Annotated in this window: 99 protein-coding genes and 3 tRNA genes (1 of these 102 running past the window's edge); 50 read left to right on the plus strand and 52 right to left on the minus strand. The window is 57.8% G+C overall.

From position 1 onward, the window contains the following. Positions 1–83: 83 nt before the first annotated feature. From BLU78_RS10185 to BLU78_RS10230, 11 genes are all read right to left on the minus strand, one after another. Positions 84–992, minus strand: a complete 909-nt coding sequence (locus BLU78_RS10185) for a sugar phosphate isomerase/epimerase family protein (RefSeq protein ID WP_074712082.1) — start codon at positions 990–992, stop codon at positions 84–86. A 21-nt stretch (positions 993–1,013) separates the two neighbouring features. Beyond that, the gene (locus BLU78_RS10190; RefSeq protein ID WP_231290935.1) at positions 1,014–2,777 is read right to left on the minus strand and encodes a DUF4091 domain-containing protein; all 1,764 of its coding nucleotides are present in this window, start codon (positions 2,775–2,777) and stop codon (positions 1,014–1,016) included. A 94-nt stretch (positions 2,778–2,871) separates the two neighbouring features. After that, the gene (locus BLU78_RS10195; protein WP_010265059.1) at positions 2,872–3,720 is read right to left on the minus strand and encodes a sugar phosphate isomerase/epimerase family protein; all 849 of its coding nucleotides are present in this window, start codon (positions 3,718–3,720) and stop codon (positions 2,872–2,874) included. Between the two features lie 9 nt (positions 3,721–3,729). Continuing rightward, on the minus strand, positions 3,730–5,025 hold the full coding sequence (locus BLU78_RS10200; RefSeq protein ID WP_010265062.1) for an FISUMP domain-containing protein: 1,296 nt from the start codon (positions 5,023–5,025) through the stop codon (positions 3,730–3,732). Between the two features lie 19 nt (positions 5,026–5,044). Continuing rightward, positions 5,045–6,037, minus strand: coding sequence for a DUF6528 family protein (locus BLU78_RS10205; protein WP_010265066.1), 993 nt, complete (start codon positions 6,035–6,037; stop codon positions 5,045–5,047). Positions 6,038–6,061: 24 nt separating this feature from the next. Then, on the minus strand, positions 6,062–7,603 hold the full coding sequence (locus BLU78_RS10210) for a RagB/SusD family nutrient uptake outer membrane protein (RefSeq protein WP_026020806.1): 1,542 nt from the start codon (positions 7,601–7,603) through the stop codon (positions 6,062–6,064). A 21-nt stretch (positions 7,604–7,624) separates the two neighbouring features. Continuing rightward, entirely contained in the window at positions 7,625–10,834 is a 3,210-nt protein-coding gene (locus BLU78_RS10215; RefSeq protein ID WP_020692183.1) for a SusC/RagA family TonB-linked outer membrane protein, read from the minus strand. Between the two features lie 177 nt (positions 10,835–11,011). Then, on the minus strand, positions 11,012–11,959 hold the full coding sequence (locus tag BLU78_RS10220; protein WP_010265077.1) for a FecR family protein: 948 nt from the start codon (positions 11,957–11,959) through the stop codon (positions 11,012–11,014). A 91-nt stretch (positions 11,960–12,050) separates the two neighbouring features. Continuing rightward, positions 12,051–12,347: a sigma-70 family RNA polymerase sigma factor gene (locus BLU78_RS13870; protein ID WP_081504109.1), complete on the minus strand. Its 297-nt coding sequence runs from the start codon at positions 12,345–12,347 to the stop codon at positions 12,051–12,053. Then, the gene (locus tag BLU78_RS14360) at positions 12,313–12,681 is read right to left on the minus strand and encodes an RNA polymerase sigma factor (RefSeq protein ID WP_081504110.1); all 369 of its coding nucleotides are present in this window, start codon (positions 12,679–12,681) and stop codon (positions 12,313–12,315) included. Before BLU78_RS14360 ends, BLU78_RS13870 begins: the two co-directional genes overlap by 35 nt. A gap of 139 nt (positions 12,682–12,820) precedes the next feature. Next, on the minus strand, positions 12,821–14,866 hold the full coding sequence (locus tag BLU78_RS10230; RefSeq protein ID WP_044106658.1) for a glucosidase family protein: 2,046 nt from the start codon (positions 14,864–14,866) through the stop codon (positions 12,821–12,823). 754 nt (positions 14,867–15,620) lie between these two features. Between BLU78_RS10230 and BLU78_RS14025 the strand changes: the two genes are divergently transcribed. Beyond that, complete coding sequence (locus tag BLU78_RS14025) at positions 15,621–17,111, plus strand: hypothetical protein (RefSeq protein WP_143029388.1); 1,491 nt, start codon at positions 15,621–15,623, stop codon at positions 17,109–17,111. 5 nt (positions 17,112–17,116) lie between these two features. On the opposite strand, the gene BLU78_RS13880 is transcribed toward BLU78_RS14025, so the two are convergent. From BLU78_RS13880 to BLU78_RS14230, 9 genes are all read right to left on the minus strand, one after another. Then, positions 17,117–17,488: a hypothetical protein gene (locus BLU78_RS13880; RefSeq protein WP_010265089.1), complete on the minus strand. Its 372-nt coding sequence runs from the start codon at positions 17,486–17,488 to the stop codon at positions 17,117–17,119. Positions 17,489–17,720: 232 nt separating this feature from the next. After that, positions 17,721–18,104, minus strand: coding sequence for a hypothetical protein (locus BLU78_RS10240; protein ID WP_010265094.1), 384 nt, complete (start codon positions 18,102–18,104; stop codon positions 17,721–17,723). A 52-nt stretch (positions 18,105–18,156) separates the two neighbouring features. Continuing rightward, positions 18,157–20,313: a PL29 family lyase N-terminal domain-containing protein gene (locus tag BLU78_RS10245; protein WP_143029389.1), complete on the minus strand. Its 2,157-nt coding sequence runs from the start codon at positions 20,311–20,313 to the stop codon at positions 18,157–18,159. A gap of 616 nt (positions 20,314–20,929) precedes the next feature. Then, positions 20,930–21,205 (minus strand): hypothetical protein, encoded by a 276-nt coding sequence (locus BLU78_RS10250; protein WP_010265102.1) that lies wholly within the window; start codon positions 21,203–21,205, stop codon positions 20,930–20,932. Then, positions 21,202–21,588 carry a DUF6908 domain-containing protein gene (locus tag BLU78_RS10255; protein WP_026020810.1) on the minus strand — a complete coding sequence of 129 codons (387 nt, stop codon included), beginning with the start codon at positions 21,586–21,588 and terminating at the stop codon, positions 21,202–21,204. Before BLU78_RS10255 ends, BLU78_RS10250 begins: the two co-directional genes overlap by 4 nt. A 125-nt stretch (positions 21,589–21,713) precedes the next feature. Next, positions 21,714–22,067, minus strand: a complete 354-nt coding sequence (locus BLU78_RS10260; protein ID WP_010265110.1) for a hypothetical protein — start codon at positions 22,065–22,067, stop codon at positions 21,714–21,716. Between the two features lies 1 nt (position 22,068). Next, complete coding sequence (locus BLU78_RS10265; RefSeq protein ID WP_010265114.1) at positions 22,069–22,632, minus strand: hypothetical protein; 564 nt, start codon at positions 22,630–22,632, stop codon at positions 22,069–22,071. 134 nt (positions 22,633–22,766) lie between these two features. Then, positions 22,767–23,810: a hypothetical protein gene (locus BLU78_RS10270; RefSeq protein ID WP_231290946.1), complete on the minus strand. Its 1,044-nt coding sequence runs from the start codon at positions 23,808–23,810 to the stop codon at positions 22,767–22,769. A gap of 297 nt (positions 23,811–24,107) precedes the next feature. Next, positions 24,108–24,371, minus strand: coding sequence for a hypothetical protein (locus tag BLU78_RS14230; RefSeq protein ID WP_020692177.1), 264 nt, complete (start codon positions 24,369–24,371; stop codon positions 24,108–24,110). Positions 24,372–25,034: 663 nt separating this feature from the next. Here BLU78_RS14230 and BLU78_RS10285 point away from each other — a divergent pair. The 3 genes from BLU78_RS10285 to BLU78_RS10295 all read left to right on the plus strand — a co-directional run bounded on the left by BLU78_RS10285 (position 25,035) and on the right by BLU78_RS10295 (position 27,207). Then, on the plus strand, positions 25,035–25,802 hold the full coding sequence (locus BLU78_RS10285; protein WP_010265123.1) for a hypothetical protein: 768 nt from the start codon (positions 25,035–25,037) through the stop codon (positions 25,800–25,802). A 358-nt stretch (positions 25,803–26,160) separates the two neighbouring features. Next, positions 26,161–26,673, plus strand: a complete 513-nt coding sequence (locus BLU78_RS10290; RefSeq protein WP_010265125.1) for a hypothetical protein — start codon at positions 26,161–26,163, stop codon at positions 26,671–26,673. 33 nt (positions 26,674–26,706) lie between these two features. Next, positions 26,707–27,207, plus strand: a complete 501-nt coding sequence (locus BLU78_RS10295) for a hypothetical protein (RefSeq protein WP_010265127.1) — start codon at positions 26,707–26,709, stop codon at positions 27,205–27,207. A gap of 67 nt (positions 27,208–27,274) precedes the next feature. Here the strand turns inward: BLU78_RS10295 and BLU78_RS10300 are convergent, their stop codons facing one another. Together BLU78_RS10300 and BLU78_RS10305 are read right to left on the minus strand one after the other, a co-directional pair. Continuing rightward, positions 27,275–28,498, minus strand: a complete 1,224-nt coding sequence (locus BLU78_RS10300) for a site-specific integrase (RefSeq protein ID WP_010265128.1) — start codon at positions 28,496–28,498, stop codon at positions 27,275–27,277. Between the two features lie 139 nt (positions 28,499–28,637). Continuing rightward, positions 28,638–28,712, minus strand: a tRNA-Pro gene (locus BLU78_RS10305). Positions 28,713–28,970: 258 nt separating this feature from the next. Here BLU78_RS10305 and BLU78_RS10310 point away from each other — a divergent pair. The 4 genes from BLU78_RS10310 to rpsT all read left to right on the plus strand — a co-directional run bounded on the left by BLU78_RS10310 (position 28,971) and on the right by rpsT (position 31,348). Further along, positions 28,971–29,972 carry an iron ABC transporter permease gene (locus BLU78_RS10310; RefSeq protein ID WP_010265131.1) on the plus strand — a complete coding sequence of 334 codons (1,002 nt, stop codon included), beginning with the start codon at positions 28,971–28,973 and terminating at the stop codon, positions 29,970–29,972. Between the two features lies 1 nt (position 29,973). Next, positions 29,974–30,732 carry an ABC transporter ATP-binding protein gene (locus tag BLU78_RS10315; protein WP_010265133.1) on the plus strand — a complete coding sequence of 253 codons (759 nt, stop codon included), beginning with the start codon at positions 29,974–29,976 and terminating at the stop codon, positions 30,730–30,732. A gap of 148 nt (positions 30,733–30,880) precedes the next feature. Beyond that, positions 30,881–30,952: transfer RNA gene (locus BLU78_RS10320), tRNA-Glu, on the plus strand. A 144-nt stretch (positions 30,953–31,096) separates the two neighbouring features. Then, on the plus strand, positions 31,097–31,348 hold the full coding sequence (gene rpsT / locus BLU78_RS10325) for a 30S ribosomal protein S20 (RefSeq protein WP_010265138.1): 252 nt from the start codon (positions 31,097–31,099) through the stop codon (positions 31,346–31,348). Positions 31,349–31,428: 80 nt separating this feature from the next. On the opposite strand, the gene trpA is transcribed toward rpsT, so the two are convergent. From trpA to BLU78_RS10365, 8 genes are all read right to left on the minus strand, one after another. Further along, positions 31,429–32,202, minus strand: a complete 774-nt coding sequence (trpA, locus tag BLU78_RS10330; RefSeq protein ID WP_010265141.1) for a tryptophan synthase subunit alpha — start codon at positions 32,200–32,202, stop codon at positions 31,429–31,431. A 2-nt stretch (positions 32,203–32,204) separates the two neighbouring features. Beyond that, the gene (locus BLU78_RS10335; RefSeq protein ID WP_010265145.1) at positions 32,205–32,822 is read right to left on the minus strand and encodes a phosphoribosylanthranilate isomerase; all 618 of its coding nucleotides are present in this window, start codon (positions 32,820–32,822) and stop codon (positions 32,205–32,207) included. After that, positions 32,819–33,634, minus strand: coding sequence for an indole-3-glycerol phosphate synthase TrpC (gene trpC, locus BLU78_RS10340; RefSeq protein WP_010265149.1), 816 nt, complete (start codon positions 33,632–33,634; stop codon positions 32,819–32,821). Before trpC ends, BLU78_RS10335 begins: the two co-directional genes overlap by 4 nt. Before the next feature lie 5 nt (positions 33,635–33,639). Beyond that, positions 33,640–34,635, minus strand: a complete 996-nt coding sequence (trpD, locus tag BLU78_RS10345; protein WP_010265153.1) for an anthranilate phosphoribosyltransferase — start codon at positions 34,633–34,635, stop codon at positions 33,640–33,642. Positions 34,636–34,648: 13 nt separating this feature from the next. Next, positions 34,649–35,221: an anthranilate synthase component II gene (locus BLU78_RS10350; protein ID WP_010265157.1), complete on the minus strand. Its 573-nt coding sequence runs from the start codon at positions 35,219–35,221 to the stop codon at positions 34,649–34,651. 17 nt (positions 35,222–35,238) lie between these two features. After that, positions 35,239–36,639, minus strand: a complete 1,401-nt coding sequence (locus tag BLU78_RS10355) for an anthranilate synthase component I family protein (RefSeq protein WP_010265161.1) — start codon at positions 36,637–36,639, stop codon at positions 35,239–35,241. Positions 36,640–36,661: 22 nt separating this feature from the next. Next, a complete protein-coding gene (gene trpB, locus BLU78_RS10360) occupies positions 36,662–37,864 on the minus strand; it encodes a tryptophan synthase subunit beta (protein WP_010265165.1) in 1,203 nt (400 codons plus the stop codon). 347 nt (positions 37,865–38,211) lie between these two features. Beyond that, the gene (locus tag BLU78_RS10365) at positions 38,212–38,787 is read right to left on the minus strand and encodes an adenylate kinase (protein WP_010265170.1); all 576 of its coding nucleotides are present in this window, start codon (positions 38,785–38,787) and stop codon (positions 38,212–38,214) included. A gap of 97 nt (positions 38,788–38,884) precedes the next feature. Here BLU78_RS10365 and thiL point away from each other — a divergent pair, with 97 nt between their 5' ends. After that, the gene (thiL, locus tag BLU78_RS10370; RefSeq protein ID WP_010265175.1) at positions 38,885–39,922 is read left to right on the plus strand and encodes a thiamine-phosphate kinase; all 1,038 of its coding nucleotides are present in this window, start codon (positions 38,885–38,887) and stop codon (positions 39,920–39,922) included. Between the two features lie 122 nt (positions 39,923–40,044). Here the strand turns inward: thiL and BLU78_RS10375 are convergent, their stop codons facing one another. After that, complete coding sequence (locus BLU78_RS10375; RefSeq protein ID WP_143029391.1) at positions 40,045–40,614, minus strand: hypothetical protein; 570 nt, start codon at positions 40,612–40,614, stop codon at positions 40,045–40,047. A 24-nt stretch (positions 40,615–40,638) separates the two neighbouring features. Further along, entirely contained in the window at positions 40,639–41,430 is a 792-nt protein-coding gene (locus tag BLU78_RS10380) for a hypothetical protein (RefSeq protein ID WP_010265183.1), read from the minus strand. 380 nt (positions 41,431–41,810) lie between these two features. Here BLU78_RS10380 and rpsF point away from each other — a divergent pair, with 380 nt between their 5' ends. Genes rpsF through rplI form a run of 3 tightly spaced genes read left to right on the plus strand, consistent with a single transcriptional unit; the run spans position 41,811 to position 42,896 of the window. Then, positions 41,811–42,155 (plus strand): 30S ribosomal protein S6, encoded by a 345-nt coding sequence (gene rpsF, locus BLU78_RS10385; protein WP_010265188.1) that lies wholly within the window; start codon positions 41,811–41,813, stop codon positions 42,153–42,155. Between the two features lie 3 nt (positions 42,156–42,158). After that, entirely contained in the window at positions 42,159–42,437 is a 279-nt protein-coding gene (gene rpsR / locus BLU78_RS10390) for a 30S ribosomal protein S18 (RefSeq protein WP_010265192.1), read from the plus strand. A gap of 18 nt (positions 42,438–42,455) precedes the next feature. Further along, positions 42,456–42,896: a 50S ribosomal protein L9 gene (rplI, locus tag BLU78_RS10395; RefSeq protein WP_010265194.1), complete on the plus strand. Its 441-nt coding sequence runs from the start codon at positions 42,456–42,458 to the stop codon at positions 42,894–42,896. A 105-nt stretch (positions 42,897–43,001) separates the two neighbouring features. On the opposite strand, the gene BLU78_RS10400 is transcribed toward rplI, so the two are convergent. The 4 genes from BLU78_RS10400 to BLU78_RS10415 all read right to left on the minus strand — a co-directional run bounded on the left by BLU78_RS10400 (position 43,002) and on the right by BLU78_RS10415 (position 48,301). Next, complete coding sequence (locus BLU78_RS10400; RefSeq protein ID WP_010265196.1) at positions 43,002–43,919, minus strand: DMT family transporter; 918 nt, start codon at positions 43,917–43,919, stop codon at positions 43,002–43,004. A 96-nt stretch (positions 43,920–44,015) separates the two neighbouring features. After that, complete coding sequence (locus tag BLU78_RS10405) at positions 44,016–44,744, minus strand: DKNYY domain-containing protein (RefSeq protein ID WP_010265198.1); 729 nt, start codon at positions 44,742–44,744, stop codon at positions 44,016–44,018. Between the two features lie 141 nt (positions 44,745–44,885). After that, complete coding sequence (gene rpsA, locus BLU78_RS10410; protein WP_010265200.1) at positions 44,886–46,721, minus strand: 30S ribosomal protein S1; 1,836 nt, start codon at positions 46,719–46,721, stop codon at positions 44,886–44,888. 137 nt (positions 46,722–46,858) lie between these two features. Beyond that, positions 46,859–48,301 carry a bifunctional metallophosphatase/5'-nucleotidase gene (locus BLU78_RS10415; RefSeq protein ID WP_010265201.1) on the minus strand — a complete coding sequence of 481 codons (1,443 nt, stop codon included), beginning with the start codon at positions 48,299–48,301 and terminating at the stop codon, positions 46,859–46,861. Positions 48,302–48,370: 69 nt separating this feature from the next. Here BLU78_RS10415 and BLU78_RS10420 point away from each other — a divergent pair, with 69 nt between their 5' ends. The 12 genes from BLU78_RS10420 to BLU78_RS10475 all read left to right on the plus strand — a co-directional run bounded on the left by BLU78_RS10420 (position 48,371) and on the right by BLU78_RS10475 (position 63,431). Continuing rightward, a complete protein-coding gene (locus tag BLU78_RS10420) occupies positions 48,371–50,041 on the plus strand; it encodes a nucleoside kinase (protein ID WP_010265203.1) in 1,671 nt (556 codons plus the stop codon). A gap of 351 nt (positions 50,042–50,392) precedes the next feature. After that, complete coding sequence (locus BLU78_RS10425) at positions 50,393–51,949, plus strand: YccF domain-containing protein (RefSeq protein ID WP_231290948.1); 1,557 nt, start codon at positions 50,393–50,395, stop codon at positions 51,947–51,949. Positions 51,950–52,130: 181 nt separating this feature from the next. Continuing rightward, complete coding sequence (gcvP, locus tag BLU78_RS10430; protein WP_010265211.1) at positions 52,131–54,956, plus strand: aminomethyl-transferring glycine dehydrogenase; 2,826 nt, start codon at positions 52,131–52,133, stop codon at positions 54,954–54,956. Continuing rightward, positions 54,953–55,237 carry a hypothetical protein gene (locus tag BLU78_RS10435; protein WP_010265214.1) on the plus strand — a complete coding sequence of 95 codons (285 nt, stop codon included), beginning with the start codon at positions 54,953–54,955 and terminating at the stop codon, positions 55,235–55,237. Before gcvP ends, BLU78_RS10435 begins: the two co-directional genes overlap by 4 nt. 5 nt (positions 55,238–55,242) lie before the next feature. Continuing rightward, positions 55,243–55,785 (plus strand): FKBP-type peptidyl-prolyl cis-trans isomerase, encoded by a 543-nt coding sequence (locus BLU78_RS10440; RefSeq protein WP_010265216.1) that lies wholly within the window; start codon positions 55,243–55,245, stop codon positions 55,783–55,785. A 182-nt stretch (positions 55,786–55,967) separates the two neighbouring features. After that, entirely contained in the window at positions 55,968–57,146 is a 1,179-nt protein-coding gene (locus BLU78_RS10445; RefSeq protein WP_010265218.1) for a WG repeat-containing protein, read from the plus strand. Positions 57,147–57,186: 40 nt separating this feature from the next. Continuing rightward, entirely contained in the window at positions 57,187–58,917 is a 1,731-nt protein-coding gene (locus BLU78_RS10450) for a DUF4954 family protein (RefSeq protein WP_010265220.1), read from the plus strand. A gap of 8 nt (positions 58,918–58,925) precedes the next feature. After that, positions 58,926–59,783, plus strand: coding sequence for a hypothetical protein (locus BLU78_RS10455; RefSeq protein WP_010265223.1), 858 nt, complete (start codon positions 58,926–58,928; stop codon positions 59,781–59,783). A gap of 2 nt (positions 59,784–59,785) precedes the next feature. Then, on the plus strand, positions 59,786–60,793 hold the full coding sequence (locus BLU78_RS10460) for a WG repeat-containing protein (protein ID WP_010265224.1): 1,008 nt from the start codon (positions 59,786–59,788) through the stop codon (positions 60,791–60,793). A 42-nt stretch (positions 60,794–60,835) separates the two neighbouring features. Then, a complete protein-coding gene (trxB, locus tag BLU78_RS10465; protein WP_010265228.1) occupies positions 60,836–61,759 on the plus strand; it encodes a thioredoxin-disulfide reductase in 924 nt (307 codons plus the stop codon). Continuing rightward, positions 61,756–62,679 (plus strand): ribonuclease Z, encoded by a 924-nt coding sequence (locus BLU78_RS10470; RefSeq protein ID WP_026020815.1) that lies wholly within the window; start codon positions 61,756–61,758, stop codon positions 62,677–62,679. Before trxB ends, BLU78_RS10470 begins: the two co-directional genes overlap by 4 nt. Continuing rightward, entirely contained in the window at positions 62,676–63,431 is a 756-nt protein-coding gene (locus BLU78_RS10475) for an RNA methyltransferase (protein WP_010265235.1), read from the plus strand. Before BLU78_RS10470 ends, BLU78_RS10475 begins: the two co-directional genes overlap by 4 nt. A gap of 105 nt (positions 63,432–63,536) precedes the next feature. Here the strand turns inward: BLU78_RS10475 and BLU78_RS10480 are convergent, their stop codons facing one another. Beyond that, the gene (locus tag BLU78_RS10480; protein ID WP_010265238.1) at positions 63,537–63,875 is read right to left on the minus strand and encodes a hypothetical protein; all 339 of its coding nucleotides are present in this window, start codon (positions 63,873–63,875) and stop codon (positions 63,537–63,539) included. Between the two features lie 368 nt (positions 63,876–64,243). Between BLU78_RS10480 and pdxA the strand changes: the two genes are divergently transcribed. The 5 genes from pdxA (at position 64,244) to BLU78_RS10505 (ending at position 69,844) form a co-directional block, all read left to right on the plus strand. Further along, positions 64,244–65,338, plus strand: a complete 1,095-nt coding sequence (pdxA, locus tag BLU78_RS10485; RefSeq protein ID WP_010265241.1) for a 4-hydroxythreonine-4-phosphate dehydrogenase PdxA — start codon at positions 64,244–64,246, stop codon at positions 65,336–65,338. Between the two features lie 86 nt (positions 65,339–65,424). Further along, positions 65,425–67,377 (plus strand): threonine--tRNA ligase, encoded by a 1,953-nt coding sequence (gene thrS / locus BLU78_RS10490; protein ID WP_010265243.1) that lies wholly within the window; start codon positions 65,425–65,427, stop codon positions 67,375–67,377. Between the two features lie 160 nt (positions 67,378–67,537). Continuing rightward, the gene (infC, locus tag BLU78_RS10495) at positions 67,538–68,035 is read left to right on the plus strand and encodes a translation initiation factor IF-3 (RefSeq protein WP_026020816.1); all 498 of its coding nucleotides are present in this window, start codon (positions 67,538–67,540) and stop codon (positions 68,033–68,035) included. A gap of 176 nt (positions 68,036–68,211) precedes the next feature. Beyond that, complete coding sequence (locus BLU78_RS10500) at positions 68,212–69,177, plus strand: acyltransferase (RefSeq protein ID WP_020692159.1); 966 nt, start codon at positions 68,212–68,214, stop codon at positions 69,175–69,177. 13 nt (positions 69,178–69,190) lie between these two features. Then, positions 69,191–69,844, plus strand: coding sequence for an acylneuraminate cytidylyltransferase family protein (locus BLU78_RS10505; protein ID WP_010265251.1), 654 nt, complete (start codon positions 69,191–69,193; stop codon positions 69,842–69,844). A 3-nt stretch (positions 69,845–69,847) separates the two neighbouring features. Here the strand turns inward: BLU78_RS10505 and BLU78_RS10510 are convergent, their stop codons facing one another. Then, positions 69,848–70,729, minus strand: a complete 882-nt coding sequence (locus BLU78_RS10510; RefSeq protein WP_010265252.1) for a hypothetical protein — start codon at positions 70,727–70,729, stop codon at positions 69,848–69,850. 66 nt (positions 70,730–70,795) lie between these two features. On the opposite strand from BLU78_RS10510, the gene BLU78_RS10515 reads away from it, so the two are divergent. Together BLU78_RS10515 and BLU78_RS10520 are read left to right on the plus strand one after the other, a co-directional pair. Next, entirely contained in the window at positions 70,796–71,725 is a 930-nt protein-coding gene (locus BLU78_RS10515) for a glycosyltransferase family 2 protein (RefSeq protein ID WP_010265254.1), read from the plus strand. Positions 71,726–71,738: 13 nt separating this feature from the next. Then, positions 71,739–72,590, plus strand: a complete 852-nt coding sequence (locus BLU78_RS10520) for a CE1 family esterase (protein WP_010265256.1) — start codon at positions 71,739–71,741, stop codon at positions 72,588–72,590. A gap of 30 nt (positions 72,591–72,620) precedes the next feature. Here the strand turns inward: BLU78_RS10520 and clpB are convergent, their stop codons facing one another. Continuing rightward, on the minus strand, positions 72,621–75,218 hold the full coding sequence (clpB, locus tag BLU78_RS10525) for an ATP-dependent chaperone ClpB (RefSeq protein ID WP_010265259.1): 2,598 nt from the start codon (positions 75,216–75,218) through the stop codon (positions 72,621–72,623). Positions 75,219–75,418: 200 nt separating this feature from the next. On the opposite strand from clpB, the gene BLU78_RS10530 reads away from it, so the two are divergent. From BLU78_RS10530 to BLU78_RS10575, 10 genes are all read left to right on the plus strand, one after another. Further along, the gene (locus BLU78_RS10530; protein WP_074712086.1) at positions 75,419–77,296 is read left to right on the plus strand and encodes a DNA polymerase III subunit gamma/tau; all 1,878 of its coding nucleotides are present in this window, start codon (positions 75,419–75,421) and stop codon (positions 77,294–77,296) included. Positions 77,297–77,386: 90 nt separating this feature from the next. Then, positions 77,387–78,691, plus strand: a complete 1,305-nt coding sequence (gene tyrS / locus BLU78_RS10535; RefSeq protein ID WP_010265267.1) for a tyrosine--tRNA ligase — start codon at positions 77,387–77,389, stop codon at positions 78,689–78,691. Position 78,692: 1 nt separating this feature from the next. Continuing rightward, positions 78,693–79,046: a dihydroneopterin aldolase gene (gene folB / locus BLU78_RS10540; RefSeq protein ID WP_010265270.1), complete on the plus strand. Its 354-nt coding sequence runs from the start codon at positions 78,693–78,695 to the stop codon at positions 79,044–79,046. Positions 79,047–79,103: 57 nt separating this feature from the next. Further along, a complete protein-coding gene (locus BLU78_RS10545) occupies positions 79,104–80,453 on the plus strand; it encodes a sodium-dependent transporter (protein WP_010265272.1) in 1,350 nt (449 codons plus the stop codon). A gap of 376 nt (positions 80,454–80,829) precedes the next feature. After that, positions 80,830–82,248 carry a calcineurin-like phosphoesterase C-terminal domain-containing protein gene (locus tag BLU78_RS10550; protein WP_010265275.1) on the plus strand — a complete coding sequence of 473 codons (1,419 nt, stop codon included), beginning with the start codon at positions 80,830–80,832 and terminating at the stop codon, positions 82,246–82,248. A gap of 34 nt (positions 82,249–82,282) precedes the next feature. Beyond that, entirely contained in the window at positions 82,283–84,505 is a 2,223-nt protein-coding gene (locus BLU78_RS10555; protein WP_010265278.1) for a calcineurin-like phosphoesterase C-terminal domain-containing protein, read from the plus strand. An 18-nt stretch (positions 84,506–84,523) separates the two neighbouring features. Next, the gene (locus tag BLU78_RS10560) at positions 84,524–87,124 is read left to right on the plus strand and encodes a BACON domain-containing protein (RefSeq protein ID WP_010265282.1); all 2,601 of its coding nucleotides are present in this window, start codon (positions 84,524–84,526) and stop codon (positions 87,122–87,124) included. A gap of 70 nt (positions 87,125–87,194) precedes the next feature. Beyond that, complete coding sequence (locus BLU78_RS10565; RefSeq protein WP_010265286.1) at positions 87,195–90,536, plus strand: SusC/RagA family TonB-linked outer membrane protein; 3,342 nt, start codon at positions 87,195–87,197, stop codon at positions 90,534–90,536. A gap of 11 nt (positions 90,537–90,547) precedes the next feature. After that, on the plus strand, positions 90,548–92,182 hold the full coding sequence (locus tag BLU78_RS10570) for a SusD/RagB family nutrient-binding outer membrane lipoprotein (protein ID WP_010265290.1): 1,635 nt from the start codon (positions 90,548–90,550) through the stop codon (positions 92,180–92,182). 20 nt (positions 92,183–92,202) lie between these two features. Next, entirely contained in the window at positions 92,203–93,936 is a 1,734-nt protein-coding gene (locus tag BLU78_RS10575) for a BACON domain-containing protein (protein WP_010265294.1), read from the plus strand. Between the two features lie 94 nt (positions 93,937–94,030). Here BLU78_RS10575 and ribH read toward each other — a convergent pair whose 3' ends face one another. Both ribH and BLU78_RS10585 read right to left on the minus strand, forming a co-directional pair. Continuing rightward, positions 94,031–94,561, minus strand: coding sequence for a 6,7-dimethyl-8-ribityllumazine synthase (ribH, locus tag BLU78_RS10580; protein ID WP_010265297.1), 531 nt, complete (start codon positions 94,559–94,561; stop codon positions 94,031–94,033). Between the two features lie 13 nt (positions 94,562–94,574). After that, positions 94,575–95,258, minus strand: coding sequence for a tetratricopeptide repeat protein (locus tag BLU78_RS10585; protein ID WP_010265299.1), 684 nt, complete (start codon positions 95,256–95,258; stop codon positions 94,575–94,577). A 104-nt stretch (positions 95,259–95,362) separates the two neighbouring features. Here BLU78_RS10585 and recF point away from each other — a divergent pair, with 104 nt between their 5' ends. Both recF and BLU78_RS10595 read left to right on the plus strand, forming a co-directional pair. Continuing rightward, a complete protein-coding gene (gene recF, locus BLU78_RS10590; RefSeq protein ID WP_020692153.1) occupies positions 95,363–96,487 on the plus strand; it encodes a DNA replication/repair protein RecF in 1,125 nt (374 codons plus the stop codon). A 14-nt stretch (positions 96,488–96,501) separates the two neighbouring features. Beyond that, on the plus strand, positions 96,502–96,774 hold the full coding sequence (locus BLU78_RS10595; protein WP_010265304.1) for a DciA family protein: 273 nt from the start codon (positions 96,502–96,504) through the stop codon (positions 96,772–96,774). Between the two features lie 50 nt (positions 96,775–96,824). On the opposite strand, the gene BLU78_RS10600 is transcribed toward BLU78_RS10595, so the two are convergent. From BLU78_RS10600 to BLU78_RS10610, 3 genes are all read right to left on the minus strand, one after another. Beyond that, positions 96,825–98,027 carry an OmpA family protein gene (locus BLU78_RS10600; RefSeq protein ID WP_010265307.1) on the minus strand — a complete coding sequence of 401 codons (1,203 nt, stop codon included), beginning with the start codon at positions 98,025–98,027 and terminating at the stop codon, positions 96,825–96,827. 178 nt (positions 98,028–98,205) lie between these two features. Beyond that, complete coding sequence (locus BLU78_RS10605) at positions 98,206–100,758, minus strand: adenosylcobalamin-dependent ribonucleoside-diphosphate reductase (RefSeq protein WP_010265309.1); 2,553 nt, start codon at positions 100,756–100,758, stop codon at positions 98,206–98,208. A 188-nt stretch (positions 100,759–100,946) separates the two neighbouring features. Then, positions 100,947–101,321, minus strand: coding sequence for a RidA family protein (locus BLU78_RS10610; RefSeq protein WP_010265313.1), 375 nt, complete (start codon positions 101,319–101,321; stop codon positions 100,947–100,949). 75 nt (positions 101,322–101,396) lie between these two features. Here BLU78_RS10610 and BLU78_RS10615 point away from each other — a divergent pair, with 75 nt between their 5' ends. Beyond that, positions 101,397–101,825, plus strand: coding sequence for an META domain-containing protein (locus BLU78_RS10615; RefSeq protein WP_010265315.1), 429 nt, complete (start codon positions 101,397–101,399; stop codon positions 101,823–101,825). Positions 101,826–101,897: 72 nt separating this feature from the next. Here the strand turns inward: BLU78_RS10615 and BLU78_RS10620 are convergent, their stop codons facing one another. The 5 genes from BLU78_RS10620 to BLU78_RS10640 all read right to left on the minus strand — a co-directional run bounded on the left by BLU78_RS10620 (position 101,898) and on the right by BLU78_RS10640 (position 108,095). Continuing rightward, positions 101,898–102,896 carry a malate dehydrogenase gene (locus BLU78_RS10620; protein ID WP_010265319.1) on the minus strand — a complete coding sequence of 333 codons (999 nt, stop codon included), beginning with the start codon at positions 102,894–102,896 and terminating at the stop codon, positions 101,898–101,900. Positions 102,897–102,968: 72 nt separating this feature from the next. Next, positions 102,969–103,571, minus strand: a complete 603-nt coding sequence (recR, locus tag BLU78_RS10625) for a recombination mediator RecR (RefSeq protein ID WP_010265322.1) — start codon at positions 103,569–103,571, stop codon at positions 102,969–102,971. Then, positions 103,572–104,384: a tetratricopeptide repeat protein gene (locus tag BLU78_RS10630; protein WP_010265325.1), complete on the minus strand. Its 813-nt coding sequence runs from the start codon at positions 104,382–104,384 to the stop codon at positions 103,572–103,574. Positions 104,385–104,388: 4 nt separating this feature from the next. Further along, positions 104,389–106,251, minus strand: a complete 1,863-nt coding sequence (locus tag BLU78_RS10635) for a BatD family protein (protein ID WP_026020818.1) — start codon at positions 106,249–106,251, stop codon at positions 104,389–104,391. Positions 106,252–106,481: 230 nt separating this feature from the next. After that, positions 106,482–108,095 carry a fumarate hydratase gene (locus tag BLU78_RS10640; protein ID WP_010265329.1) on the minus strand — a complete coding sequence of 538 codons (1,614 nt, stop codon included), beginning with the start codon at positions 108,093–108,095 and terminating at the stop codon, positions 106,482–106,484. 182 nt (positions 108,096–108,277) lie between these two features. Between BLU78_RS10640 and BLU78_RS10645 the strand changes: the two genes are divergently transcribed. Beyond that, positions 108,278–109,270, plus strand: a complete 993-nt coding sequence (locus BLU78_RS10645; protein ID WP_010265330.1) for a class II fructose-bisphosphate aldolase — start codon at positions 108,278–108,280, stop codon at positions 109,268–109,270. Positions 109,271–109,336: 66 nt separating this feature from the next. On the opposite strand, the gene BLU78_RS10650 is transcribed toward BLU78_RS10645, so the two are convergent. The 3 genes from BLU78_RS10650 to BLU78_RS10660 are packed head-to-tail and all read right to left on the minus strand — an operon-like array spanning position 109,337 to position 111,717. Beyond that, positions 109,337–109,789 carry a hypothetical protein gene (locus BLU78_RS10650; RefSeq protein WP_010265331.1) on the minus strand — a complete coding sequence of 151 codons (453 nt, stop codon included), beginning with the start codon at positions 109,787–109,789 and terminating at the stop codon, positions 109,337–109,339. Then, on the minus strand, positions 109,786–110,763 hold the full coding sequence (locus BLU78_RS10655; RefSeq protein ID WP_010265333.1) for an alpha/beta hydrolase: 978 nt from the start codon (positions 110,761–110,763) through the stop codon (positions 109,786–109,788). The genes BLU78_RS10650 and BLU78_RS10655 overlap by 4 nt, the downstream gene beginning before the upstream one ends. Positions 110,764–110,766: 3 nt before the next feature. Then, entirely contained in the window at positions 110,767–111,717 is a 951-nt protein-coding gene (locus BLU78_RS10660; protein WP_010265336.1) for an NAD-dependent epimerase/dehydratase family protein, read from the minus strand. Positions 111,718–111,830: 113 nt separating this feature from the next. Between BLU78_RS10660 and BLU78_RS10665 the strand changes: the two genes are divergently transcribed. The 5 genes from BLU78_RS10665 to BLU78_RS10685 form a co-directional block, all read left to right on the plus strand. After that, positions 111,831–111,902 (plus strand) — tRNA-Thr (locus tag BLU78_RS10665). A gap of 141 nt (positions 111,903–112,043) precedes the next feature. Next, entirely contained in the window at positions 112,044–112,796 is a 753-nt protein-coding gene (locus BLU78_RS10670; RefSeq protein WP_010265339.1) for a lipopolysaccharide kinase InaA family protein, read from the plus strand. Between the two features lie 242 nt (positions 112,797–113,038). Next, positions 113,039–113,884 carry a prephenate dehydratase gene (locus BLU78_RS10675; RefSeq protein WP_010265342.1) on the plus strand — a complete coding sequence of 282 codons (846 nt, stop codon included), beginning with the start codon at positions 113,039–113,041 and terminating at the stop codon, positions 113,882–113,884. A gap of 31 nt (positions 113,885–113,915) precedes the next feature. Then, positions 113,916–114,983 carry a bifunctional 3-deoxy-7-phosphoheptulonate synthase/chorismate mutase type II gene (locus BLU78_RS10680; protein ID WP_010265344.1) on the plus strand — a complete coding sequence of 356 codons (1,068 nt, stop codon included), beginning with the start codon at positions 113,916–113,918 and terminating at the stop codon, positions 114,981–114,983. 122 nt (positions 114,984–115,105) lie between these two features. Beyond that, on the plus strand, positions 115,106–115,343 hold the beginning of the coding sequence (locus BLU78_RS10685) for a response regulator transcription factor (RefSeq protein ID WP_010265346.1). Its footprint extends 443 nt past the window's final position; the window shows 238 of its 681 coding nt (coding positions 1–238); it begins with the start codon at positions 115,106–115,108; its stop codon lies off the right edge, out of view.

A 115,343-nucleotide genomic window follows, 5' to 3' on the forward strand; every position in this document is an offset into this window, starting at 1 on the left:
CGTGGCGGATTTCGAGGGGGCCGCCGTGGCGGCGAAGAGGGCGAGAAACAGTAGTCTTTTCATTTTTTGCGTTTTAAGGTGCGTTATTCGATACCTTGATAAAGTGCATACTGGGCGAAAAGACTGTCAGTCGTCGAGCGCATATATTCAACGCTCCCGCGCGGATCGTTGCGCGGCGTAACCTCGTACATGAAAGGCCCGTCATAACCCGCCCGTGTAAGGATATCGATCACTTTCGGCCACTCGACAATACCGCGTCCCGGCATCCAGTGGCGTTCATCTATCCCATCGTAATCCGAGACGTGGATATTCACGATATAAGGAGCGAAACGGGCTGCAAAAGCATGGCTCTTTTCCCCAAGCAAATGGTTGGTGTCATAGCATATTTTAAAATCCGGAACATTGGCCACAAGCCAGTCAAAATCGGCGCTGCTATTGCCCAAACAACCGCGCGGAAGGTCTTCGACAGCCACCACGGCTCCATAACGCTCCTTCACGAGCGGAATAAAGCGCAGTAACATCTGCCGAAGATTCTCAAGGCGCTGAGGCCGCTCCTCGTCAGAAATCTGCGCTTCACTGCTGGGATGCATCACCACTACACGGAACTTGCCGATACGTGTCGCACGATCGAGGATCTCGACCCAGTTTTTGAGCGTCGCCTCGCGCCATTCGGGCCGATTGTCCGAAAGATCATTCGGCGCCTTGCGTGTGAAAGGCAGGTGAACCGACCACAGTTTCAGACCGGAGCCTTTCATTGCCGTATTGAAACGTTCGATCCAAGCATCGTACTGCTCCTCCGTACCACCGGTCAGATTACCCGTCCAGGCTTCGATCCAGCGAATACCATGTTCGTCGTATGCCTCCTTATATGCTTCGGGAGTCATCGAACGGATAGCCCCGTAGACCGCACCGATCTCATTGAATCGTTTTTGCCCTGAAGCCGGCACCGGCAAAAGCGACAGAAAAAGGAAAAACTGAAATATTCTTTTCATAGGAACAAATTATTTTGCAAGCTATAATTCGTTGAGCTCCCGTTTGGCCCGGGAGAGCCTGTCGGACCAGCCTGCTTCCGGGGTTATGGTGGCAAATCCGGAGAGCAGCGTTTCGAGCTGTTCGAGCCGTAACGCGGCCTCCGGCGTTCCGGCGGCTGCGAACTCCTTTTTCAGAATCGAGATCTTTTCGGCATCCTGGATTCCTTCGACCAGCCGTTCGAAGCGGACGGAGGAACGTGCGCCGGGATAAATGATATATGTATCGCCGGCGGGGAAGGTTCTGAAACGCGAGTCGGTCAGCGGTTCCCCGGCCCACGAATTGTAAGCCCAGCGCAGAAATCCGTCGTAACCGCAGGCGGCCGTATACCATCCGGCATAGACCGCTTCGGCGGGGTCGGAGAAGGTGAACATGTTGGGAAAGCGGTCCGAACAGCAGACGTAGTAGGTCGTTACGAAGCCTTGGGCGCGTCGCTCGGCGATATGCTGCGGCGGAACCCGGTCGCGGACTTTGACGCACAGGCTGTTTATGAAGGGATAGCTCAGGTAGCTGTTCTTGTTATCGGCCATGGCGATTCCCAGTTCGGGAGCGGTCTTCCGCAGGAGATCGAGCGCATCGGCCATCTCCTCCGGCGAACGTTCGTCCATGGCGATATTCGTCCGTCCGAGCCACCCCTTTTCGCGGAGGTGTCCGGTGAAGTCGGCGAGGAACGGCACCCACAGCTCTTCGAAAGCCGGAGTGCCCGGATCGGCCGTCACGTCGACGAAACGGCCCGTGACACCGTCCCGGTAGTGGAGCTCGTTGTTCCACGGCAGCATCGAGTAGCAGTTGATGGTATGGTCGATGCCCAGCCCCGTCATCAGTTCGACCCACCGGTCGAAGACCGTGTAGTCATAGCTCCACGCCCCGTCTGCATTCTTTGTCCAGACGATCATGTCGGCGTAAGAGTCGAAGCACTGGTTATTCCACGGGTCCTTGTTCAGCGTCGTCGTGACGACCTTTTGTCCTGCGTCGGCCAGAAGCCGCATGTACGGGACAAGGGCCTCGAAATGGGCGTCGCTCCACATGTCGAGCCCCTCGACGCGGGCGACGGCCGCAGGGTGCTGCCAGAGGTCGAGATAGTAGTTCCACTCGGCAGGGGGCGGGAGTTCCCGGCCGATGACCGTGAGCCCGATGTCGAATGTTCGGAGCAGCCGGCCTTTTGCATACAGTTTGACTGTCGAAACGTACTCACCGGCGGGGGTGTCGGCCGGGACGGAGACCGTTATCCACACCGGACGGACGTTCCGGGCCTTCAGGTCGAAAACATCGATGTCGTCGAGCATATCCGGGACCAGGTGCGGCGGGTAGATTGCCGGATCGTGATAGCCGCATTTGTTGCCGAACTCGTCGCTCAGGACATAGCGAACGAATCGGGCCTGGGCGGCATCTCCGGGAAGCGTATATGTGTCCGACCTGAACGGTTCCACCTCGACCTCTACGCCTTCTGCACCGGACGCGGTCCAGAGCAGCAGTTGGGTGGCGACCCGTTCGCCGCGCCATCCCTCCAGCCGGATGGATGTTATGGGTGCTACATCCGGGGCGACCGAACGTCTGAAAACGGCGTCCGTACTCACGAACGAGGCGTGAAGCCCCCGGGGAACGCCCGACCAGTCGGAGAGCGTGTCGGCCGTGGGGTCGGGCAGTTCGTCGAACGATGAGATTTTCCGGGCGGTCCCGCTGTCGCATGAGACGAGCAGCAGGGAGATCCCTGCGGACAATAACAATGAAGAAAGGTATGGTTTCATGACTTAAAAACGAATTATCTGGTTTACACAAATTCGACAAAGGAGCGCTGCCCCGACCGGAGCAGCACTCCTTTTCACAGCATCCGGAGAGAAATTATTTCATCTTCGCAGCATCGGAAGCCATCTTTTTGTAGATGGCGGCCATTTCACCGAACGATCCTTCGCCGCGTTTGAGTTCATACATGAAAACACCCTTATATCCGGCTTTCATCAATGCCCCATACAACGCGGGCCAATCAATCCTACCCTTGCCCGGAAGCCAATGGCGCTCGTCAATCATGTCGTAATCCGAGATATGGACGGTCGCAATCCGATCGCCGCACGCCTCGACAAAGTGCAACAAATCCTCCGAGAGCAGGTGGTTGGTATCGAAACAAATCTTCACCTCAGGATAGGGGGCGATGATACGCAACAACTCGTCGGAATTACGCCCGAGACAGGTACGCGGCAGGTCCTCAATACACAACTCAGCACCGATCCGCGTCGCTTCCTTGCGTAAAACGCCGATCGAAGCGATGCTGTTCCGGATGCGCCGTTCGCGCTCCCCATCCGCAATCGGCTCGGAACTGGGATGCAGCACCAGTTTCCGCGGCCCTACCTCCCCGCAGATCGCGATCATTTCGGTCAGAAATTCGACATTGGCCATGCGGGCGCTGTCGTTCAGCACCGAAATATCGAGCGTGCGGGAGAACGGAAGGTGGCACGACCAGACTTTCAGACCGGCCTCGTCGGCCTTACGTTTGGCGTGAAGTGCCTTCTCCCGAATCTCAGCCACGGTTCCGCGGCCGCTGATACCGATTTCGACATATTCGATTCCCGCCTTCACGGCCCCGGCCATCTCGTCGGGACTCATGCTGCTGGTCGAACTGCCGACACCGAGACACTGGGCCGTTAGGTTCGCGGCGCACATCAGCGCCGCCGCCGTAAATAAAACAGTCTTCATCGCTTCCGGTTATTTGGTGTAGTTTTTCACACAGCGGACCGCCACCGCATGGGTCTTGGTAGCATCCGTGTTCGCCTTTGTCACGAGATTCATGCTCGTCCCGCTGATCACGAGCGTCCGGGCCACGGTTTCACTGGTCTGTCCGATAAACCAGAGATGTCCCCATTTACCCAAAGATCCGGAATCGAAAGCTCCGGTATTTTTCTGATAACCCACCGGCCACCAGCCGAATCCGACGCTTTCGGCACCATCGACGAATTGCAGCAGCGCCTCGCCGGCATCAGACAACGTCAGGTTCGCCTGATTCCAGATACCGCCGTCGACGATACGGCCGTTGCCGCCGCGCAGCCACGCCCCAACATTGCCCATGTTCTTGACCGTACAGCCCGACTTGTAGAAGCTCGCCTTGGTCGCGGCGTTTTCCGGTTTCTTGTCATGGCCTCCCGAGAAAGTATAGCCGCCCAACGTGAAATCGTCGGGAATGGCAAACTCACTCTTGATAGCCATCAACATGTCCCACCAGTCGTTGGCGTTGGCCACATGCCACCCTTCGGGGCAGCAGCCGCGGATCTGAACGCCGAATTCGCCCTCTTCCGTACCGTCGAGTCTGAATGGATTGCCCGCGTCGTCCGTTCCTTCATAACCCGGGACATAGGGACACTGCTCAGGCGTACAGCCCGATATGCCTGTCATCGCCTCATACCAAGTGTAATAACGTCCTTTGGCGTCATTCAAACGCTGCAAATGCGACGCCTCCAATCCCGCAACCGAAAAGGCCGTCAGATCGGGCGCAACGCCCAGATTGCCGTCCTCCCCCGCTTCGTGGCAATCCTCGGTCATCCACCAACGCTTGCCGTACTTCTTGATCGTATAACCCGGCAGTTCGATGGGTACCGACACGGTAATAGCCGCGAAATACTCGCGGACGCTGCTCGTGCCCAATTCATTCTTGGCCACGACCGACACCGACTGCGCGGGAATCACCACGTCATCGTTGACCACCTTAACGGTGATGACGTTAGTTCCCTGACCATCGACAATCGATATTTTCGACTTTTCCTGATCGGCAATCGTCCACTCGTAGGTTTCAGCCCACTGAACTTTCGACACGGAGAACGTAAACTCTTCGCCGCCATTGCAGGTCAGCGTGGCGGGCACCTTCGTGATCGGCCCGGGTTTCTTGGGGACGGTCATTTCCTGGATTTCCTGTTCAGCATCGCGTTTCACAGCCTCGGTGCAGGCCGCCAGCGCCGACGCTGCGGCCATGCACACTGCAGCCATCATGTATTTTCGGATATTTTTCATGGTTTTAGCGTTTTAGGTTTTACAAAGTGTGGACTTCGGGATATCCGAACGGATTTTCCACATACCAGCGGGTCTTGTAAATCTGATAGCCCGCACGGTTAAACAACCGGTTGCCTTTCAGGTCGCACACCTCGGCCGACCACCAGTTGCCGCTTCCCGACGTGGGCCGCATGACGATCGTGGGATACCCCTCGGGACCGGTCGATATGCTCTTGATGTCCTTCTGCTGGAAAATTTCCACGCCGAGGAACTTCTCTGTCGCACAATCGAACTTATAGACATGCTCGACAGACGAAACATACATCGCATCCTCACCGTAGACCGGCGCCAGGTCATGCGCCATCGTATTTCCCGCCGCCATGTCGTAAGACTTGACTTGCGAAAGTTCCGGAGCCGCGCGGTTCCCGTTATAGGAGAGTTTCAACAACTGGGCGCCGGTCCCCGTCCACAGGCAGTCACGCTTCCTGTCCCAAACCACGTTATGGGCTGAATAGACCGGCATGGTGAAAGCGGGTTTCGAAACATAACTGGAAACAGCATCATAAACATAGACGCTCAACAGGTTGCCCGTACTCGACGCAACCACGATATTCTTATCAGGCAGCACCTCGGCCGAGTGGGGATTTCCACCCGGTTTGGCATAAAAAAGCATCTTCTTGTCCGCAATTCGAATCAGCCCCACACCGCCGCCCGAAGCCGTAACGAGGACACACGTACGGTTGTAAACCGGCTTGGCCTCGTCAGGAGTATTGAACCAGGCCTGTTCGCCGGTCGAAAGCCCGCTGTCGGCGGCCGTCCACTCCCAGGCGATTTTTCCCGTCGGCTGATCGATCATCACGATCCGGTTCTTCGCCTGCTCGGTCAGAATCATCACTTTCGTCGCCTTATCCAGATCAATCGTCTCTTCCTTGTCATCACCCGGCCGCCAGGGAACATAAGGTTCCTCTTCTTCGTCTTTGCTACAACCCTGAAGGAAGCATACGGCAGCCAAAATCCACAAATATTTTTTCATATTCACGAAATGTAATTTACCGGATTAATAATTGGGATTCTGTTCGAGTTTCTTGTTCAGCAGGATTTGGTCCGCCGGAACAGGCCACCAGTAATCGCGGTCGGGATCGAATGCACGCACAGCGATATCCGTACCCGCATAATCCTGTATCACGGCATTCATCACCAGTTCTGCGGTCATCCAACGGCGAATATCGTTGTAATAAAGCCCTTCGCCGGCAAACTCGATGCGACGTTCGTGGCGGATGATCTCACGCATCTCGGCCTGACTCTTCGAACCGTAAGCATAGGTCGGCATCCCGACACGTGTGCGTACGCGGTTCACGGCATCGTAAACGGCATCCGACGGCGTCGCATCGACCTCGTTCTGCGCCTCGGCGAACATCAGCAGCACATCGGCATAACGGATGAACATGTAATTGGTTTCGCCGTTCGAATCATCCGAATCGCGTTTCTGGGCGTCGTAGATCGTGAGTTTCTTATGGGCGAAGCCGGTGAACTGGCACACCTCCGTGGCCGAACAATTCGCCTTGCCGAGGAACGTACTTCCGGGATAGAAATTCGTCGCCGCAAAACGGGGATCGAGATTGTCGTACTTGCCCATCGTCCCCGGTCCGCCGGTCGTCGTCTCGTAGGCGTTCACCAGGTCGAGCAACGGCGCGTTGTTGCGATACTGGATGCTGTAAACGTTGAACGAATTGACCGCCGTGTTCTTGGTCTTCGAGAATTCAATGTTGAAGACACACTCGCAACTGTGTTCGTTGGCCGGGAGGAACAGCTTCCGGTAGTCGCCGAACAGGTCGTAACCCGCCTGCGCCTCCCTGTCGATCACGGCTTTGGCCGCATCGGCGGCAGCCCGCCATTTCGCGGCGTCATTCGAGGGATTGATCAACTTGCTGGCTTCGAAGAGCAGCAGACGGGCTTTGAGGGCCATCGCCGCACCGCGCGTGGCACGTCCCCGGTCGGCCGCCTTCGTCCATTTCCAGTCGAGCAGTTCGCGGTCGATAATGTCGTTCAGATCGTCGAGGATAGCCCCAACCACCTCCTCGCGCGAAGCACGGGGCAGCGAACCGTGCGCATAGACGGGTTCTTCGAGAATCAGCGGCACACCGTTGTAATAGGTTACCAGCATGTAATAGTAGAGTGCGCGCAGGAACTTGGCCTCGCCTTCCATCTGCACCCGCCGGTCATCGGCCACGACTGCATTGGGCAGGCGGTTGAGATGCGTGTTGCAGCGTCCGATACCCTCGTAACATTTCTTCCAGCGGCTAGCAATGATACCCGAGCTGTTGGCCGTATGTGTCCCCTGCGCAATGACGTTATATCCGCCCGCATTGTTATAATTATAGGCGTTGGGCGTGCATGTCTCCTCGAGCAGCGGCGCCGAATCTCCGAACAGCGCGCTGTTGGTCAGTATGTTGTAACAGCCGGTCATGGCCGCTTCGGTTCCCTCTTCGGTTTCCCAGAACGTTTCGACCGTATATTTGTCGGTAGGAATGGTATCGAGGTTGCAGGAACCCATCACCGTCGCACCGCAAATCATCAATCCGAATACTATTTTTTTCATAATTTTCCGTATTTGAAGCGATTAGAAAGTAATATTGAACCCGAAGTTGATCGTCCGCAACGAGGGGTACTGCATCAGGTTGGTCGACGACAGGTCGATTTCGGGATCGAACATCTTCAACGGTGAAATCGTAAAGAGGTTCTCACCGTTGACGAAAATCTGACACTGGCTCATACCGAGTTTCGAAATCCACTTTTTAGGCAGCGTATACGAGAGTTGCAGTTGCTTGCAGCGCAGGTACGAGGCGTCGTAAAGCCACTGCGTGTTCTTGTAGTTGTGCATCTCGGGAGCTCCCGTCGCGGTGTGGAGAATCGGCAGGCGGGCGTCGTGGTTCTCGGGAGTCCACGCGTCGGTGGCCCACTCTTTCAACACACCCGCGCCGTTCCAGAACGGGGCAGCGAGGTTGCCCGAAAGGTAGGTGCTCACGTCGGCGACCCCCTGGAACTGCGCCGAAAGTTCAAGGCCCTTCCAACCCAGGGAGAAGTTGAAGGCATAGGTAATGCTCGGAGTCAGGTTACCGCTGACGGCGCGGTCGTTGTCGTCGATCTTATCGTCGTTGTTAAGATTCTTATAGCGGATGTAACCCGGCTTCACGCCGCTGCCGACGGTCACCGAATTGGCGATCTCCTCGTAACTGTTGTAGAACCCGTCGGCCTGATAGAGATACCACGCGTCGATGGGCTCGCCCTCGCGGATGATGTTGAAGGTCTTGATATACTCCTGCCCGTCGAGGTCCACGACGATATTCTTATTGTAGCAGAAGTTACCGCCGACGCTGTAACGGAAATTCTTAACCGTACTCCGCCATTGGAGGTTCAGCTCGATACCGTCATTGGCCACCACGCCGATATTCTGCTTCGGGCCGTTCAGGTTGCCGATCTGCGCAGGGATCTTCACGTCGCGCAGAATACCTTCGGTGCGCTTCTTATAAAGGTCCGCGCTGAACAGCAGCCGGTGGTCGAAAGCCTCGAAATCCAGTCCGAGGTTGTAGGTGCGCGTCGTCTCCCACGAAATGTTCTCGTCGACGAAATCCTTGATCGCCGCGCCGCCCGAAAGCACGTCGCCGAAACTATAATTGTAGTCCTTGCTCGCCAGCACAGCCATCAGGTATTCATAATTGCCGATGGCCTGGTTGCCCATCTCGCCAACCGACCCACGGAGCTTGAGCACATTGATCTGGCGAACGTCCTTCAGGAAATTCTCCTTGTCGATGCGCCAGCCGACCGACACGGCGGGGAAGAAAGCCCAGCGGTTGCCCTTGGCGAATTTCGACGAACCGTCATAACGCGCCGTGAGGTCAATCAGGTATTTCTCTTTATAATCATAGGTGATGCGCCCGAAATAGGAGAAGAGCAGGTCAAGCGACGATCCGCCCGAGATCTCGTCCATCGTGGCGCCCACCGACAGGGCCGTGAGTTGATTATTGAAATAGTCGCGCTTCTTGGCCTGGAAATTCTTACTATCGTAGCGTTTGTACTCCGTACCTACCATCACGTTAAAATTATGGTTCCCGCCAAAACTCTTACCCCATGACAACGTGTTGTAAAAGGTAAAGTTAATCGAGTTGTTGTCCCAATCCTTAGCCGACACATAAGCACTGAAATCCTTCCGTTCGAGGGTCTTGGGATTGTAGGTATACATCGCATGTTTGAAATCCTTCGAATAGTGGTCGATCTTCACGTATCCCATGTTGGCGTTGTACTTGATACCCCACGGCAGGTCGTAGCCGATGTTGATTTTTCCCAGCATGCGGTGGAACTGACGCCGGGTATTGCCCTCGTGAAGCTCCATGAGCGGATTCTCGGGATTATTGCGCCCGGGAGTCGAAAGCCAGGTCGAAAGCCACTTGCCGTCGGGCAACTGCGTGCTGAAAATCGGCAGGGCGCGGTTAATGACGTTGACCGTCGTCGAAATACCGTAGATCGGATCGGTATTGTAGCGCAGGTTGCCCAACAGGCTGACACCCACCTTCAGGCGTTTGGTCACCTGTGCGTTTATCTTCATGTCCCACGAAAAACGTTCGGCGTTGTCGTTGGCGACCATGATACCCCGCTGATTCATGTAACCGCCGCCCAGCGAGTAGGAAATCTTGTCCGTACCCCCCGAAACACGGGCATTGTATTGCTGAAGGAAACCGTTCTCATAGCAGAGGTCGTACCAGTCGGAGGCGGGATAGATATAGCGGTCGTGCTTCATGCCCTCCTCGTATTCGAGAATATCGTCCTCGTTATAGGTCACCGTCAGCTTGCCTTCGTTCAACTCAGCCTGGTTCCGCATGCGCATATACTGAATCGGATCGGTAACCACGTCGGGAACGTAGGTCGCCGACTGAATACCGAAGTTGGCGCTGAGTTTCACCACCGGCTCGCCTTTGCGGGCCTGCTTGGTGGTAATCAGGATAACGCCGTTGGCAGCCTTGGAACCATAGATCGAGGCCGAAGCGTCCTTCAACACCGAAATCGTCTCGATATCACCGGGGTTGAGTTCGTTAAGCGAGTACTCCATGCCGTCGACCAACACCATGGGGCTGGAACTGCTCATCGTACCGACACCGCGAATACGGATTGTCGCGCCGTCGCTGCCGGGTTTCGCCGAAGCCTGATTGATATAGACGCCGGGCATCGAATACAACGCCTGCGAGGCGTGCGTCAACGGCTGGTTCTCGATTTCCGACATCTGGCGCACGGCGACCGAACCGGTCAGGTTGACCTTCTTCTGAACGCCGTAACCGATCACCACCACATCGTCCAACATCTGCGCATTCTCTTTCAGTGCTACGGTCAGGTGCGTACGATTGCCGACCGACACCTGCTGCGCGTCGTAACCGATGAACGACACGTTGAGCACCGCCCCCGCAGTTACATTCAGGGCAAATTCGCCTTTCGAATTGGTTACCATACCGTTGCTCGTACCCTCGACAATCACGCTCGCCCCCACAATCGGGGCACCGGACTCTGTTTCGACACGGCCTGTCAGTTGATACTCCTTGTTCGGACCGGCAGGAGCAGGTTTGTAAAGCACAATGTGACGGCCTTCGAGTTTGGCGCGAATCCCCTGCTCAGCCAACACGCCGTCAAGCAGTTTCAGCACGTTCTGGCTCTGTGCTTCGACCGAAACACGCCTGCTCAGGTCGATTTCACTTTCACGATACCAGAACGAGTAGCCGCTCTCTTTCTTTACCGCCTCGATCACTTCATGCACGGTGACGTTCTTCAGCGTCAACGAAATCACAGGGTTCTGAGCATAAAGCGCCTGCGCTGCAACCATAAACCAACACAGCACCAGCAATCCGCTCAGCCGACACAATGCCCGCCGGCCCAAAAGGTCCAGGAAAGACCTCCTGCTGGAAAAATTTTTACTCATAAGAATTAAAATTTAGGTTATAGTGAAAAAAAGTTGGGTTGATATTTATCGGTTTCTGTATAATTCGAAGCGGTTCTTATGGCTCCGGCAAAGAATGCGGCTGTCGGCCGAAATAATCCGCATGATCTCGTGTATATTCTCGCCATCGACAAATTCACCCGTAAAACAGGTTTTCCGCAATTGTTCGTCGGCAATCAGAATATCGACATTGAATTGTCGTTCAAGGCTCCGGGCGATCGCCTCGAGCGGCTCGGCCTGAAAATAAAGTTTGTCCTCGCACCACGAAAGCACATGTTCGACATTCACCCGGCGCAACGACAGCAGCCCGAAAGATTTCTCAAAAAACGCCTGCTCCCCGGGGCGCAGCCGCACGCACCGCGACCCAGGGCCGCCATCTACCAGCAGACTTCCCGTTGCAAGCGTAATCTGAAAATCCTCGTCCTCCGAGTAGGCATGCACGTTGAAAGTCGTGCCGAGAACCGTCGAGGCAACCTGCCCCGTCACCACTACGAAAGGCTTACGGGCATCGTGCTCGACCTCGAAATAGGCCTCGCCATCCACTTCCACACGGCGTTCGTCCCCGAACAAGGCCGGATAGACAATGCGTGTGCCTCCGTTGAGCCGCACGCGGGAACCGTCGGGCAACACCACGTCAGATTTTACCCCCAAAGGCGTCGAAACGCTTACGGGCTGCGCGGCAGCAACCAGACGGTTCTCGGTGTGGAATCCACCCAGCAGCCAGCTGCCGCAGACAGCGCATGCCGCCACGACCGCAGCCGCAGCGTAACGCGCAATCCGCAGGCGCAATCCCCGGCGGCGGATACGCATCCGCACGTCGGCCCACACCTGTTCACGCATCCCGTCAGCCATGGCATCGACCTCCGCCCCTACACGTATACCATCCAGCAATTCGGACAGCCTCCGGCGGTCGCGCTCCGTTCCCTCAATCAGTTCCAATATTTCCGATTCCTTTCGTGCGTTCTGAAATTGCATAGTTTTCTGCCGTTTACAAGTATAGAGTACCAAAGCCGCGGTTCCGTTTAAGGGAACCGCGGCTTTTTTTCATTTTTCATTCCGACAAAGCTCAAAGACGGCCTGAAAAAAGCAACAACAGCAAAGAAATCAGTTTCAGGTCAGGATAATATTTGCGAACGCCTGCTACGATACGGTCGACGGCAAGTTTGAGTTGCACACGCACCGTACTTTCAGAAAGAGACAAAATTTCGGCAATCTCACGCGACGAGAGACACTCTTGCCGATTAAGCAGGAACACCGTACGACAACGTTCAGGAAGGTTATTGACCAGACGGCCTATCAATTCCTCCAACTCCGACTCTATCAGATGGCTATCGGAAGCCTCCCCATCGAGGGGGGGGGGAATTCCGGTCGAGTACCGAGACGGGAATCTCTTCGAGCGAAAGACAGCGGCGACGTGTCCGGCATTCCCTCAGATAACGGTTCGATTCGTTTCGGGCAACGATGTAGAGATAAGCATCGATATTGCTTATCCGCCTAAGCGAAACGCGGGACTTCCAGATCGCAACGAAAACATTGCTCACGACCTCGCCGCAAGCCTCCTTGTTCCGCAGGAAATAGTAAGTGAACCGAAAAATGCTCTGGTAATATAAATCATAGAAAACCCGGAAAGCATAATCGTCGTTCTCGCTTACGGAAATAAGCAAATCGTTAAGTTTCTTTTTCTCCATGCTTGGCATGTTCAAGCTTTTCGAACGCAAAAATAATCATTATATCCAAAACGAGATGTAGTTTTCAGATCGCCTCCGATACGCTCCTAATAAATGACATTCTTTGCGCCGACAGAAAAGCCTCCTGTAATCTATTAATTATCAAGCATTATTTTAGCAATACGCGAAGTATAGCGCCAGGCTTCAGAATATGAATTTGCGGGTTCTTATCCTGCCGGCGAAGCGTGACGCGGAGCCTGTCGGACGCGACACGCTCGATTTCGAGGTCGAAATCGCTCCCGAAAGCCCGTATATGGCGCAAGGCCGCACGATCCCAAGCGGCCGGCAACGAAGGAGTCATCTCAAAAGATCTGAATCCCGTCGGACGAATGCCGAACAATCCTTCGGTAAAAATACGGCAGTAGAGGCCGCTCTCGGCAGAAAGCTGCCGCATCGAACCGGAGCCTTCGGGCCATGCCTCGATAAAATAGGGGACATGATTGCCCGTAAGGCGCCGAGCTGTAAACCGATGCAAAAAATCGCCCGCCTTATCGGCGCAGCCTGCCCGGAAAATACCCCGCAGGGCATAGAGCGTCGAGCGATCCCAGAAAACCGAGTCGCCCTGTTCCGTCAGCAGGCCGTCCTCCGTATGGAGTTCGGGGCCAAGCAGCGCGGCAACCGTCCCCTCACGACGTTCAGAAAGACCGACGACGAGGGGCATGCAGATCCAGGCGCGCAGTTTATCGTTGATTTCCGAATAGCGGTAGGCATGATAACCGGCCACGTCACGGCCGAAAAACCGTTCGATGGCCGCGGCCAGCTCCCGGGCCTGACGCAAATAGGCGTTCGTCTGCGACGGTTTCACACCGATTTCCCGGCCCAGTGCAGCAGCCGACAACAGCGCGTCGTAATAGAGCGCAGAGGTGGCCAGATTGGTCCGTCCGACAGGGAAACGCCCTTCCAGTTCGTCGGAATCCGACGCCACGACTCCGTCGGCGGTCCGGTTGCGACGGCAATACTCCAGACACCATTCGACTAACGGCCACAACTCTTCAGCTTCGGTGCGGTCGGCACGAGCAAGGGCATAACGGGCTGCCCCGTTCGCACACATTGCAGCATCGCCGCGGTCTCCCGCCCCATTCCAGATATCCGTACCCTCGGCGATGATCGAACTGGGCAGAGGCCGATAGTCGGCATTCATGAAACGAGCGAAATGGCGGAATGTGTTGATGGCCGATTCATTGGCCGTCGCATAGCCCAGAAAAGGGAAGAACGGAATCACGTATTCGCACTGGTCGTTGGTCCATACCGCCGCATAGAAAACCTCGCCGCCGGGAGCGTGCATATATCCGCCCCGCGTTCGGATGATGCTTTCGGCAGCCCGGAGTTTGGAAAAATGAAACGCCGTATTCAGCACCGAATCGGGCGTTTCGAGCACAAGGCTGTGTCCGATGTCCTCCCGTATGAACGCACGGCGCGCAGCCAGCTCCGCGGCGACGTCCGGACGTCGGGGATTTTCACCCTTGCGGTATGCCTGAAACACCGCATCGAAAACCACCGAATCGCCGGGTGCGACCTCGAAACGTCCGCTGCCCGAAATATCGGCCCGCAGGACGTAACTGCCCTCCATGCCTTTCGCAGGATCGGTTTCGAACGTCTGCATATATTCCGGGATATAGATCGTACGCGTGCGGTTCGGGCTGCCGTTGCGCAGTACATAACGCTCGCATGTCAACGGCAGGGTCCGGGAAGGAAAAATAGTCCGGGTCATCGTCACGGCAGGTTCGGAAGCATAGTCCGACACCAATCCCAGTTTCGACCGCCCTGTTCGCCACGTGCTGCGCACCTCCATCACTCCATCGAACCGCACCTGTTCCACCGTTTCCGACTGCAGGGCGAAGCCGTCCACGCTCAGCAATGACGGTATGTCGGTCGCCATACGGAACACGAGGCTGGCATGCGTATCGTTCGGAACGGTACGCAGCAAGGGAAAGACCAGGGAACGCTCTTCGCGGAATGCTCCCCGCTCGTCGACACCCCACCGCAAAACGAGGGAAGTCGCCTCGCCGGTCATCTCCACACAGTCCTCATGCGGAAGATCGGCTCCGGGCCGCCAAACGATATGACGCTGATCTGTTCCGATCTGCCAGCGCTGTCCGGATGCCGGCACGACGGCCAGAACAAGCAGACAACATGCTAAAAATCTATTATTCATCTTTTTTACTTTTTCAAATCGTCGATCCGTATATCGAACCGGCCGTAATCGGCCGTCCGCCAGGCATTCCGCACCGTGATGCGCGACAGAATAGACCGCAGCGAGAAATTGAACTATACACAAATATAAAACTTTATTGTAATAATTCGCACAATTATATACTTCGAGAAAAAATTGGTGACCTCAACTTCGACCACCCAGATATATCGAAAGAAGAGATGCTTCGACCCTCGACAAAGTAATCAGGGACAAAAATATAAAAGACTCAGACATAACAAAAACATGCTGCCACCAAGGAAGCAATTCTGCATCCAAGAACTTAACCCCTAGAGATAAAATGGAACTTAAAAAAGATTTTGTGTTCCATTTGTGTTCCAGTAAACGAAATCAGCCACCTGCAGATTTTTGCAAGTGGCTGATTCTCTGTTGTCGGGGTGACTGGATTCGAACCAGCGACCACACGCCCCCCAGACGTTCCTCAAAATAAATAAATTGCTATTATACAGTAATTTACAAACACGAATGCTCTGCGGTTTACACGTTGGTTTACACAGTTACAGAAACCATGATTGATTAATAAATAGGTGAATTAGCTGTATATCTTATAGATACATAGATAAAAGCCATCATTAGATACTAAAAAATCGGCGAAAAATTTTCCCCTCTCGCCGTTCGTCTGTTTTCAGCAATTTTCAGTAGCTTTGATTTCTATATTAAAAATTGTATTTTTGATATGCGTAATAACCCAAGCATTATGAACGATATTATTCCGATAGATTCCGAAGTCACGACTTTTTCTGAATATCTTAATAATAATTGTCGAGGTATTCTGTCTGCACGATTTGGAGACGGAAAGAGTTTCTTTCTGAATGAAGTTAAGAAGCAATTATCCGATAAGTATTTGTTCCTAACAATATATCCTATCAATTATCAGGTCGCTGAAAACAAAGATATTTTTGAGTATATTAAGCGAGATATATTGTTGCAAATCTTGATGACATCCGAGATTGATTTCTCGGATGAAAAATATGGCTTTTCATTGAGATTATGGGGATTCTTCAATCAAAATGGGAAAGACCTTGTGTCGGATATTGTTTCTTTAGTTGCATCCTCTTTAGCTAATATTCCCCAAGATGCTATAAAAGTATTTCGGGACAACATTGCCAAGTTCAAAAACTTTTCAAAGGAAGTCGGTCATTCCCAGTCCGATAGTATCGAATCATATTTGGATGAATTTGCAAGCCAAAAAGGAGGGATATATGAATTTGACCCTATATCACGGATTATTTATCAACTAATAACAGATATTAAAGAAAATAGTGGCAAGCAAGTTATCCTTGTTATTGAAGATATGGATAGGATTGATCCTGCCCATATATTCCGCATCCTCAATGTATTTTCTGCGCATTGGGATATGCAAGATTATTCAGAACAAAAACTTGCACATGGCAACCCTTTGAATAAATACAATTTCGATAAAATATTGCTGGTCTGTCATTTTCAAAACATCAAGAATATCTTTCATCATTTATATGGAGAGAGAACAGATTTTACGGGTTATATTCATAAATTCTCGTCTTCCACGCCCTATGAATATTCATTGAATGATGTGATTGAAGAATGGATTTTACAGAAAATACCTTTTAGTAAAGATACTTTTTCTGCTATTTGTGAACGATTGGTAGACCTTATTATGCAGAAATATGAGAATTGTGAAAATATAATTACCAACATTCGGCACATTACCCATTTCTTAAACCAATCCAATTACAATATCAGAAAAGAGAATATTCCACCGTATAGCTGGCAAAATGGACATAATGGGTTTAATTATTTTATCTCCACCTATAATCAAGTTACCCATTTGTTATGTATATTAGAAAACTTTGAAATATCCATTGACGAGTTTTTAGATTCCCAAGCAGATCCATTTTACCGACAACTATGTCAATTTATTGGTCAGTGTTGGTTGATTTATCCACAGCTAAATATAGATTCAAATTCTTCAAAATGCAAGTTTAGATTCTCTAATTGCATAAATAATTCAATATCGTGTGAATGGTCTGGTTATCAAGCGACTTTGCCATGCAAATCAACAAAAGTCGATACGAATCCTATTCTTCAGCGATTTGAAATAAAATGGATGCAAATGGATAGTATTTCACACTCATCTTACCTTAAAGAATTATTTCCCCAACAAAGTTATAAAACTATATTATCATTCTTTGGAGACTATATCTATTGACTTATTTATATAAACTGCTCTAAATACTTTTCATTGAACCCCGTGAGTGGAAATTTGAAATCTTTTTGTGTGCCGTCTGTTGTCGTATATGTAAAGCTAACGGCGTCGCTCTTGTTGTGAACGGCAAAAAGGTTTACGCTATCTGCGGAATTTGAAAACTCAATAACGTTAGGCATGATTAGCGTTATATCTCCTTTTATATCGTCCAACGGGCAAGACATTGAAACCATCTTCTTCCCTCGTCTTTGGAATGTCATTTTTACGGGTTGCTGTTGGTCGATGTCCAACGCAAAGAAATAGTAAAAGGTAAACGGAACGGTTTCATCTTCTTTTCTCCCGACAAATAGGCAGACCCCGTAATCATCATCATAAGACACGGATTTGGCAATGTAGGATATTTGATTGTCATCCCGTTTTTCCTTGCCGATTTTTCATTCTGTTTTTGGTGTTTTATACATTTTAGCTAAAATTTGTAGTGTTATTAAATCTTTGATTATGATGTAAATATACGAAAAATTTATGAATTATGCAAGTAAAATAAAAAGGACAAACTTGTGCAAAGGGTCTATAAGTTAACCCTTTTGCACAAGTCTGTCCTATTAGAGAGAATCAACCGTTATTCTTCCACAAACAGCCTTTCTTGAATCTTTCTGCCAATATCACACAAATACTGCCCGATATATATAAGATAATTCGTGCCATTTGGCCAAATTCCTCTTGCTCGTCTGACAATTCGAAATCTGCCCGTATCTGTTCATAAGATTTCCATTGCCTGTTTGTCATATTCATATCGACAAGCATATTGCTGGTTGTTGTGTTTTGCGGACTTTTCGTAAAATCCGCATATTCACACTCCCAGAGTATGTCTATTTTATGATGCAGTTCAGCTAACAAGGATTCTGTCTTGTTATCAAAAAGTGTTTGAGAAAAACACTCCCAACCGAATGCTACCAATAATAAAGATAGCCCTATAATTTGAAATTTCTTTGCCATATTTTTAATCTTTCTCCTGCCATGCGGGAACACGGCAGGAGAAGGTTTGCATTTATTCATCCAAACTCGTTATGCTTGTAAAGTTCTTCCAACCGTTTGCGGCTTTGTATGCGTTAATACACCCTGACGGTACTTTAAGTACAGAATTAGAGTTTATATGATAGAATGTATTGTTATCGCATGTAGGAGGTATTGAGGTCCCAATTCTAAATATTTGAAGTTCAGAATTATTAGAAAATGCTCCTTCTCCGATTTCTTCTACTTGGGTACATTCGGACATATCTAAGGTCGTAAGATTCTTTAAGCTGCAGAAAGCTCCATAATAAGTAACAGGAGAAGCACTAGCATCACGACCCCCACCAATGATTTTTAACTGTGAATCTTTCTCGAATGTTATAGTTGTCAGAGAGGAGCAACCCTTAAATGCAGCCGCTTCAATTGTTTCTACACTTGCAGGAATTTCAATAAAAGTCAATGAAGTGCAATTAGTAAATGCACCTTTCGTTATATTTGAAGGAATTATTTCTCCAATAGTTTTGAGTTGAGAGCCTTTTTCAAAGGTAACCGATGCCAGTTTGCGACAATTGGAGAATGCACCAGCTTGAATAGTTTTTACACTTGCAGGAATATCTATGGAAATCAATGAAATACAACCATAGAACGCTTGCAACTTAATAGATTCTACATTTGCAGGAATATGAATTTTTTTCAGAGAAGCGCAACCTCGAAAAGCAGCTGCATTAATTGAAATAATATTATCGGGTAATTTTATTGATAACAACTCGTTACAATTCAAAAATGCGTCGTTAGGAATTGAGGTTAAGCCAGTAAAATATTGTAATTCATTAAATGCATATATCCCTTTTTCGCTGAACTCTGTACCAATTGTTGTTACAGCAGCGGCTTCCTCGTATGACAGGGCTCCATCTTCATTTTTATCCCAATTAGTAATACAGATAGCCTTTACTAATGCATCTTCAAATTGAATGATATTCGGGTCTGCCGATTGTCCCGTTTTGGAAATCGTGATTACCGTCCCGTCTGCCAGTTCAAAATAAACATTGTTCTCGTCCTGCGTGATTTTGATGCTATCTGCATCCTTGCCATCCTCTCCTGTGGCTTTGCCTAACTGCGACCAATTCGTTCCGTTATCATAGGAAATCCACCAATAGCCCTCTCGAATTTCGAGTTTCGGCGTAACACCGTCTGAACCATCCGCGCCATTATTACCGTCTGTCCCTTGTGCTTTTATCTTCTGTCCGTCCACAACGATAAACTCTCCGTCCAGCGTCCAATAATAGATGCCGTCCGTGTCTTTTTTCACACCGATAACGGGTGTATTTCCATCTGCACCGTCTTTACCGTTGTAAATTACAATCGGGTTGCTCTTGGCAAACTTAATCGTGTAGCCTACCACCTTGCCGTTCTCGGTCAGCGGGTCTACACTTGTGATATAATCATTGTTTTGGAGTGCTGTTACAATCGTCTGTAAGGCTGAAAGGTTTGTATTCGTTTCGTTGCAAAGACGCTGTAAGGCTTCAAATGCAGACCATGTAGGCAGTTTGATTTGCGTACCGTTTGATAAGGTGAAAATTACATAGTCCGTGCTGGTTTCATAATCCACGCCCGAAAACATGGAATCGCCACCAATGCCGTCTTCACCTGTGGCCTTACCTAACTGCGTCCAATTTGCTCCGTTATCATAGGAAACAAACCAATAATCGTTTTCGATTTTGAATTGCGGGGTCGTACCGTTGGTTCCGTTTGTGCCGTCTTTACCCTCGGCTTGGATTTTTCCACCATCGACCACAATAAATTCACCGTTCAACGTCCAATAATAGACACCATCAGTATCTTTTTTTACGCCGATGGTGGGTGTTGTCCCGTCTTCACCGTCTTCACCGTTTTGTCCGTCCTTGCCGTGATAAATGGTAATAGGATTACCTTTGCTGAAAGTAATTGTATAACCGATTTCTTTACCGTCTTGCATAAAAGGTGTAGTCCCCGTAACATAGACGTTGTTCTGTAATGCTGTTACGATGGTCTGCAACGATGCAATATTGGTGTTCATCTGTTTGCAGAGTTCCTCTAATTTTGCGACACGGTTTTCCAATCCGTGAACGCTGTTCCAAAGGTCATCATCATCGTATTTACACGATGTGAGCGCAACCACCGCAAATAATGCGGCAAAAGCCAATAGTTTTTTCATAATGAGATTATTTAAGTAAAACAAGTGACGCACGTTTTACCGTACAACTCCTATGCGGTGGATAAATACAAAAAAGAAAGTGTGGAGTTGTTCGTTATCTGTACCGAGGTTCTGACAAAACCCAAAGACGAATAAGAAACAATACCCCACACCGAATAGAATATATCAGATGATATATGCCTATACACGGTGATGAGCGTTGTCGTTATCCTCGTCTTTGTAGAAACTGTCAGATTTCGGTACAAGGATTAGCGAAACACTTTCACTAAACTAATATGTTACCGCCCATTAGGACGATGCCACAAAGTTAAAAAATGTTTCTCAATACGCAACACTCGTGGGGTATTGTAGTTACAAAGTTCTCTAAAACAAAGCATCTTTCCAATAGCACGGCTTATGGATTCAAAACTTTGTTCTTTATAAATTGGAGTAGAAGATTTTATTGTTACGCCTGCATAAACTCTATAATTGTGGGTTGCAGATAGTTCAGATACTCAATTATCGACCTTACGCCAGCATAAAAACAGAAATTAGAGGTTACAAAATCATTTCGGAATTGCAAAGCCCCTAATCTCTGTAATTTGCAGTTTTATTATGTCGATATGCAGGCCGTGTTTCATTCTCCTGCAATCTTCTGTATCACACTATCCATGCAGATTGCCTGACCGCTGGCTAACCTGCCCCACCAACAGCAACCGTATTCCTCAATGATTACTTGGTTCTCTCGTTTCAGTCGTTCGGCCAGCCAGCTGTCAATCAACCACCATTCCATGACATCACCCAAGAACGGATAGATATATTCTTCGGGAAGCAAGTGCTTGTTCAGCATTTCATCCACGACTGCGGTTTGATTCGTCAGTACGCAGTTCTCCACCAATCGTTGTGCTGTCATAGGATTCCTTGTTGAGCAGCTATATTGCGTAACCATTGATTAGCGAATGTAGTGTGTTCTGTCTGCAAGCGAGAATTTAGAAAGATACCATCCTCCGACCATTTCACGCTGTTCTGCACGATGCCGCAGTAGTCATTGCGATAATAGTACGGGATGAATTGCTGTGTTTCTTTGTGCAGGGCAAACAACATTTCAGGGTCGCGCATGGCATCGCCGTTCTGTTGTCCGTAATGAGCCAGCGAGAAAAAGTCGTACTTGTCGATACGGCCGATCAGTTCAAGGTAGACGGGCATATAAGTACCGTCCGAGTTGTCGATTTTGGTTGTTTGCAGAGCCAACAATGCGCGGAAAATCCCCGCCGCCTTTCTGTCAAGTGTTTTCATACATAAAACGGTTTTACATTTGACAATGGGGAGGGGGCTTTGATTCATGTATCTGCTCGTGGGCTGTATTAAAATAAAAAACTCCAACAGTTGCATTGTTGGAGTTTTAGATGTAAGAGAAATACTTAGAATGGCAAATCTAATCGATCTAATTCTTCTAATACTTTTTCTAATGTTTCTGTTTCTTTAGTGCATGAATCAACAGCCTCGTTATATAGGCTTTCAAGGAAAGGATACTCATTATCACCTGCCATTACGGAAACAATGGGAATCACCATGTTTTTGTCGTTATACATGCTTACAGCAATAAATTCAGAAGCACTATTGTTATAGTATTCAATGCCTTTAGATATTGCAAAAGTTGCGGCATTCAATTCCAACATATATTCGTTTTCTGAACTTGTTTTACGCCATTCCAATTTCCGTTCTTTCGTCAACTTATATAACCGTTGTATTAATTCAGAATATTTCTTTTCCATCTTATTTAGATTTTAATTGATTTTCAATTCTACTTAACATTGAGGCAATTTCTTCCATGTCTTGGCAAAAAATAATCTTATCGAGTTTAGCTTTATTGCTCATTTGTTTGTCGATACTATTCAGATCAATTTCTACTCTTTTCTTTAATCGCCCAAATTCTTCAATATCCAATTCGATCTTTCCAATGAACTCAACTCGCATCATAAAATCTTTTACATCGCATAGCCTTAATTTTGCGAGTTCATATTTTTCACTATTTATATATTCCTCAATAATCCGAATAGTGGTTACGATTTTAGCTATATCAGATATGGATAAAATTTGCTCTACTTTTTCTCTCGTTTGGGCAACCGCAGATTGAGTGCTTTTTGTTATATTTTGTAGAGCCATAATCTGCCATAAAGCGACAGCCAATCCATAGATAGATACATAAAACCCAAGTAGAGTAGCAAGATTGAAAATTGTTTGCTGTTCTTGAGATGTATATCTATAATATAGCCCTATAATTGCGCCTAATAATACAAAGAATATTATAGCCAATAATAGTTTTGTTAAGTTCTTCATCTAAAATTCATTTGAGTTACCAACAAAGATAATAAATAATTCTCGATTTATTTTGCAATCATCCTATCTCTAACAATGGTAACGCAGGCTGTTGTCTTTCCGTTGATTTTGGGCGCTGTTTCCTTTATCTCGTATCACTTTGCGAGGTCTGCGGCCTTTGCCGTCTGTTGAATCCCCAAATCGTCGTATATTCGTTGCAGTTCCGATTTGGCCTTGCTCTTGGAAATGAACATTTGTTTAGGAAACACCGTATCTATCATCTTTACGATTTTATATTCGCTCGGCAGCCGTACCTGCTTCGTCAATTCTCGGCGGATGTTTCCGACATGGTATTTCAACGCCTGCACTTTGGCCGTTCCCAACTCGTCGTATGCCTGCCTCACCAACGGATATTTAAGGGCTATTCGGGCACACAGTTCCTCGTGATTATCCAGCGAGAAAAACGGTCGTGTCGTTTTCAGACGATGGTATTCATCGAACAGTTCTTTGAATGTAACCCGTGCGTTGTCCTTGTTCTCCATCTTCTCTATAATCTCGCTGAACGTGTGGCGGGTTATCGTGTAGCCATTCCTCTTTAATTCATCTGTAAGGTTTATATAGGTTCTGTAAATATGGCGGCAAATCTTGAAATTGACTATATCCATATTGGCGAAATTCTTATCCACGATAAGGCGGTTATCTTCTATCCTTACATATTGTTCGTTGATGTATTTGATTTTCGATAAGGTCTTTTCCCGTGCCGTATCGCTCAATGAATTTATTTCGTCGGCATATTGCACGGCTTCCTGCAAGGTTTTCTTGGTGGCCGCAACAAATTCATCGAGGGTAACATCTCGGCTGTACTTGGTCGTGGAATAGACGTGTATAATCTCGCCCTTGTATTTGGAATCCCGCAAGCGTCCGCAAATCTGTGTAAACAAAGTCGAAATATCCAACAGCGTGTGGGATTTGTTACCGTCGCTGACAATGAATGTAACCCCGTTCTCGTCGTAAATATCGCACCCCTCAAAGCAGGTCGAGGTGTAAAAGTTGATTTTCTTCACGGGGTCTGACGGCTGACCGATGGGATAATCCTTGCCTAACTTACGTTGGTTGCTCTCGCCATTATCACCACTTGTAGAGCAAACATGCCTTACTTGTTCGGGAGTAAGTTTTGCAAGGTCGGTTACCTTTTTCATAAACTCCACGCTGTTAACGAAGATGTGCAGGTTATGGGGTAAGCCTTTATCCAACACCTTGCGGCACTCCTTGACGATATAGTGGGTAGGTTTGGAGGTCTGACGGGAACGGATGTTGACCTCTTGCAGATGCGGTCAGTTGATTTCGCAAACAGGCAGGTGTTTTAGTTCCTCTAAAACATATTCCTGCTCAATAGGGGTAGCTGTCATATAAGTTGCCCTATCGAATTTAGCGGCTTCTGCAAGTAAATTCTTAATGGCATTATGACGGAACGAATAAGCATTGAACAAAACGTGTCATTCATCCACCAGCAGGAAAGTATCTTTATAAGGGTCTATGCCGATACTTTGCAATGCCTTAATGGTTCGTGGCACGGAATCGTATGTAACAGCAATCTTTAATAGAGAATGGCTCTTTGCATAGTCGATGATGTCCTGCTCTTGGATGCCCTCGTAAACACCCAGCACGGAAATATCATCCTTGCGGTAAATGGTCTTGTTCTTTACCAATGCCACGTAAGGCATGGCTATAATGGTGGGAATGGAGTTGCGGATAGCCAACTCGGTAGCACCGCAACCTGTCTGCTTCTTGTTGAATAGGCAGTTAGTGGGAATCTCAGTTAGAAAGTCTGATAAGTAAGTTGCCCCAGCGGGAGCGTTAATTGTTCAATTTTGATTGGCAATGTTATTTGTAGTCATACTTATAAATGTTTATTTGTTAATATATCTCTTTTCTGAAATCTTCTATCTCTTTCAATCTTCCATATTTTTTAATCCTGTAATTGTATTTATAAAGGAAAAATCCATTTCGTACTCAAAAAATGTGGTAATCTTTTATATCTCTAATCTTAATGGAATCTCTATCATCAAATGGCATCTTCCAAATAAGCGGAATATAGCGAACAAGTTTCTATCTCTCTAATTTTGCTTATCTGCTTTATCATCCATTCCATATTTTTTAATTCTGAAATACATTCTTTATAGGAAATATCCGTTTCACACTCAAAAAATGTGGAAATAGGAAGCAAAGACAAGGACAGCCAATAATGCCGTCCTTACCCGTCCTATAAACTTATTTTCTATGGAAGCAGTAGAATTTCCCCTTTCTCGGATTTGCTATTACAAATATAATAAAATTCTTTAATAAATACAAGTTTAAGGGCTGGTTGTTCAAAGGAATTTCAGGCGAATTTTCCTATCTTTGTTTAACCGAATGTTACTGCTATGGAGCCGCTTTACGATTATGTTTCCGAGATTGCCAACCGAATGTATCCTACATGGGAGTTCGATGATAGTTGTGGAGAGTATTTTCAAACCGATTCTTTCCGCGGATGGGATTTCGTGCATCAGTTGGAGGACGGGCGGTTGAAATGTCCCTTTACGAAAGAGCAGTATTTGGAAAACACTCCGATTATCCGTTCCCTGCGGGCCATAGGTATCGACACCGAGAAATTTTGGATGGCGATGCTCTTTGTCTACGATGTGGTACGGGAACAAACCGAAAATGTGCAGCAGGTTCCGACCTCGGTATTCGAGGAGTTTCGGACTTTCGCCAAGTACCTGCAAGAAAATCCCGATGCCAAAATCCGTGCATGGCGAGGGCGCGAGCACGGCGCGACCCTTGAATCCGACCTTGCAAAGCGGATGTTGGGCAAGTTGCTCGCTGACAACGTGGCAGAACTCTATGCCAAGTTGTCAAACACCCGTTCTTTCGGATTGGACGGATTTTCGGTGAATCTCAAAAGTTGTTACAAGATAACGCTTGCCGTCAAATGTTTTTTGCCGCTTTTGGAAAAGTTCAAAGAGGAAGATAACCGCAGTACGAATCCCAATAAGGTTTCCTATAACAGAATGCTGTTGATTTCGCGCATCGTCTATTTCTTCGGCTATACGGACAATCCGAAATTCCTTGATAATGACGAGAGTATATCGGGAATCTGGACATCTTACAAGGATAAGGAGTGGACGACGGTAGGCGCGAATTTCAGATAAATCCAATTACATATCGGATGATAAGGGACGGCATAAGCCGTCCTTTTTTTATTCTGCCGATAAGGGGTAGTAAAAATCATGCACTTTTCTGCTATCCGCCAACTATTTCTGCCATAATGAGTTATGTATGATTTTCGTAGTATTCAGCATTGAAAACGCAAACGCAGGTTCTTTGACATATACTCCGCTTCTCGGTAGGGAGAGAGAATCCGAACCGAAAGGCCGCAGGTCGAATCGCACGGCAGGACGATGACGGGAGTTTGCCCAAGCCATCACCCGACTGCCGCCAGAGCTGGCAAGAGCTCACCAGTCAGACCTAACGCCGAGAAAATGAGATATATAACTTAATCTTAATTATATGATAGAAACATCAAAATTAACTTTTGGAACTCTGCAAGGTACAGGGTTTAAGAGCGTCAACGGGAACGAAATCCCGCAATTCATTGACAAACTGGTAGATTCGGAGCACCCTAATGATGAATGTATAAACTGGGAATCCAAAATTTGGGCGACACTCAATCTTGCCAGAAGCTACCTTAAATATAGAGGGCTGACAACAGAATCGACGAGTGCCGAGGATAAGAAAGAAGCACTCGGTCAGGCAATCAATGATATTTGGGAGAATGCAACAATGTTCGATACCTGCTTCCAACTCTTTTCGGAGGTGTTGCGGACGCATACTCCCGATTTTGACAGCTATTGTGCCGTAATAGGAGTTAATCCCGAAGCAGTTGCACAGCACATCTTATATGAAGGTATCGGAAAAGTAAATGAGGTGCTTCGTTATGGTCTGGAACAAACGTATGGCCCTCTTGTCATTCTAAAACTTGCATTCATTCGATTTAATTTAGAGGAGAATGTTCAGTGGTAGTAAGTGTTTACAAAACAAATAATTTTGTAAAATATGGGAAAAGGAACAAAGAAAAATCGTAATGCCAAGCAAGGCATTGACACTATGGGCGTTTCAACATCTGAAATCGCAAAAGAAATTAGCAAGCCTCAAACTGCAATGCCTATTTACGAATCAAATGATGATGAAATAGACTGGCAAACAATGCTTTGGGAAGTTACAAAAGATGCCAGAAAACTGTACGACGGTATCTCAACACTCTGTTTGTCCTATACCGAAAAACAAGATGCCATCGCAGAGGTTGCAGAAATAACATATGATGATCCAGCCATGATGATAGAGCATATCAAAATGATGGCAAAGCGTCTTTGTCAGGTTCCAGGATTTCGGGCTTATTGCAGTAAATTAGGCGTTGGACCAGACTGCGTCGCTCAACATATTATTTTTGACGGGTATGCGAAAGTCAAGGCAGTAATAGAGCGTGGATTGGAGCCTGTATATGGAGAAACAATCGTCTTGTTCTCAATGCCGATAGTTGGTTATGAGTTAGAATAATTCAATAATCTGTTTTTATATCTTTTAGAGGGGACTATCCAGCAATGGATAGCCCCCTCAATCTTTTTCATAATAGATTCTGCATCGCCGCGTCTATCTGCGAGTTCTCGAACGAATCGAGGTAGATTTGGGTGGTTTTCAAACTATGGTGGCCTAATGCCTCCGATATGATACCGATATTCACACCCGATTTCTTCAATACGGTGGCGAATGAATGCCTTGCGACATAGGTTGTAACGGTCGCTTTAATCTTCAACCGTTTAGCAATGTTCCGCAAAGCGACATTTACCCTGCTACACATTTTATGCACTCGGTTCTTCTTTTGCAGAGGCGTGATATGCACCCGTTCATCCAATATCGGAAACAGATAACCTGCCTGCTCACAATGGCTGTCATACTTGCCAATAATCGCCTTTGCCTTTTCCGACAGCGGAACATTGATTGCTCCGTGCGTTTTCTGACGGTGATAGATCAGCCGCCCATCCGCAATGTTGGCAGGGGTCAGATTGGCAATATCCACGAACGATATGCCACCGCACAAGTACGAAAACACAAAAATATCGTGTGCAAACTGCTCTATCTCCTTTCCCTGTGAACAATCAGCGTCGATAATCTTCATCATGTCTGCCTTACTCAACGCTCGTTTCGGTGTACGGGTGTTGAATTTGCTAATCTTGTACTCGTTGAATGGATTTTTCTCCCTGCTGACAATCTTTGCCTTAATTGCTCGGTTGAACATCGCCCGTAAAGTCCGCATCTGGAAACTCAATGTCGTTTCCTTATTGCCTTTCGACCGCATCCATCCCTCGAAAGCACTCAAAAACGCTTCGTCTATCTGACCGAACGTATAGGACAGCGGTTTGTCAGCGTTAAAAGATTTCAGCACGTTGTAGGAGTTCAGATAGGCATAGGCATTGCCTACCGCCCCCTCTCGTTTGAGTTGTTCCACCGTCCGCAAATAAAAACTCTCGACCGTCTCGGACTGGATTTGCTCACGGGACTGCTCTTTTACGAGCGTTTCAGCCGTATAGTCTTCATCGCGGGCGGCTTTCTCCAATAACCTGGTTTGATACTCGGATTTGACTTTCAGAATGATTTGCTGAATGTACTTGCGGTCGGGACACTTGGGTTTAGGCTCGTTGCGGTCGAAATCCCAGTTAGACGGATGCACGGAAACACCCAAACTTTTCATCGTCCGTTTACGGTCTTTCGTAATGCGCAACATGAGCGGATGCTCCCCGTTGGCGAGGGTCTTGCTTTTGAAACAAATAACTGAAATAGTGGCGTCCATAGCCTTTTGGCGGTTTACACCACGGTTTACACAGACCGCGTAAACCAACGTAAAAACGGGGTCAAAAGCCACGAATAAAGTCAACCGCCAACGAACGAAAAGGCCCAGCAATCATCAGATTACCAAGCCTTTCCATCAGTCGGGGTGACTGGATTCGAACCAGCGACCACACGCCCCCCAGACGTGTACTCTAACCGGACTGAGCTACGCCCCGATTCCGTCTGCAAAAGGCCAAAACCCTTCGCTTTGGGACTGCAAATATAGTCTTTTTTTCAAAAACAACCATATTTCTGCAAGATTTTTTTCTACTTTTGCGGAAATGAAACCATTCCTGCGTCTCATACAACTCCTCGCCGCGGCCTTCACGGCCGGATGCAAAGGCCCTGCAAAGCACTCCCTGAGCGACTTTAGGGACGAAATTCATACTCCGGCCCATGCTTCGGCCATCGACTTATTATATATAGGATAACCGATGAAACGCACCGCCCTCCTCTTCACCCTGCTCACGCTGCTCACCGCCGCACTCTTCATCGCCGACCTCGCCGTCGGTTCGGTTGCGGTGCCTTTGGGTGACGTCTGGACTGCCCTCACGGGAGGCGCGTGCGACCCTGCGGTGAGCGACATCATCCTCAAAATCCGCCTGCTGAAAGCCGTTACGGCACTCTTCGCCGGCGCGGCGCTCGCCGCCAGCGGACTCCAGATGCAGACCCTTTTCCGCAATCCGCTGGCAGGTCCCTATGTGCTGGGCGTCAGTTCGGGCGCAGGCCTCGGCGTGGCGCTGTTCCTGCTGGGCGCCCCCCTGCTGGGCGTCGCGGGACACTCGTTCGTCCAGTCGCTCGGCATCGCCGGTGCGGCGTGGCTGGGCGCGGCCGCCGTGCTGGGCATCGTCATGGCCGTCAGCCGCCGTATCAAAGACATCATGGTCATCCTGATCCTCGGCATGATGCTCGGTTCGGGCATCGGCTCGGTGGTCGAAATCCTGCAATACCTGTCGAGCGAAGCGGCCCTCAAATCGTTTGTCATCTGGACCATGGGATCGCTCGGCGACGTCACGGGCAGCCAACTGGCGCTGCTGCTCCCCGTCGTCGCGGCGGGACTCGTCCTGTCCGTGGCCGTCATCAAACCGCTCAACCTGCTCCTGCTGGGCGAGAACTACGCCCGCACGATGGGGCTCAACGTCCAGCGCACACGCACGCTGATCTTCCTCTCCACGGTCCTGCTCGCCGGCACCGTCACCGCCTTCTGCGGCCCCGTGGGATTCATCGGACTGGCCGTACCGCACCTGGCCCGCATGCTCTTCGCCTCGGCCGACCACCGGGTCCTCATGCCGGCCTCGATGCTCGCCGGCGCTGCGCTGTTGCTCGTCTGCGACCTCATCGCCAAGCTCCTGGCCCTGCCCATCAACACCATCACGGCCCTGATGGGCATTCCGGTCGTCATCTACGTCGTAGTCCGTAACCGCAACATCTTCTGACATGAGCATCCGCCTCGACCATATCGCCCTCTCCTACGGCAGCCGTACGCTGCTGGACAACGTCTCGGCCACGTTCGAACAGGGACAACTGACCGCCCTGATCGGCCGCAACGGCACGGGCAAGAGCACCCTGCTGCGGGCCATGGCCGGACTGGGCGCAGCCTCCGCCGGGAATATCGAGCTTTGCGGCCGTCCGCTGGCAACACTCACGCCCCACGAGCGGGCCACCACCGTCGGGTTCGTCACCACCGACCGGGTCCGCATCGCCAACCTCGCCTGCGAGGATGTCGTGGCGTTGGGCCGCGCTCCTTACACCAACTGGATCGGACGCATGCAGGAGGCCGACCGCGCCATCGTCGAACGCTCGCTGGAGCTGGTGGGCATGTCGGGTTTCGCCCGCAAGACGATGGACCGCATGTCCGACGGCGAATGCCAGCGGGTGATGATCGCCCGCGTGCTGGCGCAGGACACCCCCGTCATCCTGCTGGACGAACCGACCGCCTTCCTCGACCTGCCGAACCGCTACACGCTGGCGACGCTGCTCCGGCGGCTGGCCCGCGAGGAGCGGAAGTGCATCCTCTTCTCGACCCACGACCTCGACATCGCCCTTTCGCTCTGCGACTCGGTGGCGCTGATCGACACGCCGTCGCTCCACCACCTCCCGGCCGACGCGATGGCCCGCAGCGGCCTGATCGAGCGGCTTTTTTCGGGCGAGAACGCCTGTTTCGACCCCGAAACACGGACGATTCGCCTGCGCTGACCCCCAGCGCAAAGCCATCCGGCAGGGCATCTGCGGGCTCCGGGGTAAAAAATCCGCAATTTTTCAGCATATTTTTTGTTCAAATCACTTTTTTGCTTACCTTTGCACCGCTAAAGTAACCCCATAAAGGGCGGTGCGATAGCGGTAAGGCCCATTCGTCTATCGGTTAGGACGCAAGATTTTCATTCTTGAAAGAGGAGTTCGACTCTCCTATGGGCTACGAAAAAACGGCATTCGGGGTGTAAAAACCGGGATGACGGACGGTAAATTACTTTTCAGGAGCGGGCTTCGGGCCTATCCGAACGCGGCCACGGCTCGCGGACAAGCAGAACTTAAAAAAGTAAAAAATAAAAACTAACGGATTATGGCAAACCATAAGTCATCGAAAAAGCGTATTCGCCAGACCGCCACGAAGCGTGCCCACAACCGGCTGTTCCACAAGACGGCCCGCAACGCTGTGAAGGCTCTGCGCGCAACCACCGAGAAGAGCGCCGCCGAGGCCCTGCTTCCGAAGGTAACCGCCATGCTGGACAAGCTGGCCAAGCACAACATCGTGCACAAGAACAAGGCCGGAAACCTGAAAAGCGCCATGCAGTTGCACGTGAACGCGCTTTAATCAGCCGCCGCACAACAATAAACGAGGCCGGACTCTGAGAGTCCGGCCTTCGTTTTGTTACGGAGAGAGGAGGGGGGGGGCTATCGTTCCAACTCCTCCAACAATTGTTTGATGGCAGCCTCCGGGGTCGGGGTCTCACCCTGCAAGGTGACGAACCGGCTGCCGATGATAGCGCCCGAGGCATTATCCGCTGCGGCGCGGAAAGTCGCCCGGTTGCTGATCCCGAATCCCACCATGCGCGGATTGCGCAGTCCGAGAGCGTCTATGCGGCGGAAATAGGCCTGCTTCCGCTCGTCGAAGGCGCTCTGCGCCCCGGTCGTCGAAGCCGACGAAACCATGTAGATGAATCCGTCGGTGTGGGCGTCGATCTGGCGGATGCGCTCCTCGGAGGTTTCGGGCGTGATGAGCATGACGACTTTCACGCCGTAACGGTCGGCGACGGGTTTGAAGTCGGCGAGATAGTCGTCGAACGGCAGGTCGGGGATGACGCATCCGTCGATGCCGCAGTCACGGCAGGAGCGGCAGAAATTCTCGAACCCGTACTGCATGATCGGATTGAGATACCCCATCAGCAACAGCGGAATCCGCACGCCGGGACGAATGCCGTCCAGCTGGGCGAAGAGCTTCCGGAGCGACATCCCGCCCCGCAGGGCTTGCTGAGCCGCATTTTGGATGACCGGACCGTCGGCCATCGGGTCGCTGAACGGGATGCCGATCTCGATCATCTGCACGCCGTTGTTCTCGAGCGCGCGGATCACCTCGGCCGTGTTGTCCGGATCGGGATACCCGGCACAGAAATAAATGGAAAGCAGGTCGCGCTTTCCGGAGGCGAATAACTGGTTGATTCTGTTCATGGTTACTGGATTTTTGCGATAAATTCTTCGAGTTTTCCGGCGTCTTTCACCGCCGGGGCCGTTTCGAACCCGCTGTTGAGGTCCACGCCCGCGAAACGGGGATGGGCGAATCCCCGGACCGCATCGGCACATCCGGCGTCGATCCCGCCGCTCAGCAGGAACGGAACGCGGCCCGTATAGGCGTCGAGCACCCGCCAGTCGAACCGCCATCCCGAACCACCGTAACCGTCGCAGCGGGTGTCGAACAGCAGGTAGTCGGCGCAGTCTTCGTAGGCCCGGGCTGCTGCGAGGTCGGCTGCCGCCGCGACGCGGATCGCTTTGATGATCCGGCACCCCTGCCGCCGAAGCTCCCCACACGCTTCGGGCGACTCGTCGCCGTGGAGCTGGAGCCACCCGAGGCCGAAGCGTTCGGCCGTGCGGAGCATCTCGGCGGGCGAGGCGTCCACAAAGACCCCTGCCGCGGGTTTGCGACAGCTGCGTACAGCCTCGGCATGAAGCTCGTCATCGGGCACACAGCGCGGGGAACGGGGATAGAAGATGAAGCCGCAGAGGTCCACCGCCAGCCGGTCGACGGCGCGGATGTTTTCGGGATCGCGCAGCCCGCATACCTTGACGATCATGGCCGCGCCTCTTTAAGCCGGACGATGAACTCCGCCAGCGCACGCCCCGGATCACCGGTCTTCATAAAGGCTTCGCCCATCAGGAATCCCCGAAAACCCGCATCGCGCAGGCGCACGACGGTCTCCGGATCGGAGATGCCGCTTTCGGAGACCAGCAGCGGCCCCTCCCCGCCGCCGACCTCACGCCGGAGCCGATCGGCCATCCGGAACGAATTTTCGACGTCGGTACGGAACGTCCCGAGATCGCGGTTGTTGACCCCGAGCATGTCGACATATCCGTTCAGATGGGAAAGCTCTGCGGGCGTATGCACTTCGAGCAGCACCTCGAGTTCCAGTTCACGGGCCGTGCGGGCAAGGCGGCGGCACTCGCCGGGCGACAGCACCGCGGCAATCAGCAGCACGGCCGCAGCCCCCGCCGTGCGGGCCTGATAGAGCTGATACTCGTCGACGATGAAGTCCTTGCGCAGCAGGGGCAGGCGGACCAGCCGCCGAGCCTGCTTCAAATCCTCCAGCGACCCGCCGAAGAACCCGCCGTCGGTCAGCACCGAGCAGGCCGAAGCTCCCCCGGCTTCATAGGCGGGAACGACCGCGCCGATCGCCGCATCGCGGCACAGCCACCCTTTCGACGGGGAACGGCGTTTGAACTCGGCGATGACGCCCGTTTCCGACTCCGCCAGCGCGCGGCGCATCGAGCACGGCGCTTCGGCGAGCCACGGCGAACCGAGCCGGAGCAGCGCATCGACCGGAAGCGCCTGTTTCTGCCAGGCGACCTCCCGGCGCGTATTGGCTGTGATGGTTTCCAGAATATCCATATCCCTTAACTGTTGATTTCCACAAATTTCCGGAACGCCGCGGCGGCTTTTCCGCCGAGAAGCGATTCACGCGCCTCGTCGAGACACTCCGCGACCTCCTTTTCGGGACAGATCACCCGGATGGCGAAGGCGGCGTTGGCCACGACGCAGTCGCGCCGGGCGGCCGTCGCGGTGTTGTTCAGCACAGAGTCGAAGATGCGCGCGGCCTCCTCGGGGGTGTCGCCTCCCGAAAGCTCCTCGGGGCGGCAGCGGCCGAGCCCGATCTGCTCAGGGGTGAAGACCTGCTCCTTCTCGGGCGTGGCGACCTTGAATTCCGAGGTGAGCGATATCTCGTCGTAACCGTCCATGCTGTAAACCACGCCGAAGCGCGTGCCGCCCGACTGATAGGCATAGTTGTAGAGGCGGAAAAGCGAGAGGTTGTAGACTCCGAGCAACTGGTATTTCGGCAGCGCGGGGTTGACCAGCGGCCCCAGCAGATTGAAGAACGTGCGCACGGCGAGGTTCCGGCGAATCGGGGCCACGGCCTTCATCGCGGGGTTGAACAGCGGGGCGTGCAGGTAGGCGATGCGGCAGGCGTCGAGCGAGGCCCGCAGGCGGTCGGGATCGTCGGTGAACCGCACGCCGTGACGCTCGATGACGTTGCTCGCGCCGCTGACCGAAGTGGCGCCGTAATTGCCGTGTTTGACGACATTGTAACCCGCCCCCGCCACCACGAACGAGGCCGCGGTGCTGATATTGAACGTGTTCTTGCCGTCGCCGCCCGTGCCGACGATGTCGATGGGCTCATACGCCGAGAGGTCCGCCGGACGGCGCATCTCGAGCAGCGCGTCGCGGAACCCGGCCAGCTCCTCGACCGAGATGCTGCGCATGAGGAAGACGGTAATCAACGCCGAGACCTGCTCGGAGTTGTATTTTCCGGCGGCGATGCCCGCCAGGACCTTTTGTGCCTCCGAACGGTCCATGTACTGGTGTTCGAAAAGGCGGTATAGCAAATCTTTCATAATTCGTGCGCGTTTATCGGTTGCATTTCGTGATCCAGTTTTCGAGAATCGTCTTACCCTGCGGCGTGAGGACCGATTCGGGGTGGAACTGGATGCCCCGCAGGTTGTAGGTCTTGTGCCGCAGCCCCATGATGAGGCCGCTGCGGTCGGTCGCCGTGACCTCCAGACAATCGGGAAGCCCCTCCGCAGAAACCACCCACGAATGATAGCGCCCGGCGCGGAATCCCGTGCCCAGTCCGTCGAAGAGCGGGTCGCCGGCCACGACGCGGATGTCCGAGCAGACGCCGTGATGGACTTCGGCGAGATTTTCCAGTCTGGCGCCGAACGCCTCGCCGATGGCCTGTTCGCCGAGGCAGATGCCCAGGATGGGTTTTGCGGCGGCGTAACGCCGGATCAGCGGCAGCAGCAGCCCCGCCTCGGAGGGGATGCCCGGACCGGGCGAGAGGACGATGCGGTCGTAAGCGTCGACTTCATCCAGCGTGATGCGGTCGTTGCGGCGCACGTCGACTTCGAGCCCCAGCTCCAGCAGCATGTGCCGGAGGTTGTAGGTGAACGAGTCGTAATTATCGAAAAGCAGACATTTCATGGCTTCGTCATTTGCGGTTAATTAATCAGTTTCCCGGCCTCGCGGATGGCCTTGTCCAGCGCGCCGAGCTTGTTCGACACCTCCTGCAACTCGCGCTCGGGGTCGCTCTTCGCGACGATGCCCGCCCCGGCCTGATAGTAAAGGGTGTTGTTGCGGCTGACAAAGGTGCGGATGGCGATAGCCTGGTTGAGATCGCCGTTGAGACCGATGAAGCCGATGCACCCGCCGTAGACGCCGCGGTTGTCGGGCTCGATCTCCGAAATGAGCTGCATGGCGCGCACCTTGGGGGCGCCGCTCAGCGTTCCGGCCGGGAAGGTGTCGATGAAGGTGCGGACCGAATCGCTGTCGGCGTCGATCTCCCCGCTGACGCGCGAGACGAGGTGGATGACGTGGCTGTAATACTGCACGTCGCGGTAAAAGTCCACTTTCACATCGTGGGCGTTGCGGCTCAGGTCGTTGCGCGCCAGATCGACCAGCATGACATGCTCGGCGTTCTCCTTGGGGTCGGCCAGAAGCCGCTCGGTCCGCTCGCGGTCCAGCGCCGCATTCCCGGACCGGAACGCCGTGCCCGCAATGGGGTCGATCGTGGCGCGGCCGTTCCCGACCTTGCAATGCGTCTCGGGCGAGGAGCCGAAGATGCGGAAGCCCCCGAAATCGAAATAGAAGAGATAGGGCGAGGGGTTGATGCTCCGCAGCGAACGGTAGACCTTGAAATCGTCGCCCTGGAACGGCTGTTCGAAGCGGCGGCTCAGCACGATCTGGAACACGTCGCCGCGCAGGCAGTGCCGCACGCCCTCGCGGACCATCTCCCGGTAGGTCTCGTCGGTGAGGTTCGAACGGCGCTCGCCGACCGTGCGGAAGTTGTACGAAGCGAAATTGCGGTCCTCGATCAGCGTCTCGACCTCGCGGATGTGGTCCCGCTCGCCGTCGGCGCACAGCTCGACGATCGAAAGTTCATTTTTGAAATGGTCGAACACCAGCAGGAACTTGTAGAGGATGTAGCAGATATCGGGGGCGTCGGAATCCTGATGGTGGTACTCTTTGACGGGAATGTTCTCGAAATAGCGCACCGCGTCGAAAGCCGTGTAGCCGAACACGCCGCAGAGCTCGCTCCCGTCGCCGTCGACGCGGAACCCGGCGAGGAACTCTTTCAGCGCATCCGCCGGGGCGTACGCTTCGCCGAGGCGTTTGGCGCAGCTCCGGCCGTCGGGGTATTCCAGGAGCGCCTCGCCGTTGTTCACCCCGATACGGGCGATGGGACGGAAAGCGATGAACGAAAGGCTGTTCTCGTCGCCGTGGTAGTCGGAGCTTTCGAGCAGCGCCGACTGCGGATAGACGTCGCGGAGTTTGAGGTAGAGGCTGACCGGGGTATGGAGGTCTCCGAGCAATTTTTTGGTTGCCGTTCTGAATCGGTACATGATATGGGCTGTTTTTCGGATTTTACAAATTGCCGGCGATTTCCGGACGATCCATGCACGCAAGGTAGGTGTCCATGTCCTTGTCACCACGGCCCGAGACGGTCAGCACCACCACGTCCGAGGGACGGAACTCCATCCGGGGCAGCGCACCGAGAACGTGGGCGCTTTCGAGAGCGGGGATGATTCCTTCGAGGCGCGTGAGTTCGAAAGCCCCGCGCAGCGCTTCGTCGTCGTTGACGGCGAGGACCTTCGCACGTCCCGTCTGCGCGAGATTGGCGTGCAGCGGGCCGATGCCGGGGTAATCGAGACCCGCCGAGATCGAATAAGGCTCCTCGATCTGTCCGTCCTCGGTCTGCATGACCAGCGTGCGGGCGCCGTGGATGATGCCTTCGCGTCCCAACTGGATCGTCGCCGCACTGCGTCCCGAAAGAAGCCCCTCGCCCCCGGCCTCGGCCAGCACGATCTTCACGCGCTCGTCGTCCAGGTAGTGATAGACGGTTCCCGCAGCGTTGCTGCCGCCGCCGACGCAGGCCATCAGATAGTCGGGATAGTCGCGGCCCTCCTTTTCCTGCAATTGCACGCGGATCTCCTCGCTGATGACCGACTGCAGGCGCGCCACCATGTCGGGATAAGGGTGCGGCCCCACCGTCGAACCGATGATGTAGAACGTGTCGGCCGGATGGCAGCACCAGTCGCGGATGGCCTCGTTGGTGGCGTCCTTCAGGGTCATGTTGCCCGAGGTCACGGGCACGACCGTCGCGCCCAGCATCTCCATCTTCCGGACGTTGGCCTGCTGGCGCTCGACATCGGTCTGCCCCATGTAGACCACGCACGGCATGTTCATCAGCGCGCAGACCGTCGCCGTGGCCACACCGTGCTGCCCGGCCCCCGTCTCGGCGATGATGCGCGTCTTGCCCATCCGCCGGGCGATCAGGATTTGCCCGATGGTGTTGTTGATCTTGTGGGCACCGGTATGGTTGAGGTCCTCGCGTTTGAGGTAGATGCGGCAACCGTAGCGCTCGCTCAGCCGGCGTGCGAAATAGAGCGGCGAAGGCCGGCCCGCATAGTCGCGCAGCAGGGTGCGGTACTCCTCGCGGAACGATTCGCTTTCGAGCACCCGCAGGTAGCTGCGCTGCAAATCCTCGACGCATTTGTGCAGGATTTCGGGGATGTATGCGCCCCCGAAGCGCCCGTAATAACCTTTCTCATCAACCTGGTAGTTCATATTCTCAATGTTTTTGGATTTTTGCACACGAAAAAAGGGCCTGTTGTGAGTACAACAGGCCCTTTTCTGAATTATCGTTGATCTATCGTTCAACAACTGCATACGGCGAGTCACTCACAACGGAAAATTGTAAGCGCCACCACCATGCGTTATTGATCGAAAAACTTTTCATAATCTTGTTCCTTGGCTGCAAATATAGGGACTTTGCCGGAAAAACCAAATAAAATCGCCGTTTTTTCTGCTTTTCGTCCGTAAATCCGGCGATACCCTATATATAAAGCGATTCGGGAACGACTGCATCGGCGCGGTCGTTCCCGAACAAGGTCTTCCCCGGAGTGACGCGCCGGTTATTTCAGCCCCGCAATCACGTCGGCGATGCGGCCGAACACCTCCTCCATCGTTCCGGTACCGTTCACCGAAGCATACTTGCCCTGTGCGGCGTAGTAGTCCGCCACGACGGCCGTCTGCATGCGGTAAACGTCCAGCCGACCGCGAATCACCTCCTCCGAAGTGTCGTCGGCGCGGCCCGAATCCTTGCCGCGCAGCAGAATGCGGCGCACCAGTTCCTCCTCCGGGACGTGAATGTCCACCATGATGTCCACCTGCAAGCCGTGTTTGGCCAGGATTTTGTCGAACTCCTCGGCCTGGACCGTCGTGCGGGGGAACCCGTCGAAGATACACCCGCGGGCGTTCATGTGCTCGGTGACATAATGCTCGATCATGCCGATGACGATCTCGTCGGGAGCCAGTTTACCTTCGCGGATGTACTCCTCCATGCTGCGGCCGAGCTCCGTGCCGCGGCGGATCTCATCGCGGATTACCTCGCCGGTCGAAACATGATCGATCCCGTAGCGCTCTTTCAGGCGTTGGGCCTGCGTGCCCTTGCCGCATCCCGGAGCGCCGAATAAGACGATATTTATCATAACCAACCCTTTTTGTGATGTTTGAACCGGGCAAAATTACATTATTTTTTGGGGAAATAACAGGATTTCCCTAATTTTGTAAAAAATTTCAGTAATTATGGACCAGAAAAAGCGCACCGAGATCGCTTCGCTCGGACAATTCGGCCTCATCGACCTGCTGACCAGGGATTTCTCCGCCAAAAACGCCTCGACGGTGAAAGGGGTCGGAGACGATGCCGCCGTGATCGCCCCGGCACGCGGCGAAGCGGTGCTCTGCACGACCGACTCATTCTATGAGGGCGTCGATTTCGACCTCACCTACTTCCCGCTCAAACACCTGGGTTACAAGGTCGTGACAGCCGGCATCAGCGACATTCTGGCCATGAACGCCCTCCCGGCGCAGATCACCGTCTCGCTCGGCGTCTCGGCGAAACTGCCCGTCGAAGCGTTGCAGGACCTCTACGAAGGGATCGCTTTCGCCTGCAACGAACAGGGTGTCGATCTCGTGGGCGGCGACACGCGGGCCTCGATGACCGGACTGGTCGTCACCGTCACCACGCTGGGCCATGCCAAAAAGGACAAAGTGGTCTACCGCACCGGCGCCGGGCAGAACGACCTGATCTGCATCACCGGCAACCTCGGAGCCGCCTACATGGGCCTGCAACTGCTGGAACGGGAGAAGCGGGTGCTTGCCGACGTGGAAAACCCCGAACCGCAGTTCAAAGGATATGAGTACCTGCTCGGCAAATATCTCAAACCGCGCCCCCGCACCGACATCGTCGAGGCGCTGGCGGCGGAGAAAATCGTCCCGACGGCGATGATCGACCTCTCGGACGGATTGGCGAGCGACCTGATGCAGATTTGCAAATCGTCCGCCTGCGGGGCGCGCATCTACCTCGAACGCATCCCGATCGCGCGTCAGACCACGGCCCTCGCCGAGGAGATGCACGCCGACCCGGTGGTGGCGGCGCTGAATGGCGGCGAGGACTACGAACTGCTCTTCACGGTTCCCCTGTCGATGCAGGAGCAGATCATGAAGTCGGGGCTGGTGGACGTCATCGGCCACATCACGCCCGCGTCCACGGGCTGTTACCTCGTGACGCCCGACGGACAGGACATAAAGCTGAAAGCGCAGGGGTTCCCCGACCCCGCCTGAGAAGCGGATTTCATGCGTCCGACCGCTATCCCATAGCGGACGGCCCGTTGCGACACACCGACCGACATACGAAAACACCGCCCCAAAGGAGCGGTGTTTTTCGATGCATCCTGTCAGGGTTGTTATTCCTTCTCCCAATCGCTACTGCCCCATCCGGTACGTTTGTAGGTTTTCCCGTCACTGCCATGAAAATCATCTCCGGCAAACGTTCCGCTCACCTTGCGGCCTGTAGACAGTTCAATCGAAGGATCATCATCTGACGACGATCCGCCGGAACGGCTGCCGGAGCGTCCTCCGGAACTCGTCAGCGCATAGCTGATGAACATCAGCGCCAACCAAAGAATGACCAGACAGATCACCACGACCGAAGCGACCGCCCCGAACACGAAAGCCAGAATCAGCACCGGCAATAACAGCAACGACCGCCCCAAAGCCACCTTCCAATCCTCGGCGGCAATAATCGACTCAGCCACATTATATCCCCATATCCAAACGATGAGGGCCGCCATGGCTACATTGTTCATCGCCATATCCCATCTGAACCATTCGTAAAACAAACGCCCGCCGCCCGCAACGGCTCCGGCCAGCATGACGGCAAGAATCGACAACGTAGCGAAATAAGGATTGGCATTTATCTTGTCGCCCCAGATGTTTCGTTCGATCGCTCCGAAAAAGGTCATTTTATTTTTCATCATCTCAATTTTTAAGGTTGGACATCATAACGTGCGCAGCCACGGCGCAGCAAAGCGGTACACGGCCCACAGGGCAGCCAACGTCACCCCCGAAGCGACGACGATTCCTGCCATGTATTTATTCAGCGGCGAATAAACTCCCTGCGGAGCATCCGTACCGGCACCCGAAAAAGCCGTACAGCGGGCAAGCCGAACATACGCGACGATCAGAAGCACAATACATACGACCAAGAATACCTTTCCGGGAAATGACACGAAAGGATGTTCCTCCGGCTCTACCGTGCCGACAACATTGAATAGACTCCGGACTGCCCCAATCATTGCCTCTAAGAGGAGCAGCCCGATCCACGAAGCCGTATCTGGTTCTATTGCGTTACCGCGGAGAATCACCGAAAAGGCGAAAAACGACACGACCGCACAAGCAAGGGAAACCCATCGGCAATATGCATTCATCTGTTCGATTTGCATATACATCACTTCTCCGGACGCAGCGGACAACGACAACGCACACCCGGCGAAACACAGCACGGTACATCCATATCCGACCGATAACAGCACCGTTGCCGTTTTCGTAGCCCTATTCGCAGCTCCCGGAATCAGCAAGGCGAATCCAGCCATCGGTAACAGCAGCTCGATAGCCGGCATCACAAATCTGGTAACAGGAGAAGTAAGCATTGCATCCTGCAACATCAGATACAGCACCCCCGTCACCGACAGAATATCCCAAATTAGGTACAGGGCGAACAGCACGGCCGCGACAGTTTGCCGGGTCCCTGCTTTGCGCGGAACGGAGTCCCCGAATAAAGATTGGTCCATAAAATTTAAGTTTAGGTTGACCGCCCGCACCCCGGCGGCAAAATAAAAAAGAAAGCGTGGTGCTGAAAACTTATTTCAGATAAGCAGGTCGTAGGATTACCTTGGATTTAAAATAAGCATCAACTCCCACGCCTATATCCGCAGAATACGGATACGACGCGGCAAGATGCATGCTCACCCCCAATCCTAAGAGAATTTCCTACGTTCGCTTATCGGGAATAAACTTACACTTTCCGTGTTTGTCAGTATGTTCCACAAAGATAGGGAAAGGAACCGAAATTCCAAAAACAAGGAAATTTTTAATCTTTAATTTTTCATTTTTAATTTTAATACGTATCTTTGCGGTCCCGAAAAGGGATTAATTAACCAATTAAACGATTATGAACAATTACGAAACCGTTTTCATTGTCACGCCGGTTCTGTCCGATGCACAGGTGCAGGAGGTCGCTGACAAATTCCAGGGTGTCATCACCGAAAACGGCGGTCAGATCGTGAACAAGGAGTCGTGGGGCCTTCGCAAGCTCGCCTATCCTATTCAGAAAAAGACCACCGGTTTCTACTTCCTGGTAGAGTTCACGGGCGAGGGCTCGATCATCAACACGCTCGAAACGCAGTACCGCCGCGACGAGCGCGTGATCCGTTTCTTAACTTTCAAGCAGGACAAATACGCCGTAGAATATTCGGAGAAGCGTCGTGCGAAACTTTCTAACAAGCAGGAGGAGTAAACCATGGCACAGGACAACAAGGCACAGTCGGAAATCCGCTACCTGAACCCGGTATCGGTAGACGTCAAAAAGAAGAAATACTGCCGCTTCAAGAAGCTCGGCATCAAATACGTGGACTATAAGGACGGAGAGTTCCTCAAAAAGTTCCTCAACGAGCAGGGCAAGATCCTTCCCCGCCGTCTGACGGGTACTTCGCAGAAGTTCCAGAAGAAGGTCGCACAGGCCGTGAAGCGTGCGCGCCACCTCGCCATCCTGCCCTTCGTAACCGATTGCATGAAATAATTAAAAGGAGGACAAGACATGGAAGTTATTCTGATCAAAGATATGGAGAACCTGGGCTACGCCAACGACATCGTGACCGTTAAGCCCGGTTATGCGAACAACTACCTGATTCCCCAGGGCTACGCCAAAGCCGCAACGGCTTCCGCGAAGAAAGTTCTCGCCGAGAACCTCCGCCAGCGCGCTCACAAGGACGCCAAAATCCTTGCCGACGCACAAGCTCTGGCCGAGACCATCTCGAACCTGCCGCTGTCGATGGCCGTGAAGGCCGAGGAGGGCAAGCTCTTCGGTACGGTTACCGCAACGGACCTGGCCGAGGCACTCGCCGCCAAGGGCATCACCGTAGACCGCAAGCAAATCAGCGTCGACGCCATCAAAACCGTCGGCGAGTTCGAAGCCACGGTCCGTCTGCACAAGGAGGTCAAGGCTACGATCAAATTCACGGTCAACGCTGCCGAGTAACGCATACGAATCGCATACGAAAAGAGCTTTCCGGTCTCGGAAAGCTCTTTTTTTTGATTGCGCAGCGGGAATTATGCCCCGAGGTGCAAACTGCTGCCGCAGCCTTTAAGACGGGCTTTTTAAGCCCGCGGGATACTTCGGCTTCACAGCATAGGAGCGGAGCACCAGCCCCACGCCCGCAAAAATCACCAGCGCGAAGATCACCGTGTCCGCATGGAGCTTGTCGAGCCCCATCCCGATCGAAACGGCGATCGCCAGCACGGGCTGGAGATAGGTATAGATGCTCGACACGGTTGCCGGCACGGTTTTGAGGGCATAGTTGAGCATCAGGTTAGGCAGATAGGTCGGGACGACCAGCACGAACAGCGCCGGAAAGAGGGCATGGCTGGCGATCGCCGCGAAATCGGTATGGACAATAGGTCCGATGCCGATAGGCAGCGCCATGACCGCCGCGGCGCAGTAGGTCCAGCGCAGCACGGTCGTGATGCGGTATTTGGCAATCAGACGTTTGAACCACACCATATAGAACGAAGTGACGCAGGCGCAGAGGAAGATCATCACGTTGCCCCACAGATGCGAGTGCGCATGGGCCGACGAGGCCCCCGCCAACACCACCGCCACAGCCCCCGACATTCCGAGCACCAGCCCCGCGACTTTGAGCTTCGTGAAGCGGTCCATCCCCAGCGCCACCGAGAGCATCAACACCAGCAGCGGTACGATGGTGTCGATGATCGAACCGTCGATCGGCGAGGTCATCGACAGGCCGTACATGATGAAAACCTTGCGCAGCACGCCGATCAGCAGTCCGGCACCGATCAGCTTGCGGCCGTCGGCCCGGCTGACCTTTTCGGCCTTCTGCCACAGCAGCGGCACGAGCGACAGCAGAGCCGTGGCGACGAGCGATGCCGAAACCAGCGCCATCGGGTGAATGTAGCGCGGCAGCACATAGTTGTAAAACGGGTAATCCATGGCCCAGACGACGTTGCACAGCAACAGGGCCAGGTGGGGTTTCAGTCTGTTCATCCGTCCGATATTTCTTGCGGGAAAAACAAAAACAGTGCCCGAAAAAAAGGGCTTTCCCCGACGGAAAAGCCCTGTACGAAAACAGCCGGACGATTTTTACCGCCCCCGCGGCACTTCGAACGATCCCGGCGAGGCATCCGGAATCACCGTACCCCGGTAATATACCTTCCACGCATCCTTAGCATAGCCTTTGCCGAGAATCTCGAACGACGAAGCCGCGGCTCCTTTCACCTCGCGGCCCTCGAAAACCACCTTCCAGGGGTCTTTGCCGTAGCCGCCGCCCAGACTGACGAACGACGAAGCCGACACTCCCTCGACCTTGCGGCCCCGATACCAGACCGACCACGGGTCCTTGCTGTACCCGCCGCCGATATTCTCCGCCTGTGCGGATTTCTCCTGCCGCACCCCGCGCAGGTAGGTGTGCCAACTGTCCTTGCCGTATCCCCGGCCGAGGTTCTCGAACGACGAGGCCGCAGCGCCCTCCACCTTCCGACCGCAGTAGAAAACCGCCCAGTTGTCTCTGGCATAACCGTCGCCGAGGTTGACGAACGACGAAGCCGCGGCCCCTTTCACCTCGCGGCCGGCATAGAACACTTTCCAGTTATCCCTGCCGTACTCCCCGCCCAGGTCCGAAAACGACGAGGCGACGGCCCCCTCGACCTTACGGCCTCCGTACCAGACCGACCAGTCGTCCTTCACATATCCCCGGTGACGCCGCTCGGGTCCCCGCTGCACCTCGCAGGCGCTCTCCGTGCGGGCGAAACACCGCGCCGCGCCCGGAAAGGCGACAAGAACGGCCAATATCAGTACAATCGACTTTTTCATAGCTTCAGGCTTTTACATGAACAACCCCCAAATATACCTATTTATTGCCTGAGGACCAAAAAAACACCCGCACTATGACAGTGCGGGTGTCCGGTTATCGGGATACGGGAAGTTGCACCCTCCCCGCCCCGGATACGGGGATTACTCCTCGTCCTCTTTCTTGTCAGCGGCTTTCTTGGCCGACTTGGCCTCGGCAGCCTCCATGGCGCTCTTCAGAGCGGCCAGACCGGCGATGTCGCCCAGCGTCGTCTTCTCGACCGAAGCGTTGATCTTCTTCACGGTCGACTTCGTAGCGTCGGCGGCAGCGCGCTTCTCAGCCTTCTCGGCAGCGAACGCCTCCTTACGAGCTTCGTCGTAGGTGCGCAGGTGCGAGAGGGTGATGCGCTTGGTGGCCTTCGAGAACTCGATCACCTTGAAGTCGAGCTTGTCGCCCACCTTCGGCGTCGTGCCGTCCTCTTTCACCAGCTGGCGTGCGGGGCAGAAGCCCTCGATGTTCTCGCCCAGAGCGACTACGGCGCCCTTGTCGGTCAGCTCGGTGATCGTACCCTCGTGAACGCTGTCCACGGAATACTGGTTCTCGAACTCGTTCCAGGGGTTCTCCTCGAGCTGCTTGTGGCCCAGCGACAGACGGCGGTTCTCCTTGTCGATCTCCAGCACCACGACCTCGATATCGGCGCCTACCGACGTGAATTCGCCGGGATGCTTCACCTTCTTGGTCCAGCTGAGGTCCGAAATATGGATCAGGCCGTCAATGCCCTCCTCGATCTCGACGAACACGCCGAAGTTCGTGAAGTTGCGCACCTTGGCGGTGGTCTTCGTACCTACGGGATACTTGGTCTCGATATTCTCCCAGGGATCGGGCGTGAGCTGTTTGATGCCCAGCGACATCTTGCGCTCGTCGCGGTCGAGGGTCAGGATGACGGCCTCGACCTCGTCGCCGACCTTCATGAACTCCTGAGCCGAACGCAAGTGCTGGCTCCACGACATCTCCGATACGTGGATCAGACCCTCTACGCCGGCAGCGATCTCCACGAACGCACCGTAATCGGCCATGACGACCACGCGGCCCTTGACCTTGTCGCCGACCTTGAGGTTCTGGTCGAGCGCCTCCCACGGATGCGGGGTGAGCTGCTTCAGACCCAGTGCGATGCGCTTCTTGGCCTCGTCGAAGTCGAGGATCACGACGTTGATCTTCTGATCGAGCGCCACGATCTCCTCCGGATGGTTCACGCGGCCCCACGAGAGGTCGGTGATGTGGATCAGACCGTCCACGCCGCCCAGGTCGACGAACACGCCGTAGGAGGTGATGTTCTTGACGGTACCCTCGAGGATCTGGCCCTTCTCCAGCTTGGACATGATGACCTGCTTCTGAGCTTCGAGCTCGGCCTCGATGAGCGCCTTGTGCGAAACGACCACGTTGCGGAACTCCTGGTTGATCTTCACGACCTTGAACTCCATGGTCTTGTCTACATATACATCGTAGTCGCGGATGGGCTTCACGTCGATCTGCGAGCCGGGCAGGAACGCCTCGATGCCGAACACGTCGACGATCATACCGCCCTTCGTGCGGCATTTGATGTAACCTTTGATGATCTCGTCCTTCTCCAGCGCCTCGTTGACACGATCCCAGCTCTTGAGCTGACGGGCTTTCTTGTGCGAAAGGGCCAGCTGTCCGTTCTTGTCCTCGGCCGAATCGACATAGACTTCGATCTTGTCGCCTACCTTCAGGTCGGGGTTGTAGCGGAACTCCGAAATGGAGATGACACCCTCGCTCTTGTAGCCGATGTTTACCAGAACTTCACGCTTGGTGACGGCGGTTACGGTACCTTCGACCACTTCGCCGACGTTGACGTTCGACAGCGTCTTGTCGTAAGCCTCGGTGATCTGGGTCTTGTCCTGGTCGTAAACGCCCAGGTCGTTCTCAAACGCATTCCAGTCGAAATTCTCGTTTGCGACTACGTTTTTTACTTCTTCCATGTGTGGAAACTTGTGCGATACAATCGCTCGTTAATTGGTTAATATTGAAAATTATAGCCCCCGCTTACGCATCATGTACGCACGCGCGGGGGCTACAAAGGTAGTGCTTTTCAGCGAATCTGCAAAAAATCAGCCGTTTATTTCCGGCGGACCGCCTGCCGGGGCTTGTTGTCGGGCGTCAGCGGACTGTCGTCCTCCAGTTCCTCCAGCAGCACGTCGGCCACCCGGATGCCGGTGATCCCGCCGTCGGTATAGTTCAGGTCTTTGTAATTCCTGTAAACGTAGTCGCTGACGGCCACCTTGTAGGAACTGCCCTCGCGCAGCTTCGGGAAACGCACGTCGAGCGCGTTGTCCTGCGCGTCGGTCACGATGACATAAGGCGTCGTCGAGATCAGGTCGATGCGGCGGGCCTCCTTGCGGTTCTCCTCGTCGTTGTATTTCGAAACGATCATGCGCCGCATGTCGGCGGGCGTCATCCGCATCACGGCGATCTCGGTGCCGAACGGCTCCAGGTCGTAGATTTTCGCCAGGCCCACGCCCCCCGCCGGGATCGAGTCGAGGCGCACGCCGCCGATGTGGTAGAATCCGATGTCGGCATCCGTCTCGTCGGCCACCGCCCCGGCCATCCAGTTGGCCAAGCCCCATTTATCGGCCGTCCCGGCGAACTCGCCCACGGGTTTGTTCAGTTGCGGATCGGCATAGTAGCGGTCCACCTCGGCCTGATAAGCGGCGTCGGGCGCATAACCGTCCAGCGGCACGATCCGGCAATCGATGTCCACAACCTTCTTTCCGCGGAGCTTTATCACCGTAACGCCCACATTGGCCAGGTTCTTCCCGGTCTGGGTCAACAGCGTGCCGTTGACCACCGTGTCGCGCAGTACGTGGGTGTGTCCGCCGATCACCGCGTCGAACAGCGTCTCCTTTCCGAGCAGCTCCTCGTCGCGGTCGTCGCCCATGTGCGACACCAACACCAACACGTCCACCTTCGGCCGCAGTTCGGCGGCATACTTCATCGCCATCCGCTGCGGGTCGGGAAACTCCAGCCCTTCGAAGCTCGCGGCGTTGCCCGCAGGATGCCCGGGCCCCTCGTAGTTGGTCACCACGCCGACGAACCCGATGCGAACGCCGTCCTCCTCGATCACGACATAGGGCGGCAGCTGCGGAAAGGTGCAGGTGTCGCTCACGACGTTGGCGCAAACGACCTCGAAATCCATGCTGTCGATCATACGTCCCAGAAACGCCTGCCCGTGGTCGAACTCGTGGTTGCCGAGCGTCGCCACGTCGTAGCCCAGCCGGTTCATCAGGGCGATCATCGGCATTCCGGGCGTGGCGGCCATGTCCACATAGGCGTTGCCGGTCCAGCGGTCGCCGGCATCGACCAGCACCACCAGCTGCGCCGTATCGCGGCACGCCCCGACTGCCGCAGCCAACTGCGGAAAGCGCTGAATCTTGGCGTGCATGTCGTTCGTCGACAGCACGACGAGGGTCCGCTCGCGGGGAGCGCAGGCCGCAGCGACCGCCGCAACGACGATCAGCAGCGTTCGAAACATTCTTTTCATATAGTCGACACTGTTTTTCATTTGGACGAAGATTTGTCAAAAGTACAAATTTTTCCTATCTTTACCTACCATTATTTGTGAAAATCCATTATGCCAGACATCATCAAAGTCATCTGTGAAAACCTCGGCACCGAGGTCGACGTCCCGATGGGAACCCCGCTGTCGGAGGTCGCCAAACGCCTGACGCCCGGACGCTATCCGTTCCTCGCCGCGTTCGTCAACAACCGCCTCAAAGAGCTCAGCTACAAGATATACGCCCCCGTCACGATCCGCTTCGTCGACATCACCTCGTTCGCCGGCATCCGGGTCTACCAGCGCACCGCGTGGTTCCTGCTGCAAAAAGCGGTCCGGGACCTCTACCCCGGGCAGACGCTCCACATCCGTCACTCGCTGGGGCACAGCGGCTTCTACTGCGAGATCGAGGGCATCGACGAATTCACCGCCGACGATGCCGCGCGGCTGCAGGGACGCATGCGCGAACTGGCCATGCGCAACCTGCCCATCACCCGCGAGCGGATGCTCACGAGCGAGGTGCGCGCCCGCTATGCCGAGGAGGGTTTCACCGACAAGGTGGCGCTGCTGGACACCCGACCGCGGCTTTACAGCCAGCTCTACACGCTCGACGACACGGTGGGTTACTTCTACGGTTCGCTGGCCCCCTCGACGGGTTACGTCACGCTCTTCGACATCCAGCCCTACTACGACGGCTTCTACCTCGCCCTGCCGCTGCGCACGGCTCCCGACACGCTCCACAGGAACGTCCAGCAGGAGAAGATGTTCGGCATCTTCCAGGAGTACCAGTCGTGGGTCACGCTGATGGGCGTTCCGACGATCGGGGAGGTCAACGCCCGCACCCTCGCGGGCGACGCCGGAGGCATGATCAAACTGGCCGAGGCGTTCCACGAACGCAAGTTCGCCTGGGTCGCCGACACCATCCACGACGCCGTCGTCAGCCGCGGCATCCGCATGGTGCTCATCTCGGGCCCGTCGTCGAGCGGCAAGACCACCTCGGCCAAGCGGCTGGGCATCGAACTCGGCGTGCTGGGACTGCGCCCGGTGATGATCTCGCTCGACGACTACTTCGTCGACCGCGAGAAGACTCCGCTCGACGAGAACGGCGACTACGACTACGAAGCGCTCGAAGCCATCGACCTCGAACTGTTCAACGACCACCTGCGCCGGCTGATCCGCGGCGAGAGCGTCGACATCCCGCGCTACGACTTCATCACGGGCCGCCGCATGCAGCACGACAACCCGCTGACGCTCGACGAGCGTTCGATCCTCATCATCGAGGGCATCCACGGCCTGAACCCGCGGCTGACGCCCTCGATCCCCGACTCGCAGAAGTTCCGCATCTACATCTCGTGCTTCACGTCGGTGGCGATGGACAACCTCTCGCGCATCGCCACCACGGACAACCGCCTGCTGCGCCGCCTGACGCGCGACTACCGCCAGCGGGGCGCCGACGCGCTCTCGACGCTCTCGCGCTGGGCCTCGGTGCGCCGCGGGGAGGAGAAACACATCTTCCCCTACCAGGAGAACGCCGACGTGATGCTCAATTCGTCGCTGTTCTACGAGATTTCGGTGCTGCGGCCCTTCGCCGAGAAGATCCTGCGCGAAGTCCCCGACACGGTTCCCGAGTACGACGAGGCGCGGCGGATGCTCAAATTCCTCGACAACTTCATCCCCATCCCGCCCGACGAAATCCCGCCCACGTCGATCCTGCGCGAGTTCATCGGCGGCAGCAGCTTTAAGTACTGACCCCGCACGGAACGGGCCCCGGCACGATTGTTCGCCGGGGCCCGATTTTTTTTATCCGGATCGCTGCACGAATTCTGATTGATTTTCCTATCTTTGCGACGTGCGGTCTGTGAGGGCCGCCGGCATACGAACGATAAAAAAGCGCATCGGCTTTTATCTTACTCACGAAAATTAGGCACTTTCGTAACCAAGTAAGAGATTAAGGTTGGTGCTCTCGCTGTTTTTCAGCGTGAGCATTTATCTGTAATTCTACTTGGTGGGTCGCCTAATACCTCGTGAGTGGATTCGGAAAATCTGCTCACGCCTTTTTTTCGTATGCCCGTGAAAGACTAACCCTTAAATCAAATGAATATGAACGGTTGTTTGAACATTCTCTGGCATTTTCCATTCTTCGGATTCCTGTTCGCGTTTTTTTACGCGTTGTTCGGTGCGATTCTGTGCTGCACGGTGGTGCTCTATCCCGTGGGGCTCGGATTTTTCCAGATCGCACGGTTTCTGCTCACGCCCTTTTCGTCGGCGCTGGTCACCCGTAAGGAACTCGACCTGGTGCGGCCCGAAGAGCGCAGCACGGCCGCCGCGGCCTTTTCGACCGTCATCACGATTCTCTATTTCCCTTTCGGACTGATCGCCGCCGCAGGAGCGCTGTTCGCCATGATCGGGGAGTTTCTGAGCATCATCGGCATTCCGTGCGGCATCGTCTGGTTCAAGGCTCTGCCCGCGATCTTCATGCCCGTCGACAAGATTTGCGTTCCGAAGGCCGTGGCCGACGAAATCGCGCGCATCAAGGCCGGCGACACCGTCCGGCGCTACAAAGGCGAAACCGGAGAGCCGGAGCCGCATTCGGCAGAGCGTCATTTCACGGAGGACCCCGGCGAAACGCTTCCCCCGATGCCCGAGGTGCGGCAGTACGACGACGAAAAACTGCACGAAATCGTCTCCGACGCCGCGATGTACCGGGCCTCGCTGGTCGAAGAGTGCCGCCGGGAGCTGGAGATCCGCAGCCGGAGCGCGGAGTTCACGGCGCAGGTCCGGGCGATGGACAACGACAAATTGCACGAGGTGCTCGCCAGTCCGCAGCTCTACGCCGAGGAGCTGATCTACGCCTGCACGCTGGAACAGAACGAACGGCGTCGCGTATGGCGTGAAGAGCAGGCGAAAGAGGAGGAGAAGCTCCGTCTTCGGCGCGAGCAGGAGGAGAAGGCGGCGGCGGAACGGCGGACCGCCCTGTGGAAGAAAAACCGGCCGTATCTCTTTGCAGCCTTGGCCGTTCTGATTCTGGTCGGCGCCGGCATCAAGTATCATAATTACCGCAAAGAGCAGGTGCGATTGGAACAAGAGCGCATCGCAGCCGAAGAACGGCGCATTGCCGAGGAACGGCGCGCCGAGGAGCAGCGCATCGCCGAACAGAAACAGGCCGAAGCGGAACGAATTGCGGCGGAGAAACGGCGCAAAGAAGCAGAGCGTCTGGCTGCCGAACGGCAACAGCAGGCAGAAGCGCAGCGCAAAGCGGACCGGGAACGCCGGGAAGCGGGATACTACAAACCCGGCGAACTTTATGAAAAAGACGGCGTAAAAGGCGTCGTTTTCACCGCGAACGGTACGCACGGCCAGTATATCCGGTTAAAACAAGGCCGTTCTATGCCTTGGTCTACAGCAAACAGAGAAGGGAATCTTCCCTCTATGGACGAGATGAAAGAAATATATCGCCTGCTCAAAACTCTGAATCTTACGCTGAAACAAGCACACGGCGATTGCATCGAAGGAAGCTACTGGCTCAGCGGACGCAGAAACGGCATCGTGTGGTTTTGCAATATGGAGGCAACTTCCTGGGAAACCCATAACTGTACGGAATACGACGTGCGTTCAAAACCGTACGTAAAAAATGCGCTATGGATCAAGTCGTATTGATTCCCGGACAGCTCCGGTGCAATAGTTTTCAGCACTGACCTTCCGACGCGAAGCCACGCATCTTTTTCCGCCGAAACTTTTTTCGGCGGATTTTTTTGTACGTCCGCTCCGTTTGTCTTACATTTGTACGAATAAAGCCCCCGAAAGCTAAAATATCGTAACTTAATCCCTCCATATTCGTATGTTCGACAAGTTTTCCGAACGCCATATCGGCGTCAGCAACGAAAAAGACCTGAAAGCCATGCTCGACGTGATCGGCGTGAAATCGACCGACGAGCTCATCGCGCAGGTCATTCCGCAGTCCATCCGTCTCAAAAAACCGCTGGCCCTGCCCGCCGAGGGGATGAGCGAATATGAATTCGCCGCCCACATCCGCGAGCTGGCCGACCGCAACCACCCCCTGCGTTCGTTCATCGGCATGGGCTATTACCCCTCGGCCGTTCCGGCCGCCGTGGCGCGCAACGTTTTCGAAAATCCCGCGTGGTACACCTCCTACACGCCCTATCAGGCCGAAATCTCGCAGGGCCGCCTCGAGGCGCTGCTCAATTTCCAAACCGCCGTGATCTCGCTCACGGGCATGGAGATCGGCAACTGCTCGCTGCTCGACGAGGGCACCGCCGCCGCCGAAGCCATGAGCATGATGTTTTCGCTGCGGTCGCGCGAGGCCGTCAAGGAGGGCCGCAACCAGCTCTTCGTCGACCGCAACATTTTCCCGCAGACGCTCGACGTGCTGCTGACGCGCAGCGAACCGTTCGGGATCGAACTGATCGTCGACAACTACGACGAATACGAATTTACGGGCCGGGAGTTCGGCGCCATCGTACAATATCCGGCCGCCGACGGCTCGGTGCGCGACTATGCCGACTTCACCGCCGCGGCGCACGCCCGGGGCGTGCTCGTCACGGCCGCTGCCGACCTGCTGTCGCTGGCCCTGCTGAAAGCCCCCGGGGAGTGGGGCGCCGACATCGCCGTGGGTTCGGCGCAGCGCCTCGGTACGCCGATGGGCTTCGGCGGTCCCGCCGCGGGTTACATGACCACGCGCGAAGCCTACAAACGCAACATGCCGGGCCGCATCATCGGCGTTTCGGTCGACCGCCTGGGCAACAAGGCCCTGCGCATGGCGCTGCAAATGCGCGAACAGCACATCAAACGCGAACGCGCCACGTCGAACATCTGCACCGCCTCGGCGCTGATGGCCTCGATGACGGGCTTCTACTGCGTCTACAACGGCCCCGAGGGGCTGCGCCGCGCCGCCGAGACGGCCCATTTCGCCGCCGCGACGGTAGCCCGCGCGCTGGAGGCGATGGATTACCGCCTCACGTCGAAGGAGTTCTTCGACACGCTCGAAGTCGAAGCCGAAGCCGCCGTCGTGCAATCGCTGGCCCTCGAGCAGGGCATCAACTTCTACTACCCCTCCGAGGGTTCGGTGCGCATGTCGTTCGACGAGGTGACCACCCCGGCGGAGATCGAGACCGTCGCGGGCATCTTCGCCGCGGCCAAAGGCAAGAAAGCCAAGGCGGTAAAGGCCGTCACCGAAAGCTGCATCCCGGCCGACCTGCGGCGGAAGTCGGGCTACCTTCAGGAGCCGGTCTTCAACGCCTACCGTTCGGAAAGCGCCCTGATGCGCTACATCAAAAAGCTGGAACTGAGGGACATCTCGCTGGCCAACTCGATGATCTCTTTAGGGTCCTGCACCATGAAGCTCAACGCCGCGGCGCTCATGCAGCCGTTGTCGCTGGCGGGCTTCCAGAACATGCACCCCTTCGCCCCGGCGGACCAGGCCGAGGGCTACCTGCAGCTCATCGCGGAGCTGGAAAAGGACCTGGCGACGATCACCGGCTTCGCGGCCTGCTCGCTGCAACCCAACTCGGGCGCCGCAGGCGAGTACTCGGGACTGATGGTGATCCGCGCCTACCACCAGAGCCGCGGCCAGGGCTACCGCAACGTGGTGCTGATCCCGGCCTCGGCCCACGGCACCAACCCGGCGTCGGCCGCGATGGCGGGCATGAAGATCGTGACGGTGGCATGCGACGCCAACGGCAACATCGACGTGGCCGATCTCGAGGCCAAGGCCAAGGAGTACTCCTCGGAGCTGTGCGGCCTGATGGTGACTTATCCCTCGACGCACGGCGTCTTCGAAAGCCGCATCCGCGAGATCGTGGACGCCGTTCACGATGCGGGCGGACAGGTCTACATGGACGGCGCCAACATGAACGCGCAGGTGGGACTGACGAATCCCGGCTACATCGGGGCCGACGTCTGCCACCTCAACCTGCACAAGACGTTCGCCATGCCCCACGGCGGCGGCGGTCCGGGCGTCGGCCCGATCTGCGTCGCGGAGCATCTCAGGGCGTTCCTGCCCTCGCATCCCATCGTAGCCACGGGCGGCGACGAGGGCATCACGGCGGTCTCTTCGGCCCCGTGGGGTTCGGCGCTGCTCCTGCCGATCACCTACGGATACATCAAAATGCTGGGGGCCGACGGACTGCGCAAAGCCACCGAAATGGCCATCGTCAACGCCAACTACATGTCGGCGGCGCTGGCTTCGGAATACCGCACCTACTATTCGGGCGAGACGGGCCGCGTGGGCCACGAGATGATCCTCGACCTGACGCATTTCAAAAAGGACTACAACATCGACTGCGGAGACATCGCCCACCGCCTGATGGATTACGGTTTCCACGCCCCGACGCTCTCGTTCCCCGTGCACGAAACGCTGATGGTCGAGCCGACCGAATCGGAGCCCAAGGAGGAGATGGACCGCTTCATCGAGGCGCTGGTGCAGATCAAACGCGAATGCGAGGCTGCCGCCGGCGAAGCGGACAACGTGGTGGCGAACGCACCCCACACGGCCCGCGAGCTGGCCGGGGAGTGGACGCACCCCTACTCGCGCGAGCAGGCGGCGTTCCCGCTCCGGTGGATCGGCGAGTCGAAATTCTTCCCCTACGTGTCGAAGATCGACAACGGCTACGGCGACCGCAACCTCTGCTGCCGCAACTGCGAATGACGGCAATATCCGGCATGAAAAACGGCGGCGACATCGACATCGCCGCCGTTTTTATTCGCTGCGGCACAATTATTTCATGCGATTATTTGGCAACTCGTCGTGAAGAACGTATCTTTGCATACTTATCCCGTCGTCGTTTCAACGAAACGAAGCATGCTTTGCATCGTAAGCCCCTCCCGAGGGAGGGGTTTGGGGTGGGGTCAGATATGCAAACGACGCCGCAGGCGGCGAGAACGGCGGCCAAGAGCAAGATAAGATACAACAATTTAATACACATTTAGTTAGCATGAAAGTAGAACAGAACAAAATGGTCGGCGTAGACTACAAGCTCACCGTCGACGGACAGATCGCAGACCAGTCGCGTCCGGGCCAGCCGCTCGAATTCATCGTCGGGACGGGCATGCTGCTCCCCAAATTCGAGGAGGCTCTTCTGGGCAAGGAGATCGGCGAATCGGTCGCGTTCACCCTCGAGCCCAAGGACGGCTACGGTGAGATCATCGCCGAGGCAGTCGTCGACCTGCCGAAAGATATATTCATGGTGGACGGCAAACTGGCCGAGGATATCCTCTTCGTCGGCAGCCAGGTCCCGATGAGCGACGCCCAGGGCAACCGCATGATGGGTATCGTCCGGGAGGTCGGCGACACGACCGTGAAGATGGACTTCAACCACCCGATGGCGGGCAAGACGCTCAACTTCGAGGTAGACGTGGTTTCGGTGCGCGACGTGACGCCCGAGGACCTGCAGGGCGGCTGCTCGTGCGGCGAATGCGGGGACGGGTGCGGCGAAGGCTGCGGCGACCACGACGGACACTGCAACTGCCAGGCGTAAGACGCAGGCGTAACGCCTGTTTTAGGGTGCAACCGAAAGCCGGAATGCTTTCCTGCTCCCAACTGAACAAGCACCACCGATAACGAAGCCGGACCCGAGGGGCCCGGCTTCGTTATCGGATTTTTTCGTAACTTGCGCCGTCTCCGACAGGCCGGACGACGCTAAAATCCGATCCGCGCGACGTGTTTACCCTTCGTCAATACCTGCTCACCCTCTCCGACTCCCGCGGCCTGACACGCACGCTGGGCGAGGTGGAGCTATGCCTGGACGAACGGGGCCGGCCCCGTTACAGCGTCGGCAATTCGGCCGTCGTCTTCCGCATCCGCCGCAACGGGTGCATCCGTTCGCTGCGCTGCTACCTGCGCAAAATGCGCCACCTGCGGGAGATTTACGGCGACAAACTGCTGGAAAAAGAACTTTTCCTCTACACCTCGTCGGAAACGGGCGTCTGGGTCGACGCGGTTCTGGGCGACTGGATCGAGGGCGTGACCCTGCACGAAGCGGCCGCCGAAGCGACTCTCGCACGCGACACGGCAAAGCTCCGGAGCCTTGCGGAGTCGTTCGACGCCCTGGCCGCCGGCATGATCGCCGACGACTGCGCCCACGGCGACCTGAAACCCGCGAACATCATCGTCGGCCGGGACCGGAAACTGCATCCGATCGACTTCGACGCCACATTTCTGCCCGCCTTCGCCGGAGAGGCGAGCCCCGAACTGGGCACGGCGGCCTACCAGCATCCGGCGCGCACGGCGGCGGATTTCAACGAACGGCTCGACGACTACCCCGCAGCCCTGATCTCCACGGGCCTGCACGCACTGGCCGAGGACCCGACGTTCTGGGACCGCTACGGCACCACCGACGGCCTGCTGTTCTCGCCCCGGAAGATTCCCGGCGACCCGGCCTACCGCGAAGCCCTCGCCCTGTTCGAACGCCGCGGCAGGGCCGTGCAATACCGTGTGGCGCAACTGCTCTGCGCCCCGTCGCTGCAACTTTTCGGACTTGCGGAGCTGCTGCGCGAAGCGGTCCGGCAGGCCGGCGAACAACAACCTGCGACCGACGAAAGCACGCCGGAACTGTTCGTCGAAAACGGCCGCTGGGGCTACCGCACGCCGCAGCGGATCGTCATTCCGCCGCTCTACGACAGCGGCTTCGACTTCACCGAAGGGCTGGCCGCCGTCCTGCTCGGCGGCACGTGGCACTACATCGACACCACGGGCCGGACCTGCCTGAGTTTCCCGGAGTGCGAAGCCGTGAAACCCTTCCGCAACGGCCGGGCGCAAGTCGTGCGCAACGGCTGCCGAATCGGAATCGACCGCGCAGGAAACGAGCGCCCCGTTGCGGAAAACGAGTTTGCTATTTAGACGCAAATCGCTATATTTGCATTCAAAACTCCTCAGGCTAATGACATCATTCCGGAAATTGACCCCCGCGGAGGTCGCCGCACTCGAATCCCTCGGCAATTCGGCCGAAGATTGGACAAAAGTGCTGGTCGCTCCCGATTTCGAACCGTTCCAACTGCACCAGAGCCACCTGGAAGGGTGCGTCGAAATCGCCCGGGGCGCCCGCATCATCCGTTCGCGGGTGGCCAACTACCGCATCGGCGAAGCGTCGCTCGTCGAGGGCGTCACGGCGCTCGAATGCCGCCGCCGCTCGGCCTTCGGCAACGGCACGGGCGTCGCCACGATGAACGAATGCGGCGGCCGTACGGTAAAAATATTCGACGCGATGTCGGCGCAGGTCGCCTACATAATGGCCGTCTACCGCCACCGGCGGAAGACCATTGCGGCGCTTGAAAAGATGGTCGACGAATATGCCGGGGAACGTTCGTCGGAGATGGGCGAAGTGGGCCGCGGGTGCCGCATCGTCGGCGCGCGCTTCATCCGCGAGGTCCGCATCGGCAACGACGTGGAGATCGACGGCGCGTCGATCCTCGAAAACGCCACCCTCTGCGACGGAGTCCGCATCGGCGTCGATGTCAAAGCCTACGACACCATCGCCGCCGAATGCGCCGTCATCGGCAACGGCTCGATCGTCGAACGCTGCTTCGTCGGCGAGAGCTGCCGGCTGGACAAAGGCTTCACGGCGGCCGAATCGCTCTTCTTCGCCAATTCGCACTGCGAGAACGGCGAGGCCGCCTCGATCTTCGCAGGCCCCTACACCGTCTCGCACCACAAATCGTCGCTGCTCATCGCCGGCATGTTCTCGTTCTTCAACGCCGGGAGCGGCTCGAACCAGAGCAACCACCTTTTCAAAAGCGGCGCCGTGCACCAAGCGGTGCACCTGAGGGGCTGCAAGTTCGCCTCGAGCGCCTACATCATGTCGCCGGCCCTCGAAGGGGCCTTCACGATGGTCATGGGGCACCACTCCTACCACCACGACACCTCGGCGTTCCCCTACTCGTACCTGATCGAGAAAGAGGGGCACTCCCACCTGATGCCGGGCGCCAACCTCACCAGCTTCGGCGCCGTGCGCGACATCGAGAAATGGCCCTCCCGCGACCGCCGCACGGTCTGCCGCGACATCATCAACTTCGAAGAGTACAACCCCTATGTCGCAGGCGCCATGCTCGAGGCCGTGAACATCCTCCACGAACTCGAAGAGCGCGACCCCGACGCCCAGGTATACACATACAACAAGGCCATCATCCGCGCCACGGCACTGCGCCGCGGACTGAAGCTCTACAACAAGGCCATCGTGGCGGCGTTGGGGGCGATGCTCGGCAAAGGCGGCTTCGACCCGCACTACGACGGCAGCGGCCGCTGGCTCGACCTGGCCGGACAGTACATCACCCGCCGCGAGGTCGCGGCGATCCTCGACGCCGTGGACCGCGGCGAGCTCACGACGCCTGCGGCCGTGGACAACCGCTTCCGGGTCTTCGCCGTCCACTACGACGACTACGCCCACAGCTGGGCCGTGCAGGTCTACGCCTCGATGCTGGGCCACACGCCGACGGCCGGGGAGCTGGACGACGCCGTCGCCGCAGGCCGCAACGCCCACGAAGCGATGCGCCGCACCACCGACGCCGACCGCGACCGCGACTGCTCGCTCGACATGGCCGTCAGCTACGGCCTCGACTGCGACAACGACGACGACCGGCGCGAGGACTATTACACGGTCCGCGGACTGAAATAATTCGAACTATGTACATACAGAGCATCACACGCACCCACCGCACGGCTTTCATCTTCGTCATCGACGGCTCGGGGTCGATGGCCGAGAAAATCCGCTTCCGCGGACGGCTGATGACCAAGGCCGACGCCGTGGCCACGATCACCAACGGCATGCTGTTCGAGCTGATCGAGCGGGCGCGCCGCAGCGACGGCGTCCGCGATTACTACGACATCGCCGTACTGGGCTATTCGGGCGACGACGAAGTCTACTCCCTGCTTCCGGGCGGACGGGAGGTGATCTCCGTGGCGGAACTGGCCGCCGGAGAGCCGCCGCTGAAGACCGAAATCGTGGAGTACCGGCTTCCCGACGGCAGCAACGCCCTGCGCGAAATCTCGACCCCGGCGTGGGTGGAGCCCGAGGCCGCCGGGCAGACCCCGATGTGCGAAGCGCTGCGCCGCGTGCGCGACATCGCCGCGGCGTGGTGCGCCGACCCGGCCCATGCGGAGAGTTTCCCGCCCATCGTCTTCAACATCACCGACGGCGAGGCCACCGACTGCGACAACAGCGAACTCTGCGCCGTGGCCGAGCAGATCAAAGCGCTGCGCACGGCCGACGGCAACGTGCTGCTCGTGAACATCCACATCGCCGCGGGCGACACCCCGCGGACGGTCTTCTTCCCCTCGGAGGAGGAGGCCGGCTACCCCAACCGTTACGCCGCGGTGCTCTACGACTGTTCGAGCCCCATGCCCGAGGTGTTCAACGAAGCGATCCGCGAAGCCAAGGGCCCCGGAGCCCTGCCGCCGTTCCGGGGCATGAGCTACAACGCCTCGGCCGAACAGCTTATCACGATGCTCAACATCGGTTCCATCAGCGTAAAAACCGAATGACTATGACACCCTCCCTCCACACCTTCATACAGGCGCTCCAGACGCCCGAAATCGCCTTCGCAACGCTCACCGACGCCCGTCCCGTGACGGAAGCGGGCGGCATTCCGCAACTGACGCGCACGACGCGTTTCGCCGAAGCCGAAATCGCCTGGCGCGGCCGGCGGTGGCTGCTTTCGCTGCCGCTCTCTCCCGCGGCGCTGGCCTCCGTCGAGCGGACGGCATCGCAGGCCGGACGCCTCAACACGGAGTGGCTCGCCGAATACCGCCTCCTGCGGGGCGAGCTCCTCTGGGTGGACGCCGAGGAACATCCGCAGACCTGCGACCTGGTGCTCCAACACCTGCCCGCGGGCCGCAGTTTCGCCGAAGCGCTGCTGACGGAACCCGCCGGACGGCTGCTCGAAGGGCTCGACGCGCTCCAGTCCGCCCTGCGGGAGCTGGGTTTCTCGCACAACAACCTCCGGGCGGACAACCTGCGCTGGATCGGCAGCCGGTTCATCCCCCTGCGCTACCACGACGCCAATTTCGGCACGCCCGACAGCGACGCCGGGGCATTCGAAACCCTGCGGCGGCAGGTCCGCGAGGCGGGCGGCCCGATGCAGGTCTCGGACGTCGCGGCCGACTACATCCCGCAGCGCCGCCTGACCGGGCACCGCTGGACCAGCCACGTATTCGAAGGGCTCGTCTGCGTCGAAGACGAAGGCGGATTCGGATTCGTGGACACGGACAACAACCCCGTCATCGCGTCGCGCTTCACCTGGGCGGGCGACTTCCGCGAAGGACGCGCCGAGGTCGAGACGCCCGGCGGCATGGGGCTGATCGACCGGAACGGGAACTACGTCATCCCGCCCGAATACGAGATCGTGGATTACAGTCCGACCGAAAGCATCGTCCGGGTGCGGCAAAACGGCCGCTGGGCCGAATTCGACTACCTGGGGCAACGGCTGACGGAATTCGGTACGAATAATGAAGAAACCAGCATAACCGAACCCGTCCCGGTCGCCGTGCGATAAGGCGGACGGCTGTTCAGAGACCATGCAAAAACAACAAGCGATATGGAAGAAACAGTAAAAGTACTGATCATCGGCAGCGGCCCCGCAGGGTACACCGCAGCCATTTATACCTCGCGCGCCAACCTCGCCCCGGTGCTGTACGAAGGCATCGAGCCGGGCGGACAGCTCACGACGACGACCGACGTCGAGAATTTCCCGGGACATCCCGACGGCGTCACGGGCCCCGACCTGATGGCCCAGATGCGCAGGCAGGCCGAGCGCTTCGGCGCCGACATCCGCACGGGAACCATCACGCGCGTGGACCTCGCATCGCGCCCGTTCCACGTGGTCGTGGACGGCACCCGGGAGATCAAAGCCGAGACGCTCATCATTGCCACGGGAGCCTCGGCCAAATACCTCGGACTCCCCTCCGAAACCAAGTTCCGCGGCCAGGGCGTCAGCGCTTGCGCCACCTGCGACGGGTTCTTCTACCGCAAGAAGGAGGTGGCGGTTGTCGGCGGCGGCGACACGGCCTGCGAGGAGGCGTCGTACCTGGCGTCGTTATGCAAGCGCGTCTACATGATTGTCAGAAAGCCCCACCTGCGCGCTTCGAAAGCGATGCAGCAGCGGGTGTTCAACACCCCCAACATCGAGGTACTGTTCGAGCACAACACCGCCGAGGTGCTGGGCGACGAATCGGGCGTCACAGGGGCCCTGCTGCGCCGGAACGACGGCACGGAGGTAAAGATCGACATCGCGGGATTCTTCCTGGCGATCGGCCACCACCCCAACACGGAGCTTTTCAGCGACCAGCTGGCGCTCGATGCCGAAGGATATATCAAAGTCGAACCGGGCACGTCGAAAACCAGCGTCGAGGGAGTCTTCGCCGCCGGCGACGTCCGCGATCCCCACTACCGCCAGGCCATCACGGCGGCAGCGTCGGGATGTATCGCAGCCCTGGATTGCGAACGGTTTCTGCTGAGGTGAGCTTCAGGGTCACCATATTAGGCTCTTCCTCCGCGAAGCCCACCGTGAGCCGGCATCCGTCGGCACAGGCGGTCGACATCCACGAACAATATTATCTCGTGGATGCGGGCGAGGGCGTGCAGCAACAACTGGTCCGCTACGGCGTCAATCCGCTGAAAATCCGCGCCGTGTTCATTTCGCACCTCCACGGCGACCACGTCTTCGGATTGTTCCCGCTCATCTCGACGCTGGCGCTCTACGGCCGCAAGACCCCGCTGCGGATCTTCGCCCCGGCGCCGTTCGGAGAGATACTGGCCTGCCACCTCCGCTATTTCGACAGCGAACTGCCCTACACCGTGGCGTGGACCGAGGTAGACACCACCAAACACGCATTGCTGATGGAGAACCGCACGCTCGAGGTGTGGAGCATCCCGCTGCGCCACCGCGTGCCGTGCGCCGGGTTCCTGTTCCGGGAGAAAGAGCCGCCGCTGAACGTCGAGAAGTTCAAAATCGCCAAATACGGACTCTCGATCGCGCAGATCACCGCCGCCAAGCGGGGCGAGGCGGTCACGCTCGAATCGGGCGAGGTGATTCCCAACGCCGAACTGACCTACCGTCCCTATGCGCCGCGTTCGTATGCCTACCTCTCGGACACGAACTACTCGGCCAAAGCCGCAGGGCTCTGCAAAGGGGTCGACCTGATGTACCACGAGGCGACCTACGCCGCCGCGGAGCAGCGGGCCGCCAAAGACCGGGGACATTCGACGACGGCCGACGCCGCGAAAGCGGCCCTGAAAGCGGGCGCCCGGCGGCTCGTGATCGGCCACTATTCGTCGCGTTACAAGGACGAGGCACAACTGGTCGACGAGGCGCGCACGATCTTCCCCGAAAGCTATCCCGCCACCGAAGGAACCACTTACAGCATCGAAAAAGAACGATGACCAAAGCCGAAATACAACTCGTCCGCGCGCTGGCCGACAAACGCGGCCGCACCGAACACGGACTGTTCGTCGCCGAGGGCGAAAAGCTCATCGGCGAACTGCGCGCCTCGCACCTGCGGGTGCGCAAACTGTTTGCCCTGGAAGGGGTTTTCGAAGGCCCGGAGGTCGAGACCGTCGCTCCGCGCGACATGGAGCGCCTCTCGCTGCTGAAAACCGCCGGCAACTCGCTGGCGCTGGTCGAAACACCCCGTTACGAACTGGATACGGAGTCGCTGAAAGGGCGGCTGACGCTGGCGCTGGACGACGTGCAGAACCCCGGCAACCTGGGGACGATCATCCGGCTGGCCGACTGGTTCGGCATCACGGACATCGTCTGCTCGCCGGGCTCGGCCGACTGTTTCAACCCCAAGGTCGTGCAGGCCACGATGGGGGCCATCCTCCGCGTGAGGGTCCACTACACGGAACTCGCCGCATGCCTTGCAACGGCCGCCGCGCAGGGAATCCCCGTTTACGGAACCTTTCTGGAAGGGGAGAATATTTACCGGACGGAACTCACGCCGGAGGGTATCGTCGTGATGGGCAACGAGGGCCGCGGCGTCACGGAAGCGGTGGCGCGCACGGTCACCCGCAAACTTTTCATTCCGCCCTGGCCGGCCGGCCGCCGGGGGTCGGAATCGCTGAACGTCGCCATGGCGACGGGAATCATCTGCTCGGAATTCCGGCGGCAGACGAGCGCAAAGGCCGGGTATTAGGCCGAAGGCCAAAACCGAACGGGTAAGGCGGCCGGTAATCTATTGCCGGAGCTTTGCCCGTTCGGTTTTTATCGTCAGCGATATCCCGGCCCTTGCGCGCCGCGGTTATTTTGCCGCAACTCCGCGGCGCTCCGCCAACACGCCCCGAATCCTGCGGACCCGTTCCAGCGCTTCGGTACAATCCGCCCGCGGGAACAATCCGCTTCCGCCTATCCATTGCACGGACTCCTCCAGGTCGGCGACCGCCTTTCTCAATTCATACAACTGCGCCTCGGTGGCCGAGGCTAATTTGGTCTTGCCCAGCAACGCCGATGCGTAGCGCGCCCGCCGTTCGAAGCAGGCCATCACCGGATCGCTCCTGCGCGGGTCATAAGGAGCCATCCAGAACGTCTCGAACATCAGCCCGAAGATTGTTTCAACGAATTCAGCATTGCATTTCGACATTTTCCGCTCGCTTTTTCTCATTTTCGCAACTCGTTACCGGAAAAAAAGCGCGGGCAGAGATGCAGCTCCACCGTCGAGGTATTGGACGACCCGTAACGTAGAATGCGGCAAATGCCCACGCCGAAAAACAGCGAGAGCATCAACCTTTACTCCTTACGTTACGCGAAAGTGTCCAATTTCCGACGGTAAGAAAAAAGCCGATGCGCTTTTATCCGAAAAATAGCAGCGGTCCTCACAGGCCGCTACAACAAAGATAATAAAAAATCGCACCTGCGGACGTAATGCGACGCAAAAAACATTTTAATCGGGTTACAGGCATTGTGTATTCTGAATATTTTATAACTTTGTAAGTTGAAACAAAATTGATTATGCCGGAACACAAACTAAGAATAGGCATCACGCAGGGCGACACGAACGGCATCGGCTGGGAGGTCATCCTCAAAGCGCTCGCCGACCCGCGCATGACGGAGCTCTTCACCCCCGTCGTCTACGGTTCGCCCAAAGCCGCCGCCTATTACCGAAATACCATCGCGGAGATCGAACCCATCTCCTTCAACCCCGTGGCTTCGGCCACCGAGGCCCGCCGCGGAAAGGTCAACCTCGCGGCCTGCGGCGAGGGGGCCGAGATCGTGCCGGGCAAAGCGTCCGCCGATGCGGGCCGTGCCGCCGTGGAGGCGCTGTCGGCCGCCATGCGCGACCTGAAGGAGGGGCATCTCGACGCCGTCGTCACGGCCCCCTTCGACAAGGAGACCGTGCAGGCCGACGATTTCCGCTACACGGGACACACCGAATACCTGGCCGCCGAACTCGGGGGCGAAGCGATGATGATTATGTGCAGCGACGTGCTGCGCGTGGGTCTGGTCACCAAGCACATCCCCGTTTCGGAGATCGCCCGCAGCATCACCAAAGAGCGGATTGTCAAAGACCTGCACACGCTGCGCCGCTCGCTCATCGAGGACTTCGGGATCGTCGAGCCGCGGATCGCCGTGATGGCCCTCAATCCCCACGCCGGCGACGGCGGACTGCTGGGCCGCGAGGAGCAGGAGATCATCAAACCGGCCATCGTCGAGGCGTTCGGCAAGGGCGTGCTGGCCTTCGGACCCTTTGCGGCCGACGGGCTTTTCGCCGGCGGCGGATATGCCAAATACGACGGCATCCTCGCGATGTACCACGACCAGGGGCTCGCGCCGTTCAAAACGCTCTCGCCCGACGGGGTGAACTTCACGGCAGGACTTTCGGCCGTGCGCACCTCGCCCGACCACGGCACGGCGTTCGACATCGCCGGGAAGGACAAAGCCGACCCGCAGTCGATGCGCAACGCGATCTACACGGCCATCGACATCGTGGAGCACCGCCGCGCATGGGCCGAGTGGACGCGCAACCCGCTGCAGCATGCCGAGCGCGAACGCGGCGGCCGCGACGTGTCGGTCCGCGACCTGCCGCAAACCGAAAAAGAGGATTAAACGAAACACCGGGCACCCCGGAAGCGTATTCCGTCTCGTAATTGTGGAAGCGCCGAAGGCCCCGAAAACTTAATTTATACAAACAAATGATCAAAATCACTTTTCCCGACGGCTCCGTCAGAGAATATGCCGAAGGGACTACTGCTTACCAGATCGCAGAGAGCATCAGCCCTCGTTTAGCTGCTGACTCGCTCGCGGCCTCGGTAAACGGCGCGACGGTGGACATGACGCGCCCGATCGAGGCCGACGCTTCGGTCAAATTCTACAAATGGGACGACGAAGAGGGCAAGCACGCTTTCTGGCACACCTCGTCGCACCTGCTGGCCGAAGCCCTCGAGGCGCTCTACCCGGGCATCAAATTCGGCATCGGCCCGGCCATCGAAAACGGTTTCTACTACGACGTCGACTCGCCGGTGCCCATCACCGAAGCCGACCTGCCGACCATCGAGAACAAGATGGTGGAACTCTCCCGCAACAAAGAGACGCTGATCCGCCGCGAGGTCCCCAAGGCCGAGGCGCTCGAGACCTTCACCGGAAAAGGCGACCAATACAAGGTCGAACTGATCTCGGACCTCGAGGACGGCACCATCTCGTTCTATACCAACGGTGCGTTCACCGACCTCTGCCGCGGACCGCACATCCCCAACACGGGCTATATCAAAGCCCTGAAGCTGACCTCCGTGGCCGGAGCCTACTGGCGCGGCAACGAGAAGAACAAGATGCTGACCCGTATTTACGGCATCTCGTTCCCCAAAAAATCGATGCTCGACGAGTATCTCGTGATGATGGAGGAGGCCAAGAAGCGCGACCACCGCAAGCTGGGCAAGGACCTCGAACTGTTCACCTTCTCGCAGCGCGTGGGCCAAGGCCTGCCGTTGTGGCTCCCCAAAGGCGCCGCCCTGCGCGACCGCCTGGAGCAGTTCTTGCGCAACGTACAGAAAGAATACGGTTACCAGCAGGTAATCACCCCGCATATCGGCAACAAGGAACTCTACGTCACCTCGGGCCACTACGCCAAGTACGGCAAGGACTCGTTCCAGCCGATCCACACCCCGATCGAGGGCGAGGAGTACCTGCTCAAACCGATGAACTGCCCGCACCACTGCGAAATCTACCGTTCGAAACCCCGTTCGTACAAGGAACTGCCTGTGCGTCTGGCCGAATTCGGAACGGTCTACCGCTACGAGCAGTCGGGCGAGCTCCACGGACTGACGCGCGTGCGCGGGTTCACGCAGGACGACGCCCATTTGTTCGTGCGGCCGGATCAGCTTCTCGAAGAGTTCGAACGCGTGATCGACATCGTGCTCTATATCTTCAAAACGCTGAAGTTCGACAACTACACGGCACAGATTTCGCTGCGTGATCCGAACAACAAGGAGAAATACATCGGTTCGGACGAGAACTGGGAGAAGGCCGAATCGGCCATCATGCAGGCCGCCAAGGAAAAGGGTCTCAACACGGTGGTCGAACTGGGCGAAGCCGCGTTCTACGGCCCGAAGCTCGACTTCATGGTCAAAGACGCCATCGGCCGCAAATGGCAGCTGGGCACGATCCAGGTGGACTATAACCTGCCGGAGCGTTTCGACCTCACGTACAAGGGCGCCGACGACCGGCTCCACCGCCCCATCATGATCCACCGTGCGCCGTTCGGCTCGATGGAGCGGTTCGTGGCCGTGCTGCTGGAGCACACGGGCGGCAAATTCCCGCTGTGGCTTTCGCCCCAGCAGGTCGTGGTGCTTCCCATCTCGGAGAAGTTCAACGATTACGCCCAGAAAGTCTCGGAGTTCCTCAACCGCAGCGATGTCCGCGCCGAGGTCGACGACCGCAACGAGAAGATCGGCCGCAAGATCCGCGACAACGAACTCAAACGCATCCCCTACCTGCTGATCGTCGGCGAGAAGGAGGAGGCCGAAGGGCTCGTGTCGGTCCGCGCACAGGGCGAGGGCGACAAGGGTCAAATGCCGATGGAGGCATTCCGCGACCTCATTGCCGGACTGGTCAAAGAGGAGGTCGAGACCAACAAACTGGAGAAGAAATAAGACAACACTATTATTCACTTAACTAATACGTACAACTATCGCAGCACCGAAACCATTCCCGCCGAGGCCATTTACCCCCGGGAATAACAGACCGAAACCGGCAGGCAATGCCAACAACCGCTTCGGGCGCCGTCCGCCCGTCAAGGAGAATCCCCACCGGATCAACAACGAGATCACGGCTCCCGAAGTGCGCGTGGTCGGCGACAACGTCGGTGAGCCGCGGGTCCTGCCGACCCGCGATGCGCTCAAGCTTGCCGATGAGTTGGAACTCGACCTGATCGAGATCTCCCCAAAGGCAGAGCCGCCCGTATGTCGCATCGACGATTACCAGAAGTTCCTCTACCAGCAGAAAAAGAAGGCCAAGGAACTGAAGGCCAACCAGACGAAAATCGTCGTGAAAGAGATCCGCTTCGGCCCCCAGACCGACGACCACGACTACAACTTCAAGCTCAAGCACGCGCAGAACTTCCTCAAGGAAGGGTCCAAGGTCAAGGCCTATGTCTTCTTCCGCGGTCGTTCGATCGTCTTCAAGGAGCAGGGCGAAATCCTGCTGCTGCGCTTTGCAACGGACCTCGAAGAGTTCGCCAAAGTGGAGATGATGCCCAAGCTCGACGGCAAGAAGATGAACATGATGCTCGCCCCCAAGGTAAAAAAATAACACCGAGGCAAGAGCAGAACAGGCCGAAGGCCGCAAATACGAAACAACGACCGCAGGGCCAAATGAATTTGTCCCGGTGGTCGTTGTTTTTGATTTGACAACGCAGTTGCCGGTTTTGCCGAACGGTGCGCAATCCGGTTTTGAACCCATCCGACTTTTTCCTACCTTTGTACCCGATGAGCACTCCCGACGACATATTCCGCATTGCCGACGATGCGGCTTTCGCCCGGACGACGCTGGAGGTATTCCGCCGCCAGGCCGCCGCATGCGCCCCCTACCGGGAGTACCTGGCACGGATCGGCGTGGAGCCGCAGCAGGTACGCTTACCGGAGGAGATTCCGTTCCTGCCCATCGAACTGTTCAAAACCCACGACATCTACTGCGGTGAAACGCCCCCCGAGGCGGTCTTCACCTCGTCGGCGACGACGGGCATGACGCCCTCGCGTCACCCGATGCAATCGCTGGCGCTCTACGAACAGGCATTCCGCGCTGCGTTCCGCACTTTTTACGGCGCCCCCGAACATTGGAGCCTCTACGCCCTGTTGCCCAACTACCTGCGGCGCAAGGGTTCGTCGCTGGTCTACATGGCCGACCGGCTTTTGTCCGACTGCGGCTCGGGCGGCTTCTACCTCGACGACCACGAGGCGCTGCTGGAGGCGATGGCGCGGGATGAAAAGCCGAAAATCCTGCTGGGCGTGAGCTACGCGCTGTGGGACCTTGCGGAGCGCTATGCCCCGAAACTCCGGGATACGGTGGTGATGGAGACCGGCGGCATGAAGGGTTACCGCGAGGAGATTCCGAAAGAGGAGTTCCACAAGATACTCTGCGACGCCTTCGGGGTGCAGGAAATCCATTCGGAATACGGCATGGCCGAGCTCACGTCGCAGGCCTATTCGCAGGGCGGCAACCGGTTCCGCTGCCCGGCGTGGATGCGCGTCACGGCCCGCGACGTCAACGACCCGTTCGAACGGCTTCCGGCAGGGACGCGCGGCGGGCTGAACATCACCGACCTCGGGAACTGGTGGTCCTGCGCCTTTATCCAGACGCAGGATGTGGGACATGTCGGAGCCGACGGATCGTTTCTGGTCGAAGGCCGCATCGACCACTCCGACATCCGCGGCTGCAACCTTCTGGTACAATAAAAAATCCCATACGATGAAAACCGTCGCATTCGTTCCTATCCGGCTCAACAGCCAACGCGTCGCAGGCAAGAACCTCCGCTCACTGAGCGGCTCACCGCTGATGTGCCATATCCTGAAAACCCTGACCACGGTGGAGGGCGTCGACGAAGTCTATGTCTTCTGCAGCGACGAAAGCATCCGCCCGCTGCTGCCCGAGGGAGTGCGGTTCCTGCGCCGCGACCCGTCGCTCGACAGCGATACGACACTCGGCAAGGAGATTTACGACAGTTTCACGGCGTCGGTCGATGCCGACCTCTACATCCTCGCACACGCCACGTCGCCTTTCATCCGCGCCGCGACCGTCGCCGGAGCACTCGCAAAGGTCCGTTCGGGCGAATACGACTCGGCATTCAGCGCCGAGAAGGTCCAGACTTTCGCGTGGTTCGAGGGCAAACCGCTCAATTACAGCCTCGACAACATCCCCCGCACACAGACCATCGAGCCGGTCTACGTCGAAACCAGCGCTTTTTTCATCTTCTCACGGGAGTTGTGGCGCAACCGCGGCCGGCGCATCGGAGAGCGGCCCTACATGGCGGTCGTCGACCATATCGAGGGGCTGGACATCGACTACCCCGAGGACTTCACGATGGCCGAAATCATCGCGGCCAGCCGCAACCTGCAACCATAGAAGCTATTCCGTACCCCGTTCGTAGGCGTCAATCATCGAACCGCGCGTACGGTTTATAATGCGCGCCCCGAGCGAGCGGGCATAGTCGCGCAGCACCTCGTGGCCGCGGAACAGTTCGGCGACTTCGGCCAGATAGACCGACATGGTATAGGGACGGTGGGGAACTTTCTGGAAAATCGGCTTCGGGACGGCCGGCGCATCGTCGTAATAGTGCCCGTCGGCACGGCAGAGGCGGTTCTCATCATCCACACACAGCCCGTCCAACAGCGTGTGGTCCACTCCGTACAGTTCCAGCGTTTTATATCCCAGGAGCAGGGCGACGTATTCGCACACCTGCACCACGGTCCCGAAGTTGGCGCTTCCGAGGCCGCGGCGGAACAGCCAGAACTCCACGCCGCGAAACCCGCGGTAGAGCTGCGTATGGAACCGGACGATGCGGATATTGAGGTTGGGCAGCGCGGCGCGGTAGTCGAACCGTTCGGGATTGTAGTACTGCACGTAGAGATTCATCGGCCACGTCACCTTTTCGTCGAGCGCCCGGTAGAGCTCCGCCACCCGGTCGCGGTAGGCGCTGTCGCGGAAGAACATCGGGTCGGAAAGCACGTAATAGGCGGGCCGCACCGCCTCGAAACGCTCGTCCAGCGCAAAAAAGTTCACCGCCATCACGTCCTTCGTCAGGTACTCCCGCCGTTCGATCAGCCGCGGCAGGTCTTCGGCCAGCGAAGGGCCGTTGCCGAGGATCACGGCCGAAGGCTTCGGCTCACCGACCGTCCCGGCGCGGCCGACGTAGTTGCGGAAATTCTCCTTCACGGCCATCACGGCGAAATAGAGCGCCGTGTCGAACGAGTTGCGGATGAATGCGAGGATTTTCTCGGATGCGGTCATCGGAAAGGTTTTATTTGCAAAAGTAGCAAAAGATCGATATCTTCGCAACAAAACCTGCCGACACACATGTCAAAACCAACGATTTCGGTCGTCATACCCCTCTACAACAAGCAGCGCGAAGTCGCCGCCGCCGTGCGTTCGGCGCTGGCGCAGAGCTACCCGCCCTTGGAGATCGTCGTCGTGGACGACGGATCGACCGACGGAAGCGCGGAGGTCGTGCGGCAGATCTCCTCGCCGCTCGTGCGGCTCATCGCACAACCCAACGCCGGGGTCTGCGTGGCCCGCAACCACGGCATCGCCGAGACCTCGGGCGAATACGTCGCCCTGCTGGACGCCGACGATGCGTGGGAACCGGGGTTCCTGGCCGAAATCGCCGCGATGATCGAAGAGTTCCCGGGCTGCGGCATCTACTGCACGGGGTTCTCCATCGTCAGTCACGACGGCATGTTCCCGGCCGAAAGCCCCACGAAACGCGGGATCGTCGAAAATTTCTTCCGCGACTCGGCCCACCGCTACATCGCCATTCCCTCGGCCTCGTGCATCCCCCGGCGGGTTTTCGACACCGTGGGCGGCTTCCCCGAGGGCATGAAGATCGCCGAGGACCTCCACCTCTGGATACGCATTGCCCGCCGCTATCCGGTCTGCTTCTCGCCCGAACGGCTGGTGCGCTACTCGCGGGTGGCCTCGAACCGCTCGGCGGCGGTCTACACCCCCGAACAGACCGTCTATTCGTTCGAGGAGCTCTACAATCCCGAAGCCCCCGAGGAGGACCGGGAGTTCGTGGCCCGCGCGGCGCTGGGCAAAGCCCTCATTCAGAGCGTCAAAGGCGGCACGAAGGAGGCCCGGCGCGCGGCACGCTTTTTCGGCTGGACCCGCACCTACCGCCGCACGCTGCGCAAGGTCCGCGTCCTGAACTCGCTGCCCGTAAGCTGGCGCGGCCCGCTCATCGGGTTCTATAACACGCTGGCGTGGCGTATCGCCAAAAAAGGCCTATAATCGAACCGTAGCCATGAAATACATCCTGCACATCGCATTGCTTTTCGCAACCGCCGCGTGTCACGCTCAGCAAACGCCCCGCTACACGCTCCGTTCAGGCGGCATCGAACGCACCTACCGCCTCCACCTGCCCGAAGGGCTTGCGGAAAACGCTCCGCTGGTCATCGTCCTCCACGGTTACGGCGGAGAGGCTCTTCCCGAACGATTCGGCATGAACGAAACCGCCGACCGCCACGGATTCGCCGTCTGCTATCCGCAGGGCGAGCGCGACGGCCGGGGCAAAACGTGCTGGAACGTCGGTTATCCCTTTCAGGCCGACATGGCCGTAGACGATGTCAGGTTCCTCGACGACCTGATCCGGCACCTGCGGAAAAAGCACCGTCTGAGCCGCCGCAACGTCTTCTGCACGGGGATGTCCAACGGCGGGGACATGTGTTACCTGCTGGCCTCGCGGCGTCCGGAGACCTATGCGGCGCTGGGTCCCGTCGCCGGATTCATGTCCGTCGAAATCCTCCGGTCAGACCGCAGTCCGCACCCGGTCCCCCTGTTCGAAATCCACGGAACCGAGGACCGGACGACCCTCTGGGAAGGCGATTTGCGAAACGAAGGGGGTTGGGGCGCCTACGTCTCCATCCCCACCGCAGTCAACTACTGGGCCGCGAAGAACAAATGCCCCGAACAGCGGATCGACACGCTGCCGTCCCGTCCCGGCGACCTGCAGGTCATCGCCCACCGCTACACGGGCGGCACGGACGGCTGCGAGGTGTGGCTCTACGAGACAGTCGGCGGCAAACACTCCTGGACGAAAACGGGTGTCGACACATGCGAGGAACTGTGGCGCTTTTTCAGCCGATACGTACGATAAAAAAGGGTTCCTCGCACGAGGAACCCTTTTTCAGTTCGAGAACGTAAGGCCGTCCTTGCCGGCGTCGATCGAAATCGGCTTCGAGCGGTCGACATCCCCGGCGAGAATCCGTTTCGAGAGGTCGTTCACGACGTAACGCTGGATGACACGCTTCACGGGACGCGCTCCGTACAGCGGATCGTAACCCGCGGAAGCGATCCATTCGCGCGCCTTTTCGGTATACTCCAGCCGGATGCCGTTCTCGGCAAGCATCTTGCTGACGATACCCAGCTGGATATCCACGATGCGCTCGATGTCCTTGTGCGTCAGCGGCTCGAACATCACGATCTCGTCGATACGGTTCAGGAACTCCGGTTTGAGCTGCTGTTTCAGCAGGTCGATCACCGCCAGACGGGTCTGCTCAACCACCTCCCCGGGCAGTTTTTTGCCGTTGAAGGCCTCGGCGAAATTCTCCTGAATCACCTGCGACCCCATGTTCGAGGTCATGATGATAATGGTGTTGCGGAAATCCACCGTACGGCCCTTGTTGTCGGTCAGACGGCCGTCGTCGAGGACCTGCAACAGGATGTTGAAAACATCGGGGTGCGCCTTCTCGATCTCATCGAGCAGCACGACCGAGTAGGGTTTGCGACGCACGGCCTCGGTGAGCTGTCCGCCCTCGTCGTATCCGACGTATCCCGGAGGTGCCCCGACCAGCCGCGACACGGCGTGCCGCTCCTGGTATTCACTCATGTCGATACGCGTCATCATCTGGTCGTCGTTGAACAGGAACTCCGCGAGGGCCTTCGCCAGTTCGGTCTTGCCGACGCCCGTGGTGCCAAGGAAGATGAACGAACCGATCGGTTTGCGAGGGTCGTTCAGCCCGGCGCGCGAACGGCGCACGGCGTCGGAAATGGCCGCGATGGCCTGCTCCTGCCCGATGACGCGCTTGTGGAGCTCGTCCTCCATGTGCAGCAGCTTCTCGCGCTCCGAAGCCAGCATCCGCGTCACGGGAATCCCCGTCCAGCGCGACACCACCTCGGCGACATCCTGCGCATCGACCTCCTCCTTGATCATCGAGCCGTTGGCCGAGGCGAGTTTATACTCCTCCTGGAAAGCGGCGATCTCCTTCTCGGCCTCCTGAATCTTGCCGTAGCGGATTTCGGCCACCTTGCCGTAGTCGCCCTGCCGCTCGGCCTGCTGGGCCTCGATCTTCAACGACTCGATCCGGTCCTTGTTGGCCTGTATCTTCTTCAGCAGGTCGCGCTGGCCCTGCCACTTGGCGCGCATCCCGGCCTCTTTGGCTTTCAATTCTTCGATCTCTTTGGTGAGATGCGCCACGCGCTCCTTGTCCTTCTCGCGGCGGATGGCCTCGCGCTCGATCTCCAGCTGGCGGACCTTCCGATCGAGGGTGTCGATCTCCTCGGGCACGGAGTTCATCTCCAGCCGCAGCCGCGAGGCGGCCTCGTCCACCAGGTCGATGGCCTTGTCGGGCAGGAACCGCGAAGTGATATAGCGCGTCGAGAGTTCGACGGCGGCCACGATGGCCTCATCCTTGATCCGCACCTGGTGGTGGTTCTCGTAACGCTCCTTCAGGCCGCGGAGGATCGAAATGGCATCCTCCTGCGTAGGTTCGTCGACCATCACCTTCTGGAAACGCCGTTCGAGGGCCTTGTCCTGCTCGAAATATTTCTGGAACTCGTCGAGCGTCGTGGCGCCGATGGTCCGCAGTTCGCCCCGCGCAAGGGCCGGTTTGAGGATGTTCGCGGCATCCATCGCCCCCGACGACTTGCCGGCGCCGACCAGCGTGTGAATCTCGTCGATGAAGAGCAGTATCTCGCCCTCGCTGGCGGTGACCTCCTGCACGACGGCTTTCAGACGCTCCTCGAACTCGCCCTGATACTTGGCGCCCGCGATCAGGGCCCCCATGTCGAGCGAATAGATCGACTTCGATTTCAGGTTCTCGGGAACGTCGCCGTCGATGATCCGGCGGGCGATACCCTCGGCGATGGCGGTCTTGCCGACACCGGCTTCGCCGACGAGGATCGGGTTGTTCTTCGTGCGCCGCGACAGGATTTGCAGCACGCGGCGAATCTCCTCGTCACGGCCGATCACCGGGTCGAGCTTGCCCGACCGAGCCTGCTCGTTCAGGTTGATGGCGTATTTGCCCAGCGCGTCGAACTGCTGCTCGGAGGTCTGCGAATCGACCGTCGCCCCCTTGCGGAAGGTGCGGATCGCCTCGATCAACTCCTTCTCCGTCGCGCCGTTGCGTTTCAAAATGTCGGCAGCCGGCCCGCGCTCGGCCACGAGGGCCAGCAGCAGGTGCTCGACCGAAGCGTACTTGTCGCCGAAATTCTTCGTAAAGTCCACGGCGCGCTGGATCACCTTCGACGAATCCTGCGCGAAGAACTGGTCACCGCCACCCTCGACCCGCGGCAGCGCACCCACGGCACGCTCCGTCTCGTCGCGCAGCGAACGCACGTTCACACCGACGCGCCCCAACAGGAACGTCGCCAGCGAATCGTCCTCACGGATGAGGACGCTCAGCAGGTGGAGCGGCTCGACAGCCTGCTGTCCCCGCTCCCGCGCAAGGGTGAGCGCCGCTTGCAGCGCCTCCTGCGCTTTGATGGTAAGAGTGTTGATATTCATAGTGTTTAAGTTTTGTTTTTCAATCCGTTTCGCTCCTTCTATCCGCAAAACCCCTGCCAATTCTAAATCCAGGACATAGTGTCATTATTTGTCACATAACAACTGCCAATAACCGCCAATTTGTCGCACCGGAGCACGGCACATAATTTTTAATTCTTAATTTTTAATTCTTAATTCATATTTCGTATCTTTGCATCACTATGAGTGATTTCATCGTCAGCGCACGCAAATACCGTCCCGCGACCTTCCAGTCGGTCGTCGGGCAGAAACATATCACCTCGACGCTCCAAAACGCCATCGAGCGCGGCCAGTTGGCCCACGCCTACCTCTTCTGCGGTCCCCGCGGCGTAGGCAAGACCACCTGCGCCCGCATCTTCGCCAAGGCCATCAACTGCCTGTCGCCCAACGGCGCCGAGGCGTGCAACGAGTGCGAGTCGTGCCGTTCGTTCAACGAGGGTCGCTCGCTCAACATCCACGAGCTCGACGCGGCGTCGAACAACTCCGTGGAGGACATCCGCACGCTGATCGAACAGGTGCGCATCATCCCGCAGGTGGGCCGTTACTCGGTGTTCATCATCGACGAGGTCCACATGCTCTCGGCCGCGGCCTTCAACGCCTTCCTCAAAACCCTCGAGGAGCCGCCCGCACACGCCATCTTCATCCTGGCGACCACCGAGAAACACAAGATCATCCCCACGATCCTCTCGCGGTGTCAGATCTACGATTTCAACCGCATCCGCGTCGAAGACTCGGTCGAATACCTCCGGTACATCGCCGCGCAGGAGGGCGTCACGGCCGACGAAGAGTCGCTGAACCTCATCGCCCAGAAAGCCGACGGCGGCATGCGCGACGCGCTGTCGATGTTCGACAAGGCCGTGTCGTTCTGCGGCACGGCGCTCGATTACCGCAATGTGGCCCAGACGTTGAACGTGCTGGATTACGATACCTATTTCGGGGTGACGGAGATGCTGTTGGCCGGCAACTACGTCGATGCGCTGGTGACCTTCGACACGGTGCTGTCGAAAGGATTCTCGGGCCAGACCTTCATGGCGGGCCTGAACCGCCACATGCGCGACCTGCTGATGGCCCGGCAGCCCGACACCCTGCGGCTGATCGAGATGACCGGCACCCTGCTCGAACGATACCGGACGCAGGCGGGCGCCTGCAGTGTCGAGTTCCTGTTCGGAGCCATCTCCATACTGACGGAGCTCGACGGGAAAATACGGCAATCGTCTAACCAGCGGTTGCTCGTGGAGCTGGGCCTGATGAAAACCGCAGGGCTCGGCCAAAAAAAAAATGACACCCTGACATCCTCCGGGGAGTATCCGCTTCCCGAACTGACAACTCCCGCGCGGGTCGCGGCATCTGCCCCGACCCCGGCCAATCCGGCGGCGCCCGCTCCGGCAACTCCCGCGGCAGCGGCGGTCCCGGCGCAGCCCCAACCGGCCCCGGCAGTCCGGCAACAGCCGGAAATGCCGTCCGAATCCCGGCCCGCGGCACAGCCCCGGCCGGAGACCGTCCCGGCAGCGCAGCCGGCTCAGGCGGTTTCGCAGCAACCCGCGGCACAACCGGAACCCGCGGCCCCGCAGGTTGTAAAACCGGTCCGGCGGCCGATGATCTCGGGCACGTCGCTCTCGGAACTGCTCGCCTCGGGAGGCAACATTTCGGATGCGGAGAGCCCCGACGGCGAGGCGGAAGCCGAGCCCGAAACGGTGGAGATCGATCCCGCCTGCGAACAGAAGTTGGAACAGGCCCGGGAAGGCATCCTGAACCTGCTCCGGACGAAACGCCCGCGGTTCGTCCCCGCTTTCGAGCTGATGAGCGTCCGGGGCAACACCATTTCCGTAAGCGTCCCGACGACGGAACTGCGCGAAGAGATGCTCCGCAGCAAGACCGGAATGCTGATGCGTATCGCCGAACTGGCGGGCATCTCGGGAGCCATCGAACTGGAGGTGATCGTCAACGAGGAGATCAGGGCCGCGCGTCCGATCAAACTGGAAGACCGGGTGAAATACATGACAGAAAAAAACCCGCTCATCGTGGAGCTCCGCAGGGCATTGGACCTCGAGGTTGAGTAAAAAAGCGGGATTTACGGGCGGCGGAGCGTTTCCGGGAAAAGTCCCGGCTCCGCGCCCCGAAAGTGAACATAAAATTTAAGTAACGCAATAATGGCAACAAAGAATTTCATCGAAGAACTCGAATGGCGCGGCATGGTCCACACGATCATGCCCGGCGCAAAGGAACAACTCGAAAAAGAGATGACGACGGCCTACCTGGGCATCGACCCCACGGCCGACTCGCTGCATATCGGACACCTCGTGGGTGTGATGATCCTCAAACATTTCCAGATGTGCGGCCACCGTCCGCTGGCGCTCATCGGCGGGGCCACGGGCATGATCGGCGACCCCTCGGGCAAATCGCAGGAGCGCAACCTGCTCGACGAGAAGACCCTCCGCCACAATCAGGAGGCCATCAAACGCCAGCTGGCCAAACTGCTCGATTTCGAATCGGACGCCCCGAACGCCGCACAGATGGTCAACAACTACGACTGGATGAAGGAATTCACGTTCCTCGATTTCATCCGCGACATCGGCAAGTGCATCACCGTCAACTACATGATGGCCAAGGATTCGGTCAAAAAGCGTTTCAACGGCGAGGGCGACGGCATGTCGTTCACCGAATTCACCTACCAGCTGGTCCAGGGCTACGACTTCCTGCACCTCTACCAGACGAAAAACTGCAAGATTCAGCTGGGAGGCGCCGACCAGTGGGGCAACATCACCACCGGCACGGAGCTGATCCGCCGCAAGCTGGGTCCCGAAGCCGAGGCTTTCGGCATCACCTGCACGCTCATCACCAAGGCCGACGGCACGAAATTCGGCAAGACCGAAAGCGGCAACGTATGGCTCGACCCGCGCTACACCTCGCCCTACAAGTTCTACCAGTTCTGGCTCAACGTCAGCGACGAGGACGCCAAGCGCTACATCAAAATCTTCACGCTGCTCGACCGCGAAACCATCGAGGAACTCGTCGCCGAGCACGACGCCGCACCCCACCTGCGGGTGCTCCAGAAGCGGCTGGCCGAGGAGATTACCTGCATGATCCATTCGCGCGAGGAGTACGAGAAAGCCGTGGAGGCTTCGGCGATCCTCTTCGGGGGCGCCACGTCGGAGGCCCTGCGCAAGCTGGACGAAACGACCCTGCTGCAGGTCTTCGAAGGGGTTCCGCAATACCGCGTGGCCCGCACGGAGCTCGCGGCCGGCATCCCGTTCGTGGACCTCTGCGCCGAGAAGAGCGACATCTTCCCCTCGAAGGGCGAATGCCGCAAGCTGGTGCAGGGCGGCGGCGTGTCGCTCAACAAGGAGAAGGTCGCCGACGCGATGCGCCCGGTGGCCGACGCCGATCTGATCGCGGGCAAATACCTGCTCGTGCAGCGCGGCAAGAAGAATTACTACCTCGTGATCGCCGAATAGGATGGAATACCGTATCGTCCTGCAGCGCATGGAGTTCCGGGCATTGCACGGCTGCTACGAACTGGAACGCAAGGTCGGCAACCGCTTTACGGTCGACCTGGAGATCACGGCCGAACTGGGCGACGTGGCCGCGGAGGACAATGTCGAAAAAGCGGTCAACTACCTCACGGTCTACGAAGTCGTGAGCCTGCAGATGCGCATCACGCAGCACACGATCGAACGTGTGGCGATGAACATCATCGAGGCGGTTTACGCCTCCTTCCGGCAGGTCCGGCACGTAAAATGCACGGTCTCGAAGCTGGCGCCCCCGTTGGGCGGCAAACTCGAACGGGTCAGCGTCGTATTGGAGAAATAACGGGTATGCGCGCACGCCTCCGCGTGCGCGCATACCTTATATATAAACAGGATAGCCATGCACCATTCACAGGGACGCGCCACACTGGGTGGCAAACTGAGCGCCGTGCTCGTCGCGGCAGGGAGTTCCGTGGGCCTGGGAAACATCTGGAGGTTTCCCTACGTGGCCGGCGACAACGGCGGCGGAGCCTTTCTGCTGATTTACATCGGCTGCGTACTGCTGCTGGGACTGCCGATCATGGTAGCCGAATTCTCGGTCGGACGCGCCTCGCACCGCAACGCCGTGGGCGCCTACCGGGCCCTCGACCCCAAATGGAGCTTCCTGGGTTACAACGGCGTCGTGGCGGCGTTCCTGATCCTGGGCTTCTATTTCGTGGTCTCGGGGTGGACCGCCGAATACATGGTGCACTCGGTGACGGGCAGCCTGGCGGAATACAGCACCGCCGAGGAGTACAAAACCGTCTTCGAAACCTTCATCCAAAACCCGTGGCGGCCCGTGGTCTACACTTCGCTGTTCGTACTGGCGACGCATTTCGTCATCACGATGGGCGTGCAGAAGGGCATCGAACGCTCGGCCAAGGTACTGATGCCGCTGCTGTTCGTGATCCTGATCGCGCTGTCGATCCACTCGCTGCTGATGCCGGGCGGCGGCGAGGGCATCCGCTTCCTCTTCCGGCCCGACTTCTCGAAAGTCACCCCTTCGACGGTGCTCGTGGCGCTGGGGCAGGCGTTCTTCTCGCTCTCGATCGGCATCGGCACGATGGTCACCTACGCCTCCTATTTCAAACCCGACACCAACCTGCGCCACACGGCGCTCAACGTCACGATCCTCGACACGCTGGTAGCCATACTGGCCGGCGTGGTGATCTTCCCGGCAGTTTTCAGCGTGGGCATCGAGCCCTCGTCGGGGCCGTCGCTCGTGTTCATCACCCTGCCGGGCATCTTCAACTCGATGCCGCTGAGCATGGTCTGGTCGTCGGTGTTCTTCCTGCTGCTGGTCGTCGCGGCCCTCACTTCGACCATCTCCCTGCATGAGGTCATCACGGCCTACCTGCACGAAGAGTGGCACATGAGCCGCCGGACCGCGGCATGGGCCACGACCGGGGCCTGCATGGCGCTGGCCGCCGTGGCGTCGCTGTCGCTGGGCGTGCTGGGCGGCTGGCAGATTTTCGGACTCAGCGTCTTCGACTCGCTCGATTTCCTCACGGCCAACATCCTGCTGCCCGCAGGCGGATTCCTGACCTGCATCTTCGTCGGCTGGCGGCTCGACCAGAAGGTGCTCAAAGCGCAGATATCCAACAACGGGGAGCTGAAATTCCGCATCTACGGCGTGTTCATCTTCCTGCTGCGCTACGTCTGCCCGGCAGTGCTGCTGCTGATCTTCCTCGACAATCTGGGAATTTTTTAAGCCGGAATCCGGCAAACCATCCCTTTTCCCAAATGCGTCCGGCGAAACCGGACGCATTTTTTATATTGTCACCATAGATTTCGTTTCAAAACCACCCGACCCGACAAAAACGGAAAACACCGCCCATTTTTTTTGTGTTTTATTTTGGAAAATAAAATTAAAGATTTATTTTTGTTTCGTACTGAAATTAAAAATATTGCGTATCATAATTAAAAACCGGACAAAACAGGAAAAACTACCCCTCACCGAATGCGCACAAACAGATGTTACCGCAGCGTGAAGTTACCGATACATTCCTGTTACCCGAACCGGATGAAAAGATTATTCAGCTACTTTTACGGCCGAAAACCGACAAAACTTCAAACAGACCCGAACCATGAAAAAATGCCTGCTCCTGCTGATTTGCTGCACCCTCTGCGCCGCAGTTTCCGCCCGTCCGGTGCGGGGAACCGTCAAATGCGGCGGAAAACCGGTGTGCGGAGTGGCCGTAACCGACGGCTACACGTTTACCGAGAGCGATGCACAGGGCTCATTCACGCTCGATGCCGACGACGAGGCGCTGTTCATCAGCCTCGTGACCCCGGCCGGATACCTGGCCCCCCTGGCGGAGGGCGTCCCCCAGTTTTACCGCCCCTATGATCCGGCAGCGAAGCGTTACGATTTCGAACTGCTGCCGTGGCCCGGCTCCGAAGCGTGTTACGAACTACTGGCCGTCGCCGACCCCCAGCCCAAAACCGAAACGCATTTCGAACGGCTCCGCACGGAAATCATCCCCGTGTTGCAAACGGAAACCGCCGCGAAAAAAGCCCGGGGCGTCGCCCAAGCCACGATTCTGCTCGGCGACATCGTATGGGACTCCCCGCAGTTGTTCGCCGGCGTGAAAGCGGAGTTCGCCTCGCTCGGCATCCCCGTATACGGCGTGATCGGCAACCACGACCATGACCTGAACAAATACACCGACCGGGAGGCGACGGAGAATTACCGCAGACATTTCGGCCCCACGTACTATGCGTTCGACATGGGACACACCCATTACATCGTGCTCGACGACATCATCTACCACGGGGCGAAAAAATACGAGGAACAGATCGATTCGATGCAGCTGCGCTGGGCCGCCGCCTATGCACGGCGCCTGCCTGCCGGATCGCGCGTCTGCGTGGCGATGCACGCTCCGGCCATGAAATCCTGGCTCGGGAACCGCGTCATGGAATCGGCCATACCGCTGATGGATGCGTTTGCCGCGCATGACCTGCACTTCATCACCGGGCACACGCACCTCAACTCGAATTTCGACATCCGCGAAGGCGTCATGGAACACAACGTGGCGCAGGTCTGCGGCAACCTCTGGTGGGACCCCATCAATTGGGACGGCACACCCAAGGGCTACCAACTGTTCCGCGAATGCGGCGGGGAGTTCTCGTGGGAATACCGCACTCTCGGCGAATATCCGGCCCGGCAGCTCCGCGTATGGCGCCCCGGCGAGGTGGAGAATCATCCCGACTGCGCCGTCGCAAAGGTGTGGAATTGGGACTCGTATTGGACGGTGGTCTGGTATGAGGACGGCCGCTACCGGGGCGCCATGCAGCGCACTCAGCTCGAAGACCCCGATTACACCGCACACCTCAACTCGCTGAAAGCCGCCGGAAAAAAACTCGCCAAGCCGCAGCGTCCCCGCACGACGAATTTCTACTTCACGGCCCGCCCCTCGGCATCGGCCCGCGAAATCGAGGTCGTCGCCACCGACCGTTTCGGACGCCGCTACTCGGAGCGCATCCCGCTCGGAAACAACCTCTGAAAACCATGAAACCAACCAAAATTACCGATAGCTTATGAAAAAACTCATTACTTTACTCACCGGGCTGCTGTTCGTCGCCCTGTCGGTCGGATTGACCGGCTGCGACGATAGCGACGAGCAGGTGAACCGACCCGACGAACGCTTCGTCTCGGGCGTGGTGATCCCCACCGCCCTGGACGTATGCGAGGGCCTGGAGATGACCATCGAAGGGCAGGGATTCCTTCAGGGCGACGCCGTCACCCTGCGCGGCGACAGCGACATGCCGGCCCAGACCACCGGAATCACGCCGTCGTCGATCTCATTCGTGCTGCCGGACGGTCTCGAAGACCAGACGGCCTACAAATTCCTCCTCGTCCGCAACGGAGAGCTGCAAGCCCTGGGCGCCAGCCGCCTTACGCTCAAGCTGGCCGTCAATATTGACCTGGGCGGAACCATCACCGGCTCCTGGAATGAAGAAGCCTCCATCCGGGGGAACGGGTTCACCGCATCCGACGAACTGATTCTGACGCAAGGGGGGGGGAAATTCTCCGCTTCCGTAACGCAGGCAGATAACCAATCCCTCCGGTTCCGGATTCCGCAGACAGCCGTAGACGGCGACTGCGAATTCACCCTCCGCCGCGGCGACAAGGAGCAGACGCTCGGCACCGCGAAACTCTCCCTCTCACTCGACAACACCATACCCGACCAGACGGGCGCTTCGATCAAAGGTATGGTCCATTACGGAGGCAAGGGCATCGAAAACGTCCTGGTTTCCGACGGCGACCGAATCACCGCCACCGACGCCAACGGTTACTATTGGCTCGCATCCGACAAACGCAACGGCCTGGCGTTCGTCATCCAGCCCTCCGGCTACGAAGTTCCCACCGACAAGGCCATCCCCCAATTCTGGCATCCCTGCACCGGAAGCGCATCCACGGTCGAACGGATCGACTTCCAGCTCCAGCCCGTCTCGAACGACGACTTCACGCTGCTGGTGGCCACCGACATGCACCTGGCCAACCGGAACACGCCCAAGGACTACACCCAATTCGCGGACGGATTCGTCAAGGAGCTCACCGACACCTACAACAGCACGTCTTCGAAGGTTTACTGCCTCAACCTGGGCGATTTTGCCTGGGATCAATATTGGTATGTGAACAAATGGGCGATCCCCGAGTGCAAAAAGGCTGTCGAAAGTTTCAATTTCCCCTTCTGGTCGGTGATGGGCAACCACGACAACGACCCCTACGGCACCAGCGACTTCGCCGCCGAAACTCCCTACCGCGAGGAGCTCGGTCCGGTGTACTATTCGATGAACATCGGCAAGGTGCACTTCCTGATGCTCGACAACACGGTCTACCTCAACAACGGCGGCGGCCCGGGCGTGATCGGCGACCGGAGCTACAAAAAGTATTTCACCCAACAGCAGTTGGACTGGATTCGGGAGGACCTGAAATACGTGGACAAATCGACCCCCATCGTCGTCGGCTTCCACTGCCCGGTCTACACCTACGGTTGGAACGGCACCTCGCTCACGACGAATATTTCGATGGACAGCTCGGCGGCCGTCTCGGACCTGCTCGGTTGTTTCGACGGTTACGCCTCGGTCAACGTCGTCACAGGGCACACCCACGTAAACCGCAACATGCAGTCCCCGGCCTTCGCCAACGTCTACGAACACAACGTCGCCGCCGTCTGCGGCACCTGGTGGTGGACCCAGCAGTTCGGCAAGAACAACGTCTGCACGGACGGTTCGCCCGCCGGATACAAGGTCTTCACCGTCAGCGGCACCGACCTCAAATGGCAATTCAAAGCAACGGGGCTGCCCGCCGAACGCCAGTTCATGACCTACGACATGAACAGCGTCAAGGAGTATTGGGCAACGAACACCGTGGTGCAGAAGGCCATCGAACTGGGCAAGGATTTCGCGGGCCGCGGCAACGACTATTCGGGCGTGGGCGAAAACGAAGTCTTCGTCAACGTCTGGGGGCACGAACCCGGCAAATGGAACATCAGCGTTACGGAAAACGGCAAGTCGCTCGACGTGCGTCAGGTATGGCGCCGCGACCCGCTGCACACCATCTCCTACGACGCCCCGCGCTGCGTCGCCAACGGCGGCGAAATGACCTTCCCGTCGGGCTACACGCCCCACATGTTCGCCGTGACGGCTTCGTCGGCCTCCTCCACGCTCGAAATCCGGGTCACCGACCGCTTCGGCAACACCTACACCGAAACGATGAAACGTCCCAAAACCTTCTCGACCGACCTGAACGAATAACCCCCAAAACCTCAGACAATGAACCGATACATTCAGAAATGGTTATGGATATTCGCCTGTACCGCGGCCCTGCTGGCCGGAGCGTGCAGCGACGACGACACCGACGACGGAACGACGACGGCCGTTCCGCCGACCCTGGAGATCACGGGCATTCCCGATACCGGGATGCATTTCCTCTACTACGCCATCCCGCCGCAGACCTTCACCATGAAGGTCGATGCGCCGTGGGAGATCACCAAGACCGCCGGCTGGTTCGTCGTAACCCCCAGACAGGGCAAGGCCGGGGAGGCGATCGAGATCACCGTGACCGGCGATTTCAACGACGGCGACACCCGCAAGGGTGAATTCACCATCCGCGCCAACAGCGGCAACAACCTGCACCCCTGCTACACGGAAAAGACCGTCGAGCTGTCGCAGGACGCCTGCAACCAGGCCGGCATCACCGTCGAAGGACTCACCGGCGAGGATGCCGCGGCTTTCCCCGCGGAGCAGAGCGAGCCGCTGACGCTCAAAGTCACGGCCACCTACGACTGGACGATGACCGTGAGCGACGAATCGTGGGTGACGGTATCGCCCAAAAAAGGCGCTGCCGGACAAGCGGTCAACGTGGTGCTTACCCCCACGCCCAACACCAAATTCGAGACCCACACCTCGCAGCTCACCATTACGGCGGGCGATCCGGACTATCCGGAAAACAGCGCCGAACGGATCATCACGCTGACCCAATACCCGCCGGCCGACTCGCACGAAACGGGTTACGTTTTCTTCGAAGACGATTTCGCATGGGTGACAGAGAACTGGGTGGAACCCTATTCGAAATACGGCTGGCCGGGCGTTAAGACCGACGGCACGAACAACAACGAATTCGGGCTCACCAATGCCAAGATCAAACCCGTCGCCGACGAAAAAGGCTACACCTATTCCGCTTCGGTCTACGCCCGTTACGAAGGCTCCGTCAAACTGGGCAAGACCAGCCTGTGCGGATTCCTGCAGACACCCGCATTGTCGAAAATCGACGCGGGCAAGAGCGCCACGGTGCTCGTATCGTTCTACGGAGCGCTCTACGCCTCGGCCTCGGGAAACAAGGACTCCGCGAAACCGGCGTTCCCGATCTCGATCGAGGGCGGCGGAACGATCGGGAACGGTTCGGAAACCGAAACGGCGATCGTCATGGACAACCACTTCAGTTGGACCAGGTATTCGTTCGTCATCCAGGGAGCCACTTCGGCAACCCGGATCAAGTTCGGCGACGAAGATACGAAGACATACCGCATTCACCTCGACAACATCCGCGTGGAAAAAGCCGAGACCGGCGCCGAAGCGCCCGAACCGCAGCCCGTCACAATCCCGCTGGATGTCCGGATCACACCGCAGAGTTTCGGTGAGATTCCCGCCGAAGGCGACGACCTGGCGTGCTCGATCCACATCAACCGGGCCTGGTCGGCCGCATCCGACAGCGAATGGCTGACGATCGAAAAGGTGAATTGCGGCACGGCGGCAAACGGTGCGACGCTGGCAGCGGACAAACGCTCGGTAACGGTGCTGGGAACCTGGCTGCCGTACAACGACATCGTGCTGAAAGCCGCGCCCAACACGGACGGCGAAGCCCGCACCGCCACACTCTCGCTGACGATTGACGGCGAAGCGGCCCCGCTGACGATGAACGTCGCGCAGGCCGGCGTGGCGGCCGGAACGCCGCGCATCACGGTAACCGGGCTCGACAACCATACGGTTCCCCCGTTCGCATCCGATGCGACACAGCCCCAAACATTCACCGTCAATGCGACCTATGACTGGACGATCTCCGTTCCCGAAGGCGACACGTGGTACACCGTATCGCCCCTGCAAGGCTCGGCGAACAGCGACATCGAAGTCACGGTGACACCGACCGCCAATCCGGACGCCGCCCGCGGCGGAACGTTCACCATCGTATCGAAGAATGGCGGGCTGGAGACCGAACAGCCTATCGTCGTCAGTCAGGAAGCCAACGCGAATGTCTTCAGCGGGCTTCCCGCCACCTGGACGTTCAATGCGGCCGACAAACTCACCGCCGACCTGAAGTACCCCGCTGACGAAACGGGCAGCACGGCCCTGTTCACCTACGACCGCAAGGGGCTGGCCTCCGACGAAAACGGCGTCGTCTCGATCTCCGGCAGCTACCTCAAACTCGCCGGCGTACCCTGCGGCTCGATGGCCGTCTACACCGTTCCGGTGAAGAACTTTGCAGCCGGCACGAAGATCAAGTACGCGACGCGCACCTACTCCTCCGGTTCGGGTGCCAAGTACTTCGCCGTGGAGTACTCGACCGACGGAACGAACTGGACCCCCTTCGACGGATTCAGGGACAAGGAACGGACGGAACTGCCCGCCGGATCGGAAATCGCAGGGCAGGACGGATTCGTCGAAGTCTCCTATTCGTATGCGAATCCGGTGACCACACAGACCGATTTTGCCTTCACGGCGACCGTTCCCACGGCCATCGCCGACGGTACGCTCTACGTACGGACCCGTATTTCCGAACCCTACACGGCGGACTTAAAGAAAAACTTCGCCGTAAACACCACGACCACGGCCAATACGCGTGTCTACACGGCAGCCATCGAGATCGCAGCCGAATAAACCGGCGGTCCGGCCGGCGTCACCCGACCCGGCCGGCCGCTAAAACGAAACCCATAAACGAATAACAGATATGTTTGCCAAACAATACATACGCACGCTGCTTACAGGAGTCGCCCTGATCCTGGGGACCCTGGCAGCAGAGGCCCAGAGCCGCAGCGTCACCGGCACCGTGTTCAACGACGACGGAAAAACTCCGCTGGTAGGATGCACCATCATCGTCCAGGGCACCACGACCGGCACCACGACGGAAGCCAACGGCAGTTACTCGATCAAAGTCAACGGCAACGACGCCGTCCTCGTCTTCCAATCGCTGGGTTACGAAACCCAAACCATTCCCGTCGGCAGCCGCACGACGATCGACGTCACGATGAAAGAGTCCGCCACCAAGATCGCCGACGTAGTGGTGACGGCGCTGGGCCTGACCCGCGAGGAGAAATCGCTGGGATACGCCGTATCGAAGGTGTCGAGCGACGCCATCAACGCCTCGGTGGCCTCCAACTGGATCGCCAACATGAACGGCAAGGTGGCCGGCCTCTCCATGACCTCGGCAGGCACCGGCCCCGGCGGCACGATGCGCGTCACCCTGCGCGGCGACGCCTCGCTCAACTACGGCAGCAACGAAGCCCTGTTCGTCGTCGACGGCGTGCCCATCCTCAGCGGAAGCACGGCGACCACCTCCGACACCAACTACGCCAACGGCGACGCCCCGGTGGACTTCGGCAACGCCGTGGCCGACCTCAATCCGGACGACATCGAAAGCGTCTCGGTGCTGAAAGGCCCCTCGGCCACCGCCCTCTACGGATCGCGGGCCGCCAACGGCGCCATCGTCATCACCACCAAATCGGGACGCACGGACAAGGGCTGGGGCGTGACCTACAACGGCTCGGTATCGTTCGAACGCGCGGGATTCTGGCCCGACTTCCAGGACGAATACGGCGTTTCGGCCGTCACCACGTCGCAGACCAACCGCCACGTATCGGCCTGGGGACTTCCGGGCTCGATGACCCTGGACGGACGTCCGGTCAAACAGCAGATTTCACGCTACGCCTTCGGCGAAAAGTTCGACGCCTCGCAAAAACGCTATCTTTACCTCTCGAAGAACTGGGACACCGGGGAATTCACGCCCCTGCCGTGGGTATATGCCGACGACTGGTATACGGGTATTTTCGAGACCGGCGTGACCTACACCAACTCCGTGTCGGTTGAGGGATCGTCGGGAAAAGGCACCAGCGCCCGATTCTCGTTCACCGATTCGCGCAACGAATGGATTCTGCCCAACACGGGCTACAACCGCCAGGCCTATGCGCTGACGCTGAACCAGAAGCTCAGCAAGCACCTCGACCTCTCGGTGAAGGCGACCTTCTCACGGAGGCAGTCCGACAACATGCCGGTGGCCGGTTACGACGAATCGTCGGCCATGTACGGCCTGCTGTGGGGCTATAACGTCAACCCCATGCGGGCTTACCGCGACGAGTATTTCCAGGGACGCTACACCCGCGAGAACTACGACCTCGGCGCCATGTCGTCGACCGACCCCTACAACGTCCAGAGTTCGCTGGTCTACAACTCGCTCGGCGGCCACAATCCCTACCGGGTCCTCTACGAAGAGCTCAACACGCTCGTCCGCAACCGCGTCTACGGCAACGTCGCCCTCACGGCCCACCTCCTCCCGGGGCTGGACCTCACGCTGCGCGGAGGCATGGACATGAACAACGACTTCCGCACCCAGCAGAAACCCAAGATGACCGCCGACTACCTGAACGGCATGTACCGCGAACAGACCGTGCGCGAATACGAATTCAACATCGACTTCCTGCTCAAATACCAGCGGGCGTTCCTCAACGACCGGCTGACGCTCTCGGCAGCCGTGGGCGGCAACGAGATGCGTTACAGCTATGCCACGACCAAGATCACGGCTCCCGAGCTGGAGATCGACGGCGTATACAAACTCAAAAACTCGGCCGTGACCCTCGTCACCGACGCGAGCCGCCGGGAAAAAGGCGTGCACAGCATCTACGAGTTTGTCAACCTCGGCTGGGACGACACCTATTTCCTCGACATCACCTGCCGCACGGACTGGTCCTCGACGCTGCACCCGACCAAATGGAGCTACACCTATCCGTCGGTCAGCGCCAGCGTCCTGCTCGACAAGGCGCTCAAAATCAACACCCCGTATGTGAACATGCTGAAAGTCCGCGCGTCGTGGGCCAACGTCGGTAACGACACGTCGCCCTACTCGCTCTACGACGCCTACTCCAAGACCTCGCTGCCCGGCGGATTCACCCTTCCCAGCACGCTGAAGGACGCCTACATCAATCCGGAGAACGTGGAGAGCTGGGAAGTCGGATTCGAGGGCAAATTCCTCAGCAACCGGCTCAATTTCGACGTCGCACTCTACAAGAACACCACCACCGACCAGATTCTCGGCGTGTCGCAGAGCTCCGAAACGGGCGCCACGAAAGTCATGATGAACGCCGGGCGCGTAGAGAACAAAGGTATCGAAATCTCGTTCCGCCTGCGCCCCGTGCAGACCCGCGACCTGCTGTGGGAGATCAACGGCAACTGGGCCCGCAACAAGAACAAGCTGTGCGAACTGAACGAGGGCTGGGACCCCTCGACGCCGTTGCAGACCTCGATGGGCGTCACGATCGGCAGCCGCACCTTCGTCTACTCCTACATCGGCGAGGAGATGCACTGGATTTACGGCCGCGACTATGTCCGCGCCCCGAAAGGCTCCACCTACACCGACGAAAACGGCACCGTGATCGACTGCTCGGGCATGCCGATCATCGACCCGAAGACGGGTTACCCCTCGCTGATCGAGGACCCCAACCAGCGGATCGCCAAGGTGAATCCCGACTGGAAGGCGGGCTTCGGAACCTCCGTGCGGTACAAGAACCTCTCGTTCTCGGCGCAGTTCACGGCGCAGATGGGCGGCAACTCCTTCTCAGTGACCAACTTCGCGCTCTCGTACCAGGGCAAGCTGAAAAACTCGCTGCCCGGGCGTGAGGACGGACTGGTGCTCAAAGGCGTGAACGCCGTCGACAACGGCGACGGCACCGTCTCCTACAACCGGAACAACACCATCACCGAAAACGTCTACATCTACTACAACAAATACCAGTGGGTGCGCGACAACACGAAAGCCAACACGTTCAGCACGGATTTCCTCAAACTCAAGGAGGTACGCCTGGATTACAGGTTCCCGGAAAAATGGATGCGAAAAACCGGATTCCTGCGCAGCGCCTCGCTCGGCGTATTCGCCACCAACCTTTTCTGCATCACCAACTGGCCGCAGTACGATCCCGAAGCCGCCGGCGTAGTCAGCGGTTCCAACATTTACGGCGGAATCGAAACCGGGTCCTTCCCGATGACCCGCACCTACGGATTCAACATCAAACTCCAGTTCTAAAACGTACAGCCATGAAATATACCAAATATCTCGCAATCGTTCTCGCCTCGGCGCTCTCCGCAGCCGGATGCACGGGGGACTTCGAGGATATAAACTCGGACCCCAACAACATCATCGTCGGCGACATCGAACCGGCCAACATGCTGGAGCCGCTTCTGATGAACGGGGCCAATGCGCTTATATACAACACCTACTACTACTGCAACGAAATCTCGCAGGTGACCGTGGCCAGCGCCTCGAACGTCCGTGACGAACACCGCTACAACATCACCAACAGCAATTACAGCACTATTTGGAACCTCGGGTTCAACTGGGCCAAGAACGCCAAGCACATGCACGACCTGGCCGTGAACAACGGCGATGTCAACTACCAGGCGATCGGGCTCACGCTGAAGGTCTATTACCTGCAGCTCGTCACCGACGTATTCGGCGGCATTCCCTATCAGGAGGCGCTCCAGGGCGACTCGGGACTCCTCAAACCGCGCGTCGAGACCCAGAAAGAGGTTTACGAAGGGATGATCGCGGACCTCGAACGCGCCAACTCGCTCTACAACACCTCGGTCGTACTGCCCAAAAAGGAGAAGGACGCAATGTTCCAGGGCGACATCCTGAAATGGAAGAAGTTCACCAACTCGCTGCTGCTGCGCGTCCTGATGCGGGTGAGCGGACGAAGCGACGAATTTTCGCCCACGATCGCCCAGCGCATCCGCACCGTCGTTTCAGACCCGGCCGCCTATCCCGTGCTCTCGTCGAACGACGACAACGCGCTGGTCAAATACGCCGGCACGGACACCTACAACCACAACGAGTTCAACACCAACTCCTACGGCACGGAAAACGGCTTCTCGGGCGACCATCACGTAGCGGAGCAGATCATCAAAATGATGGTCGACGAGGGCACCAACACCGAATTCGACCCGCGTCTGCGCATCTGGGCCAAACCGCGCGCCGCCAACGGCTATGCCTGGAAAGGCGCCGTTTCGGGTTGTTCGATCGACTACGGCAACAGCAACAAGCAGTATGAAACCTTCATGCACTACGAGACCCTCGTGCGCGACAACAACCCCAACTGCCTGATGGATTACGCCGAAATACTCTTCATCAAAGCCGAAGCGGCATTCCACGGCTGGATCGACGGATCGGCGAAGGAGTATTACGAGCAGGCGCTCACGGCCTCGTGCCAGAAATGGGCGGCCTACGGACAGTATGCCGCATTCCCCGACAAGGACGGCAACACCGCCCCCGTCATCATCACCTCGGCCGACATCCAGGAGTTCCTGGCCAACGAAAACGTCGCCTACGACGGTACGCTGCAACGCATCGCCGAGCAGAAATGGCTGTCGCTGTTCTGGGTCTGCGGATTCGAAATGTATAACGAAATGCGCCGCACGGGCTATCCCGAAGTGGTGATCGGCAAGGCCGCCCGGGAATACGGTTACACCAAGGGGCTGTTCATCGCCCGCTGGGGCTACCCCACCATCGCCATGGCCAACAACAACGCGAACTACATGGCGGCGCTGGCGGCCATGGGCGGCACGGAGAACAACAAGGTGCTCCCCGTATGGTGGAGCGGACAGGCCGTCGCACGCGATGCCGGAACGCCCTGGGAACACTCCTTCCGCAAGTTGATTTACGGAGACAAATAACTGCAAAAACGACTCAGCACATGAAACGTTACAACCTATTCCGACACATAATGCGTGCGGCAGCGGCAATGGCCCTGCTGATCCCCGCCGCCGCACTGAACTCCTGCAACGACGACGATGAGGCGGTCGGCGGCTCTTACCTGCGGATCGAAAATCCCATGGTCGGCAGCAACACCAAGGAGGTCACCCGCGTTCCTTCCTACTCGGAGCTGGGATGCGAGATCGCCCCGATCCTCGCATCGAAGAAATTCTCCGACTCGCCCGACTCGCTGCAGGCGCACACCGTATCGCTCATCAGCTACGACATCCGCTCGAACCGCGACTGGACGGTAGTCGTCGAAGGCGACAATGCCGAATGGCTGCGCGTCAATCCTTCGGCCGACGGCAGCGGCGACGGCCGCATCTTCCTCACGGCCACGAACAACTATTCGACCCAAGCCCGCTCGACGACCCTCTATATCCGGTATGCCGACGGATCGTACAGCGATGCGTCGCTGGCCGTGACCCAAGCCGCGAACACCCCCTATTTCATCACGCGCGTAAACGGCACCGACGCCGGGCAGATCACCGTCAAGCAGGCCGCCGCCACCTATGAAATCAGCATCCTGTCGAATATCGACTACTTCTATTCTATGGAGGGGGATTTCTTCCGGCTGACTGAAACCGGCAACGGGCTCTTCACGCTGGAGGTGGACGCCTATCCCGAAAATGCGCAGGAGCTCGAACGCACCGGTTCCATCGACTTCAAAGGCGCCGGCGCATACGCTTCGGTGACGGGCCGGATCGTCATCCTGCAAACCATTCGTCCGGAAATCGCCGCCGAGGGGCTGACCAACAACACGATCAGCTTCAAAGCCGAGGACAAGGCCGCCGTCTCGTTCACCGTCTCGGCGAACTACGATTGGAGCATCGAAATACCGGAAAAGGACGACTGGTATACGGTAACCCCGCTCAAAGGGCTGGCCAACGAAAGCGTCACCGTCCTCGTCACCCCGACGGAAAACACGGACGACAAGGCCCGCAACGGGAAATTCACCATCACCACCGAGGAAAAGATGGGCGAGAAAGCCTCGCTCGGCGTCACCGTCAAACAGGCGAGCGGCAGCGGCGGTAGCGGCATGACGGGACTCGACGCCCCGGTAAGCTGGCTCTTCTCGGCAGCCAACATGGCCAACTACACCGACGCGTTCGTGAAAAGCAACCTCCTGCCGGCCAACGAGGGCACGGGCTATATCTCCTACACCCATACCTACCTCGACCAGACCGGCATCGACGATCCCGACTGCGCCCGCTTCATCGGCTCCACGGGACAGCCCTACATCACGGGGGCATGGCCGGGCGACTACTGGCTCTTCCAGGTTCCCGTCACCAAGTTCGAAGCCGGAACGAAGGTCCGCTTCAGCGGTCTCACCCGGACCTCGGCCACGGGACAGAACTATTGGCTGCTGGAGTTCTGCGACGGAACCGGCGACAACGACTGGAAACCGGTCATCGCAACGCAGACCGCGACGGTGAACGGCGAAGAGATCACCTACACTCACTCCATCCCGTCGAGCAACATCACCATCGACGTCACGGTGACCTACACCAAAGCCATCGCCAAGGGAGAGGTGCGGTTCCGGATGACCTGCGTAGCCAACTGGAAGACGGACGGCTCGGGCGCTCTGCCCAACCCCAACGGCGGTACGATCCGCTGGGCAAGCTCCGAAGGCGCCAACTACACGGACAGTCCGAGGATCGAGGTCGTAGACTGACCCCGAACCCGGAATGCAAAAACCCCGGACTTTTTCGCAAAGTCCGGGGTTTTATTCGAAGGATACGCGGCAGGTGCGCCGCGGTCATCGGAAATCAGTTGATATTGCGCCGGTCGGGTTCATGGTCGGGCGAAGCCGCCTCCATGTCGATCTGCAATTTGACCATGTTGATGGCCGTAGCAGCCGCTTCATCGCCTTTATTGCCGTGGCGGCCGCCGCAGCGGTCGAGCGCCTGCTGCATGTCGTTGACCGTCAGCACGCCGAAAGCAATGGGCATGTTCCACTGAATCTGCAGCTGCGTGATGCCCTGCGTCACGCCCTGGCAGATGAAATCGAAATGGCGCGTGTCGCCCTGGATCACGCATCCCAGCGCGATAACGGCGTCAACGTCGGTGTATTCCGCGAAGAACTGGACGCCGAGCGACAGTTCGAAAGTGCCGGGAACATATTTGATCTGGATGTTCATGTCGGGACATCCCGCGGCACGCAGCGTACGCACGGCCCCCTCCAGCAATGCTTCAGTGACCTCGCGGTTCCACTCGGCCACGACGATACCGAACCGCATGTCCGCGGCCGAAGGCAGGGGTGAGTCGAATTTGGAAAGGTTGTGATTCTTGGTCGCCATCGTCTTCCTCCGCTTATTTTACGCTGCCGAGCAGTTTTTCAGCCTCCCGGGCCTCCATCGAGGCGGGATACGAGGTCAGGATTTGCTCGTAGAAAGCCGCAGCCTTCTGAGCATTGCCCATGGCCTGCTCGGCAAGGCCCGCCTTGCGCAGGTACATCGGGGCCGTCAGGTTGTTGTCGGCGGCCTTCACGGCCTTCTCATAGAACTTCACAGCCTTGGCATAGTCCTGCTGATCCACGGCGATATCGCCCTGCAGGCCGTAATTCTGCGCGTTGATGAGCGCTCCGGGGATGCCTTTCAGGCGGGAGAACTTGGCGAGGTATTTCGCGGCGTTCTCCAGGTCACCCGTGCGCAGGTAGCAGATACCTGCATAGTGCTTGGCCAGATTGCCCGAAGGCGTGGAACCGTATTTTTCGACCACATCGAGGAAACCCGCACCGTTGGCGTCGCCCAGCAGCGCCAGTTCGAAATCGGGATTCTCACCCTCGAAACGGACCTGTGCCTCGGAGATCATCTCGGCAGCCTTCTCGGCACGCGGCTGAACGATCAGCGCACGGTAACCGAAAACAAGCGCCGCGAGAACGAGCAGGCCGAGGAAGATATAACCCATCATCCGGCCGTTCTTCTCGAAAAAGAGCTCCGTTTTGTTCATTGCTTCGCCGAGGGTTTCCTGTTCGGCGACGTTCTGCTTTGCCATATTGCTTATTGAGTTTTAGTTTAAAATTCGCATAGTAGATGGCAAAGATACAAAACTATTCACAATGTGCAATGTCGTGTCCGGATTTTTTGTACTTTTGTCCTATGCATCTGAAGAAAATAGCGCTGCTGAATTTCAAAAACATGACCCAGGAGGAACTCGCGCTCTGCCCCGGCATCAACTGCCTGGTGGGAGACAACGGCGCGGGCAAGACCAACGTCGTGGACGCGGTCTACTACCTGTCGATGTGCAAATCGTCGCTGCAGATGACCGACGCGCAGAGCATCCGCCACGGGGCCGACTTCTTCCTCGTGGAGGGACAGTACGCCACCGACGCGGGCAAGAGCGAAAGCGTGGTGTGCTCGTTCTCGCGCAAGGGCGGCAAAGTCCTCAAACGCAACGGCAAGGAGTACGACCGGCTGTCGGACCATGTGGGGCTGATTCCCGCAGTGATCGTGTCGCCGGCGGACAGCGCGCTGATCTCGGACGCCGCAGACGAACGGCGCCGCTATCTCAACGCCTTCATTTCGCAGCTGGACCGCGCCTACCTCAACTCGGTGATGCGCTACAACACCGTGCTGGCCGAGCGCAACCGCCTGCTGAAGACCCGCCCCGACGAGACGATGCTCCAGATTTACGACATGCAGCTGTGCGAGCACGGCAAGGCCATTCACGCCCGCCGGCAGGAGTTCGCCGAACGGCTGCAGCCCGTGGTGGCGGAGTATTACCGCATCCTCTCGGGCGACCGTGAGCAGGTCGAGCTCCACTACAAATCGGAACTGAACGAACGTCCTTTCGAGGAGGTGCTGCTGGCCGCCCGGCAGAAGGACCTCGTCAACGAATTTACCACCGCAGGCATTCACCGCGACGACCTGACGCTCCGGATCGGCGGCTACCCCCTGCGCAAATACGGTTCGCAGGGGCAGCAGAAGTCGTTCCTCATCGCCCTCAAACTGGCGCAGTACACCATCGTCGCCCAAGAGAAGGGCGAACGCCCCATCCTGCTGCTGGACGACCTGTTCGACAAGCTGGACGCCGGGCGCGTCGAGCAGTTGATCCGGCTGGTTTCGGACGACGCCTTCGGGCAGATACTCATCACCGACTGCAATCCCACGCGCCTGAAAACGATCCTCGACAAGGCCGGCGGCGACTACGCCCTCTTTTCGGTGGCCGACGGCACCGTGACACAGGAGCGGACAGCCGCGGAATCCAACGCCCCGGAATCATGAGACGGACCAAAACGATGCTGATGGGCGACCTGCTGGAGGAGTTCTTCAAACGCCCCTATATCGCCGCGAAGGTCGCCGAAGGCAAACTGCCCGACACGTGGCGCGAAATCGTCGGCGACCGCGCCGCGGAGGTCACCACCGAACTGCGGCTGGAAAACCACATCCTCCATGTGCGCATCCAGTCGAGCGTACTGCGGTCGGAACTTTTCTACCAGCGCGAAGCGCTCCGGGAGGAGATCAACCGCCGTTCGGGGGTCCGGCTGGTCAACGCCGTAATCATCCGATAAAAAAATGCCCCTCGACGGAGGGGCATTTTTCGTATCAGAGCTGTCCGGACCTATTTCACGATCACGGCACGGTTGGCCTTCTGGTTATTCTTGTAAATATCCGGCTCGTTACCCTTGCCTTCGTAGGTCAGCTGCTTGGGATTCACACCGCACTTCACGAGGAAGTCGTAAACGTTCTTGGCCCGGTTGTCGGCGACACGGCGGTTGCCGGCGGCGGTGCCCGTCTGCTGGTCGGCATGGCCCACGATCGTGTAGACGCGGTCCTTCGGGCCGTCCTTGATCACGTCGGCCATCAGTTCGAGGCGGGTCTTGTCCTTGGACGTGAGCTTCGACATGCTGTAGTCGTAGAAGACGATCGAATAGGGGCTCAGCGTATTGGCATTCCGGGCGGCGGCAGCGGCTTCGGCGGCAGCCTTGGCAGCGGCGGCTTTGGCGGCGGCATCCGCAGCGGCAGCGGCAGCCTCGGCATCCTCTAACTGCTGGGCGAGCTGGGCATTCTGCGCCTCGAGAGCTGCTGCGGCGGCCATGCTCGCAGCCACGGCATCCTGGAAAGCCTGGATGTCGGCGGCCGTATAACCCGGCACGCCGCGCTGCCAGCCGCGCTTGTTGAAGCGGTAGGTAAAGCCGGCCGTAGCCGAGAAGCCGAGCAGATAGCTGCCGTCCAGACGGGCGGGGCAAAGCTCCGCCTTGGAAAGCAGGCCCTTGAGCTCGATATTGAAATCGAACGACGGCGAGAGGCGGAATTTGCTGAGCAGACCGTAGGCGAATGCGAATTCCTGATTGGTGTCGGCACCGTTGTCACGCTGGCTCTTATCCGTGAAGTTCGAAGCCATGTAACCGAAGCCGACGAACGGCACGGCATACCACGCACGGTCTTCCCGGTAGCCGCCGATCCAGTTCGAGAGGTTGACCATCAGGTCCGTATGAGCGAACAGGTAGGGCCAGGTCATCTTCCCGGCCTCGGGATCATAGTTGTTGAACCACCCGCCCTGCAGCTGCGCGCGCAGTCCGATTACCGGATGCACCCACTTGGTAAGCGAGAAGTTGCCCTCGAACCCGATCCGGTCGCCCAGCGACTTGAGGTTCGTGCCGTTGCTGAGCGCCGTTCCGGCGCCCGCTCCAAGCGAAATTTCCCAGTTATCCCAGAACCCATTGGAAACGAATCCCGAGAAACTCGGCTTCTTAGGCGTGTCTTGCGCCCACGCGGCCGAGGCAAAGGCCGCGATCAGGAAAGTAAGGAAAATTCTTTTCATAGTGTACTCAGTATTTAAGTTAATGTACTGTCTCGGACGTAAATGTACATCACTTTTATCAACAATCGTTCACTTTCAGCAAAAAAGTACACGCAAAGAGCGTTTTCGATACCAAAAGGCCGGAAAAGTAATCTTTCCCGGCCTTTTTAGAACATTAAATCAGACGTTTAGCGCCACATCATCCGCACTTGGAATAGCCGCATGACATACAGGTCAGACACCCGTTCTGGTAGGCCATGTTCTCCTGACCGCAGCTCGGACACTTGCCTTTGGACTTCGTGCCGTCGACGATATACTGTTTCAGCGCGCGGCATACACCCGTCTTCCAGGTGTTGATCGACTCGCTGTCCAGATGCAGGGACTCGATCAGCGACACGGTCTTCTCGATGGGCATGCCGTGGCGCAACACGCCCGAGATCAGTTTCGCGTAGTTCCAGAACTCCTCGTTGAACAGGCGCGAAATGCCGCCGATGGTGTTCGTATAGCCGTAACGGTCGGTGTATTGGAAGTCATAACGCTTCGTTCCGTCGTCCTCCCGCACCTTTATAATAAAGCCCTTCTTGATTTTCGGCGGAATGTACATGGCATCCTCCTCGATCTTACCCGTGAAGACCTCGTAAGGGCGTCCGTCCTGCAGGCCCACGAAGGCGATCCAGTCCTCCGAACCGTTTTTGAACCGCACGATGTCGGCGGGAATGGACTTCGGACGCTTCTGCACCTCGCCGGGATGCTCCTCGCACCGCTTCTTTTTCTTGGAGTTCTTCTCCAGCAGCACGCCGTCGCGGCAACCGTCGCGGTAGACCGTGACGCCCTTGCAGCCGCACTCCCACGCCGTGCGGTAAACGTCGGCCACCAACGCCTCCGAAACGTTGTTCGGCAGGTTCACCGTCACCGAGATCGAGTGGTCGACCCACTTCTGGATGGCGCCCTGCATCTTCACCTTGGCCACCCAGTCGATGTCGTTGGCCGTGGCTCCGTGATAGGGCGACGCAGCGACCCACTGGTCCAGCTCGGCGTCGGAGATCGTCGAGAGCTTCGACGTGTCGTATCCGTTCGCCTCCAGCCACTTCACGAAATTGTGGTGGTAGACGTTGTATTCCTGGAACTTTTCGCCCGTTTCGTCCTCATAGTCGACATGCGTGTCCTTGTCCGAAGGATTGATCTTGCGGCGGCGTTTGTAGACCGTGCGGAAGACCGGTTCGATGCCCGACGTGGTCTGCGACATGAGCGACGTGGTGCCCGTCGGGGCAATGGTCAGCATGGCGATATTGCGGCGGCCGACCTTCGTCATCTCCTCGTAGAGCGCCGGATCGGCCTCGCGGATGCGGGCGATCATCGGGTTGTTCGCCTCCTTGGCGGCGTCGTAGAGCGGGAAGGCACCGCGCTCGGCGGCCAGTTTCACCGAAGCCCCGTAAGCCGCCAACGCGAGGGCTTTCTGCACCTCGACGGCGAAATCCGTCGCCTCCTGCGTCCCGTAGCGCAGCCCCAGGGCGGCGAGCATGTCGCCCTCGGCCGTGATGCCGAGACCCGTGCGGCGGCCCTTCTGCGCCATTTCGCGGATCTTCTTCCACAACTCCAGTTCCACGCGGCGCACATCCATATCCTCGGGATCGTCGGCGATCTTCTCGATGATCAGCTCGACCTTCTCCAGCTCGAGGTCGATGATGTCGTCCATCATGTGCATCGCCTTGTAGACGTGGCTGCGGAACTTGTCGAAATCGAACTTCGCGTCGGCCTTGAAGGGATTCTCCACGTAGCTCAGCAGGTTCATGGCCAGCAGACGGCACGAATCGTAGGGGCAGAGCGGAATCTCACCGCAGGGATTGGTCGAAACCGTCGTGAAGCCTTCGTCGGCATAGCAGTCGGGAATGCTCTCGCGGATGATCGTATCCCAGAACAGCACGCCCGGCTCGGCCGATTTCCACGCGTTGTGGATGATCTTCTCCCAGAGTTTTTTGGCGTCGATGTCCTGTTCGTACTTGGGGGCGTCCGATTTGATCGGGAACTGCTGGTGGTATTTCTTGCCGGCAAGCGCCGCACGCATGAACTCGTCATCAATCTTGATCGAGACATTGGCGCCCGTCACCTTGCCCGTGTCGACCTTGGCGTCGATGAACCGCTCGGCGTCGGGGTGTTTGATCGACAGCGACAGCATCAGCGCGCCGCGCCGTCCGTCCTGCGCCACCTCGCGCGTGGAGTTCGAGTAACGCTCCATGAAGGGCACGATGCCGGTCGACGTGAGCGCCGAGTTGAGCACCGGACTGCCCGTGGGACGGATGTGCGAAAGGTCGTGACCCACGCCGCCGCGCCGTTTCATCAGCTGCACCTGCTCTTCGTCCATGCGGAAGATGCCGCCGTAAGAGTCGGCGGGGTGCTTGTGGCCGATCACGAAGCAGTTCGACAGCGACGCCACCTGGAAATTATTGCCGATACCGGTCATCGGTCCGCCCTGCGGAATGACATACCGGAAATGGTCGAGCAATTCGAACGCCTCCTCCTTTGAAAGCGGATTGGGGTATTTTTTCTCGATGCGGGCAATCTCACCGGCGATGCGTTCGTGCATCTCGCGCGGCGATTTCTCGTAAATGTTTCCGAAAGAGTCTTTGAGGGCGTACTTGCTTACCCACACCGTGGCGGCAAGATCGTCTCCGTCGAAATAGACTTTCGACTCGGCAACCGCGTCGTTGTAATCGACCTTCTGCGGAGCCTCAGCTTTGGTGGCTTTTGACATAACTACTTTATTCTTATCTATTTTCTCAGATTTCTGCGTCCCGGCCGGAGAATCCCGGTTCTACAAAATTGCGGCTTTTCCCAATAAAAAACCAACGGCAGGGACCTATTTTATCCACAAATTATTTACAAAAGACGAAAAGGCGCGCCCCAGGCATCCGGGACGCACCTTCGGATTGTCCGCGGAAGCTATTTCACCGCCACGGCGTCGATCTCGACCAGCGCGCCCATCGGCAGCGCCGCGACCTCGTAGCACATGCGCGCAGGCATCCGGTCCGTGAAGAACTCGGCATAGACGGCGTTCATGGCCGCGAAATCGCCGATAGACTGCAACAGGACGGTGGTTTTCACCACGTCGGAATAGTCGTATCCCCCTTCGCGGAGGATGTGGCCCAGGTTGGTGAGCGACTGGCGCGTCTGGGCTTCGATGCCTTCGGCCATCCGGCCCGTCGCGGCGTCGATCGGGAGCTGCCCCGAAACATAGAGCGTGCCGCCGGCCTCCACGGCCTGCGAATAGGGACCCACGGCCTTGGGCGCATGGGGCGATGCGATGATGGTTTTCATAGGTAAAAGTGTCGTTACGACACCAAAGGTACGATTAATTCCCTATATTTGCAGCAACGAACAAACGAAAATCAGATGAAGATTTTACTCCGAATTGCGGTTGTCGCTGTCACCGGGGCACTTATCGCCGGATGCTGCAACTGCCGCGCCTACCAGAAAAAAGCCCGCCGCCCCCTGGCGGGGACCGAATGGCAGCTGATCCAGCTCGGCGGGGAGACCGTCCGTCCCGAAAAGGGCACGTTCACCCTCACGCTGCTGGCCGAAGGCAACCGCCTGTCGGCTGTCGGAGCCTGCAACCGCCTGTCGGGCATCTACAAGACCGACGACAAACGCTCCCTGAAACTGGGACCGATCGCCTCGACGATGATGGCCTGCCCCGGGATGGAGCGGGAACACGCATTCGCGCAGGCGCTCGAAGCGACGACCCACTACGACATGGACGGCCCGATGCTGCTGCTGCTGAGCAACGGCGAATTAAAGGCCGTCTTCCAGGCGAAACCCTGACAGGATCGCGCCGCAAAAAACATCCCGGTTCTCTGCAACAGAGGACCGGGATGTTCAATATCAGGGAATACCTTACCGCAGATTCGGATTCAGACGTCCCCACTCCTCCACGGGAGGCAGAATGCCCATCGAGATCACCTCGTCGCGCAGTTTGCACAGGTGCTCGTAGCTCTCCGTGAGCTTCTTGTGCTCCGCAGCCGTGCCCTGCACGTTCTTGTACGCGACACCCTCCTTCGTGATGGAGGTCTCCATCGCCATCAGGATATGTTTGAACTCGTCGTTGTGCACGAACACGCCGGCAGGGTATTCGAACGGTTTGCCGCCCATGGCCGCCGCGATCATGCAGATCGAGAGGTAGGCCGGGCTCTGGAACGACGAACGGCCCCGCAGGTCGATGATGTGCTTGCCGCCCTGGATCACCCGCTGCTGCAGGTCGGCCCAGTCGCCTTCGGGCATCTCCTTGCCGATCAGCTCCGAAAGGGGCCGTCCGGCGACGAGCGTCGTCGAGGCGAAAACCGCCATCTGCTCGCCGTGGCCGCCGTAGGTGCGGCAGTTGCGGATCTCGTCGGGCGAAATTTTGAAGTACTTGGCCAGTTCCGAGCGCAGGCGCGTGGAATCCAGCGCCGCGAGGGTCGAAACCTGCGAGGGTTTCAGCCCCGCGTAGATCAGCGCGATGAGGCCCGTAATGTCGGCCGGGTTGAAGACCACCACGACGTGCTTCACATCCGGACAGTAAGCTTTGAGGTCTTTGCCGAACTGGGCGGCGATCTCGGCGTTGCCTTTCAGCAGGTCCTCGCGCGTCATGCCCGCCTTGCGGGCGGCGCCGCCCGACGATACGACATAGGCCGCATCGGTCAGGGCCTCTTTAATGTCGGTCGTAAAGGTGATGTTCACCCCCTCGAAGGCGCAGTGGAAAAGTTCTTCGGCCACGCCCTCGAGCGCCGGTCCGTAAGGATCGTACAGGCAAATGTTGGGCGTCAGGCGCATCATCAGCGCCGTCTGAGCCATGTTCGAGCCGATCATGCCGGCCGCACCCACGATCGTGAGTTTCTCGTTCGTTACAAAATCCATAGTATATTGTGTTTTGGTACCTTCGTTGCCGCGGCCGGCGGCCGCATTTCGGCTCCAGCCACACCCCGCCCGTTAAGCGGGGTCTATCTCCCGGCGGTTGAGCAGGGCGTGGGTGATCGTCAGCTCGTCGACGTATTCCAATTCGTCGCCGAAACCGATGCCGCGGGCAATGGAGGTAACTTTCAGCCCGGGGAACTGCCTCAGGCGGTTCATCAGGTAAAAAAGCGTCGTTTCGCCCTCGACCGAAGTCGAGATGGCGATGATTACCTCCTTCACCCCGCCGCGGGCGATGCGGTCGCACAGCAGGTCGATCTTCAGGTCCGAAGGCGAGATACCCTGCATCGGCGAAATCACCCCTCCCAGCACGTGGTACATACCCCGGTACTGGCGCGTATTCTCGACCGAGAGCACGTCGGCGACCTGCTCCACGACGCAGATCGTCGCATGGTCCCGTTCCCGGTCGGCGCAGATCGGACAGACCTCCTCGTCGGAGAGGTTGTTGCACTGCGAGCAGTACTTCACCTCGTTGCGGAAGCGGTCGATACTGGCGGTCATCTCGGCCACCGAATCCCGCTCCATGCGCAGGATATGGATGGCCAGACGCAACGCTGTGCGGCGTCCCACGCCCGGGAGCTTCGACAGCTCGCCGACGACATCCTGTAAAAGCTTCGACATCTAAATCGTTTCGATCGTTTTGCATTCGAGCCACCCCTTCTTGCCGTCGGCAATGGTGACCTCGCACCAGTTGTCGAGGCGGTCGGTGATCTCGACGAGCGTGCCCTCATGCAGCACGAAGAGGTCCGTCGCCGACTTGTCGGGCGAACTCTTCACGGCCGTCGAGAGCGACATCACCACGGCCTGCGTGTCGTCCAGCATCTCGCGCCGCTCGCCCATGGCGAACCAGCTCGTGAGCATGAACACCGCCACGGCGACGAGCGTTCCGTAGAAGCCCGTCTTGCGCAACGGCAAACGCTGTGCCAGCAAATAGGCCAGGAACAGCGCCAGGGCGCAGACCAATGCCGCGAGCGAGACGATGCTCCATGCCGTGCAGCTCATCGTGTGACGCACGTCGCGCATCCACTCCGTGAGGAAAAACTCGGGAATCTGCTCGATATTGTCCTTCGTGCGGGCTTCGGCGACGCTCAGGTTGTAGCGGATATCGTCGTTGCCCGGGGCCAGCCGCAGGGCCCGGCGGTAAAAGAGAACGGACTTGCCCAGCTGTCCCTCCTTAAAATAGGAGTTGGCCAGGTTGTAGTAGAGTTTCACGGAGGTGAGCCCGCGCGAAAGAATCTGTTCGTAAACCTCCGTCGCAGTATGGAAATCACCGTTGATATAGGCCGTGTTGGCGCGGTCCCACAACTGCTCGGGCGAAGCCTCCGCAGCGGACTGCACGACGGGAGCGGGCTGTGCCGCGCTGTCGGCGCTCTCCTGCGCACGCGCGCAGAGAATGCCGAACGTCAGAATCAGGAATATGGTCAGTCGCTTCATAACACTATCGTTTTATCACGGACTCGATACGCGAAATCAGGTTCACGCCCTCGGAATAGACGTCGCCCATGCGGGCCGACTCCACGGGCGAATACTGCGCCTCGTCGCACTGGGTGATGATGGCCGTGAACCGCTGTGAATCCTCGGATGAAACGCCGCGCTTGTGCAGCTCCTCGCGGACATTCTCTTTCGTGAGGTTGGCCACCGGAATATTGAACTTGTCGCTCATGTAGCCCCACAGCGCCCGCAGCATCTCTTCGTAGAAAGCGTGGCGGTTCTGCTCCTCCATATAACGCTTGGCGGCGCGGAAACGCTGCACGGCGACCTTGTTGGCCCGCTTGCCGCGCACGAGGGCGACGTTCTGCGATTCGCGGATCTGCCTCCGCAGGGCGATGTAAACCATGGCGAACAGCACGAGGATGCCCACCAGCAGAATCCAATAGGCCGCACTGAAGATGAACGGCACACGCTCCGAACGCAGCTGCGCTCCGCCCAGTTTGATGAAGCGGATGTCCTGCCCCAGCAGTTTGACCTCCTCCTTCGACATGCCGCGGCCCTGCATCACCACCGCATCGCCGCTACCGCCGCCGCGGGCGTCGGGAGTGATTTCGAGCGTCAGCGGCTTCGACTTCAGCGTCACATACTGCATCCGCTGGGGGTCGAAAAAGGTGAACTCGACGGGCTCGAGGTCGTAGGTGCCTTCGGCGCGCGCAATGAACGGATATTCGAACTGGCGGTAGCCGGAGATGCCCGACGACGAGGTGTTGATCGACTCGGTGGTTTTGACATTATACTGCTCGAACGAGGTCGGCAACGGCAGTTTCGGAGCCTGAACGAAGGTGAGGTTGCCCGTGCCGGAGATCTTCACCGTGACAGTCGCGCCCGAGTTGGCCGCGATGCGTTCCGAAGGGAACTGGGCGTCCATCGTGAAGTTGCCCACGGCGCCGCTGAAGCTGGCCGGAGCGCCCGACGGAAGCGCTTTCACGCTGACCGAAGTCCGCTGGCTATGCACCTTGCGGGGCACGTTGAAGACCTCGCGGCCGCTCCCGAAAAAGGGATCGGCGTTGCGGCTCTGCACCACGACCTGCGCCACGACGGTCATCTCCACGGGGTCGATCGAGAGCGTCCCCACCTGCTGCGGATAAAGCAGATAGTCGTACAGCACGCGCGTCTCATAGACCTTGCCGTTGTAGGTTTCACGCCCCACACGGGAGGCGCCGGGATCGGTGAGGTCCTGCGACCAGAAGCCGTTGAACGAAGGCGCCGATTCGGGCACGAGGTTTACGTAAGGGACGCGGGTGTAGAGTTTGAAGGCCACATGCAGCGGTTCGTTCTTGTAGACCGACGAGCGCGACACGACGGCCCGCAGCAGGATGTCGTCCTTGCCGATCCGGCTCTGGACATCGCCCTGCGTATCGTCCGGACGGCGCGAACCGCCCTGCTGTTGCTGCGCCCGCGCGCCTTCGCCCTCGTTCACGATCTCGACAGGCAGCGGCCGGGTCCGGTAGACGGTTCCGTCGACCCGGACCTCCGCAGCCCCGATGGTCACGTTGCCCGCAGCCTGCGGCAGCAGCACGAAGGTGTAGGTATAGCTGACGCTCTTGGTCATCGAGCCGTTGACGATCTGGACCGATGAACCCTGTGAAACGGCAGGTCCGGCCAGCACGTCAAACCCCTCGAACGAAGGCGCTTTGAAGGTATCGTCGTCGGGTTTGGCGTTCAGCGCGAACTCCACGCGGAACGCATCACCGGCGGCGACCGTCAGCGGCGAATTGGCCTCAAAAGTGACCTTCTCGGCAGCGTGTACCGAGAAGATCGCCAGCACGAGAAGTGCCGTCAGGGATATTTTCGTAAAAAGAAACCTCATTGCGTTATACTTTACAATTTAGCACCGTGGCCTCGTTCCGGCAGGTCGTAGTCGCCGCCTGTGGCGTCGTTTACAAGTCTGACCCCACCCCAAGCCCCTCCCTCGGGAGGGGCTTGTCGCGACGCGACCGGAATTTCACCCGGATTATACCCAGGCTTTCGGATCTTACGATGACCTTTTTACGATTTTACAACGTAAAGTTTCTCCCGTTAGTATCTCCGGGAACGATTTTAGTGCTTGAAGTCGGCGAAGAAGTCGTTCCCCTTGTCATCGACGATGATGAATGCGGGGAAGTCCTCAACGTAGATCTTGCGCACGGCCTCCATGCCCAGCTCGGGGAAGTCGACGACTTCGACCGATTTGATGGAGTTCTTCGCCAGGATCGCGGCGGGACCGCCGATCGAACCCAGGTAGAAGCCTCCGTGAGCCTTGCAGGCGTCGGTCACCTGCTGCGTGCGGTTGCCCTTGGCCACCATCACCAGCGAACCGCCGTGCTCCTGGAACAGGTTCACATAGGGGTCCATGCGCCCGGCCGTCGTGGGACCGAACGAACCCGAAGCCATGCCCTGCGGCGTCTTGGCCGGACCGGCGTAGTAGACCGGGTGTTTTTTGAAGTACTCGGGCATCGGCTTGCCCTCGTCGAGCATCTGTTTGATGCGGGCGTGTGCGATGTCGCGGGCAACGATCAGCGTACCGCGCAGGTTCAGGCGCGTCTTGATCGGATACTTGGTAAGTATCTCGCGCACCTTGTCCATGCCCTCGTCGAGGTCGATATCCACGGCCGGCGACATGCCGGGAGCCTCCTTCGGCAGGAAGCGTGCGGGGTTCTTCTCCAGCTCCTCGAGGAAAATGCCCTCGGGCGTGATCTTGGCTTTGATGTTACGGTCGGCCGAGCAGCTGACGCCGATGGCCACGGGGCACGAAGCCGCATGGCGCGGAGCGCGGATCACGCGCACGTCGTGCACGAGATATTTGCCGCCGAACTGGGCTCCGACGCCGCTCTCCCGGCAGATTTTCAGCACCTTCTCCTCCCACTCGAGGTCCCGGAAGCAGCGGCCGCCCTCGTTGCCCGAGGTGGGCAGCTCGTCGAGGTAACCGGCCGAAGCCTTCTTCACCGTCGAGAGGCACATCTCGGCCGACGTGCCGCCGATGCAGATCGCAAGGTGGTAGGGCGGGCAGGCCGACGTGCCGAGGTCGTAGATATGCTGCTGGATGAATTTCGTGAGCGACTCCTCATTGAGCAGGGCCTTGGTCTGCTGGTAGAGGAAGGTCTTGTTGGCCGAGCCGCCGCCCTTGGTGATGAAAAGGAATTCGTACTCCATGCCGGGCTTGCCGCCGTAGATGTCGATCTGCGCCGGAAGGTTCGTACCGGAGTTCTTCTCCTCGGTCATCGTCTGCGGAACGACCTGCGAATAGCGCAGGTTGCGGTCCTTATAGGTTTCGTAAACGCCCCGGGAGATGCACTCGGCATCGTCGGCGCCCGTCCAGACATCCTCGCCCTTGTGCCCGATGCAGATGGCCGTGCCGGTGTCCTGGCAGGTCGGAAGTTCGCCCTCGGCCGCGACGACCTGGTTCAGCAGCATCGTGTAGGCCACGAACTTGTCGTTGTCGGTGGCTTCGGGGTCCTCGAGGATGTTGCGCAGTTTTTGGAGGTGTGCGGCGCGCAGGTAGAACGACACGTCGGCATAGGCCTCCTTCGAAAGCAACTCGAGGCCCTTGGGATCGACTTTGAGTATCTTGCGGCCGTCGCACTCCACGACTTTCACATACTCTTTCGTCAAAAGACGGTACTTGGTTTTGTCGTCCTGAATCGGAAACGGCTCCTGATAGATAAATTCTGCCATGATCGTATTTGTTTGTTGTTTGCTTGCAGTGGATAATTCATGCAAAAGTACAAAAAACAATCCGGATTGCGCAACTATTTTCCGCCGGCTGTTATTTTTTTCACAAAAAGCGTCCATTATTTAGAATTTTTAGTAAATTTGTACGGTTTTTTGAGTGCAAAATTCACTAACATTCTAATATTATGGTATCGTACAAAGATCTGGGTCTCGTGAACACGCGCGACATGTTCGCAAAGGCCATCAAAGGCGGTTATGCCATCCCGGCATTCAATTTCAACAACATGGAGCAGATGCAGGCCATCATCCAGGCCTGCGTGGAGGCTTCCTCGCCCGTGATCCTGCAGGTTTCGGCAGGCGCACGCAAATACGCCAACCAAACCCTGCTGCGTTACATGGCACAAGGCGCCGTCGAGTATGCCAAGGAGCTGGGCAAGAACATTCCCATCGTCCTGCACCTCGACCACGGCAACTCGTTCGAACTCTGCAAGAGCTGCATCGACATGGGCTTCTCGTCGGTGATGATCGACGGTTCGCACCTCCCCTACGACGAGAACGTCGCTCTGACGAAGCAGGTCGTGGATTATGCACACCAGCACGACGTGACGGTCGAGGGTGAGCTGGGCGTACTGGCCGGCGTGGAGGACGAGGTTTCGGCCGAGCACCACACCTACACCGACCCCGCCGACGTAATCGACTTCGTACAGAAGACCGGCGTGGATTCGCTGGCCATCTCGATCGGCACCTCGCACGGCGCCAACAAGTTCAAGCCCGAGCAGTGCACCCGCAACGCCGAGGGCATCCTCGTTCCGCCCGAACTGCGTTTCGACATCCTGGCCGAGATCGAGAAGAAACTTCCCGGATTCCCCATCGTGCTGCACGGATCGTCGTCGGTACCCCAGGAGTACGTAAAGATCATCAACACCCACGGCGGTGCGCTGAAGGATGCCGTCGGCATTCCCGAGGAGCAGCTCCGCAAGGCCGCCAAGAGCGCCGTCTGCAAGATCAACATCGACTCGGACGGCCGTCTGGCCATGACCGCTGCCGTGCGCAAAATCTTCGTGGACCAGCCCGCCGAGTTCGACCCCCGCAAATACCTGGGTCCGGCCCGCGACGAGCTGAAGAAGCTCTACAAGCACAAGTGCGAGAACGTCCTCGGATCGGCCGGCCAGGCTTAATCCCAGGGGATTCCAAACAAAAAACGGAGGTGAAAACCTCCGTTTTTTTGTTGCCCGTCCGGTGCCCTATTCGACCGTCACCCGGAACCGGCACTCCGAATCTCCCGCAAGGACGGTTCGGAGGGTCTCCACCCGGACGGTCTTGTCGGGAATCAGCTCCCCGTAGACATAAAGGATGCTTTGGCGGGAGCACTCGCAGTGAGTCGGGGCATTGACGAATCCGGCCTCGACCTGCGGGCAGAGACACCGGGGATACCCGATCTCATAAACCCGTCCCGGTTCGACGATGTCGGCAAAAAAGTACTCCGAGCGATTGTATTTCGCATACTGCCGATCGAGGTCGCAGCCGCACTCCTCGAACTGCCTGCGGAGCTCCGTCAGGACGACGTCTTTCACACAATTGACGGCGCTCGGCCGGTAAAGTTTTTCGCGCACGTCGGCCGGGAGTTTTCCGATGGTCTCCTCCAGAATCCGGTAAAAAGCCTGCGCCTGCTGCAAGTTATAGTCTTCCGCAATCATTGATTTTCATTCGTTTGCTCCGGCTCGCCGCCGATGTACTTTTCCACAAAGGCCTTCACCCGGCGCGTGTACTCCTCGCGGTTGTCCCGGTAGGAGACGGCATGCGCGGCGCCCGGCACCACCCACAGCTCCTTTTCGCCCGGCTTGGCCTCGTAAAGCGGATAGACCATCCGCGTGGGGACGTAGCCGTCGGCGTCGCCGTGGATGAACAGCATCGGCAGCCGGCATTTCGCCACCTGTTTCAGCGATGAAGCCTCGCGGAAATTCCAGCCGTATTTCAGGTCGCACAGCCAGCTCGCCACATCGAGCAGCGGAAACGCAGGAAGCCCGAACTGCTCTTTGAGCTCCTTGGCGAACTGATCCCGGACGCTCGTATAGCCGCAATCCTCGACGAAACACTTCACATAGGGCCGCTGTTCCTCGCCCGAGACCATCATCGTCGTCGCGGCGCCCATCGAGATTCCGTGGACCACCATCCGCGTATCCCCGCCGAAGATGTCGTTGGCAATCTCCATCCACCGCAGTACGTCCAAACGGTCTTTCCACCCCATCCGGATGGCCCGGCCCTCGCTCTGCCCGTGGTAATAAAGGTCCGGCAGCAGGATGTTGCAGCCCAGGTCGTGATTGTAGAGATAGCCGATCATCAGCATCCGCACGGCGTTGTCCGTGTAGCCGTGGACGATCACCGCCGTCCGGTCCGTCGGTTCGGGAGCCGCCGCATAGATAGCATGCAGCCGTTCGCCCTCTGCGCCGAGGATCACCGTGTCGCGCAGCGCCCCCGTGCGTTCGAGGCTGTCGACCCACGGTTGCAGGAAGGGGTATTCGGCATACATATATTTATAAGAGGAGGCATTTTTCGCCTCCATCGTCGCGTCGGGCGTCAGCGAATAGGAGAGCATGTAGAGACTGCCGCCCGTGACGACAACCGCCGACAGCAGCAAAAGGACGAGTACGCTCCGGACAATGCGTTTCATGGCTTACTCCGCAGCAAGTTTCGTGCGAATGTGCGCCAGCATGTCGTCGGTCATGCGCGAGAGGTCCCACTCGGGTTTCCACCCCCACTCCTCGCGGGCGCAGGTGTCGTCCAGCGAATTGGGCCAGCTCTCAGCGATCTCCTTCTTCACGGGATCGACATCGTAATCCATCGTAAACGCGGGCAGCCGCTTTTTGATCTCGGCGCAGATGATCTCGGGCGTGAAGCTCATCGAGGCGAGGTTGAAACTGTTGCGGTGGACCAGCTTCGTAGGATCGGCCTCCATCAGTTCGACGCAGGCGCGCAGGGCGTCGGGCATGTAGATCATGTCCATGTAAACGTCGGGCGGCACCGGACAGGTGAATCTCCCCGAGCGGATCGCCTCGTAGTAAATCTCCACGGCGTAGTCCGTCGTGCCGCCGCCGGGCAGCGTGACGCTCGAAATAATGCCCGGGAAGCGCACCGAACGGGTATCGACTCCGTATTTGTGGTGGTAATAGTTCCCGAGCAGCTCGCCCGTGACCTTGCAGATGCCGTAGATGGTCGAGGGCTGCATGATCGTGTCCTGCGGGGTTCCGTCCTTGGGCGACGAAGGCCCGAAAGCACCGATCGACGAGGGGGTGAACAGCGCGCAGTGATGCTGGCGGGCCACTTCGAGCGAATTGTTGAGCGCCCCCATGTTGACGTTCCAGGCCATCTGGGGATTGCGTTCGCCGACGGCCGACAGCAGGGCCACGAGGTTGAAGATCGTATCAATGTGGTAACGGGCCACGACCGAAGCCATGGCTGTCGCATCGAGGGCGTTCAGCACCTCGAAAGGCCCGTCCTCGGCCAAAGTACGACACTCGCGCATATCAGTGGCCACGACGTTCGCACCGCCGTAAATCCCCCGCAAAAAAACTGTCAGCTCGGAACCGATCTGGCCTCCGGCGCCTACTATCAGGATACGTTTCATTTGTATTTTATTATGATTTGGAAGTAAAGATAGAAAATAATCGGGAAATTTGTGCAATTTTTTGGTCTTTTCATTTTTCTTATGTACTTTTGCACCACTCAACGCGAGAAGTTGCTGTCATAGCTCAGTGGTAGAGCACTTCCTTGGTAAGGAAGAGGTCCCGGGTTCAAGTCCCGGTGACAGCTCAAAATCAAAAGCGGTGGTTCCGACGGAACTGCCGCTTTTGTTTTGCACTCTTTTTCCGTTTCAGGACAACTTCGCAATCAAATCGGACTGACGGGATAACCTGCGGAGACGTAACTTTGCAGCATAAAAGTTTCTCCATCATGCGCATTCACGTCAATCCCGCCTCGGAACGCCTGCGGAGCTTCACGGAGCACCTTCCCGAACTGTTCGGGACCGGCGGCGAGGTCCTCCATACCGGACGCAACACGATCAAAGCTTTCGAAGTCGGAGACATACGGGTCGCGGTCAAACGGTTCCGCCGCCCGAACCTGTTCCAGGCCTTCATCTACACCTTTTTTCGCCGGAGCAAGGCCCGCCGCTCCTACGAACACGCCGTGCGGCTGCGGGCGCTGGGCGTCGACTCGCCCGAACCCATCGCGTGGAGCGAATACCGCCGCCACGGACTGCTGAGCGACAGCTACTACATCTCGCACTACTCGGACTACACGCCGCTGTCACAGACCACCGGGCATTTTCCCTCGGCCGGAACGGTCCCCGTGCTGGAAGCCTTCTCCCGCTTCGCCGTGCAGCTCCACGAACAAGGGATCGAGCACCGGGATTTCAACCACGGCAACGTCCTCTGGCGCCGCGACGCGGCGACGGGAGCCGTCCGCTTCCAGCTGATCGACATCAACCGCATGCGTTTCGCCGACCGGCCGCTGCGGCCCCGTGTCTGCATGGTCAACCTGCGGCGGCTCTCCTGCCCCGCCGTGGCGTTCCTCTTCATCCTCGACCGCTACGCCGAGGCCCGCGGCTGGAACGTCGACGACACGCTGCTTCAGGGCACCTTCTTCCGCCTCGCCTTCGGACGCCGCAAGGAACTGCGCAAGCGGTTCCGGCACCGCAAACGCTGATTTCTGCAAAAAAACGGCTCCGGCGTTTGGTTTTCCGGATTATTTCGCTACATTTGCCGATGATAAAGTTCACCGCGACCATGAGAGCATACGGTTTTGCATATTATTTTTATTACTTTTTCTTTTATAGCAAGGGAAAAAGCGGGGTCGCGTGCAATTAACTGTATGAAATAGGAATATAGATTAATGATGATACGAAAATCCCGCTCGGCCGAGCGGGATTTTCTTTTTCAAACCAAACTATGGAACAGATCGCAATACAGGGCATCGCAGGATGCTATCACGAAACGGCAGCGCGCAGCTACTTCAACGACCGGCAGATCGGCATCCTCCCCTGCCTGAGTTTCGACGAGCTGTTCGCCCGGATGGCGGCGGACCCCTCGCTGCTGGGCATCGCGGCCATCGAGAACACCATCGCGGGCAGCCTGCTCCCCAACCACGAATTGTTGCAGCAGAGCCATGCACGGATCATCGGCGAACAGAAACTCCGCATCTCGCACGTGCTGGCCGCACTGCCCGGACAGACGCTCGGCGAGATCGGCGAGGTCCACTCCCACCCGATCGCCCTGATGCAGTGCGGCGACTTCCTCAAAGCGCACCCCGCGATGAAGATCGTCGAACGCGACGACACGGCCGGCAGCGCCCGGGAGATCGCCGAGGGGCGGCTCGCAGGCACGGCCGCCATCTGCGGCGCCGACGCGGCGGAGCTCTACGGGCTCGAAATCCTCAGCCGCGGCATCGAGACCAACAAACACAATTTCACGCGCTTCCTGCTCCTGGCCGACGAGAGCCGCGCCGCGGCCTTCGCCGACCCCGCGAACACGAACAAAGCCTCGCTGCTCTTCACCCTTTCACACACCCGGGGGAGCCTCTCGAAAGTGCTCACCCTCCTCTCGTTCTACGACATCAACCTCACCAAGATACAATCGCTGCCGATCATCGGGCGCGAATGGGAGTACCGCTTCTACGTCGACGTTACGTTCGACGACCCGGTGCGCTACCGGCAGGCCGTCGATGCCGCCCGGCCCCTCACCAGCGATTTCCGCATTCTGGGCGAATACGCCGAATGCCCCAACCCCGCAATCTAATACAAATCGAAAACAATAAAATCAGCTCACTATGAACGACATTCAACCTATCACGCTTCCCGGGGTCGATCCCCGGCGACCGCTGGTCATCGCAGGTCCCTGCAGCGCCGAGACCGAAGAACAGGTCATGGAGACCGCCCGCGCGCTGGCCGCAGAGGGCTTTCACATCTACCGCGCCGGGCTGTGGAAGCCCCGCACCAAGCCGGGCGGATTCGAGGGCGTAGGCACCGCAGGCATCGCATGGCTCCAGCGCGTGAAGCGCGAAACGGGCATGTACACCGCCACCGAAGTCGCCACCCGCGAACACGTCGCCGCAGCGCTGAAAGGCGGTATCGACCTGCTCTGGATCGGCGCCCGCACGGCGGCCAACCCCTTCGCCATGCAGGAGATCGCCGACGCCCTGCGCGGCGTGGACGTGCCGGTGCTGGTGAAGAATCCCGTGAGCCCCGACCTCGAACTGTGGATCGGCGCCATCGAGCGCATCTACAACGCCGGCATCCGCCGCATCGGAGCCATCCACCGCGGTTTTTCGTCGATCGACAAGAACCTCTACCGCAACCATCCGCTGTGGGCCGTGCCCATCGAGCTGCACCGCCGCATCCCGGCGCTGCCGATCTTCTGCGACCCCAGCCACATCGGCGGCAAGCGCGAACTGATCGCCCCGCTCTCGCAGCAGGCCATGGACCTCGGCTTCGACGGGCTGATCATCGAATCGCACTGCATGCCCGACTGCGCATGGAGCGACAAGGCCCAGCAGGTGACGCCCGATGCGCTGGCCTACATCACCCGCAACCTCGTGATCCGCGACCAGACGATCACCACCGAAAGCCTCACCGAACTGCGTTCGCAGATCGACAAACTCGACGACGAACTGCTGGAACTGCTGACCCGCCGCATGCGCGTCTCGCGCGACATCGGGCAGTACAAGAAGGAGCACAACATGCCCGTCCTGCAGGCCCGGCGTTACGAGGAGCTGCTGGAGCGCCGCGCCGGACAGGCCGAGCAGATGGGTATGGACCGCGAATTCATGCGCACCGTCCTGCAGGCCATCCACGAGGAGTCGATCCGTCAGCAGATGGAGGTGCTGGGACGGGCCTGAGAAGCCCGTTCCACGGGCGGGCCGCAGGAGGAAGCGTTATTACATTTCGGTTAAATATCCCCGCAGGGCGTGTAACATCCGCGAATGTTGCGTAATTTTGAAACGGATTCAAACCCGTATGTATGGCAAAACACAAAATCCTGGTGGTCGACGACGAAGAGTCGCTGTGCGAGATTCTGCAGTTCAACCTCGAAATCGAGGGGTATGAGGCCGACGTGGCGTACAGCGCCGAGCAGGCCCTCGGAATGCACCCCGAGCGTTATTCGCTGATCCTGCTCGACGTCATGATGGGCGAGATGAGCGGCTTCCGGATGGCCCGGCTGCTGAAGGCCGATCCCGCGACGGCGAAGGTCCCGGTGA

Origin of the sequence: Alistipes timonensis JC136, assembly GCF_900107675.1 — a bacterium.
GTDB lineage: Bacteria > Bacteroidota > Bacteroidia > Bacteroidales > Rikenellaceae > Alistipes > Alistipes timonensis.

Bases quoted from the DNA above. Each gene is read 5' to 3' on its own strand.
- BLU78_RS10505 (WP_010265251.1), top strand. From the start codon at position 69,191: ATGAAAACCGTCGCATTCGTTCCTATCCGGCTCAACAGCCAACGCGTC.
- BLU78_RS14025 (WP_143029388.1), top strand. From the start codon at position 15,621: ATGAACGATATTATTCCGATAGATTCCGAAGTCACGACTTTTTCTGAA.
- BLU78_RS10295 (WP_010265127.1), top strand. From the start codon at position 26,707: ATGGGAAAAGGAACAAAGAAAAATCGTAATGCCAAGCAAGGCATTGAC.
- BLU78_RS10315 (WP_010265133.1), top strand. From the start codon at position 29,974: ATGAGCATCCGCCTCGACCATATCGCCCTCTCCTACGGCAGCCGTACG.
- BLU78_RS10200 (WP_010265062.1), bottom strand. From the start codon at position 5,025: ATGAAAAATATCCGAAAATACATGATGGCTGCAGTGTGCATGGCCGCA.
- pdxA (WP_010265241.1), top strand. From the start codon at position 64,244: ATGCCGGAACACAAACTAAGAATAGGCATCACGCAGGGCGACACGAAC.
- BLU78_RS10630 (WP_010265325.1), bottom strand. From the start codon at position 104,384: ATGAAGCGACTGACCATATTCCTGATTCTGACGTTCGGCATTCTCTGC.
- BLU78_RS10680 (WP_010265344.1), top strand. From the start codon at position 113,916: ATGAACGACATTCAACCTATCACGCTTCCCGGGGTCGATCCCCGGCGA.
- BLU78_RS10190 (WP_231290935.1), bottom strand. From the start codon at position 2,777: ATGAAACCATACCTTTCTTCATTGTTATTGTCCGCAGGGATCTCCCTG.
- BLU78_RS10250 (WP_010265102.1), bottom strand. From the start codon at position 21,205: ATGACAGCACAACGATTGGTGGAGAACTGCGTACTGACGAATCAAACC.
- clpB (WP_010265259.1), bottom strand. From the start codon at position 75,218: ATGAATATCAACACTCTTACCATCAAAGCGCAGGAGGCGCTGCAAGCG.
- BLU78_RS10650 (WP_010265331.1), bottom strand. From the start codon at position 109,789: ATGATTGCGGAAGACTATAACTTGCAGCAGGCGCAGGCTTTTTACCGG.
- BLU78_RS10585 (WP_010265299.1), bottom strand. From the start codon at position 95,258: ATGGCAAAGCAGAACGTCGCCGAACAGGAAACCCTCGGCGAAGCAATG.
- rpsR (WP_010265192.1), top strand. From the start codon at position 42,159: ATGGCACAGGACAACAAGGCACAGTCGGAAATCCGCTACCTGAACCCG.
- trpB (WP_010265165.1), bottom strand. From the start codon at position 37,864: ATGAACTACCAGGTTGATGAGAAAGGTTATTACGGGCGCTTCGGGGGC.
- BLU78_RS10285 (WP_010265123.1), top strand. From the start codon at position 25,035: ATGGAGCCGCTTTACGATTATGTTTCCGAGATTGCCAACCGAATGTAT.
- folB (WP_010265270.1), top strand. From the start codon at position 78,693: ATGGAATACCGTATCGTCCTGCAGCGCATGGAGTTCCGGGCATTGCAC.
- rpsF (WP_010265188.1), top strand. From the start codon at position 41,811: ATGAACAATTACGAAACCGTTTTCATTGTCACGCCGGTTCTGTCCGAT.
- BLU78_RS10515 (WP_010265254.1), top strand. From the start codon at position 70,796: ATGTCAAAACCAACGATTTCGGTCGTCATACCCCTCTACAACAAGCAG.
- BLU78_RS10425 (WP_231290948.1), top strand. From the start codon at position 50,393: ATGAACGGTTGTTTGAACATTCTCTGGCATTTTCCATTCTTCGGATTC.
- gcvP (WP_010265211.1), top strand. From the start codon at position 52,131: ATGTTCGACAAGTTTTCCGAACGCCATATCGGCGTCAGCAACGAAAAA.
- thiL (WP_010265175.1), top strand. From the start codon at position 38,885: ATGGACCAGAAAAAGCGCACCGAGATCGCTTCGCTCGGACAATTCGGC.
- BLU78_RS10640 (WP_010265329.1), bottom strand. From the start codon at position 108,095: ATGGCAGAATTTATCTATCAGGAGCCGTTTCCGATTCAGGACGACAAA.
- BLU78_RS10475 (WP_010265235.1), top strand. From the start codon at position 62,676: ATGACCAAAGCCGAAATACAACTCGTCCGCGCGCTGGCCGACAAACGC.
- BLU78_RS10560 (WP_010265282.1), top strand. From the start codon at position 84,524: ATGAACCGATACATTCAGAAATGGTTATGGATATTCGCCTGTACCGCG.
- BLU78_RS10435 (WP_010265214.1), top strand. From the start codon at position 54,953: ATGACGGCAATATCCGGCATGAAAAACGGCGGCGACATCGACATCGCC.
- BLU78_RS10350 (WP_010265157.1), bottom strand. From the start codon at position 35,221: ATGAAATGTCTGCTTTTCGATAATTACGACTCGTTCACCTACAACCTC.
- BLU78_RS10355 (WP_010265161.1), bottom strand. From the start codon at position 36,639: ATGTACCGATTCAGAACGGCAACCAAAAAATTGCTCGGAGACCTCCAT.
- recR (WP_010265322.1), bottom strand. From the start codon at position 103,571: ATGTCGAAGCTTTTACAGGATGTCGTCGGCGAGCTGTCGAAGCTCCCG.
- rpsA (WP_010265200.1), bottom strand. From the start codon at position 46,721: ATGGAAGAAGTAAAAAACGTAGTCGCAAACGAGAATTTCGACTGGAAT.
- BLU78_RS10255 (WP_026020810.1), bottom strand. From the start codon at position 21,588: ATGAAAACACTTGACAGAAAGGCGGCGGGGATTTTCCGCGCATTGTTG.
- BLU78_RS10270 (WP_231290946.1), bottom strand. From the start codon at position 23,810: ATGAAAAAGGTAACCGACCTTGCAAAACTTACTCCCGAACAAGTAAGG.
- BLU78_RS10245 (WP_143029389.1), bottom strand. From the start codon at position 20,313: ATGAAAAAACTATTGGCTTTTGCCGCATTATTTGCGGTGGTTGCGCTC.
- rplI (WP_010265194.1), top strand. From the start codon at position 42,456: ATGGAAGTTATTCTGATCAAAGATATGGAGAACCTGGGCTACGCCAAC.
- BLU78_RS10550 (WP_010265275.1), top strand. From the start codon at position 80,830: ATGAAAAAATGCCTGCTCCTGCTGATTTGCTGCACCCTCTGCGCCGCA.
- BLU78_RS10575 (WP_010265294.1), top strand. From the start codon at position 92,203: ATGAAACGTTACAACCTATTCCGACACATAATGCGTGCGGCAGCGGCA.
- BLU78_RS10645 (WP_010265330.1), top strand. From the start codon at position 108,278: ATGGTATCGTACAAAGATCTGGGTCTCGTGAACACGCGCGACATGTTC.
- BLU78_RS10220 (WP_010265077.1), bottom strand. From the start codon at position 11,959: ATGCAATTTCAGAACGCACGAAAGGAATCGGAAATATTGGAACTGATT.
- BLU78_RS10450 (WP_010265220.1), top strand. From the start codon at position 57,187: ATGACATCATTCCGGAAATTGACCCCCGCGGAGGTCGCCGCACTCGAA.
- BLU78_RS10440 (WP_010265216.1), top strand. From the start codon at position 55,243: ATGAAAGTAGAACAGAACAAAATGGTCGGCGTAGACTACAAGCTCACC.
- BLU78_RS10185 (WP_074712082.1), bottom strand. From the start codon at position 992: ATGAAAAGAATATTTCAGTTTTTCCTTTTTCTGTCGCTTTTGCCGGTG.
- trpD (WP_010265153.1), bottom strand. From the start codon at position 34,635: ATGAAAGATTTGCTATACCGCCTTTTCGAACACCAGTACATGGACCGT.
- BLU78_RS10500 (WP_020692159.1), top strand. From the start codon at position 68,212: ATGAGCACTCCCGACGACATATTCCGCATTGCCGACGATGCGGCTTTC.
- BLU78_RS10265 (WP_010265114.1), bottom strand. From the start codon at position 22,632: ATGAAGAACTTAACAAAACTATTATTGGCTATAATATTCTTTGTATTA.
- BLU78_RS10375 (WP_143029391.1), bottom strand. From the start codon at position 40,614: ATGAAAAATAAAATGACCTTTTTCGGAGCGATCGAACGAAACATCTGG.
- rpsT (WP_010265138.1), top strand. From the start codon at position 31,097: ATGGCAAACCATAAGTCATCGAAAAAGCGTATTCGCCAGACCGCCACG.
- BLU78_RS10545 (WP_010265272.1), top strand. From the start codon at position 79,104: ATGCACCATTCACAGGGACGCGCCACACTGGGTGGCAAACTGAGCGCC.
- BLU78_RS10400 (WP_010265196.1), bottom strand. From the start codon at position 43,919: ATGAACAGACTGAAACCCCACCTGGCCCTGTTGCTGTGCAACGTCGTC.
- BLU78_RS10675 (WP_010265342.1), top strand. From the start codon at position 113,039: ATGGAACAGATCGCAATACAGGGCATCGCAGGATGCTATCACGAAACG.
- thrS (WP_010265243.1), top strand. From the start codon at position 65,425: ATGATCAAAATCACTTTTCCCGACGGCTCCGTCAGAGAATATGCCGAA.
- BLU78_RS10380 (WP_010265183.1), bottom strand. From the start codon at position 41,430: ATGGACCAATCTTTATTCGGGGACTCCGTTCCGCGCAAAGCAGGGACC.
- BLU78_RS10605 (WP_010265309.1), bottom strand. From the start codon at position 100,758: ATGTCAAAAGCCACCAAAGCTGAGGCTCCGCAGAAGGTCGATTACAAC.
- BLU78_RS10510 (WP_010265252.1), bottom strand. From the start codon at position 70,729: ATGACCGCATCCGAGAAAATCCTCGCATTCATCCGCAACTCGTTCGAC.
- BLU78_RS10365 (WP_010265170.1), bottom strand. From the start codon at position 38,787: ATGATAAATATCGTCTTATTCGGCGCTCCGGGATGCGGCAAGGGCACG.
- BLU78_RS10600 (WP_010265307.1), bottom strand. From the start codon at position 98,027: ATGAAAAGAATTTTCCTTACTTTCCTGATCGCGGCCTTTGCCTCGGCC.
- BLU78_RS10670 (WP_010265339.1), top strand. From the start codon at position 112,044: ATGCGCATTCACGTCAATCCCGCCTCGGAACGCCTGCGGAGCTTCACG.
- BLU78_RS10260 (WP_010265110.1), bottom strand. From the start codon at position 22,067: ATGGAAAAGAAATATTCTGAATTAATACAACGGTTATATAAGTTGACG.
- BLU78_RS10620 (WP_010265319.1), bottom strand. From the start codon at position 102,896: ATGGATTTTGTAACGAACGAGAAACTCACGATCGTGGGTGCGGCCGGC.
- BLU78_RS10570 (WP_010265290.1), top strand. From the start codon at position 90,548: ATGAAATATACCAAATATCTCGCAATCGTTCTCGCCTCGGCGCTCTCC.
- BLU78_RS10415 (WP_010265201.1), bottom strand. From the start codon at position 48,301: ATGAAAAACAGTGTCGACTATATGAAAAGAATGTTTCGAACGCTGCTG.
- trpA (WP_010265141.1), bottom strand. From the start codon at position 32,202: ATGAACAGAATCAACCAGTTATTCGCCTCCGGAAAGCGCGACCTGCTT.
- BLU78_RS10310 (WP_010265131.1), top strand. From the start codon at position 28,971: ATGAAACGCACCGCCCTCCTCTTCACCCTGCTCACGCTGCTCACCGCC.
- BLU78_RS10230 (WP_044106658.1), bottom strand. From the start codon at position 14,866: ATGAATAATAGATTTTTAGCATGTTGTCTGCTTGTTCTGGCCGTCGTG.
- BLU78_RS14360 (WP_081504110.1), bottom strand. From the start codon at position 12,681: ATGCCAAGCATGGAGAAAAAGAAACTTAACGATTTGCTTATTTCCGTA.
- trpC (WP_010265149.1), bottom strand. From the start codon at position 33,634: ATGGATATTCTGGAAACCATCACAGCCAATACGCGCCGGGAGGTCGCC.
- trxB (WP_010265228.1), top strand. From the start codon at position 60,836: ATGGAAGAAACAGTAAAAGTACTGATCATCGGCAGCGGCCCCGCAGGG.
- BLU78_RS10210 (WP_026020806.1), bottom strand. From the start codon at position 7,603: ATGAAAAAAATAGTATTCGGATTGATGATTTGCGGTGCGACGGTGATG.
- BLU78_RS10205 (WP_010265066.1), bottom strand. From the start codon at position 6,037: ATGAAAAAATATTTGTGGATTTTGGCTGCCGTATGCTTCCTTCAGGGT.
- BLU78_RS10595 (WP_010265304.1), top strand. From the start codon at position 96,502: ATGCTGATGGGCGACCTGCTGGAGGAGTTCTTCAAACGCCCCTATATC.
- BLU78_RS10300 (WP_010265128.1), bottom strand. From the start codon at position 28,498: ATGGACGCCACTATTTCAGTTATTTGTTTCAAAAGCAAGACCCTCGCC.
- BLU78_RS10455 (WP_010265223.1), top strand. From the start codon at position 58,926: ATGTACATACAGAGCATCACACGCACCCACCGCACGGCTTTCATCTTC.
- BLU78_RS10405 (WP_010265198.1), bottom strand. From the start codon at position 44,744: ATGAAAAAGTCGATTGTACTGATATTGGCCGTTCTTGTCGCCTTTCCG.
- BLU78_RS10565 (WP_010265286.1), top strand. From the start codon at position 87,195: ATGTTTGCCAAACAATACATACGCACGCTGCTTACAGGAGTCGCCCTG.
- BLU78_RS10240 (WP_010265094.1), bottom strand. From the start codon at position 18,104: ATGGCAAAGAAATTTCAAATTATAGGGCTATCTTTATTATTGGTAGCA.
- BLU78_RS10555 (WP_010265278.1), top strand. From the start codon at position 82,283: ATGAAAAAACTCATTACTTTACTCACCGGGCTGCTGTTCGTCGCCCTG.
- BLU78_RS10610 (WP_010265313.1), bottom strand. From the start codon at position 101,321: ATGAAAACCATCATCGCATCGCCCCATGCGCCCAAGGCCGTGGGTCCC.
- BLU78_RS10520 (WP_010265256.1), top strand. From the start codon at position 71,739: ATGAAATACATCCTGCACATCGCATTGCTTTTCGCAACCGCCGCGTGT.
- BLU78_RS10195 (WP_010265059.1), bottom strand. From the start codon at position 3,720: ATGAAGACTGTTTTATTTACGGCGGCGGCGCTGATGTGCGCCGCGAAC.
- tyrS (WP_010265267.1), top strand. From the start codon at position 77,387: ATGGCAACAAAGAATTTCATCGAAGAACTCGAATGGCGCGGCATGGTC.
- BLU78_RS10655 (WP_010265333.1), bottom strand. From the start codon at position 110,763: ATGAAACGCATTGTCCGGAGCGTACTCGTCCTTTTGCTGCTGTCGGCG.
- ribH (WP_010265297.1), bottom strand. From the start codon at position 94,561: ATGGCGACCAAGAATCACAACCTTTCCAAATTCGACTCACCCCTGCCT.
- BLU78_RS10480 (WP_010265238.1), bottom strand. From the start codon at position 63,875: ATGTCGAAATGCAATGCTGAATTCGTTGAAACAATCTTCGGGCTGATG.
- BLU78_RS10635 (WP_026020818.1), bottom strand. From the start codon at position 106,251: ATGAGGTTTCTTTTTACGAAAATATCCCTGACGGCACTTCTCGTGCTG.
- BLU78_RS10530 (WP_074712086.1), top strand. From the start codon at position 75,419: ATGAGTGATTTCATCGTCAGCGCACGCAAATACCGTCCCGCGACCTTC.
- BLU78_RS10335 (WP_010265145.1), bottom strand. From the start codon at position 32,822: ATGATCGTCAAGGTATGCGGGCTGCGCGATCCCGAAAACATCCGCGCC.
- BLU78_RS10290 (WP_010265125.1), top strand. From the start codon at position 26,161: ATGATAGAAACATCAAAATTAACTTTTGGAACTCTGCAAGGTACAGGG.
- BLU78_RS10460 (WP_010265224.1), top strand. From the start codon at position 59,786: ATGACACCCTCCCTCCACACCTTCATACAGGCGCTCCAGACGCCCGAA.
- BLU78_RS10420 (WP_010265203.1), top strand. From the start codon at position 48,371: ATGCCAGACATCATCAAAGTCATCTGTGAAAACCTCGGCACCGAGGTC.
- recF (WP_020692153.1), top strand. From the start codon at position 95,363: ATGCATCTGAAGAAAATAGCGCTGCTGAATTTCAAAAACATGACCCAG.
- BLU78_RS10615 (WP_010265315.1), top strand. From the start codon at position 101,397: ATGAAGATTTTACTCCGAATTGCGGTTGTCGCTGTCACCGGGGCACTT.
- BLU78_RS10660 (WP_010265336.1), bottom strand. From the start codon at position 111,717: ATGAAACGTATCCTGATAGTAGGCGCCGGAGGCCAGATCGGTTCCGAG.